This window comes from Streptococcus sanguinis SK1 = NCTC 7863, assembly GCF_000194945.1.
GTDB classification, from domain to species: Bacteria; Bacillota; Bacilli; order Lactobacillales; family Streptococcaceae; genus Streptococcus; species Streptococcus sanguinis.
Window position 1 is genome coordinate 283,837 of record NZ_GL878507.1, and the last position, 114,473, is coordinate 398,309.

The 114,473-nt window shown below is 43.3% G+C and carries 116 protein-coding genes, 4 pseudogenes, 1 riboswitch and 1 other annotated feature (2 of these 122 only partly in view); of the genes and pseudogenes, 100 read left to right on the top strand and 20 right to left on the bottom strand.

Features of this window, described 5'->3' with window-relative positions:
• A protein-coding gene (locus HMPREF9378_RS09425) for an LTA synthase family protein (RefSeq protein ID WP_002900005.1) crosses the window boundary here: on the top strand, positions 1-1,346 show its 3' portion. The gene continues 1,123 nt to the left of window position 1, outside the view; the window shows 1,346 of its 2,469 coding nt (coding positions 1,124-2,469); its start codon lies beyond the left edge, outside the window; its stop codon occupies positions 1,344-1,346.
• Positions 1,347-1,425: 79 nt separating this feature from the next.
• Entirely contained in the window at positions 1,426-1,914 is a 489-nt protein-coding gene (locus HMPREF9378_RS09420) for an EbsA family protein (RefSeq protein WP_002900006.1), read from the top strand.
• Here HMPREF9378_RS09420 and HMPREF9378_RS09415 read toward each other — a convergent pair.
• The gene (locus HMPREF9378_RS09415) at positions 1,911-2,108 is read right to left on the bottom strand and encodes a ferredoxin (RefSeq protein ID WP_279347088.1); all 198 of its coding nucleotides are present in this window, start codon (positions 2,106-2,108) and stop codon (positions 1,911-1,913) included. The genes HMPREF9378_RS09420 and HMPREF9378_RS09415 overlap by 4 nt on opposite strands.
• A gap of 45 nt (positions 2,109-2,153) precedes the next feature.
• Between HMPREF9378_RS09415 and HMPREF9378_RS09410 the strand changes: the two genes are divergently transcribed.
• From HMPREF9378_RS09410 to HMPREF9378_RS09340, 15 genes are all read left to right on the top strand, one after another.
• Entirely contained in the window at positions 2,154-2,591 is a 438-nt protein-coding gene (locus tag HMPREF9378_RS09410) for an SAG1386/EF1546 family surface-associated protein (RefSeq protein WP_002900008.1), read from the top strand.
• A gap of 9 nt (positions 2,592-2,600) precedes the next feature.
• The gene (gene cmk / locus HMPREF9378_RS09405) at positions 2,601-3,278 is read left to right on the top strand and encodes a (d)CMP kinase (protein WP_002900010.1); all 678 of its coding nucleotides are present in this window, start codon (positions 2,601-2,603) and stop codon (positions 3,276-3,278) included.
• A gap of 26 nt (positions 3,279-3,304) precedes the next feature.
• Positions 3,305-3,435 (top strand) — a sequence feature (ribosomal protein L20 leader region).
• 16 nt (positions 3,436-3,451) lie between these two features.
• Positions 3,452-3,982 carry a translation initiation factor IF-3 gene (infC, locus tag HMPREF9378_RS09400; protein ID WP_002895037.1) on the top strand — a complete coding sequence of 177 codons (531 nt, stop codon included), beginning with the start codon at positions 3,452-3,454 and terminating at the stop codon, positions 3,980-3,982.
• A 33-nt stretch (positions 3,983-4,015) separates the two neighbouring features.
• Positions 4,016-4,216 (top strand): 50S ribosomal protein L35, encoded by a 201-nt coding sequence (rpmI, locus tag HMPREF9378_RS09395; protein ID WP_002895038.1) that lies wholly within the window; start codon positions 4,016-4,018, stop codon positions 4,214-4,216.
• 44 nt (positions 4,217-4,260) lie between these two features.
• The gene (gene rplT, locus HMPREF9378_RS09390; protein WP_000124830.1) at positions 4,261-4,620 is read left to right on the top strand and encodes a 50S ribosomal protein L20; all 360 of its coding nucleotides are present in this window, start codon (positions 4,261-4,263) and stop codon (positions 4,618-4,620) included.
• 218 nt (positions 4,621-4,838) lie between these two features.
• Positions 4,839-5,306, top strand: coding sequence for a deoxycytidylate deaminase (locus tag HMPREF9378_RS09385; RefSeq protein ID WP_002895042.1), 468 nt, complete (start codon positions 4,839-4,841; stop codon positions 5,304-5,306).
• A 217-nt stretch (positions 5,307-5,523) separates the two neighbouring features.
• Positions 5,524-6,714 carry a methionine adenosyltransferase gene (gene metK, locus HMPREF9378_RS09380; protein ID WP_002913399.1) on the top strand — a complete coding sequence of 397 codons (1,191 nt, stop codon included), beginning with the start codon at positions 5,524-5,526 and terminating at the stop codon, positions 6,712-6,714.
• Positions 6,715-6,959: 245 nt separating this feature from the next.
• Entirely contained in the window at positions 6,960-8,219 is a 1,260-nt protein-coding gene (locus tag HMPREF9378_RS09375; RefSeq protein WP_002900014.1) for a UDP-N-acetylglucosamine 1-carboxyvinyltransferase, read from the top strand.
• 33 nt (positions 8,220-8,252) lie between these two features.
• Positions 8,253-8,804, top strand: coding sequence for a GNAT family N-acetyltransferase (locus HMPREF9378_RS09370; protein WP_002897261.1), 552 nt, complete (start codon positions 8,253-8,255; stop codon positions 8,802-8,804).
• Complete coding sequence (gene spxR, locus HMPREF9378_RS09365; protein ID WP_009659239.1) at positions 8,797-10,074, top strand: CBS-HotDog domain-containing transcription factor SpxR; 1,278 nt, start codon at positions 8,797-8,799, stop codon at positions 10,072-10,074. The genes HMPREF9378_RS09370 and spxR overlap by 8 nt, the downstream gene beginning before the upstream one ends.
• 21 nt (positions 10,075-10,095) lie before the next feature.
• Positions 10,096-10,953 (top strand): methionyl aminopeptidase, encoded by an 858-nt coding sequence (locus tag HMPREF9378_RS09360; protein ID WP_002900015.1) that lies wholly within the window; start codon positions 10,096-10,098, stop codon positions 10,951-10,953.
• Positions 10,954-10,985: 32 nt separating this feature from the next.
• Positions 10,986-11,912, top strand: a complete 927-nt coding sequence (locus HMPREF9378_RS09355) for a YihY/virulence factor BrkB family protein (protein ID WP_002900016.1) — start codon at positions 10,986-10,988, stop codon at positions 11,910-11,912.
• A gap of 32 nt (positions 11,913-11,944) precedes the next feature.
• Positions 11,945-12,964 carry a hypothetical protein gene (locus HMPREF9378_RS09350; protein WP_002913400.1) on the top strand — a complete coding sequence of 340 codons (1,020 nt, stop codon included), beginning with the start codon at positions 11,945-11,947 and terminating at the stop codon, positions 12,962-12,964.
• 119 nt (positions 12,965-13,083) lie between these two features.
• Positions 13,084-13,533 carry a MarR family winged helix-turn-helix transcriptional regulator gene (locus tag HMPREF9378_RS09345; protein WP_002900018.1) on the top strand — a complete coding sequence of 150 codons (450 nt, stop codon included), beginning with the start codon at positions 13,084-13,086 and terminating at the stop codon, positions 13,531-13,533.
• 17 nt (positions 13,534-13,550) lie between these two features.
• Entirely contained in the window at positions 13,551-14,258 is a 708-nt protein-coding gene (locus HMPREF9378_RS09340) for a B3/B4 domain-containing protein (RefSeq protein WP_002900019.1), read from the top strand.
• 72 nt (positions 14,259-14,330) lie between these two features.
• On the opposite strand, the gene HMPREF9378_RS09335 is transcribed toward HMPREF9378_RS09340, so the two are convergent.
• Positions 14,331-14,771 carry a GtrA family protein gene (locus tag HMPREF9378_RS09335; RefSeq protein ID WP_002900020.1) on the bottom strand — a complete coding sequence of 147 codons (441 nt, stop codon included), beginning with the start codon at positions 14,769-14,771 and terminating at the stop codon, positions 14,331-14,333.
• A gap of 28 nt (positions 14,772-14,799) precedes the next feature.
• A riboswitch (PreQ1 riboswitch) is annotated at positions 14,800-14,935 on the top strand.
• Between HMPREF9378_RS09335 and HMPREF9378_RS09330 the strand changes: the two genes are divergently transcribed.
• From HMPREF9378_RS09330 to pulA, 4 genes are all read left to right on the top strand, one after another.
• Positions 14,933-15,448, top strand: a complete 516-nt coding sequence (locus HMPREF9378_RS09330) for a QueT transporter family protein (protein WP_002900021.1) — start codon at positions 14,933-14,935, stop codon at positions 15,446-15,448. It overlaps the preceding riboswitch by 3 nt.
• A 105-nt stretch (positions 15,449-15,553) precedes the next feature.
• Positions 15,554-17,512, top strand: a complete 1,959-nt coding sequence (ligA, locus tag HMPREF9378_RS09325) for an NAD-dependent DNA ligase LigA (RefSeq protein WP_002900022.1) — start codon at positions 15,554-15,556, stop codon at positions 17,510-17,512.
• 9 nt (positions 17,513-17,521) lie between these two features.
• Positions 17,522-18,472 (top strand): diacylglycerol kinase family lipid kinase, encoded by a 951-nt coding sequence (locus HMPREF9378_RS09320; RefSeq protein ID WP_002895076.1) that lies wholly within the window; start codon positions 17,522-17,524, stop codon positions 18,470-18,472.
• A 23-nt stretch (positions 18,473-18,495) separates the two neighbouring features.
• Positions 18,496-20,793, top strand: a complete 2,298-nt coding sequence (pulA, locus tag HMPREF9378_RS09315; RefSeq protein WP_002900023.1) for a type I pullulanase — start codon at positions 18,496-18,498, stop codon at positions 20,791-20,793.
• Positions 20,794-20,847: 54 nt separating this feature from the next.
• On the opposite strand, the pseudogene HMPREF9378_RS11060 reads toward pulA, so the two are convergent.
• Positions 20,848-22,124 (bottom strand): annotated as a pseudogene (locus tag HMPREF9378_RS11060) (ISL3 family transposase).
• 162 nt (positions 22,125-22,286) lie between these two features.
• Positions 22,287-24,482, bottom strand: coding sequence for an LTA synthase family protein (locus tag HMPREF9378_RS09305; RefSeq protein WP_002897278.1), 2,196 nt, complete (start codon positions 24,480-24,482; stop codon positions 22,287-22,289).
• 250 nt (positions 24,483-24,732) lie between these two features.
• Here HMPREF9378_RS09305 and HMPREF9378_RS09300 point away from each other — a divergent pair, with 250 nt between their 5' ends.
• From HMPREF9378_RS09300 to HMPREF9378_RS09085, 45 genes are all read left to right on the top strand, one after another.
• Positions 24,733-25,896 (top strand): class I SAM-dependent rRNA methyltransferase, encoded by a 1,164-nt coding sequence (locus HMPREF9378_RS09300; protein ID WP_002900028.1) that lies wholly within the window; start codon positions 24,733-24,735, stop codon positions 25,894-25,896.
• Complete coding sequence (aroD, locus tag HMPREF9378_RS09295; protein ID WP_002900029.1) at positions 25,893-26,570, top strand: type I 3-dehydroquinate dehydratase; 678 nt, start codon at positions 25,893-25,895, stop codon at positions 26,568-26,570. The genes HMPREF9378_RS09300 and aroD overlap by 4 nt, the downstream gene beginning before the upstream one ends.
• Positions 26,560-27,417 (top strand): shikimate dehydrogenase, encoded by an 858-nt coding sequence (locus HMPREF9378_RS09290; RefSeq protein WP_002900031.1) that lies wholly within the window; start codon positions 26,560-26,562, stop codon positions 27,415-27,417. The genes aroD and HMPREF9378_RS09290 overlap by 11 nt, the downstream gene beginning before the upstream one ends.
• Positions 27,418-27,436: 19 nt before the next feature.
• Positions 27,437-28,045 (top strand): hypothetical protein, encoded by a 609-nt coding sequence (locus HMPREF9378_RS09285; RefSeq protein ID WP_002900034.1) that lies wholly within the window; start codon positions 27,437-27,439, stop codon positions 28,043-28,045.
• Positions 28,036-29,394 (top strand): hypothetical protein, encoded by a 1,359-nt coding sequence (locus tag HMPREF9378_RS09280; protein WP_002900035.1) that lies wholly within the window; start codon positions 28,036-28,038, stop codon positions 29,392-29,394. Before HMPREF9378_RS09285 ends, HMPREF9378_RS09280 begins: the two co-directional genes overlap by 10 nt.
• A 12-nt stretch (positions 29,395-29,406) precedes the next feature.
• A complete protein-coding gene (locus HMPREF9378_RS09275; protein WP_002900036.1) occupies positions 29,407-29,712 on the top strand; it encodes a hypothetical protein in 306 nt (101 codons plus the stop codon).
• 3 nt (positions 29,713-29,715) lie between these two features.
• Positions 29,716-30,048, top strand: a complete 333-nt coding sequence (locus HMPREF9378_RS09270; protein ID WP_002900038.1) for a hypothetical protein — start codon at positions 29,716-29,718, stop codon at positions 30,046-30,048.
• A 253-nt stretch (positions 30,049-30,301) separates the two neighbouring features.
• Positions 30,302-31,369 carry a 3-dehydroquinate synthase gene (gene aroB, locus HMPREF9378_RS09265; protein WP_032909563.1) on the top strand — a complete coding sequence of 356 codons (1,068 nt, stop codon included), beginning with the start codon at positions 30,302-30,304 and terminating at the stop codon, positions 31,367-31,369.
• A 90-nt stretch (positions 31,370-31,459) separates the two neighbouring features.
• Positions 31,460-32,626 carry a chorismate synthase gene (gene aroC / locus HMPREF9378_RS09260; RefSeq protein WP_002900041.1) on the top strand — a complete coding sequence of 389 codons (1,167 nt, stop codon included), beginning with the start codon at positions 31,460-31,462 and terminating at the stop codon, positions 32,624-32,626.
• Positions 32,627-32,641: 15 nt separating this feature from the next.
• Positions 32,642-33,748 (top strand): prephenate dehydrogenase, encoded by a 1,107-nt coding sequence (locus HMPREF9378_RS09255; RefSeq protein ID WP_002913402.1) that lies wholly within the window; start codon positions 32,642-32,644, stop codon positions 33,746-33,748.
• 18 nt (positions 33,749-33,766) lie between these two features.
• On the top strand, positions 33,767-34,105 hold the full coding sequence (locus tag HMPREF9378_RS09250; RefSeq protein WP_002900045.1) for a YlbF/YmcA family competence regulator: 339 nt from the start codon (positions 33,767-33,769) through the stop codon (positions 34,103-34,105).
• Positions 34,106-34,237: 132 nt separating this feature from the next.
• Positions 34,238-35,521 (top strand): 3-phosphoshikimate 1-carboxyvinyltransferase, encoded by a 1,284-nt coding sequence (aroA, locus tag HMPREF9378_RS09245; RefSeq protein ID WP_002913403.1) that lies wholly within the window; start codon positions 34,238-34,240, stop codon positions 35,519-35,521.
• The gene (locus HMPREF9378_RS09240) at positions 35,514-35,990 is read left to right on the top strand and encodes a shikimate kinase (RefSeq protein WP_002900048.1); all 477 of its coding nucleotides are present in this window, start codon (positions 35,514-35,516) and stop codon (positions 35,988-35,990) included. Before aroA ends, HMPREF9378_RS09240 begins: the two co-directional genes overlap by 8 nt.
• Positions 35,987-36,820, top strand: coding sequence for a prephenate dehydratase (pheA, locus tag HMPREF9378_RS09235; protein WP_002900049.1), 834 nt, complete (start codon positions 35,987-35,989; stop codon positions 36,818-36,820). Before HMPREF9378_RS09240 ends, pheA begins: the two co-directional genes overlap by 4 nt.
• An 18-nt stretch (positions 36,821-36,838) precedes the next feature.
• Positions 36,839-38,188, top strand: a complete 1,350-nt coding sequence (locus HMPREF9378_RS09230) for an LCP family protein (RefSeq protein ID WP_002900050.1) — start codon at positions 36,839-36,841, stop codon at positions 38,186-38,188.
• Positions 38,189-38,272: 84 nt separating this feature from the next.
• Positions 38,273-39,631 (top strand): 23S rRNA (uracil(1939)-C(5))-methyltransferase RlmD, encoded by a 1,359-nt coding sequence (gene rlmD / locus HMPREF9378_RS09225; protein WP_080555384.1) that lies wholly within the window; start codon positions 38,273-38,275, stop codon positions 39,629-39,631.
• A 293-nt stretch (positions 39,632-39,924) separates the two neighbouring features.
• Entirely contained in the window at positions 39,925-40,824 is a 900-nt protein-coding gene (locus HMPREF9378_RS09220) for an ABC transporter ATP-binding protein (RefSeq protein WP_002900052.1), read from the top strand.
• Positions 40,814-41,554 (top strand): ABC transporter permease, encoded by a 741-nt coding sequence (locus tag HMPREF9378_RS09215; RefSeq protein ID WP_002900053.1) that lies wholly within the window; start codon positions 40,814-40,816, stop codon positions 41,552-41,554. The genes HMPREF9378_RS09220 and HMPREF9378_RS09215 overlap by 11 nt, the downstream gene beginning before the upstream one ends.
• On the top strand, positions 41,547-42,128 hold the full coding sequence (locus tag HMPREF9378_RS09210; protein WP_002900054.1) for a hypothetical protein: 582 nt from the start codon (positions 41,547-41,549) through the stop codon (positions 42,126-42,128). The genes HMPREF9378_RS09215 and HMPREF9378_RS09210 overlap by 8 nt, the downstream gene beginning before the upstream one ends.
• 171 nt (positions 42,129-42,299) lie before the next feature.
• Positions 42,300-43,886 carry a streptosactin export ABC transporter GggC gene (gggC, locus tag HMPREF9378_RS09205; protein ID WP_002913404.1) on the top strand — a complete coding sequence of 529 codons (1,587 nt, stop codon included), beginning with the start codon at positions 42,300-42,302 and terminating at the stop codon, positions 43,884-43,886.
• 85 nt (positions 43,887-43,971) lie between these two features.
• The gene (locus HMPREF9378_RS09200; RefSeq protein WP_002913405.1) at positions 43,972-44,850 is read left to right on the top strand and encodes an aminoglycoside phosphotransferase family protein; all 879 of its coding nucleotides are present in this window, start codon (positions 43,972-43,974) and stop codon (positions 44,848-44,850) included.
• Between the two features lie 233 nt (positions 44,851-45,083).
• Entirely contained in the window at positions 45,084-46,841 is a 1,758-nt protein-coding gene (locus tag HMPREF9378_RS09195) for a glycoside hydrolase family 13 protein (protein WP_032911129.1), read from the top strand.
• 123 nt (positions 46,842-46,964) lie between these two features.
• Positions 46,965-47,201 carry an AbrB/MazE/SpoVT family DNA-binding domain-containing protein gene (locus tag HMPREF9378_RS09190; protein ID WP_002897305.1) on the top strand — a complete coding sequence of 79 codons (237 nt, stop codon included), beginning with the start codon at positions 46,965-46,967 and terminating at the stop codon, positions 47,199-47,201.
• A complete protein-coding gene (locus HMPREF9378_RS09185; RefSeq protein WP_002913407.1) occupies positions 47,198-47,608 on the top strand; it encodes a type II toxin-antitoxin system death-on-curing family toxin in 411 nt (136 codons plus the stop codon). Before HMPREF9378_RS09190 ends, HMPREF9378_RS09185 begins: the two co-directional genes overlap by 4 nt.
• A gap of 29 nt (positions 47,609-47,637) precedes the next feature.
• A complete protein-coding gene (locus HMPREF9378_RS09180; RefSeq protein ID WP_002913408.1) occupies positions 47,638-48,180 on the top strand; it encodes a ClbS/DfsB family four-helix bundle protein in 543 nt (180 codons plus the stop codon).
• 33 nt (positions 48,181-48,213) lie between these two features.
• A complete protein-coding gene (locus HMPREF9378_RS09175; protein ID WP_002913409.1) occupies positions 48,214-49,059 on the top strand; it encodes a DUF4300 family protein in 846 nt (281 codons plus the stop codon).
• 46 nt (positions 49,060-49,105) lie between these two features.
• The gene (locus HMPREF9378_RS09170) at positions 49,106-49,417 is read left to right on the top strand and encodes a hypothetical protein (RefSeq protein WP_002900070.1); all 312 of its coding nucleotides are present in this window, start codon (positions 49,106-49,108) and stop codon (positions 49,415-49,417) included.
• Positions 49,418-49,617: 200 nt separating this feature from the next.
• Positions 49,618-52,899, top strand: coding sequence for an ATP-dependent nuclease subunit B (gene rexB, locus HMPREF9378_RS09165; protein ID WP_002900072.1), 3,282 nt, complete (start codon positions 49,618-49,620; stop codon positions 52,897-52,899).
• The gene (gene addA, locus HMPREF9378_RS09160) at positions 52,896-56,570 is read left to right on the top strand and encodes a helicase-exonuclease AddAB subunit AddA (protein ID WP_002913410.1); all 3,675 of its coding nucleotides are present in this window, start codon (positions 52,896-52,898) and stop codon (positions 56,568-56,570) included. The genes rexB and addA overlap by 4 nt, the downstream gene beginning before the upstream one ends.
• Before the next feature lie 33 nt (positions 56,571-56,603).
• The gene (locus tag HMPREF9378_RS09155; RefSeq protein ID WP_002903096.1) at positions 56,604-56,909 is read left to right on the top strand and encodes a DUF4298 domain-containing protein; all 306 of its coding nucleotides are present in this window, start codon (positions 56,604-56,606) and stop codon (positions 56,907-56,909) included.
• A 473-nt stretch (positions 56,910-57,382) separates the two neighbouring features.
• A complete protein-coding gene (gene hisC, locus HMPREF9378_RS09150; RefSeq protein ID WP_002903095.1) occupies positions 57,383-58,441 on the top strand; it encodes a histidinol-phosphate transaminase in 1,059 nt (352 codons plus the stop codon).
• Between the two features lie 55 nt (positions 58,442-58,496).
• Positions 58,497-59,486 (top strand): ATP phosphoribosyltransferase regulatory subunit, encoded by a 990-nt coding sequence (locus HMPREF9378_RS09145; protein ID WP_002903094.1) that lies wholly within the window; start codon positions 58,497-58,499, stop codon positions 59,484-59,486.
• Positions 59,483-60,127, top strand: a complete 645-nt coding sequence (gene hisG / locus HMPREF9378_RS09140; protein WP_002903093.1) for an ATP phosphoribosyltransferase — start codon at positions 59,483-59,485, stop codon at positions 60,125-60,127. Before HMPREF9378_RS09145 ends, hisG begins: the two co-directional genes overlap by 4 nt.
• Positions 60,124-61,416, top strand: a complete 1,293-nt coding sequence (gene hisD / locus HMPREF9378_RS09135; RefSeq protein ID WP_002913411.1) for a histidinol dehydrogenase — start codon at positions 60,124-60,126, stop codon at positions 61,414-61,416. Before hisG ends, hisD begins: the two co-directional genes overlap by 4 nt.
• Positions 61,417-61,427: 11 nt before the next feature.
• Complete coding sequence (gene hisB, locus HMPREF9378_RS09130; RefSeq protein ID WP_002900081.1) at positions 61,428-62,012, top strand: imidazoleglycerol-phosphate dehydratase HisB; 585 nt, start codon at positions 61,428-61,430, stop codon at positions 62,010-62,012.
• Positions 62,013-62,046: 34 nt separating this feature from the next.
• A complete protein-coding gene (hisH, locus tag HMPREF9378_RS09125; RefSeq protein ID WP_032908768.1) occupies positions 62,047-62,670 on the top strand; it encodes an imidazole glycerol phosphate synthase subunit HisH in 624 nt (207 codons plus the stop codon).
• On the top strand, positions 62,648-63,370 hold the full coding sequence (gene hisA, locus HMPREF9378_RS09120) for a 1-(5-phosphoribosyl)-5-[(5-phosphoribosylamino)methylideneamino]imidazole-4-carboxamide isomerase (protein WP_002900083.1): 723 nt from the start codon (positions 62,648-62,650) through the stop codon (positions 63,368-63,370). Before hisH ends, hisA begins: the two co-directional genes overlap by 23 nt.
• Before the next feature lie 2 nt (positions 63,371-63,372).
• Positions 63,373-64,131, top strand: a complete 759-nt coding sequence (hisF, locus tag HMPREF9378_RS09115; RefSeq protein ID WP_002900084.1) for an imidazole glycerol phosphate synthase subunit HisF — start codon at positions 63,373-63,375, stop codon at positions 64,129-64,131.
• The gene (gene hisI / locus HMPREF9378_RS09110; protein ID WP_002900085.1) at positions 64,131-64,475 is read left to right on the top strand and encodes a phosphoribosyl-AMP cyclohydrolase; all 345 of its coding nucleotides are present in this window, start codon (positions 64,131-64,133) and stop codon (positions 64,473-64,475) included. Before hisF ends, hisI begins: the two co-directional genes overlap by 1 nt.
• A gap of 126 nt (positions 64,476-64,601) precedes the next feature.
• Positions 64,602-64,916: a phosphoribosyl-ATP diphosphatase gene (gene hisE / locus HMPREF9378_RS09105; RefSeq protein WP_002900086.1), complete on the top strand. Its 315-nt coding sequence runs from the start codon at positions 64,602-64,604 to the stop codon at positions 64,914-64,916.
• Between the two features lie 33 nt (positions 64,917-64,949).
• The gene (locus HMPREF9378_RS09100) at positions 64,950-65,699 is read left to right on the top strand and encodes a PHP domain-containing protein (RefSeq protein ID WP_002903090.1); all 750 of its coding nucleotides are present in this window, start codon (positions 64,950-64,952) and stop codon (positions 65,697-65,699) included.
• Between the two features lie 11 nt (positions 65,700-65,710).
• Positions 65,711-66,181: a GNAT family N-acetyltransferase gene (locus HMPREF9378_RS09095; RefSeq protein ID WP_002900088.1), complete on the top strand. Its 471-nt coding sequence runs from the start codon at positions 65,711-65,713 to the stop codon at positions 66,179-66,181.
• A gap of 16 nt (positions 66,182-66,197) precedes the next feature.
• Positions 66,198-67,124: a helix-turn-helix transcriptional regulator gene (locus HMPREF9378_RS09090; RefSeq protein ID WP_002900089.1), complete on the top strand. Its 927-nt coding sequence runs from the start codon at positions 66,198-66,200 to the stop codon at positions 67,122-67,124.
• Entirely contained in the window at positions 67,111-67,575 is a 465-nt protein-coding gene (locus HMPREF9378_RS0110840) for a hypothetical protein (RefSeq protein WP_002900090.1), read from the top strand. The genes HMPREF9378_RS09090 and HMPREF9378_RS0110840 overlap by 14 nt, the downstream gene beginning before the upstream one ends.
• Before the next feature lie 197 nt (positions 67,576-67,772).
• Entirely contained in the window at positions 67,773-68,171 is a 399-nt protein-coding gene (locus HMPREF9378_RS09085; RefSeq protein ID WP_002913415.1) for a hypothetical protein, read from the top strand.
• Between the two features lie 91 nt (positions 68,172-68,262).
• On the opposite strand, the gene HMPREF9378_RS11075 is transcribed toward HMPREF9378_RS09085, so the two are convergent.
• Positions 68,263-68,433 (bottom strand): DUF3042 family protein, encoded by a 171-nt coding sequence (locus HMPREF9378_RS11075; protein ID WP_002895160.1) that lies wholly within the window; start codon positions 68,431-68,433, stop codon positions 68,263-68,265.
• Between the two features lie 82 nt (positions 68,434-68,515).
• Between HMPREF9378_RS11075 and miaA the strand changes: the two genes are divergently transcribed.
• The 9 genes from miaA (at position 68,516) to HMPREF9378_RS11645 (ending at position 74,781) form a co-directional block, all read left to right on the top strand.
• On the top strand, positions 68,516-69,400 hold the full coding sequence (miaA, locus tag HMPREF9378_RS09080; protein WP_002913416.1) for a tRNA (adenosine(37)-N6)-dimethylallyltransferase MiaA: 885 nt from the start codon (positions 68,516-68,518) through the stop codon (positions 69,398-69,400).
• A 31-nt stretch (positions 69,401-69,431) separates the two neighbouring features.
• Entirely contained in the window at positions 69,432-70,670 is a 1,239-nt protein-coding gene (hflX, locus tag HMPREF9378_RS09075) for a GTPase HflX (protein ID WP_002913418.1), read from the top strand.
• Positions 70,663-71,286 carry a hypothetical protein gene (locus HMPREF9378_RS09070; RefSeq protein WP_002913420.1) on the top strand — a complete coding sequence of 208 codons (624 nt, stop codon included), beginning with the start codon at positions 70,663-70,665 and terminating at the stop codon, positions 71,284-71,286. The genes hflX and HMPREF9378_RS09070 overlap by 8 nt, the downstream gene beginning before the upstream one ends.
• A 10-nt stretch (positions 71,287-71,296) precedes the next feature.
• On the top strand, positions 71,297-72,226 hold the full coding sequence (rnz, locus tag HMPREF9378_RS09065) for a ribonuclease Z (RefSeq protein WP_002913422.1): 930 nt from the start codon (positions 71,297-71,299) through the stop codon (positions 72,224-72,226).
• Complete coding sequence (locus HMPREF9378_RS09060; protein WP_002913425.1) at positions 72,223-72,978, top strand: SDR family NAD(P)-dependent oxidoreductase; 756 nt, start codon at positions 72,223-72,225, stop codon at positions 72,976-72,978. The genes rnz and HMPREF9378_RS09060 overlap by 4 nt, the downstream gene beginning before the upstream one ends.
• A gap of 6 nt (positions 72,979-72,984) precedes the next feature.
• Positions 72,985-73,695 carry a class I SAM-dependent methyltransferase gene (locus HMPREF9378_RS09055; protein ID WP_002913426.1) on the top strand — a complete coding sequence of 237 codons (711 nt, stop codon included), beginning with the start codon at positions 72,985-72,987 and terminating at the stop codon, positions 73,693-73,695.
• A gap of 204 nt (positions 73,696-73,899) precedes the next feature.
• A complete protein-coding gene (locus HMPREF9378_RS11735) occupies positions 73,900-74,205 on the top strand; it encodes a hypothetical protein (RefSeq protein ID WP_002913428.1) in 306 nt (101 codons plus the stop codon).
• A 4-nt stretch (positions 74,206-74,209) separates the two neighbouring features.
• Positions 74,210-74,605, top strand: coding sequence for a hypothetical protein (locus tag HMPREF9378_RS11740; protein WP_032908773.1), 396 nt, complete (start codon positions 74,210-74,212; stop codon positions 74,603-74,605).
• Complete coding sequence (locus tag HMPREF9378_RS11645) at positions 74,575-74,781, top strand: hypothetical protein (RefSeq protein WP_167395901.1); 207 nt, start codon at positions 74,575-74,577, stop codon at positions 74,779-74,781. The genes HMPREF9378_RS11740 and HMPREF9378_RS11645 overlap by 31 nt, the downstream gene beginning before the upstream one ends.
• A 144-nt stretch (positions 74,782-74,925) precedes the next feature.
• Here the strand turns inward: HMPREF9378_RS11645 and HMPREF9378_RS09040 are convergent, their stop codons facing one another.
• From HMPREF9378_RS09040 to HMPREF9378_RS08995, 10 genes are all read right to left on the bottom strand, one after another.
• Positions 74,926-76,002 carry an HpcH/HpaI aldolase/citrate lyase family protein gene (locus tag HMPREF9378_RS09040; protein WP_002900101.1) on the bottom strand — a complete coding sequence of 359 codons (1,077 nt, stop codon included), beginning with the start codon at positions 76,000-76,002 and terminating at the stop codon, positions 74,926-74,928.
• Between the two features lie 22 nt (positions 76,003-76,024).
• Positions 76,025-76,807, bottom strand: a complete 783-nt coding sequence (locus HMPREF9378_RS09035; protein WP_002900102.1) for an HAD family hydrolase — start codon at positions 76,805-76,807, stop codon at positions 76,025-76,027.
• Positions 76,808-77,174: 367 nt separating this feature from the next.
• Complete coding sequence (locus HMPREF9378_RS09030) at positions 77,175-79,805, bottom strand: calcium-translocating P-type ATPase, PMCA-type (protein WP_002913432.1); 2,631 nt, start codon at positions 79,803-79,805, stop codon at positions 77,175-77,177.
• 99 nt (positions 79,806-79,904) lie between these two features.
• Positions 79,905-80,543 carry a TerD family protein gene (locus tag HMPREF9378_RS09025; protein ID WP_002913433.1) on the bottom strand — a complete coding sequence of 213 codons (639 nt, stop codon included), beginning with the start codon at positions 80,541-80,543 and terminating at the stop codon, positions 79,905-79,907.
• Positions 80,544-80,560: 17 nt separating this feature from the next.
• A complete protein-coding gene (locus HMPREF9378_RS09020) occupies positions 80,561-81,256 on the bottom strand; it encodes a TerD family protein (RefSeq protein ID WP_002900105.1) in 696 nt (231 codons plus the stop codon).
• Positions 81,257-81,281: 25 nt separating this feature from the next.
• Complete coding sequence (locus HMPREF9378_RS09015) at positions 81,282-81,881, bottom strand: TerD family protein (protein WP_002900106.1); 600 nt, start codon at positions 81,879-81,881, stop codon at positions 81,282-81,284.
• A 92-nt stretch (positions 81,882-81,973) separates the two neighbouring features.
• Positions 81,974-83,104, bottom strand: a complete 1,131-nt coding sequence (locus tag HMPREF9378_RS09010) for a toxic anion resistance protein (protein ID WP_002900107.1) — start codon at positions 83,102-83,104, stop codon at positions 81,974-81,976.
• Positions 83,105-83,119: 15 nt separating this feature from the next.
• Positions 83,120-84,688, bottom strand: a complete 1,569-nt coding sequence (locus tag HMPREF9378_RS09005) for a YceG family protein (RefSeq protein WP_002900108.1) — start codon at positions 84,686-84,688, stop codon at positions 83,120-83,122.
• A gap of 189 nt (positions 84,689-84,877) precedes the next feature.
• Entirely contained in the window at positions 84,878-85,969 is a 1,092-nt protein-coding gene (locus HMPREF9378_RS09000; RefSeq protein ID WP_002900109.1) for a cysteine protease StiP family protein, read from the bottom strand.
• Between the two features lie 11 nt (positions 85,970-85,980).
• Positions 85,981-87,117, bottom strand: a complete 1,137-nt coding sequence (locus HMPREF9378_RS08995; protein WP_002900110.1) for a phosphoribosyltransferase domain-containing protein — start codon at positions 87,115-87,117, stop codon at positions 85,981-85,983.
• A gap of 154 nt (positions 87,118-87,271) precedes the next feature.
• Between HMPREF9378_RS08995 and HMPREF9378_RS08990 the strand changes: the two genes are divergently transcribed.
• From HMPREF9378_RS08990 to HMPREF9378_RS08905, 20 genes and pseudogenes are all read left to right on the top strand, one after another.
• On the top strand, positions 87,272-87,862 hold the full coding sequence (locus HMPREF9378_RS08990; protein WP_002903081.1) for an HD domain-containing protein: 591 nt from the start codon (positions 87,272-87,274) through the stop codon (positions 87,860-87,862).
• Between the two features lie 105 nt (positions 87,863-87,967).
• The gene (recJ, locus tag HMPREF9378_RS08985; protein ID WP_002900112.1) at positions 87,968-90,190 is read left to right on the top strand and encodes a single-stranded-DNA-specific exonuclease RecJ; all 2,223 of its coding nucleotides are present in this window, start codon (positions 87,968-87,970) and stop codon (positions 90,188-90,190) included.
• Between the two features lie 274 nt (positions 90,191-90,464).
• Positions 90,465-90,977 carry an adenine phosphoribosyltransferase gene (locus tag HMPREF9378_RS08980; protein WP_002897341.1) on the top strand — a complete coding sequence of 171 codons (513 nt, stop codon included), beginning with the start codon at positions 90,465-90,467 and terminating at the stop codon, positions 90,975-90,977.
• Between the two features lie 147 nt (positions 90,978-91,124).
• On the top strand, positions 91,125-92,066 hold the full coding sequence (gene metA, locus HMPREF9378_RS08975; protein WP_002900113.1) for a homoserine O-acetyltransferase MetA: 942 nt from the start codon (positions 91,125-91,127) through the stop codon (positions 92,064-92,066).
• An 8-nt stretch (positions 92,067-92,074) separates the two neighbouring features.
• Positions 92,075-92,755, top strand: coding sequence for a DnaD domain-containing protein (locus HMPREF9378_RS08970; RefSeq protein WP_002900114.1), 681 nt, complete (start codon positions 92,075-92,077; stop codon positions 92,753-92,755).
• Positions 92,756-92,822: 67 nt separating this feature from the next.
• Positions 92,823-93,611: a glutathione-dependent disulfide-bond oxidoreductase gene (yghU, locus tag HMPREF9378_RS08965; protein ID WP_002900115.1), complete on the top strand. Its 789-nt coding sequence runs from the start codon at positions 92,823-92,825 to the stop codon at positions 93,609-93,611.
• 141 nt (positions 93,612-93,752) lie between these two features.
• Complete coding sequence (locus HMPREF9378_RS08960; RefSeq protein WP_002900116.1) at positions 93,753-94,442, top strand: tRNA (adenine(22)-N(1))-methyltransferase; 690 nt, start codon at positions 93,753-93,755, stop codon at positions 94,440-94,442.
• Positions 94,429-95,226, top strand: a complete 798-nt coding sequence (locus tag HMPREF9378_RS08955) for a Nif3-like dinuclear metal center hexameric protein (protein WP_002900117.1) — start codon at positions 94,429-94,431, stop codon at positions 95,224-95,226. The genes HMPREF9378_RS08960 and HMPREF9378_RS08955 overlap by 14 nt, the downstream gene beginning before the upstream one ends.
• An 11-nt stretch (positions 95,227-95,237) precedes the next feature.
• Positions 95,238-96,332 (top strand): NAD(P)/FAD-dependent oxidoreductase, encoded by a 1,095-nt coding sequence (locus HMPREF9378_RS08950; RefSeq protein ID WP_002903079.1) that lies wholly within the window; start codon positions 95,238-95,240, stop codon positions 96,330-96,332.
• Between the two features lies 1 nt (position 96,333).
• Entirely contained in the window at positions 96,334-96,804 is a 471-nt protein-coding gene (locus HMPREF9378_RS08945; RefSeq protein WP_002913441.1) for an 8-oxo-dGTP diphosphatase, read from the top strand.
• Between the two features lie 22 nt (positions 96,805-96,826).
• Positions 96,827-97,651 (top strand): annotated as a pseudogene (gene tmpA / locus HMPREF9378_RS0110845) (ZIP family manganese transporter TmpA).
• Positions 97,652-97,785: 134 nt separating this feature from the next.
• Positions 97,786-98,655 carry a glucose-1-phosphate thymidylyltransferase RfbA gene (gene rfbA, locus HMPREF9378_RS08940; protein WP_002913447.1) on the top strand — a complete coding sequence of 290 codons (870 nt, stop codon included), beginning with the start codon at positions 97,786-97,788 and terminating at the stop codon, positions 98,653-98,655.
• Positions 98,656-98,659: 4 nt separating this feature from the next.
• Complete coding sequence (locus HMPREF9378_RS08935) at positions 98,660-99,253, top strand: dTDP-4-dehydrorhamnose 3,5-epimerase family protein (protein WP_032911132.1); 594 nt, start codon at positions 98,660-98,662, stop codon at positions 99,251-99,253.
• A 241-nt stretch (positions 99,254-99,494) separates the two neighbouring features.
• A complete protein-coding gene (gene rfbB, locus HMPREF9378_RS08930; protein ID WP_002913449.1) occupies positions 99,495-100,541 on the top strand; it encodes a dTDP-glucose 4,6-dehydratase in 1,047 nt (348 codons plus the stop codon).
• A 203-nt stretch (positions 100,542-100,744) separates the two neighbouring features.
• The gene (locus HMPREF9378_RS08925) at positions 100,745-101,344 is read left to right on the top strand and encodes a hypothetical protein (protein ID WP_002903074.1); all 600 of its coding nucleotides are present in this window, start codon (positions 100,745-100,747) and stop codon (positions 101,342-101,344) included.
• Between the two features lie 90 nt (positions 101,345-101,434).
• Positions 101,435-102,295 (top strand): annotated as a pseudogene (locus tag HMPREF9378_RS0110850) (GNAT family N-acetyltransferase).
• Between the two features lie 64 nt (positions 102,296-102,359).
• Positions 102,360-102,992: a copper homeostasis protein CutC gene (locus HMPREF9378_RS08920; RefSeq protein WP_032909634.1), complete on the top strand. Its 633-nt coding sequence runs from the start codon at positions 102,360-102,362 to the stop codon at positions 102,990-102,992.
• Between the two features lie 34 nt (positions 102,993-103,026).
• Complete coding sequence (locus HMPREF9378_RS08915) at positions 103,027-103,698, top strand: MmcQ/YjbR family DNA-binding protein (RefSeq protein ID WP_002903069.1); 672 nt, start codon at positions 103,027-103,029, stop codon at positions 103,696-103,698.
• A gap of 87 nt (positions 103,699-103,785) precedes the next feature.
• Positions 103,786-105,528 carry an ABC transporter ATP-binding protein gene (locus HMPREF9378_RS08910; RefSeq protein ID WP_002913450.1) on the top strand — a complete coding sequence of 581 codons (1,743 nt, stop codon included), beginning with the start codon at positions 103,786-103,788 and terminating at the stop codon, positions 105,526-105,528.
• A 1-nt stretch (position 105,529) separates the two neighbouring features.
• Positions 105,530-107,269 carry an ABC transporter ATP-binding protein gene (locus HMPREF9378_RS08905; RefSeq protein ID WP_002913451.1) on the top strand — a complete coding sequence of 580 codons (1,740 nt, stop codon included), beginning with the start codon at positions 105,530-105,532 and terminating at the stop codon, positions 107,267-107,269.
• Between the two features lie 49 nt (positions 107,270-107,318).
• Here HMPREF9378_RS08905 and HMPREF9378_RS08900 read toward each other — a convergent pair whose 3' ends face one another.
• Positions 107,319-108,638, bottom strand: a complete 1,320-nt coding sequence (locus HMPREF9378_RS08900) for an aminotransferase-like domain-containing protein (protein WP_002913452.1) — start codon at positions 108,636-108,638, stop codon at positions 107,319-107,321.
• A 39-nt stretch (positions 108,639-108,677) separates the two neighbouring features.
• Between HMPREF9378_RS08900 and HMPREF9378_RS08895 the strand changes: the two genes are divergently transcribed.
• Both HMPREF9378_RS08895 and HMPREF9378_RS08890 read left to right on the top strand, forming a co-directional pair.
• The gene (locus HMPREF9378_RS08895) at positions 108,678-109,544 is read left to right on the top strand and encodes a pyridoxamine kinase (RefSeq protein ID WP_002913454.1); all 867 of its coding nucleotides are present in this window, start codon (positions 108,678-108,680) and stop codon (positions 109,542-109,544) included.
• The gene (locus tag HMPREF9378_RS08890; RefSeq protein WP_002913456.1) at positions 109,525-110,124 is read left to right on the top strand and encodes an ECF transporter S component; all 600 of its coding nucleotides are present in this window, start codon (positions 109,525-109,527) and stop codon (positions 110,122-110,124) included. Before HMPREF9378_RS08895 ends, HMPREF9378_RS08890 begins: the two co-directional genes overlap by 20 nt.
• 30 nt (positions 110,125-110,154) lie before the next feature.
• Here the strand turns inward: HMPREF9378_RS08890 and trhA are convergent, their stop codons facing one another.
• Both trhA and HMPREF9378_RS08880 read right to left on the bottom strand, forming a co-directional pair.
• The gene (gene trhA, locus HMPREF9378_RS08885) at positions 110,155-110,802 is read right to left on the bottom strand and encodes a PAQR family membrane homeostasis protein TrhA (RefSeq protein WP_002913457.1); all 648 of its coding nucleotides are present in this window, start codon (positions 110,800-110,802) and stop codon (positions 110,155-110,157) included.
• The gene (locus HMPREF9378_RS08880) at positions 110,786-111,247 is read right to left on the bottom strand and encodes a DUF1836 domain-containing protein (RefSeq protein WP_002913458.1); all 462 of its coding nucleotides are present in this window, start codon (positions 111,245-111,247) and stop codon (positions 110,786-110,788) included. The genes trhA and HMPREF9378_RS08880 overlap by 17 nt, the downstream gene beginning before the upstream one ends.
• 129 nt (positions 111,248-111,376) lie before the next feature.
• Here HMPREF9378_RS08880 and HMPREF9378_RS08875 point away from each other — a divergent pair, with 129 nt between their 5' ends.
• Together HMPREF9378_RS08875 and yaaA are read left to right on the top strand one after the other, a co-directional pair.
• Entirely contained in the window at positions 111,377-111,961 is a 585-nt protein-coding gene (locus HMPREF9378_RS08875) for a VanZ family protein (protein ID WP_002913459.1), read from the top strand.
• Between the two features lie 16 nt (positions 111,962-111,977).
• A pseudogene (gene yaaA, locus HMPREF9378_RS08870) lies at positions 111,978-112,707 on the top strand (peroxide stress protein YaaA).
• A 202-nt stretch (positions 112,708-112,909) separates the two neighbouring features.
• On the opposite strand, the gene HMPREF9378_RS08865 reads toward yaaA, so the two are convergent.
• Both HMPREF9378_RS08865 and HMPREF9378_RS08860 read right to left on the bottom strand, forming a co-directional pair.
• Entirely contained in the window at positions 112,910-113,374 is a 465-nt protein-coding gene (locus tag HMPREF9378_RS08865) for an NADPH-dependent FMN reductase (RefSeq protein WP_002913462.1), read from the bottom strand.
• Between the two features lie 85 nt (positions 113,375-113,459).
• Positions 113,460-113,906 carry a MarR family winged helix-turn-helix transcriptional regulator gene (locus tag HMPREF9378_RS08860; protein ID WP_002913464.1) on the bottom strand — a complete coding sequence of 149 codons (447 nt, stop codon included), beginning with the start codon at positions 113,904-113,906 and terminating at the stop codon, positions 113,460-113,462.
• Between the two features lie 114 nt (positions 113,907-114,020).
• Here HMPREF9378_RS08860 and HMPREF9378_RS08855 point away from each other — a divergent pair, with 114 nt between their 5' ends.
• Positions 114,021-114,473 carry the 5' portion of a cell wall elongation regulator TseB-like domain-containing protein gene (locus HMPREF9378_RS08855; RefSeq protein ID WP_002913465.1) on the top strand. Its footprint extends 36 nt past the window's final position, so 453 of the gene's 489 nt are visible here — the first part of the coding sequence; the start codon lies at positions 114,021-114,023; its stop codon lies beyond the right edge, outside the window.

Below are 114,473 nucleotides of genomic sequence, written 5' to 3' on the forward strand. Positions count from 1 at the left end.
AATACCAACTTCTCTTGCTAGTCCTGCCACTGGTCTTTTTCTTGGGAGTCATGGATATATTTGCTACTAAAAAGAATGGCAAAATAGTAGAGAATATCCCAGTTATTTCGATCTTAAATAATTACCATGACCTGACTTGGATGGGAAATACTGTCAATTCACAGCTGCGCTCTCTTTCTTTTGTCTGGTTTTCACAGATGTCGGATACAACCATGACCGAGCCACGTGGCTATTCTAAGGAAAAGATTCAAGAGATAGAAAAAAAGTATAAGAATGTTGCGGAAGCTATTAACAAAGAACGCCAGAATAAAATCGAAGATCAAACGGTAATTTATCTTCTGAGTGAAAGTTTTTCTGACCCGGCTCGGGTTGACGGCGTTACTATGTCTGAGAATCCAATTCCTTATATTCAGGATGTTAAAACTCGCACCACCAGTGGACTTATGAAGTCAGACGGCTATGGTGGGGGAACCGCCAATATGGAATTTCAGACCCTGACTGGTTTGCCTTTTTATAATCTGTCTCCGTCTATTTCGGTTCTCTATACTGAAATTGTCCCGAGGATGAATAGATTTCCTTCCATTAGTGATGCTTATTCATCTAAGAATCGGACAGTAATCCATCTGGCCTCCCCTAGCAATTATGCCAGAAATGTCATTTACCAGGATTTGGGATTTGATACCTTTATTCACTATGGTACCAAAGGCCTGAAAGGTAATAATATTGGGGGAAATTACAGCGATCAAACGACTTATAATCAGGTCTTGGAGCATTTGAATGGCAAGCAGGGGCAATTTTTCTCTGTCATGACCATGCAGAATCACATGCCTTGGACTGAACCCAATCCGGTATATATATCTGCCAGCTATACTGACTTTAGCAAGGAAGGGAACGAATCTCTTTCTAGCTATGTCAGAATGCTTTACCATACAGATCAGGCCACCAAGGAGTTTTTGGAGAAGCTTTCAAAGGTAGATAAAAAGGTAACAGTCGTCTTTTATGGCGATCATCTGCCAGGTCTCTATCCTCAGTCAGCCTTTAAAGAAGATCCAGAAAGCCAATATCTGACAGATTATTTCGTTTGGAGCAATTATGAAACTCCTAAACTTGATTATCCAAGAGTCAATTCTAGTGATTTCTCCGCTCTCTTACTGGAGCAGACAAATTCCAAAGTATCACCTTACTATGCTTTATTAACAGAAGTATTGCATAAGGCTAGTGTAGATAAAAAGGAATTGGACGAAGAAGCTCAAGAAATAGCAGATGATTTGAAACTGATTGAGTATGATATGGTCAGAGGAAAGGGCTACTTGTCTGATAGCTTCTTTAAGACAGCAAAATCATAAATAAAAAAATAGAATAGGCAAGTCTACCTGTTCTATTTTTTCTTAATTTATGCTAAACTAGTAGTATGGGGGTGTGAGCATGATAAAGATTTTTGGTAAGGTTCGCTATCACTGGCAGCCAGATGTAGCTATCCTGATAATATATTGGTCTTTATCGGTCATTCCGATTTTTGTTGGCCTGGCTTTGATGTATGAAAGCTCACGAGTGCCGACTCTTGTTCTGTTTTCTTTCTTCTTGTTCATGGTTTTGCTGGGAATGGGAGTTCATCGTTATTTTACCATTTATGACGATGGAACCTTGCGAATTATCACAGCCAATCCCTTTACTCCGATAAAGGTCAAGATTTCAGATATTGAAAAAGTCGAAGTGACCAAGACGTCAATTACCTTATATTTTAAAGGGCAGAACCGCAGCCGGAGTTTTTGTATGCGCAAGTGGCCCAAGAAATATTTTGTCAATGCCCTGGCCCTTAATGAGCATTTTAAGGGTGAGGTAGAATTAGTAGATAATTTTACCCATATTGACTATTTTGAAGCTTACTATGGTAGTCAGTCCAAAAAATCCTAGTCTTTCAAAAGAGCTCGGGTTGGGCAGTTTTTGATGGCTTCCACGACATCGGGATCCTCAGTGATTTCCTTTTCTAGGAGCTGGTCGTCCTGGTAAAATTTGACGATGCCATTGTCATGATAGTCAAAAAGATCTGAGTAGGTTTGACAAAGCCCGCAGGCAATGCACCGTTCGGGAATGAGTGTTACTTTCATACCCATATTGTAATAAGATTTTAAGAAAAACTCAAGGAGGAAGTCATGGAAAAAGAACCATGGGAAGAAGATGTATACGATAACGGAGAAGATAAGTTGAAACGAACTAAGAAATTTAGCGCCTTGAATGCTGATCGTTTGTTGACCATATTAACCATTATTTTCTGTATTTTAGTGGTTGCGGTGGTGTGCTTCTTGACCTATCTGTCTACTGGGGGAAGTAATAGACAGACCCAAATGGAAGGTTTCTACGGCACTTCAGCAGCAAGTTCCAGCACTGAAGCGTCTTCTACAGCAGAGCAGCCAGCGGCAAATACCACAGAATCATCTGAAGGAACTCTGACGGTCCAGCCTGGTGAAGGTGAGGCAGCCATTGCAGCGCGTGCAGGTATTTCCATTGCCAAGCTTGAACAGCTTAACCCTTCTCATATGTCCACTGGTTCTTGGTATGCCAATCCAGGTGATGTTGTGAAGATTGAGTAGGAGCCAGCCATGAAACAGATTCAAATTGCAATTGATGGTCCAGCTTCCAGTGGAAAATCGACCGTTGCCAAGATTATTGCTAAGGATTTTGGCTATACTTATTTAGATACAGGAGCCATGTATCGGGCTGCAACCTATTTGGCTCTGCGGCATCATCTAACAGAAGCAGATGCCACTGAAATTGTAGACTTGCTCAATAATCATTCGGTCAGTTTTGGTCGAGCGGAAGATGGCGAGCAGTTGGTCTTTGTCGGAGATGTAGATGTGACTCACCCAATTCGAGAAAATGATGTTACCAATAACGTTTCGTGGGTATCTGCCATTCCTCAAGTCCGTGAGAAACTGGTGGCCTTGCAGCAGCAAATTGCAGCTCAGGGAGGGATTGTCATGGATGGCCGTGATATTGGAACGGTTGTCTTGCCTCAGGCTGAGCTCAAGATTTATTTGGTAGCTTCGGTTGATGAAAGAGCTGAGCGCCGTTATAAGGAAAATCTATCGAAAGGTATTCCTGCTGACTTGGAGAAACTGAAAGAAGAAATTGCAGAGCGGGATTATAAGGATAGTCACCGCGAGGTTTCGCCGTTGAAACCGGCAGACGATGCCATTCATTTTGATACCACGGGTGTTGGCATTTCTGAAGTTGTTGCATTTATCGAAGAAAAAGCGAAAAAAATCATTGACAAATAAAATGAAACTTGGTATGATAGTAGAGTTGAGAAAAGCAGAAGTGAGAGCTTCTCGCCTTGCGACTAACGTTGTCTGGCTCTACAGGATTCAGTTTCAGTAATGAAATACTATCATGTAGTGCGGGTTTGCGTTAGCAGGTCCGCACTTGTTTTTCTCTAAAAATAAAAAAAGAGGTGAAAACCATAGCAAAACAAGACTTATTCATCAATGATGAAATTCGTGTGCGTGAAGTTCGCTTGATCGGTCTTGACGGCGAACAATTAGGTATTAAACCGCTGAGCGAAGCGCAGTCTCTTGCGGATGAAGCAAATGTCGATTTGGTCCTGATTCAGCCACAAGCTAAACCACCTGTTGCAAAAATTATGGACTACGGTAAGTTCAAATTTGAGTACCAGAAAAAACAAAAAGAACAACGCAAGAAACAAAGTGTTGTTACTGTGAAAGAAGTCCGTCTCAGTCCAACCATTGATAAGGGAGACTTTGATACTAAACTTCGCAACGCACGCAAGTTCCTTGAAAAAGGAAATAAAATAAAGGTATCGATCCGCTTCAAAGGTCGGATGATTACCCACAAAGAAATCGGGGCTAAAGTTTTAGCAGATTTTGCTGAAGCGACTCAAGATGTTGCTATCATTGAGCAAAAGCCTAAGATGGATGGACGTCAGATGTTCATGCAGATGGCGCCAATTCCTGACAAAAAATAGATTGTCAGAAAGATAGAAAAAGGAGAAAACATTATGCCAAAACAAAAAACACACCGCGCATCAGCTAAACGTTTCAAACGTACAGGTTCTGGTGGCTTGAAACGTTTCCGTGCTTACACTTCTCACCGTTTCCACGGAAAGACTAAGAAACAACGCCGTCATCTTCGCAAAGCAGGAATGGTGCATGCAGGAGACTTCAAGCGTATCAAAGCAATGCTTACAGGTCTGAAATAAGAGCTACTGTAACAATTATCTAGGAAATATTGGAGGAAATATAAATGGCACGTGTTAAAGGTGGCGTTGTATCACGCAAACGCCGTAAACGTATTTTAAAATTAGCTAAAGGTTACTATGGAGCAAAACATATCTTGTTCCGTACTGCAAAAGAGCAAGTAATGAACTCTTACTACTATGCATACCGTGACCGCCGTCAGAAAAAACGTGATTTCCGCAAACTTTGGATCACTCGTATCAATGCAGCAGCTCGTTTGAACGGACTTTCATACTCACAATTGATGCATGGTTTGAAATTGGCTGAGATTGAAGTTAACCGTAAAATGTTGGCTGACTTGGCTGTTAACGATGCAGCAGCTTTCACAGCTCTTGCAGATGCAGCTAAAGCTAAGCTTGGTAAATAATTAAAATAAGAACTGAGGATTTCCTTGGTTCTTTTTCCATAACTCTTAATGAAAAGTTTGAAGAGAGAAATAGCCTGCCATGCCACTTATAGTATAGATAAAGGCTTGTTACTGATAAGACAGCTTTCATGGTAAAGCTAGTTAAAAATAGGAATTTGCGATATAATAGATAAAAACAGACATATATGTAAATAAAAAATTAGTAGAATGGAGAAATTATGTCAGAGAATCGTTTGGCTTGGGATCAGTATTTTGCGGCTCAGGCTCTCTTAATCGCTAATCGCTCAACCTGCAAGCGAGCCAAGGTTGGTGCTGTCTTGGTCAAGGATAATAAGGTTATTTCAACTGGTTACAATGGCTCTGTTTCGGGGACTGAGCACTGTATTGACCATGAGTGTTTGGTTATTGACGGCCACTGCGTACGGACCTTGCACGCTGAGGTCAATGCTATCTTGCAGGGAGCCGAGCGGGGAGTTCCTAAGGGATTTACGGCTTATGTGACCCATTTTCCCTGCCTCAACTGTACCAAGCAACTGCTTCAGGTCGGCTGCAAGCGGGTAGTCTACATCAACCAATATCGGATAGATGACTATGCTCAGTATCTATACAAGGAGAAAGAGGTGGAATTAGTTCATCTGCCGCTGGATGATGTCAAGAAGGCTATCGCTCAGACGGATTTGGTATAGTGTACTTTAATTTTTTAAGATTAGTAGTCTTCTTATTCGAAGTAAATCTAAATAATAAAGCTATAGTTTTCGTCTATAGCTTTTTCTATTAAAAAAATTCTGAATTTTTTAGCGAAAAGTGGTATAATGAAGAAGTTATATAGTCCCGATAAGGTGGTAGTTCTTTCTATCAGTACTTTGTAACTCTATAACAATTTATTTAAGGGGGGACATTTCTATGTCAGAACGTAAACTTTTCACGTCTGAGTCTGTATCGGAGGGGCATCCTGATAAGATTGCAGACCAAATTTCCGATGCTATTTTGGATGCTGTCTTGAGTCAGGATCCAGATGCCCATGTGGCTGCTGAAACAGCCGTTTATACGGGCTCGGTTCATGTTTTTGGTGAGATTTCGACCACAGCTTATGTAGATATTAACCGTGTGGTTCGTGATACCATTGCAGAGATTGGCTACACCAATACAGAGTATGGATTTTCAGCTGAGACAGTCGGTGTGCATCCGTCTTTGGTGGAGCAGTCACCAGATATCGCTCAAGGTGTCAATGAAGCCTTGGAGGTTCGTGGGAATACGGACCAAGATCCATTGGACTTGATTGGTGCTGGAGACCAGGGGCTTATGTTTGGCTTTGCAGTTGATGAAACGCCGGAGCTCATGCCGCTTCCTATCTCGCTCAGTCACAAGCTAGTCCGTCGATTGGCAGAGTTGCGCAAATCAGGAGAGATTGCCTATCTGCGTCCAGATGCTAAGTCTCAGGTGACTGTTGAGTATGATGAAAATGACCAGCCAGTGCGCGTGGATACGGTAGTTATTTCGATTCAGCATGATCCAGAAGTGACCAATGAAGAGATTCATCGTGATGTGATTGAAAAGGTAATTAAAGCAGTTATCCCAGCCCAATATTTGGATGATAAGACGAAATTCTTCATCAATCCAACCGGTCGCTTTGTAATTGGCGGTCCGCAAGGGGACTCTGGCTTGACAGGACGCAAGATTATTGTGGATACTTACGGCGGTTATGCTCGTCACGGTGGCGGTGCTTTCTCTGGTAAGGATGCAACCAAGGTCGACCGCTCAGCTTCATACGCAGCTCGCTACATCGCTAAAAACATCGTGGCGGCTGGACTGGCCAAGAAAGCAGAAGTACAGTTAGCCTATGCCATTGGTGTGGCTCAGCCGGTTTCTGTACGCATCGATACTTTTGGCACTGGTACTGTTCCAGAAAGCAAGTTGCAGGAAGCGGTTCGTAAGATTTTTGATTTGCGTCCGGCCGGTATCATTCAAATGCTGGATCTAAAACGACCAATCTACCGTCAGACAGCAGCTTATGGCCACATGGGTAGGACAGATATTGACCTGCCTTGGGAAAAGTTGGATAAGGTAGAGGCATTGAAAGCAGCAGTGCAGTAAGATGACAGTTCTCAATCGTAATGGTTGAGAACTTTTTTATATAGGTGGCTTTTACAAGGCAAGCAGTCTAGCCTTGCGCTTCTCTCAGTCTTGGTAATACTGTATTTTTCTGAAAGAACTGTTGAAAAAGCAATTTTCCCTGTTTCATTTTAATTTCAATTGTCTTATTTATCTAAAAGTATAGGAAATTTCCCGAATCTGTGGTATAATAAATGGCAATACCTTGAAAGAGCTTTAATTTAAACATGAAAAAAATTGTAATACATGGTGGTCGCCCCTTAAAAGGAGAGGTGACTATTAATGGTGCTAAAAACAGTGTCGTTGCCCTGATTCCGGCTGTGATTCTGGCGGATGATATTGTAACGTTGGATGGTGTTCCAGATATTTCGGACGTGGATAGCCTGATTGATATTATGATTGCCATGGGAGCTAGTGTTACTCGCTCTGAGGATAGTCTGACGATTGATCCGCGTGGTATCCAAAACGTCCCTATGCCTTATGGGAAAATCAACAGTCTAAGGGCTTCTTATTATTTCTATGGCAGCTTGCTTGGTCGCTATGGTGAAGCAACAGTAGGTCTGCCTGGTGGTTGTGACTTGGGGCCGCGTCCTATTGACTTGCACCTCAAGGCTTTTGAAGCCATGGGGGCTAAGATGACCATGGACGGCAACTACATGAACCTATCCACAGGAGGTCAGCAGCTGAAAGGTGCTAGCATTTATATGGATACGGTCAGCGTGGGTGCCACCATCAATACTATGTTGGCTGCTGTCAAGACAAAAGGTCGGACTATTATTGAAAATGCAGCGCGGGAGCCAGAAATCATCGACGTAGCAACTCTCTTGAACAATATGGGAGCGCACATCCGTGGAGCAGGTACTGATATTATCACGATTGAGGGGGTTCCACACCTCCATGGAACTCGTCATCAAGTAATTCCAGACCGTATCGAGGCAGGGACTTATATTGCCCTTGCTGCAGCTATTGGTCAGGGAATTCAGATTAATAATGTCCTTTATGAGCATTTAGAGAGTTTTATTGCCAAACTTGAGGAAATGGGTGTTCGGATGACGGTTTCTGAAGACAGCATTTTTGTCGAAGAGCAGCAAAACCTGCGAGCTATAAACATCAAGACTTCCCCTTATCCAGGCTTTGCAACTGACCTACAACAGCCGATTACTCCGCTCTTGCTGACGGCTAATGGCCATGGTAAGATTACGGACACCATCTATGAGAAGCGGGTTAACCATGTGGCGGAGCTGGCTAAGATGGCAGGTAAGATTTCGACCAGCAGCGACCAGATTGTCTATGAGGGGCCAAATCAACTGCAAGGAGCTCAGGTCAAGGCAACCGATTTACGAGCAGGAGCTGCTTTGGTTATTGCAGGTTTGATGGCTCAAGGAAAGACAGAGATTACTAATATCGAGTTTATCCTGCGTGGCTATTCTAATATTATTGAAAAATTAACAAGTCTGGGTGCAGATATCCAGTTGATAGAAGAATAAGCGTTTTTCGCTTATTTTTTGTAGAGGTAGCAGATGAATTTGTGGACACATTTAGCAGCTTGTTCATTTATTGAGACAGAGCATGCTTTTTTGCGCCCCATTGTCTTTGAAGATGCGGGGGCTCTATATAAAATTGCGTCCAATCCGGAAAATACTCAATTCATTTTTCCGACAGAAGCAAGCCTAGAGGAAAGTGAATACGTCATTGCCAATTTCTTTATGAAAAATCCTCTGGGGATTTGGGCTATTTGTCACAAGGAAACGCAGGAAATGATTGGCTCTGTCAAGTTTGAAAAGATGGACGAGATCAAGAAAGAGGCTGAGTTAGGTTATTTTCTGCGGCAAGACTACTGGGGCCAAGGACTAATGACAGAAATTGTCCGAGAGATTGCTTTTCTATCTTTTACCCGCTTTGACTTCAAGCGCCTCAGTATTATCACTCATGCAGAGAACCTAGCTAGTCAAAAGGTGGCTCAAAAATCTGGCTTCAGCCTCTACCGGCAGTTTAAAGGGAGCGATCGGTACACGAGGAAGATGAGAGATTATCTGGAGTACCGTTATGAGAGAGGAGATTTTAATGAGTAAGCATCAGGAAATTTTAACCTATCTTGAAAATCTTCCAATTGGCAAGAGGGTCAGTGTCCGCAGTATTTCAAACTATCTGGGAGTTAGTGATGGGACGGCCTATCGAGCGATCAAGGAAGCGGAGAACCGCGGTATTGTTGAGACCAGGCCTCGGAGTGGTACGGTTCGGGTCAAGTCCAAGAAAGTTGTCTTGGAGCATCTGACCTATAAGGAAATTGTTGATATTACTGGCTCAGAAGTATTGGCTGGAGAAGATGGTCTAGAAAAAGAATTCAATAAATTTTCCATCGGAGCCATGACGGAGCAGAATATCCTACGCTATCTGACAGAGGGCGGTCTCCTGATTGTTGGAGACCGGACGAAAATTCAGCTCTTGGCTCTGGAAAATGAGAATGCGGTGTTGGTTACTGGAGGTTTTGAAGTCAGCTCGGAAGTTCTAAAGATGGCTAATTTGCTTAATATACCGGTTCTCAGGACCAAGCACGATACCTACACCGTTGCAACCATGATTAATCGTGCCCTGTCTAATATGCAAATCAAGACCGATATTTTAACAGTGGAGCAGGTATATCGCTCTAGCCACGAGTACGGCTTCTTGCATGATACTGATACTGTTCGTGACTATCTAGACTTGGTTCGTCGCAATCGCGCCAGCCGGTTTCCGGTTATCAACCAGCAGCAGATGCTAGTGGGGGTAGTAACCATGCGGGATGCTGGGGATAAGTCTCCTCTGACAACCTTGGACAAGGTCATGACGAAAAACGTCTTTATGACAGGCTTATCGGCTAATATTGCCAATATCAGCCAGCGCATGATTGCAGAAGATTTCGAAATGATACCAGTAGTGCGCAGCAATCAGACCTTGCTGGGTGTGATTACGCGGCGGGACATTATGGAAAAAATGAGTCGTTCTCAGATTTCCAGCTTGCCGACTTTCAGTGAGCAGGTAGGACAGAAGATTAGCCGTCAGGATGATTTGTTTTCCTTTACTGTTGAGCCTTTTATGCTGGAGCAAAATGGTGTGCTGGCCAACGGTGTGCTGACAGAAATTTTGACTCGGATTACCCAGCAGCTCATGGTCAACAGCGGCCGCAGCCTGATAATCGACCAGCTGATGATTTATTTCTTTCAGGCGGTCCAGATTGATGACCTGCTGCATATCCAGCCGCGTATTATCCGTCAGACTAGGCGGACAGCCATTATTGACTTTGAGATGTATTTGGAAGCGATGCTGGTTGCCAAAGCCACGATTACAGTGAAAATTAATTAAGAAGAGGAATTTAGAGAAAGAATGATTACTTTAAAATCACAGCGTGAAATTGACTTGATGGACAAGAGTGGAGATTTTCTGGCTTCTGTCCATATTGGTTTGAGAGACTTGATTAAGCCAGGCATTGACATGTGGGACATCGAAGAGTATGTCCGCAAGCGTTGTAAAGAAGACAATGCGCTGCCCCTGCAGATTGGTGTTGAAGGGTCTGTCATGGACTATCCTTATGCGACTTGCTGCTCTCTTAATGACGAGGTAGCCCATGCCTTTCCCCGTCATCAGAAACTGGTAGAAGGCGATGTCATCAGCGTTGATATGGTTGTTGGCTTGGTCGATAAGGCAGAGCTGGATGTGTCCAAGCTAGACTTTGACAATGTAGCACAGATGAAGCAGCACACAGAGAGCTTCCGGGGCGGTGTGGCAGACTCTTGCTGGACCTATGCAGTAGGGAAGATTAGCCCAGAGGCTCAGCAGCTGATGGATGTGACTAAGGAATGTCTCTATCGTGGAATTGCGGCTGCTAAGGTTGGCAATCGTATTGGTGACATTGGCGCAGCTATTCAGGAATACGCTGAAAGTCATGGCTATGGCGTTGTGCGAGATTTGGTGGGGCATGGTGTTGGCCCAACCATGCATGAGGAGCCTATGGTGCCGCATTATGGTCGAGCAGGACGCGGCTTGCGCTTGCGTGAGGGAATGGTTCTGACTATCGAGCCCATGATCAATACAGGTACCTGGGAAATTGATACGGACTTTGAGACCGGCTGGGCACACAAAACACTGGATGGCGGCCTGTCCTGTCAGTATGAGCATCAGTTTGTCATTACAAAAGATGGCCCTGTCATTCTGACCAGCCAGGGAGAAGAAGGGACTTATTAGAAATCAAAGGCTGGGCATTGTCTCAGCTTTTTTTGAAGGAGAAGAGAGTGAAGAAATTATTTGGCAAGGTTCGTAACAATCAGTTTTTAAGAGCATTTTTCCGTTTTTATAAAGAGGCAGATAGCGAGCTGAGCAGCGTTGCAGTTGCTTATTATTGGCTGATTTCCGTTTTTCCCTTGCTCTTAATCGTGGTGAATATTTTGCCCTATTTTCACATTCCGGTGGCGGATTTTCTGACAGCCATCAAGGACATGCTACCTGAGACTTTATATGATGTTGTAGCAAAAGTCATGCGTGAAGTGCTAACCCAGCCCTCAACTGGCCTGTTGAGCTTCTCAGTCTTGTCGGCTCTTTGGACTTTTTCCAAATCCATGAATTTCTTACAGATTGCCTTTAACAAAGCCTATGGAGTAGCCAAGAGTCGGGGTCTGATTTCCCATCGCGTCATGAGTCTCTTTGTGAGTCTAGGTCTGCAGATTCTTTTTGCCTTGGCCCTCTTTCTGACCATGTTCGGTCATATGTCGCTGGATTTCCTCCGTACTTACTGGAAGCTAGATAGCCAGCTCTATCAGCACTTGCAGCATTTTACCGAGCCCCTGATTTACGCCTCACTCTTTGCGGTTTTGGTTATGCTCTATTATTTTCTTCCTAATGTGAAAATCAGCAAGAAACGCTATGTTCTGCCCGGAAGCGCCTTCGTGCTCTTAACTATTCTGGCTTTGCTGAATATCTTTTCTGTCTACATGGATAATTATTTAAATCACCTGGTTGATGTTCGCTTTTTCAGCTCTATCATTATGGTTGTGATGATGTTTTGGTTTATCATAATTGCTAAAATTTTGATTGTTGGCGCAGTGCTTAATGCCAGTATCCAGAGCTGCTGTGAGTCAGGGTTTCAAATTGAGAGCACTGGACGCTTTACTTTCAAGAAGAAAGAGCAGGATGAAGAAGAGGACTGATGTTGTTTTAGAGTGGAAAAGGATAAATAGGTATGAAAAGTAAAAAACTAACTAAATGGAAGAGTATTGTGGTTGCTCTAGTCTTGATTCTAGGATTTGTAGGCTATTATATCTGGGATAATTGTCAAAAGGCACAATTTCAAGAAAATTATGGTCAATATACCTACTATGTGCCTGAGTATAGACCGAATTATAAATTTTTTGAAGGAAAAAAAGCTTTGTTTTATAATTGGGAGCTCGTAGACTCGGAAGAAATGCAGAAAATGGCAACAGTTAAGTCAGAAACAAGTAAGTTTACTAGTTTAAGGGCATTTAATTATGGCTATTTTGTAAATAACTATATGAAGCTGAAGAACAATCCAGAGCAAGGCCTATATGATTTTAATCGGAATGTACCAGAAAAAGGAGAATATTGGAGGTTAGCTGTTTATAAACTAGTGGGAGAAAAACTAGAAAGAAAAGAATTTGATATTTTTAAGATGGTGCGTTCTTTTGATGATAATCTTGTTCCTTCTGAAATAGACTCAATAGGAATGGGGAGAGGTGCGACTAGTGAGAAGAAGTACGTTAGGATTATTCTTCATCCCAAACATTCTGAAAACGATGAGGATTATAAAGTTTACTTCATTGATTTGGATGAGGGAAAGATTCTTCCAGCTGATAAAGTGAAAACTGATAAGTTATCTACTAAAAATAATTTTGTTTCCAATACAAGCTTTTATGATAACCTCGCTAAGAAAGGAGTAAGCGTATCTATGACCAGTGTTGGTTTAAATGATACGTATCCTCGCAAAAATCTTAAAAAAACAGTCCTTGGTCAAGATTATCCCGAATTGCACAAGATTTTGCAAGGCTATGATTCTCGTGTAGCTTTCTTAAATGAAGAACCTGATATCAAGTTGGTTCAGAAGGTTGCTGAACTCTTCTTTCCGCCAGGAACGAATGTATTTGAGAATGTAACTATCCCAGCTGAATATTCAGTAGATGGGCAGGAACATGTCATTAATTCAGCGGAAGAATTACAAAAATACTATAAGGAAGATGAAAACTAGAAAAAGACATTTTTGCCAAATTTAAAGAGGATTTTCCTCTTTTTTCTTTTCAATTATTTTTATTGCATTTGCAATAAAATGTGTTATAATAGTTTCAAATAAAAATCAAAGGAGGGGAAATGTCAGTATTACGAGAGATTGGGATTATCGCCCGAGCTTTGGATTCCATTGCTAATATTGAGTTCCGTGACATAGAGCTAGCAAGAGGTCAATACCTTTATTTGGTGCGAATCGCGGAGAATCCAGGGATCATCCAAGAGGAGCTGTCGGAGCTTCTCAAGGTGGATCGCTCAACGATTGCCCGCTCTGTCAAGAAGCTAGAGGCCAAGGGCTTGGTCCAGCAGAAGGCAGCCAAGGGCAACAAGAAGAACAAGGAATGGTTTGTGACGGAAAAAGGAGAAAAACTTTATCCTTTGATCCTAGCTGAGAATGACTATTCTGAAGAGACTTCCCTGCAGGGCTTTTCTCAAGCGGAAGTTCAAGCCTTGGAGAAAATGCTGATCCGAGTGCGTGAAAACATCACAGGTGACTGGGAAGCCGTCAAAAAAGGACAAAAAAGAAACTATTAAGATTAAAGAGGTGCATCATGAAAGTTACAGTTGAACATGAATTTTGGCAAGTATTTCCGAAAGCTCAGATTAGTGTTTTAGTGGTCAAGAGGCTGGATAATAGTGTGGATGAAAGTAAGGATCCATATTTCAAATCCCTGCTGGATAAGGGAGCAAAACGAGCTGAGGACTTTATCCCAGACGAGAACTTCACTCAAAATGAAGTCATTCAGGAGTGGCGGCAGGCTTTCAGCCAATTCAAGACCAAGAAAGGAGCGCGTTCCTCTATCGAAGCTCTGCTCAAGCGGGTCAGTCAGGGACGGGAATTTCATCCAATCAATCCTTTGGTCGATATCTACAACAGTGTCTCGCTGTCTTATGCGGTTCCATGTGGCGGTGAGGATTTGGATAAGATTGTCGGAGGTCTTCATCTAGGAAAAGCCAAGGGTGGGGAATCCTTTTTCCCGCTGGGTGCTGAGAGTGACGCACCGGCACTTCCAGAAGAAATCATCTACTATGATGAAGAAGGGGCTGTCTGCCGTTGCCTTAACTGGCGAGAAGCCCAGCGAACTATGCTGACCGAGGAGACCAAGAATGCCATCTTGGTTATCGAGGCCATCAACGAAGAGCAGGCCGTGCGTGCTCAAGCAGCTATGATAGAGCTTCAGACTCTGATTGAGGACTATTCTGGTGTCAAAGGTGAAATCACCCATCTGACGCTTGATAATCCAAGCTTGGAAATTTAGGAATAAAAAAATCTGGATCAGAATTATCTGGTCCAGATTTGCTTTTATAGGGTGAAATAGACTGATTTGTTGTTATTTCTCCTTGTTTTTAAAGACAAAAATCTTACTAAAGACATAGTTGAGAACGATGATTAGTACTTGAGCAATGAAGGTTTCGATGGTATTGACCATTTTGATATTGTTATTGACAAACTGGCCTATGATCTGTGGGAAGCTAGTGACAAAAATAAAGGTTAGCAGTAAATTTAAGCCCATAGTAGCCAAACGTGCAGTGAAAAATTTGATAAGTCTAGAAGGCCAGCCACTCCTTGCTTGCTTGAAAACGATGGTATCGTTGGTTACAAAAGCAAAGAGAATGCCAAGAATATCACCAATTATCGTAGCCAGTAGTTCGTTTCCCGTCAATTCATAGCAGAGCATCCGACTGACAACGGATACGACAGTTGTTGCCACACCAAAGAAAAGATAGGCCAGAACCTCATTGTCAAAGAATTTTTTGATTAAAGTTTTCATAAAGATAGTCTATCATATTTCTAGGATTTATGCTATACTAGTTGGGTTGCCAAATCTGTGGGGAATCAACTAATGATGCTCCACTCATGTGACGCAACCCTTGGCGCTTAGCTTCTTTCGCCAAGCATATTACACGCGGTAAAGCCGCTAAAGGAGAAAATATGAAACAAGAAAAACTGAGAGTTCGTGATTTGGCTCAGATTGCCATTGTTGCTGCTATTTATGTAGCTCTTACGATTACGCCCCCTTTAAATGCGATTAGCTTTGGTGCTTACCAGTTCAGAATTTCTGAAATGATGAACTTTATGGCTTTTTATAATCGGAAATATATCATGGGAGTGACCATTGGCTGTATGATTGCCAATCTCTATAGTTTTGGAATCGTTGATGTCTTTGTTGGCGGTGGGTCCACTTTAGTCTTCCTGTCACTGGGTGTCTATTTTTTCAGTCGCTATAAGAATCAATATCTTATTAAAGGCTTGATTCGTTTGGATCATTTCTATTTTGCAGTTTTCTTTTCTATCTCAATGGTGACCATTGCTGCAGAATTACACTTCTTGCAAGGCTATCCATTCTTCCTGACTTGGTTTACAACGGCCATTGGAGAATTTGCTTCTTTGATTGCTGGAGCTATCATTATTAACCAGATTGCAAAAAGTATTGATTTGACAAAATAAAACAGCAGAGAGCGGAATTTCCGCTCTTTTTATGTACTTTTCTTTTTGAGGAAGAATTCGGAACAAATAGAGGAAGATTTTGTGTATTTGTGATAAAATAGAAGTATGAAAGAAAGAATGTCAGAATTAGTAGAATTGCTCAACCGATATGCTCATGAATATTATACGGCAGACAGGCCAAGTGTATCGGACAGCGAGTATGACAGACTCTATCGTGAGTTAGCGGAGTTAGAAGAAAAGTACCCAACCGATATCCTACCTGATAGCCCAACGCATCGGGTGGGTGGGAAGATTTTAGAAGGATTTGAAAAATATCCACACCAGTATCCTCTCTTTAGTTTGCAGGATGCTTTTTCACGTGAAGAATTAATAGCCTTTGACCAGAGGATTCGCAAGGAATTTCCTCAGGTCTCTTATCTTTGTGAGCTCAAGATTGATGGGCTCTCTATTTCCCTGACCTATGAAAAAGGAATCTTGGTAGCAGGGGCGACTCGGGGGGACGGCTCTGTTGGAGAAAACATCACTGAAAATCTCAAGCGGGTCAAGGATATTCTGCTGACATTGAAAGAACCGCTGGACATTACTGTTCGCGGAGAGTGCTACATGCCCAAGGCTTCCTTTGATGCGGTCAATCAGCTGCGGCAGGAGAATGGTGAGCCTGAGTTTGCCAATCCCCGAAATGCGGCAGCAGGAACCTTGCGGCAGTTGGATACAGCAGTTGTGGCCAAGCGTAATCTAGCAACCTTCCTCTACCAAGAAGCAAGTCCAACTCAGGTTGGCAGCCAAGAAGCCGTCTTAAACAAGCTGGCAGATTTAGGCTTTTCAGTCAATCCTACTCATATTCTGGCGGATTCTATCGAAGCAGTTTGGGAGTTTATTGAAAAGATTGCTCAGGAGCGAGACAGTCTGGCTTATGAGATTGACGGTATTGTCATCAAGGTTAATGACTTGGCGGTGCAAGAGGAGCTTGGCTTTACTGTCAAGGCACCCAAGTGGGCCATTGCCTATAAGTTTCCGGCTGAGGAAAAGGAAGCCCAGCTTCTGTCTGTTGACTGGACAGTCGGCCGGACAGGAGTTGTGACTCCAACAGCTAATCTGACGCCGGTTCAGCTAGCGGGAACGACTGTCAGCCGAGCAACCTTGCACAATGTGGACTATATTGCAGAGAAGGATATTCGTCAGAAAGACACAGTTATCGTCTATAAGGCGGGAGATATTATTCCTGCTGTCTTGCGAGTGGTGGACTCCAAGCGTGTCTCAGAGGAGCATCTGGAAATACCAAGTCACTGTCCGAGCTGTGAGAGTGAGCTGGTACACTTTGAAGATGAAGTCGCTCTGCGCTGCATCAATCCGCTCTGTCCAGCCCAGATTAAGGAGGGCTTGATTCACTTTGCCAGCCGAGATGCCATGAACATTACTGGTCTTGGTCCAGCAGTAGTAGAGAAGCTCTTTGCTCAAAATCTAGTCAAGGATGTGGCTGGAATCTATCGGCTGACGGTAGAAAATTTACTAGAACTAGAGAACTTTAAGGAAAAATCAGCAAATAAATTGTATATTGCTATTCAAGCTTCCAAGGAGAACTCGGCTGAACGTCTCTTGTTCGGCTTGGGAATTCGCCATGTGGGAAGCAAGGCCAGTCGGATTTTGCTGGAGAAATTCCATGATATTCCTAAGCTGTCTCAGGCCAGCCAAGAAGAAATTGCGGCTATTGACAGTATTGGAACTGTGATTGCCCAAAGCCTGCATACCTATTTTGAGCAGGAAGGATCTCAGATTCTTTTGGCGGAGCTGCAGGAAGCAGGTGTGAATCTGGACTATCTGGGGCAAAAGGCAGCGGCTGATGCAGCCCTATCTGGTATGACGGTTGTCCTGACTGGTAAATTACAAAAATTGACCCGCAATCAGGCTAAAGAAAAATTGCAGAGTCTGGGTGCTAATGTTTCCGGATCTGTTTCTAAAAAAACGGATCTGGTAGTGGCTGGCCAAGATGCCGGCAGTAAGCTGGCCAAGGCTCAGGAGTTGGGAATTGAAATTCGGGATGAAGACTGGCTTGATAGCTTATGAGGCTGAAGTATGAAGGATAAGATTAAACGAGCACGATTGATTTATAACCCGACTTCGGGACAGGAAATTATTAAGAAAAATATTGCGGAAGTTCTGGATGTTTTGGAGGATGTGGGCTATGAAACAAGCGCCTATCAAACCACTCCAGCGCCTCTTTCTGCTCAAAAAGAAGCTGAAAGAGCAGCAAAAGCAGGATTTGATTTGATTATTGCGGCAGGCGGCGACGGTACCATCAATGAGGTAGTTAATGGTGTGGCGAATCTGGATGAACGGCCTAAATTGGCCTTTATCCCAACTGGTACAACCAACGATTATGCGCGTGCTCTGAAGATTCCCATGGGAGACCCAGTAGCGGCGGCCCGCATTATTGAAAAGAACCAGACCATTAAAATGGATATTGGCCGGGCATATGGCAGCAAGTATTTTATCAATATTGCAGCAGCTGGAACCCTGACAGAGCTGACGTACAGCGTTCCTAGCGAGGTCAAATCCCGCCTAGGCTACTTTGCCTATGTTGCAGAAGGAGCAAAAAAGCTCCCTCGCTCTAAGTTCCGCAAGGTCCGTATCAAGCACGACCACGGTGTCTTTGAAGGGAAGATTTCGCTCATGTTTGCGGCCCTGACCAACTCCATTGGTGGTTTTGAAAAGCTAGCGCCAGATACTAAATTAGATGACGGGAATTTTACCTTGATTTTGGTCAAGACAGCCAATCTCTTTGACATGCTGAGTCTGATGATGCAGGCTATCAATGGCGGTCAGCACGTTGGCGATATCAATGTAGAATACCTCAAAACAAGCAAGCTGCAGCTGGAAGTTTTAGATAAAAAAGGTCCATTTATGCTGAATTTGGATGGAGAATACGGCGGTGATACGCCTGTTGAACTGGAAGTGCTGCACGGTCATTTGGAATTTTTTGCCAATATTGATGAAATCAGTCAGACAGCCCTTTCAATAGAATAATTTTAGATAAGAGATGAAAGAACATGCTAGACTATAAAGTCTTAGTCCATTATCACAATCCGACTGGAGATTATTTCTCCTATGATATGTGGCAGTGGCAAATAAACCATTGGGGAAAGGAAGCAGCCTTTTCCAAACTTGATTATTTTGGTATTCAGGGGGAATTATCATTTCAAACCTGGGAGCCCTTAGATCATGCTCATGTGATTATCAAACGTTCAGACTGGTCTAGCCAGTCCTGTGACTATCATATTGATTTGTTACCTCCTCATCTGGTGACGGAAATTTGGCTGATTGAGGGAGATATGCAGGTTTATTATTCTTTGCAGGCTGCAACGACGAGTCACCAGTATTCACGTCGGCGTCCGCATAACTTTGATATGGCCTTGAGAACAGACTACTTTGATGAATGCTGGGGCTATCAAGGCTGGTTGGGACACTGTCAGATGGACGGCGCACATATTTTCAAAGTTTGGGCACCGACAGCTAGGAAGGTAGAACTAGTAGTCTATGAATCAGCTTCCAATCAAGCTCCTGTTTATAAAATCTTCCCAATGCAAAAAGGAGATCGATATTCTCAAGACCATAAGGAAAATACCATTGGTGTTTGGTCAGCTGAAATAGCAGAAGACTTGACCGGTAAAACCTATCACTACCATGTTAGCTTTGAATACCGCAATTTTTATACTCGTGATCCCTATACTGTTGCGACCAGTCCAGATGGCAAGCGCTCAGCGATTCTTGGAGCAGATGAGACAGAAGTAGATGGTTTTCAGGTCCAGCAGGGCAAAAAAGCCGTCTGGCGTTTGGACAATCCAAATCAGGCAGTGATTTATGAGATGCACGTTCGTGATTTGACCAAGTCGGAGACTTCAGGCGTGGATAGTCAGCTGCGTGGGACCTTCTTAGGAGCCTGTCAAAAAGGCACTACCAATCATCTAGGGCAAAAGACTGGCTTTGACTATATCAGTGATTTAGGAGTTAATGTCGTCCAACTTCAGCCTGTCTCTGATCGTCACAAGGACTATGATGAAAATGGAGAGCTGATCTACAACTGGGGCTATGACCCGCAGAATTATCATGCTCCGGAGACCAGCTTTTCCAGCAATCCTGCTGATCCTGCGCAGGCTATTCGCGACTTGAAAACAATGATTCAGGCCTATCATGATGCGGGGATTTCTGTGACACTGGATGTTGTCTATAATCACATCTACTCGACCTATGATTCGGCTTTTCAGGCTACGGTACCGGATTATTACTATCGGATGAATCCTAACGGCTCTTTCCAAAATGGAACCGGAGTGGGGAGTGAGACGGCCAGCGAGCACGAGATGTTTCGCAAGTTTATGACTGACTCTCTGCTCTACTGGGTAGAGGAGTTCAATGTAGATGGCTTCCGCTTCGACCTGATGGGAATTCATGATGTAGAAACGATGAATGCCATCCGTCAAGCTATGGATGAGGTAGATCCGCGAATCCTGCTCTATGGAGAAGGCTGGGATATGGGAACGGGCCTGAGACCAGAAGACAAGGCCAAAAAGGACAATGCTTATCAGTTGCCGCGGATTGGATTTTTCAATGATACAGAGCGGGATGCGGTTAAGGGAGCAGAAGTTTACGGTGGCATCAAGGCTGGTTTTGTCAGTGGCCAGGCGACGGAGGATATCGTTGCTAAGTCTATCCTTGGCAGCAGTGAGCTAGGCAGCTATCTCAGTCCTGATCAAGTCCTTAACTACGTGGAGGCACACGATAATTTCAATCTGCATGATTTGCTTGCGGAGCTGCATCCTGATGATGATGTTCTGACTCGCACCAAGCGGATTGAGCTGGCAACTGCCATAAACCTGCTCATGCAGGGTATGGCTTTCATGGAGGTGGGACAGGAATTTTCCCGTACTAAGCTCGTAGCTACGGGGGAGGACGGCCAAGTCCTGCATAGCGATCGCGAAAGGGCTATGAACAGTTACAATGCACCAGATGCAGTCAATCAGGTGAATTGGGATATTTTGCAGGATCATCAAGAGAGTATTGATTTTATCAAGAACATCATTCGCCTCAAGACAAGCTGCAAAACCTTTTCTTATCAGACCTATGAAGATATTTATAAGCATGTCTTTGTCCAATCAGCCGAGCAGGGCAGTGGTTTGATTATCTTTGAGATTAAGGACGACAAGCATTATCAAGTCATATTTAATGCCAGCGGCCTGCCCTATTATCTGCCTAATGCAGATAAGCTGCGTCTCATAGTGGGCAATAGCCGTCATAAGAAGCCTTTCTATGTTGAAAATCTGACGGTTTCTGTTTTTGAAGTTATTCAATAAGTTATTAGCTACTGAAAAGCGGCTCTTTGTCAACTGTAGTGGGTTGCTAAAAAGTCATATCCTGGAGAGGACTAAATCAGTCCTCTCCTTTTTGATATTCAAAGCGATGAGGATTCTAGTTTTAAAATTGTCAAAGTTCCGAAATCCGAAAGCATTGCGCTTGATGACCTTGATGAGGTTGTTAGCAGCTTCTAGTTTTGCATTGAGTAGGGCAGTTCCAGCGCGTTCAAGATCTTGTCCTTATCTTTCAAAAAGGTCTTAAAAACAGTTTGAAAGATAGGATTTACACAAGAGAGGGTATCTTCAATGAGTCCAAAGAAATGCCCAGCCTGTTTCTCTTGAAAATGAAAAAGCAGGAGTTGGTAGAGTTTATAGTGTTCTTGGAGTTCTTGGGAGCAATAGAGAATCTTTTCAAGAATCTCTTTATTGGTTAAGTGCAACCGAAAAGTTGGATGATAAAAGCGTTTATGGCTTAGTTTTCGACTATCCTGTTGAATGAGTTTCCAGTAGCGTTTGAGTGCCTTATATTCGTGCGATTTTCGATCAAACTGATTCATGATTTGGATACGAAGGCAGTTCATAGCCCGGCTGAGATGTTGTACAATGTGAAAACGATCCAGAACGATTTTAGCGTTTGGGAATAGTTTTCTGGCAATATCGTAGTAGGGACTAAACATGTCCATGGTAATGATTTTCACGCTATTTCGGACCTGTCTGGAATAGCGCAGGAAGTGATTGCGAATCGTTGCTTGAGTCCGCCCATCTTAAGATAGCTATAATCTTTCTGGAATCGAAATCCTGTGCAATGAAGTTCATCTCTATCTGCCGATTGAAACAGTCACTTCCCTGACTGTTTCCACATCCCAGCTCATGTGTTCTGGAAGGTAGTTGAGGTTTGCCTTGAACTTGAATTCTTTCAATTTACGAATGACGGTGGAAGTAGAGACAGCTAAGCTTTCAGCGAAGGCTGTCATAGGGACTTTCTCGATTAGTTTTTGAGGGATTTTCTGCTTGACGATGGTTGCGATTTGGTGATTCTTCTTGACTAAGGAAGTCTCTGCGACAGCCATTTTCCCACAGACTTTACAGCGAAAACGTCGTTTCTTTAAGCGAATCAGCGTTTTGTATCCCGCACACTCTAGATAAGGGATTTTGGATTCTTTCTGGAAGTCATATTTAGCCATTTGTCCTTGACAGTGGGAGCATTTAGGAGCAGGATAATCTAGCTTAGCGATGATTTCTTTATGTGTAACAGCATCTAGAACATCCAAGATAGTGATGTTTTGGTCTTTTATTCCCAGTAAGTTTGTGATAAAATTGAACTGTTCCATAAGAGTCTTTCTAATGATAGTTTCATCGCTTTTCATTATAGGACTTATGGGACTTTTTTTCTACAACAAATAGGCTCCATCATTCCTACAGCGGTTTTACCCACTACAGAAATTATAGAGCCTGAAAAGCCTTAAGTCCAATGGACTTAAGGCTTTTGCTATCTATGGATTGGCTGTGGAGCTAGAGCTTGAAGAGCTCGAGTCTTCCTGACTGCTGTCTTCGTCGCTGCTGCTAGTTTGGAACTGCTCTGGATGCAGTGCACGATAGCTTGGCGAATTAAAGAGGTCCACAGTGGAGACATTGCCTCGCTTAGAGTAAAGACTGGTTGATTGGTCGCCTTTTTCCTTTTCAATAGCCAACAAGGCTTTCATTGAATTAAGATAAGAGTAATCTTTAGGGTTGACCTTGCCTAAGTCATTCCCCTTGTAGAAACGAATCAAGTCGCCGGTCTGAATAGCGTCACTCATCTTCAGCTGAGTATTGGCAGCATTGCGAATCTCATCCAGCTCCTTTTTGATGGTTTCGTCAGGATTGGTAATTTCTTCACCGGTCTGGGTGTAGTAGGTCCGTCCGTTGAAGCTAGTGTATTTTGGAGTGACAAAGTTATTGCTGGATCGGAAAGCTGTGATTTGCTGATGCTGAGATGACAGCAGGTCTTGTCCAACTTGAAGGTAGTTCTTAGAGTCAATGCCCAGCAAATGCTCCAATGTTGGCAGCATATCTACTTGACCACCGTATGTATCGATTATCTTTCCTTTGTCCATGCCAGGCACCACGACCATGTAAGGCACGCGCTGCATCATGGCATTGTCATAATTAGACCAAGTCTCAGAGGTCTTTCCTACAAGAGGGGCCAAGTTAGGATTACGGGTTTGGGAAATTCCAAAATGGTCTCCATAGAGAACGATAATAGAGTTGTCATAGAGGCCGGATTCTTTGAGATAGTCAAACAAGGCCTTGACAGAAGAATCTAGGTAGTTGGCAGTGGCAAAGTAGCCGTTGATGGTTTCATCCTTGGTCTTAGCCAGCGGGAAGCCAATTTCGTCACCAATCAAGCTAGTCGTGTAAGGATAGTGATTGGAAACCGTGATATATTTAGCATAGAAAGGCTGCTGCAGGTGTTCCAGGTATTTGATGGAATCTTTCAGCATAATCTTGTCGTTCAAGCCGTACTGGAAAGAGTTGGTGTCGTCCTGCTTGGTAAAGTAAGACGCATCGAAGAAATAGTTATAACCCCATTGCTTGTAAGCTGTATTGCGGTTCCAGAAGCTTCCAGTATTTCCATGGAAAACAGCAGAAGTGTAGCCGCCGTTTTTGGAAAGAATAAAAGGTGCAGCTTGCTGGGTATTGGTACCACCGTAGTTGACCATGAAGGATCCTTGATTGAGACCGAAGAGACCAGTTTCAATCATGGTTTCAGCATCAGAAGTCTTACCAGCCTTGACCTGGTTGAAGACATTAGAGAAAGCTAAAGTCGAGTTGGAGTGGTAGAGGGAATTGAGGAAAGGTGTCACCTCGTACTCTTTCCCATCTGCCTGCAGCTTATAGTCAATCAGGAACTGCTGGAAGCTTTCCAGATGGACATAGATAACATTGCGGCCTTTGGCAATCCCGTAATATTCTGGATTTGGTTCCGCATAGTGGGATTGGATATATTCTGTTACTGGTTCCAAGTCTTTTTCAGAAGCTTTGGAGCGCTCACGATTGGCGGTATATGTCTGGTTGGCACTGTAACCTAGAAAGGCTGGCAAGCCCAGAGCACGAACAACATAATAGTTGGAAAATCCACGTGACAAGAGCTCAGGCCGGTCAATTTCAGCCAAGAAAAGGTTGGCTGAGAAAAGCATGGCGGACAGGGAGGTCACAGCAAAGCTAGCGCGTTTATTGAAAGGGCGGTCATCCATTCGGATGTATTTCTTAAAAAATAAGAAGGCCAAAATTGGGAAATCAATCAGATAAAGAATATCCCAAGGGCGGAAGAGCTCAAGTGCTGCTTCCCCAAGTCCAGCTGAAACGCTGCTAGAAGCCAGCATAGTATTGACTGTGACAAAGTCACTGAACTCGCGGTAGTAAATGGAGTTAGATACCAGCCAAGCAAAGAGGAGCAGATAGATTCCGAAGGCTAGGCTGTAGAATAATTTGGTTCGTTTTACATAAAGTGCTAGTCCTAGCAGCAAAAGGCTGATAGGGAAAGGGTTGATAATAGCTAAAAATACTTGATAAGCACCTTGAATATCAAGGTTAAAATCAATCGTATAGGCCCACATGGTTTTTATCCAATAGAGGACCAGTAAAATCAAGACAAAACCTAGTCTCGTACTCATGAAATTGAGTAAATTCTTGGTTATTTTTTTCACAAAAAGTTACTTCCTTGTCTTATTTCCTAAAAATTTTCTTCTCTAAGTATAACATAATTTCTCCAGTTAAGGAAAATTTGAGCCGCATTTGAGATATTTTAAATCGGCGAAATTGTAATATTCCTATAAAAGCCTTATCCTCTCTATAGAGAGGTTTATAGTCGTTTTGCACTCGTTTGTGAAATCTTTTATTAACTCAAATGTAAAATATGTTTTGAGAATTTTCACAATCTTTGGTATAATATAATTTATGAATAAACTTACTGTTACTCAACAGGCAGAAGAAAAACTGAGAAAGGGCATTCTTTTATTAGATAAAAAGGATTTTGGTGCTCTTTCGCTTCAGAATCAATGCGTGGAGCTGCAAAACCGTCAGGGAAAGTTCTTAGGCACAGCCTATCTCTCTCCGCAGAATAAGGGAGTTGGCTGGCTGATTTCCCAGAAGAAGGTAGAGCTAAACTCGGATTTTTTTCAAGGTCTCTTTGAGCAGGCTAAGAGCAGACGTTCTGCTTATTTTCATTCGTCTGACACGACAGCCTTTCGACTCTTTAATCAAGAGGGGGATGGCTTCGGTGGCTTCACGGTGGATTTCTACAATGACTTTGCGCTTTTTTCTTGGTACAATGACTTTGTCGTTGCTATCAAGGAGCAGATTCTGACAGCCTTCGCTAAGGTTTTCCCAGAGATTCAGGGAGCTTATGAAAAGATTCGTTTCAAGGGTTTGAACTACGAATCCGCTCATCTCTACGGAGCAGAAGCTCCAGAAACCTTCACAGTCTTGGAGAACGGTGTTCGCTATCAGGTTTTTCTGAATGATGGTCTCATGACCGGTATCTTTCTGGATCAGCACGAGGTGCGTGCTAGTCTGGTAGATGGTCTGGCTGCTGGTAAAAGTTTACTCAATATGTTTTCCTATACAGCTGCTTTTTCAGTAGCAGCAGCCATGGGCGGTGCCAGTCAGACAGTATCAGTTGATTTGGCCAAGCGTAGCCGTGAGCTGTCAGAAGCTCATTTTCTGGCCAATGGTCTGACACTGGATCAGCATCGCTTTCAGGTGATGGATGTCTTTGATTATTTCAAGTACGCTAAGCGTCACGATCTAAGCTTTGATGTCATTGTGATAGATCCGCCTAGCTTTGCTAGAAATAAGAAGCGAACATTCTCAGTTGCTAAAGATTATCATCGTTTGGTTGCACAAGCTTTGGAAATCCTGAATCCTCAGGGAATCATGATTTTAAGCACCAATGCAGCCAATCTTTCCAAAAGTAAGTTTAAACAAGAAATTGAAAAAGGTCTTGCCGGCAGAAAGCACCGCTATCTTGCGGAGTATGGCCTGCCAGCAGACTTTGTCTATAATAAAAAAGACGGGAGCAGTAATTACCTCAAGGTATTTACAATAAAGGTGGACCAATGAAATTAGTCGTTTCTGTAATGCCCAAGAGTTTAGAAGAAGCTCAAGAAATTGATGTATCACGCTACGAAGAAGCGGATATTATTGAATGGCGGGCAGATTTTCTGGCCAAGGATGACATTTTAAATGTTGCGCCAGCTATTTTTGAAAAATTTGCCGGACGTGAGTTGATTTTCACGCTACGGACCCGTCAGGAAGGCGGAGAAATTGAACTGTCCGATGATGAATACGTAGCTCTTATCAAGGAAGTGGCCGGTTTTTACCAGCCGGATTATATCGACTTTGAATATTTCTCTCACAAGGGAAAATTTGAAGAAATGCTAGAGTTTCCTAATCTGGTGTTGAGCTACCACAACTTCGAGGAAACACCGGAAAATATGATGGAAATCCTGTCTGAGCTGACTTCTCTGACCCCTAAGGTGGTCAAGGTTTCTGTCATGGCTCACAATGAGCAGGATGTGCTGGACTTGATGAACTATACTCGCGGTTTTAAGACTTTAAACCCTGAGCAGGATTTTGTTACTATTTCCATGGGAAAAGTCGGCAAGATTTCTCGCATTGCGGCTGATTTGACAGGTTCCAGCTGGTCATTTGCCAGTCAGGATATGGCGTCAGCACCCGGTCAGATTTCTCTGAGCAATATGAAGAAAATTCAGGAGATTTTGAATGAGAATTAATGGCCACACCCGCATGGCTGCTGTGGTTGCCAAGCCAATTAAGCACAGTATTTCTCCTCTTATTCACAATATGGCTTTTGAAAAGACTGGTGTCAATGGTGTCTATCTAGCTTGGGAAGTAGAAGTGAAGGATCTGCAGGCCAGTATAGAAAATATCCGCAGATACGATATGTTTGGTGTCAATCTTTCCATGCCCTACAAGCAGGAAGTGATCCCTTATCTGGACGAGCTGGATGTCAGCGCTCGCCTTATCGGAGCAGTCAATACGGTTGTGAATAAAAATGGAATTTTAGTTGGTTATAATACAGATGGCAAGGGATTTTTTAAGAGCTTGCCTTCTTTTGCTATTCGGGGCAAAAAAATGACGATTTTGGGGGCAGGTGGAGCAGCGACAGCGATTATTGCCCAAGCAGCTTTGGACAATGCAGAGGAAATTTTTGTTTTCACTCGACAGTCTTCCTATGAGAAGACTGTCAGAAAGATGGCAGCTATCAGTCGCCAAACCAAGAGTTCTATCCAGGTACTAACCTTGGAAGATGCGGATAGTTTGCAGGATACAATCAATCAATCAGACCTTCTGGTCAATGGGACTAGTCTAGGTATGGATGGCATCAGCATGCCCCTACCTGAACAGCTTGAACTACCTGACCAGATTTTAGTTGCGGATGTTATCTACCAACCTTTTGAAACGCCCTTTCTCAAATGGGCCAGAAATCAAAATGTCACAGCGGTCAATGGACTTGGTATGCTGCTCTATCAGGGAGCAGAAGCCTTTGAGCTTTGGACCGGCAAGACCATGCCCAGTCAGGAAATTTGGCAGTGTTTAGAAGAATTGTACAACAATTGAATAAGAGGAGAGCAAGATATTGAAGAAAAAAATTATGGTATTAATTATTATTCTGTTTATTATTATCTTAGGAGGATTTATTTTTATGCAACAAATAGAACATTCAAAATTAGAATCTAGAAGAGACAAGCTGATTAAGCATGCTTTCTCTCTTTTTGAAGAACAAACAGCTCTTTATATTAAGGAAAACTATGCTGGTATTAATAAAATTGAATTTTCTCCTATCTTTTTTGAAGAAGGAGGACCTAATGATTACTTATCTATTCAAGTTGTGCCAGTCATTTATGATCAAGAAGGAAATAAGGCCTATTTGGGACGTAAAGTAGGAAAAACATCTTTCCTCAGTTATGGTTTGCATTTTGGTGTTGAATTTGATTTTGGGATTGATAATGAAGAAATTATTGTTTTAGAGAATTCGAAAGCTGGTGGAGATATTGATGTATCTGACGCTAAGACTCTCCCTGAGAATGCAAAAATGTCTAAAGGATATGGAATTGATGATAATATAAGTGCATTAGTAAAAGATGGTCAGTTGAAAAATGTCGAGAAAAAGGAGGGTGGTAGTCCTCAAGTCGAAATTGTTTATAACCTAGAAATTCAGAAAGGAAATTATCGGAAATGGCGTTGACAGATGAAGAAATTCAACAAGTTATGGCAAAACGAAAAGAAATAATTGAGCAAAATGAAGATACCGTGTTCTATATAGGTACTAATGAAAATAGAAAATATTATACTATTATAGAAATAAAAAACGAAACAACTCAAGGTATTGCTTTCGTGCCTTCGGATTCAGAGGGGAAAAATTTAGATTATACACAAACTAGTGTGGTTTATTTAGGAACTCAAGTTGGATTAGAGACGGTTTGGGTTACTCCGACGGATCCAATTCTTGTTCCAAACGAATCAACTAGAAATGCCATAAAAGCCCGTGAAGCTTTGTCTCCTCAGTATAATGATATGGAGTTGTTCTATAAAAATGCAGCAGAAGAGGTTGCTAAACATAATGGAACTATTACCAATCTCTCTGCTTATAGTCAGTCTGGTGTCCCTGGGGTAAAAATAGGGGCTAAATATAAGGTTCCCCAAATAACTACTTTTGTAGATTGGGGTGGCATAGGTGCTCTAAATAGTGGCGTATTTACAAAGAGTGAACTAGAGTATATTAATAGTCATACACACTCATATAGCGATTCTGGCAAAGATTTAACCTCCTTAGACGGTGGAGGGGGAAAAATTGTGTATGGAAAGGTTTTTACAGCAGAAGGTACTCATGGTATCAATTCTCCTTGGGGAGATCATGCTCCAGAGTTTTTCCATTTGAAGGGGAACCGTTTGGATATTGACTGGTATTATAAGAAAAATATGTTTGCTACTGGTATGAGCGAAGCGCAGGTAAGAAAGATTGCTAAGGTAAAGGCTCAAAAAGCGAAAGAAACTAATTTATTGGATTGGGGGACATGGTTTGACAGTACAGATCCAGAAGTCTATGTCAAAGAATATTTGGAGAAATATGGTCCTTTTGAACCTGAGCCAGTTGATAAAGTAAAATTGAATAACAAGACCATTATGGAACTGCACAAGAAAATGGGGAGTGTTTCAGGAAGTAAGCTCATCAGTCTGCGGGAAGAATTGGTAGCCACAGTAGCTGATAATGCTCGCTTGCAAGGCAGTCTGTATCAGTCAGAAGTTGATCAGAAATTGGCACAGGCTAAAGAAAGCGCGGAAAACCATATATCTGAGGTGCATGAGGCAGCATACCAAATGGCAAAGAGTTTATCAAGTTCGGAAGTGGAAACTTTGTTGAGCGAGTTTACCTTGGAGACTTGTTGGGATGCTGGTTTGGAAACTGGGACACTTGAGCAGTCGGCTAGCTATGCAAGAAAATTATCTGAGATTGCTGAGGTGTTGGAAGCTGCGTCTGGTAAAATAGTGGCTCTGGATAAGGAACAGGCTGCTTTGTTTGGTTTATCAAAATGATAGGAGGATGAAATGGTAGGAGGAGCTTTAGCTATTGATAAGCTGTCAGTTGAGAATGCTTTGAAGGAACTAAAGAAAGAGCAAGAAAGGACAGCTATTCGAGCGGTTATTGCGGCTAAGAAACTAGTCATTGCTCAGGAAGGGATTGAATTGCAGGATTGGTTTAATGGTCACGCTGAGAAGATGAAGTCTTTTGCGGCGACGGTCTTGGTAGCGGATTTGAAAGGTGGCTTTACTGGTAAGGCTGCCGAGGCAGCGGAGAGTGCTTTGCAGTCTGTACCCCAGCCGAACTTAACAAGTCCAATCATTGGAGGATAAACTGTGACTCTACGCCAAAAGAATATTGAAGAGTTAGAAAACGCATATATTAAAAAAACGAGGCAATTTAATGAGTTTGAATGGGACTGTGAGGATTTGCGAAAGGATGTGCAAAGGCATACAGAAGACTTGGCTGACTGGGTTTATTATTTCTATCGTCGGACATCAAGTAGACATTTTAATTCGATTTCTAATCAGCTGTTTTACCTACAAGAGGAGTTTGAAGTCAAACTGAAGCGCTTTGAAAGACGCTTGGAAGATGAGAGAGAAGTTGAAAGGAAGAAATTTCAACAGGAGCTGGATCGGTTGTGTCGCCAAGGATATGAGGAGGATTAGTTTTCTCTGATATACTAAACGAAAGTTTTCACCAAACTAAACAGAGTGAGTCTCTCAAAACAGTATTTTTGAGATTGTTGAACAGATTTATAAAGTTAATAAAAAGAATATAGATGTCTCATTTTACTAGACACACACAGGAGAGTATTAATAAGCAGACTAGAAATAGCTACTGATACTGAAATATTTGACGTAATTTGATATACTAGGAAGCAAGTATAATTTTTTTGATTGACTCGGAATGGAGGCGCTTATGAAACTGAATGTGAATCTCCCGCATCATCCCTATGATATTCTCATCGAAAAGGGGTCTTTATCTCAGGCTGGAAGTTGGCTGCGTCAGCTTTGGCAGCCTCAGAAGGTAGTCATCGTCACGGACAATCGAGTGGCTCGACTCTATGCGGAAAAGGTCAAGCTGAGCTTGGAAGCGGCTGGCTTTGAGACTTTTGTCTTTGACTTTTTGGAGGGTGAGGCCAGCAAGAACTTAAAGACGGTCAACAAAGTCTATGAGTTTTTGGTCAAGGTTGGTTTGACCCGCAGCGATGGTATCGTGGCCTTGGGTGGCGGAGTTGTCGGAGATTTGGCAGGCTTTGCTGCTTCGACCTATATGCGGGGCGTGCATTTCGTGCAGGTTCCGACTAGTCTGACTGCTCAAGTGGACTCCTCTATCGGTGGTAAGACAGGTGTCAATACGCCTTGGGCTAAGAATATGGTCGGCACTTTTACCCAGCCTGACGGAGTTCTGATTGACCCAGAAGTCTTGCATACTTTGGGTCAGCGGGAACTGATTGAAGGCATGGGCGAGGTGGTCAAGTACGGCTTGATTGAGGATAAGGAACTCTGGGAAGAGCTGTCAGAAATGGATGGCAGTCCAGAGTCTATTTTGGAGCATGCAGAGAGCATCATTTACCATTCCTGTGATGTCAAGCGTAAGATTGTGGTTGAGGACGAGCTGGATAATGGCGTCCGCCTCTATCTGAATTTCGGCCATACTATTGGGCACGCTATTGAAGCGACAGCAGGCTACGGAAAAGTCATGCACGGTGAAGCTGTGGCGATTGGCATGGCACAGGTTTCCCGCGTCGCTGAAAAGAAAGGCCTCATGCCAGCTGGGATTACAGAAGACATTATCCGCATGTGTCAGAAGATTGGCTTGCCGGTGGATTACCAGCCATGGAATGAGAATGCTCTCTATCAGGCACTGACCCATGATAAGAAGGCTAGAGGCAACTCTATCAAGCTAGTACTGGTGCCTGAGTTGGGTTCGGCTAGTATTCACCAGATTCCGCTGGAAGAGATGAAAGAATTTCTGAAGAAATGAGTGCCAGATGGAGTTTAAGACGATTGGACAGTTTGGATAAAAATAGACAGATTGTCCAGTTCTTTCCATCCCAGAAATAGGAGAAAATGTATGAGATACTTAACAGCAGGAGAATCCCACGGACCACGTCTGACAGCTATTATTGAGGGGGTGCCGGCTGGTCTTCCTCTGACCGCTGACTATATCAATGCTGAGCTCAAGCGTCGTCAGGGTGGGTACGGCCGTGGTGCCCGCATGAAGATTGAAAGCGATCAAGTCGAGATTACGTCTGGGGTTCGGCATGGCTTGACCATGGGCGGTCCGATTACCCTCAATGTCACAAATCTGGATCACCAGAAGTGGCTGGAGATTATGAGTGCGGCAGATGTGGATGAAAAGAAAAAAGGGCTGCGCAAGATTACCAAACCACGCCCTGGCCATGCGGACTTAGTCGGAGGTATGAAATACCGCTTTGATGATTTGCGAAATTCTCTGGAGCGTTCTTCTGCCCGCGAAACGACCATGCGTGTGGCAGTCGGAGCAGTAGCCAAGCGTTTGCTGGAAGAAATCGGTGTGGAGGTAGCCAGCCATATCGTAACCTTTGGCGGCATTGATATTGATGTGCCGGCCGATCTAACTGTAGCAGAAATCAAGGAAAGAGCTGCCCAGTCAGAGGTTTCCATTGTCAATCCTGAGCGCGAAGAAGAAATCAAGGCCTACATTGATCAAATTAAGAAAGACGGGGATACCATCGGTGGTGTCATTGAGACTGTCGTTGGTGGTGTGCCGGTCGGTCTGGGCTCCTATGTTCAATGGGACAAGAAGCTGGATGCCAAGATTGCTCAGGGAGTCGTGTCCATCAATGCTTTCAAGGGAGTCGAGTTTGGCGTGGGCTTTGAAGCCGGTCGTCTCAAGGGCAGTCAGGTAATGGATGAAATCCTCTGGTCTGAGGAAGATGGCTTCACTCGCAGGACCAATAATCTAGGCGGCTTTGAGGGCGGTATGACCAATGGTCAGCCAATTGTTGTACGCGGCGTTATGAAGCCCATTCCAACCCTTTATAAGCCACTGATGAGCGTAGATATCGAGACCCACGAGCCTTATAAGGCGACAGTAGAGCGGAGCGATCCTACAGCTCTGCCAGCGGCGGGTGTTGTCATGGAAAGCGTGGTGGCAACAGTTTTAGCCACCGAAGTTCTGGAGAAGTTCTCTTCGGACAATCTGGAAGAACTGAAGGATGCGGTAGCCCGCCATCGGGAATTTGTCAAGAACTTTTAGAAGAAAGGAGTGGGCATGGAGAGAAAAACAGTCTATATCGCAGGTCTGGGACTGATTGGAGCTTCTTTGGCTCTGGGCATCAGGCGAGCTCATCCTGAGATTGAAATTCTCGGCTATAACAGAAGTGAAGAATCAAGACAGGTTGCCCTGGAGCGAGGAATGGTAGACCGGGTAACGGATGATTTTGCCGCCTTTGCTCCATTGGCTGATGTGATTATTCTGGCTGTGCCCATCAAGCAGACCATAGCATTTATCAAGGATCTAGCGGAGCTGGACCTGAAGGAAAATGTTATCATCTCAGATGCTGGATCGACCAAGGCTGAGATTGTGGCAGCTGCAGAAAAGTATCTGCAGAATAAGCCCGTCCGCTTTGTCGGAGCTCACCCGATGGCCGGAAGTCACAAGACCGGAGCCAAGGCTGCCCATGTCACTCTCTTTGAAAATGCCTATTATATCTTTACGCCCTCTAGCCTGACCAAGTCTGGTACGCTTGAGGAAATGAAAGACTTGCTAAGTGGTCTTCATGCCCGCTTTATCCAGGTGGACGCAGCCGAGCACGACCGAGTGACCAGTCAAATCAGTCATTTTCCGCATATCCTAGCCTCCAGCCTTATGGAGCAAGCGGCAGCTTATAGCCAGGAGCATGAGCTGACCCAGTCTTTTGCGGCCGGTGGTTTTCGAGATATGACGCGGATTGCGGAGAGTGAGCCGGGTATGTGGACCTCTATTCTCTTGACTAATCCTGAAGCTATCTTGGAGCGGTTGGAAGATTTTAAAGATCAGTTAGACAAGGTGGCCGCAGTGATTGAGGCTAAGGACGAGACAGCTATCTGGGAATTTTTCGACCGAGGGCGACAAAGCCGCAAGCAGATGGAAATTCATAAGCGGGCCGGTGTAGATAGCTTTTACGACCTCTTTATTGAGGTGCCCGACGAAGAAGATGCGATTTTGGGTATTTTGGAGCTCCTGCGGGGAATTTCAGTCGTCAATATTCGTATCAACGAGGAAAACCGTGAAGATATCAACGGTATTCTGCAAATCACCTTTAAAAATCACCAAGATTTGGAAAAATCTGCTAAAATAGTAAGAGAAAATACGGATTACCTAGTGTCCGAAGACTAATATAGATTGGAGAACTCTATGTCAAATATTTATGATTTAGCCAATGAACTGAGCAGAAATCTGCGTGAGTTGCCTGAGTACAAGGCCGTCGCAGAAAGCAAGAAAGCAGTGGATGCTGATAGCGAAGCGAAGGCTATTTTTACAGATTATCTGGCTTTCCAGCAAGAACTGCAACAGCTGGCTCAGACTGGTCAGGTACCGACTCAGGAGGTGCAGGACAAGATGACTTCCTTTGGTGAGAAGATTCAGGGCAATGCTGTTCTTTCTGAATTCTTCAATAAGCAGCAGCAACTGTCCATCTATCTAGCGGACATTGAGCGTATCATCTTTGATCCGGTGCAGGATTTGCTTAAGTAAGTTAATAAAAAAGAAGAATCTGGGATGAATACCCGGATTCTTTTAGCTTTAGCTAGGATTCCAGAAATTTTAAGAATTTCTGGTCTTTTTATGATAAAATAAGAAGCAACAAAGGAAAGTACGAGGTCACCTATGAAATTATCAACCAATGTAAGAGGCCTGAAGGGCCGTATCCGCGTACCTGGAGATAAATCCATCAGCCACCGTTCCATTATTTTTGGAAGTTTGGCCAAGGGGGTCACTACTGTTCGTGACATTCTGCGAGGAGAAGATGTGCTGTCTACCATGCAGGTTTTTCGTGACTTAGGCGTGCAGATTGAGGACGATGGAAATCTAGTCAAGATACATGGCGTAGGATTTAAAGGTCTGCAAGCACCGAAAAATAAGCTGGATATGGGGAATTCTGGAACGTCTATCCGTTTGATTTCTGGTGTTTTGGCTGGCCAGGATTTCGAAGCAGAGATGTTTGGTGACGACAGTCTATCCAAGCGGCCTATGGATCGGGTGACCATTCCCCTTCGGCAGATGGGAGTCGAGATTGCTGGTCGGACTGAGCGTGATTTACCACCGCTCAAGATGAAGGGAAGCAGGGAACTGCAGCCTATTCATTATCAGCTGCCAGTGGCTTCTGCTCAGGTTAAGTCGGCCTTGATTTTTGCTGCCCTGCAGGCTCAGGGAGAGTCGATTATTATAGAAAAGGAAATCACCCGTAATCATACAGAAGATATGATTGCCCAGTTTTGCGGGCAAATTGAGGTCAAGGGCAAGGAAATTCGCATTCAGGGCGGTCAGGAATTCACTGCTCAGGAAGTGACGGTTCCAGGTGACATTTCCAGTGCGGCCTTCTGGCTGGTAGCTGGATTGATTGTGCCGGACTCTAAGATTATTTTAGAAAATGTCGGCATCAATGAAACTCGTACAGGTATTCTAGAAGTGATAGAGGCTATGGGAGGACGGATGACGCTGTCAGATGTCGATCCAGTAGCCAAGTCTGCAACCATCACCGTTGAGACTTCTGAGCTTAAGGGTACGGAGATTGGCGGTGAGATTATCCCACGCTTGATTGATGAGTTGCCGATTATTGCGCTTCTGGCGACTCAGGCTCAGGGACGGACTGTCATTCGTGATGCAGAGGAGCTCAAAGTTAAGGAAACTGACCGTATCCAGGTAGTAGCAGACGCTCTCAATAGCATGGGTGCAGCTATTACCCCGACGGAAGACGGCATGATTATCGAAGGGAAAACACCTCTTCACGGCGCCCAGGTCAATACCTTTGGCGACCATCGCATCGGGATGATGACGGCGATTGCTGCTTTGTTGGCTCAAAGCGGTCAGGTGGAACTTGAACGATCTGAAGCTATTAAGACTAGCTATCCAAGCTTCTTCAGAGACCTGGAGGGTTTGATGCATGGCTAAGATATTGCTGGGCTTTATGGGAGCTGGAAAATCCACAGTGGCTAGAGGCTTAGCCCAAGACTTTGTCGATATGGATGAACTGCTCTGCCAGCGGCTGGGCATGTCTATTAAGGACTACTTTGATCAGCAAGGTGAAGCGGCCTTTCGGTCTGCTGAAGCCCAGCTCTTGGCTGAGTTGATCGATACGAACTTGGTCGTCTCAACTGGCGGTGGTGTAGTCGTCAGCTCGGAAAACCGCAGATTACTTGCTCAGAACGCTGACAATATCTATCTGAAAGCAGATTTTGAAACGCTCTATCAGCGAATTCAGCAGGATGCTAAGCAGGAGCGACCTTTGTTCTTAAACCAGATCAAGTCAGACTTGCAGCAGATTTTTGAGCAGCGTCAGGCCTGGTATGAGGAAGTAGCGACCCAGATTGTCGATACGAGGCTCAAAAGCCCGCAGGAAATTATTGAGGAAATTCAATGAAAATAGCATTTTTAGGTCCCAGAGGCTCCTTTTCTCACCATGTAGCCCAAGCTGCCTTTCCCAGCCAGGACTTGGTGCCCTATCAGAATATCACCGATGTCATGAAGGCTTATGAGGCTAGGGAAGTGGATTACTCGGTCGTTCCGGTGGAAAATTCCATTGAGGGCAGTGTCCATGAGACGCTGGACTATCTCTTTCATCAAGCAGATATTCAGGCGGTGGCTGAGATAGTTCAGCCCATCAAGCAGCAGCTCTTGGTGACGGATTTGGAGAAGCCAATTGAGAGGATATTTTCTCATCCGCAGGCTATTGCTCAAGGAAAGAAATATATCCGCCAGCATTATCCGCAGGCTGCCATTGAGGTGACAGCTAGTACGGCCTATGCAGCTCGTTTTGTGGCGGAGCATCCTGAAAAGAATTTTGCGGCTATTGCCCCGCGGACGGCTGCAGCAGAATACGGGCTCAAAGTAGCGGCCAGCGATATTCAGGAAATGGAAGAAAATTATACCCGCTTCTGGATTTTGGGCCATGAGGTGCCTAAGCTTGAACTGGCTAAGACAGGAGACAAGCAGACACTGGCTTTGACCCTGCCGGACAATCTGCCAGGTGCCCTCTATAAGGCTTTGTCGACCTTCGCTTGGCGTGGGATTGACCTGACCAAGATTGAGAGCCGGCCTCTAAAAACGGCTTTGGGAGAGTATTTCTTCATTATTGACATTGACAACGAACAGAAAAAATTGGCGGATTTTGCCTATCAAGAGTTGACAAGTCTTGGAATTACTTATAAAATTTTTGGTAGCTACAGTGTGTTTCTGATTCAGGACAAGTAGCAATAGATTGGAGAAGAGATGAAGAAACCAGAAAATCTTAGCCATCATGAACAGCTCCGCTTAGATTATCTCTACAAAAATTATTATTATCTAAACGATAAAGAAAAGAAAGAATTTGACTATCTGCGTCAGAAGTCCAAGGGGATTGGCAATTCAGCCAGTGTGCCTGACCATGAAGAGCAGCCGCATACAGCTAGTGACGCCTATGAGCAAGAGCCAGTTGAAATGGATTCTTCTGGCCTCTTGCCCAAGTATCCTGAGCGTTCTTCTCGCAGCAGAAAGCAAAAGAAGGAGCCTGAAGCTCTGGCAGGAGCTGGTCTGGGACAAGACAAGCCCAAGAAGCCTCGCAAAAAAATCCGCTTGAAACGAATTCTGCTTTGGGTAGGGATTTTCCTGCTGATGGTCTTGGGCGGCATGATTTTCATGTTTGTCAAAGGCTTGACGACAGCTCACACTGGCAATTCTAAGCCAGCAGAAACAGAATTCTTTGACGGTAAGGATACTAAGGACGGAGTGAATATCCTCATTCTCGGAACAGATGGCCGGGTTGGTGACGACTCGACTGAGACGCGGACTGACTCTATTATGGTCTTGAATGTTGGTAATAAGGACCACAAGGTAAAATTGGTCAGCTTTATGCGTGATACTCTTATTCACATTGACGGCGTCAGCAATGAGTACACCGATCCGTCGCAGGCCGATTACTATGACCAAAAGCTCAATTCTGCCTATACGATTGGGGAGCAAAACCACAACCGCGGTGCAGACTATGTCCGCCAGATGCTCAAAGATAACTTCGATTTGGACATCAAATATTATGCACTGGTGGATTTCCAGACCTTTGCGACAGCTATTGACACCCTTTTCCCAAATGGCGTCAGCATGAATGCCCAGTTCTCAACGATCGATGGGGAGAAAGTGACAGAGGTCGAAGTGCCAGATGACCTGAACATGAAAGACGGTGTGGTGCCTAATCAAACAATCAAGGTCGGTCAGCAGCAGATGGACGGTCGGACCTTGCTCAACTACGCTCGCTTCCGTAAGGATGATGAGGGCGACTTTGGCCGGACCCGCCGCCAGCAGGAAGTCTTGACAGCTGTTTTCCAGCAAGTCAAAGATCCGACCAAGCTCTTTACTGGGTCAGAGGCCCTTGGTAAGGTCTTTGCCTTGACTTCGACCAATGTGCCTTACAGCTTCCTTTTGACCAATGGTCTCTCTATGGCTGGAGATTCCCGCAATGGAGTTGAGCGCCTGACGATTCCAGAAAATGGCGACTGGGTGGACACCTATGACATGTACGGTGGCCAAGGGCTCTTGATTGACTTTGAAGCCTATAAAGAAAGACTGCAGCAAATGGGTCTCAGATAAGATATATGATATAATGAAAGGTAGGACGATGTCCTGCCTTTTCTTTTGGGAAATGGCAGAGCGATAAAGCAGAAAGAGAAAAATATGTTAAAAAAGAATGATGTGATTGAAGTTGAAATCGTGGATCTGAGCCACGAGGGAGCTGGAGTTGCCAAGGCAGAAGGTCTGGTTTTCTTTGTGGAAAATGCCCTGCCGGGTGAACTCATCCGCATGCGTGTGCTCAAGGTCAACAAAAAAATCGGCTTTGGCAAGGTGGAGGAATTTCTCCGTACCTCAGACCAGCGCAATGAAAATCTTGATATGGCTTATCTGCGTACAGGGATTGCTGACTTGGGGCATCTGAACTATTCAGCCCAGCTGGACTTCAAACGCAAGCAGGTCAAGGACAGTCTCTATAAGATTGCTGGTTTGTCCGATGTTGAAGTGCTGCCGACACTTGGTATGGAGCAGCCGCTGGGCTACCGTAATAAGGCTCAAGTGCCTGTCCGCCGTGTCAATGGCCAGCTGGAAACAGGATTTTTCCGGAAAAATTCCCATGACCTCCTGCCGATTGAAGATTTCTATATTCAGGACCCAGTCATTGACCAAGTTATTCTTTTTACACGTGATTTGCTGCGGCGTTTTGACCTCAAACCTTACGATGAGCAGGAAAAGACAGGACTCATTCGCAATCTAGTTGTTCGCCGTGGCCATTATTCAGGGGAAATCATGGTAATTCTGGTCACAACCCGACCTAAAATTTTCCGAGTAGAGCAACTGATGGAGTGCTTGACAGAGGCTTTCCCAGCTATCAAGTCCATCATGCAGAATATCAACGACCAGCCCGGCAATGCGATTTTTGGAAAAGACTGGCGAACACTTTATGGCCAAAACTACATCACCGACCAGATGCTGGGAAATGACTTCCAGATTGCTGCGCCCGCCTTTTACCAAGTCAATACCGAGATGGCAGAAAAGCTCTATCAGACAGCTATTGACTTTTCTGAACTAACCGCTGATGATGTGGTGCTTGATGCCTACTCTGGTATCGGAACGATTGGGCTCTCTGTTGCTAAACACGTCAAGCAGGTCTATGGTGTCGAAGTGATTCCAGAAGCTGTCGAAAATAGCCGAAAGAATGCAGCAATCAACGGCATTACCAACGCCAGCTATGTCTGCGCCTCTGCTGAAGAAGCCATCCAAAACTGGCTTAAAGAGGGTATTCAAGCGGATGTCATCCTAGTCGATCCACCACGAAAAGGCCTGACCGAGAGCTTTATCAAAGCCAGCGTCAGTATGGAGCCCAAGAAAATCACTTATATCTCTTGCAATGTCGCCACTATGGCGCGTGATATCAAACTCTATCAAGAATTAGGATATGAGTTGAAGAAAGTCCAGCCGGTGGATTTATTTCCGCAGACGCATCATGTTGAGTGTGTAAGCTTGTTAGTGAAACGAAGCTAATCCTCAAAAGGTTCCCCAAACCTTTTGAGTCCCGCAAACGCATCATGTCGAGGCGGTATCACTGCTTGTACGAGCAGAGGTATCAGCGAAGTAGAAGTAGATGCTCCGCCCATGGGATAGGACTCGTAGAATGAGGAGGGAAACCGACGAAATGATACGGAAAGTCTGAACCGCTGAGTGTGTAGCTTTGCTGGTGAAAACGTAGGAACGTTTTAGTGAAAGTAATTTAAAAATCCTTGTTTTTAAATTTTTGGCAGTGTAAGTATTAGTAATCGAAATAGGTTAATGCGAGTATGAATGAAATTATTGTACGCAATCTAAAGAAAAATTTTCGTGGTAAAGTTGTATTGGACATTCCTAGCTTTGAATCGCATTCAGGAGAGATTGTTTCTATAGTGGGCACCAATGGTGCAGGTAAATCAACTTTCATAAAAATTATCTCTGGCTTAATGTTACAGGACGCAGGTGATGTATTTGTTTTTGGTAGTAAGAATACTTCGAAAGATATTCATAACAATGTCAAGCTTGTACTAGAAAGCGGTAGAGGCTACTATGAATATCTGACGGCAAATCAAAATATTGATTACTTTTTACATTTGAATAAAAGTTCGCGTAGTCAGGTTAAGGATGAATTGGAGGATTTATTTAATAAACTAGCTTTCCATCCCTATGTTGATGTATTGGTGTCCGAATTGTCACAAGGAACGAGACAAAAATTATCTTTGATTATTGCGTTACTTTGTAAGCCAAAAGTATTGTGTTTAGATGAACCAACCAATGGTCTGGATGTCATTGCCAAAAAGCAGTTTGCGAAATTGTTACTAACTCTCAGCCAAGAAAAAGGAACTATTGTTCTCATGACGACTCATGATATCTATTTTGCAAAAGAAATATCAACAAGAATTTGTATTATGAGTAGAGGGAAAATAATCCAGCAAGGTAGTTTCTCAGAAATCTTTGGGAAAAATACTAGGTGGATTAAATATAGAATTGGTATTTCAGACTCTGATAAAGATGCTTTTGAGAGACTGTTTCCTGATTTATCTTACCAAATAGAAAACGAAAGATTGATTGTTGAAGTAAAAGATAGTCAGGTGAAAAATAATATCTTTAATAATTTTGAGATAATATTTTTTGAAGAAGTTGAGGAAAGTATCGAAGAAATATTGTATGAGGTTATCAATGATGATTAAAGAAATAAGAAGGGAGTTAAAGAGACAGCTGCAAGAGATGATGCATTTTAAATTCAATTTATTTTTTTCAAATTTTGGAATTTTGATAATGGTTTCAGCTTATCTTCAATACTTTAAAGATACGCAAAGTAAATTTTTATTGTTATGTTTATTATTTACTTGGTATTTTACGAGTCATAGTATTACGCACCCAACTTTTTTTATTGAGGATGACCTTTATGATAGAACTTTGATAAGTGTAATCCAGAGCAGTAAGAGTGTTTTTCATGTCTTAATGTTTAAAATTATTGTTCAGATATTGGTGGATCTAGTTAAAGCCATACCTATATTTATCGTTTTATCCACGCTTAATGATGTTGATTTTCCGGATAGTATTTTAAAGTTAGTTGGAAACCTGGCTGCATGTATGCTAACTGTTATTAGCATATATGGTTTGGGTTTTTTCCTATCAAGTCTCTGCTTCATTTTTAATCGTACTTCTAGCATTACATCGTTAATTTCTTATTTCATGCTGTATTTTACTGGCATACTAACACCGCTAGGTGGTTTATTTGGCTTTATAGGAAAGCTTTTCCCTTACTATGCCTTGAGAAATTTTATTATTTCTCCGTCCTACCAGAGTATCTTTTTTATTATAGTCTATTGTGCAGTATATTGGTCAGCTGGAACTTTCCTATTTTTCACTTTATTGAACATTGCTAAAAAAAGAGGGAGCCTTTTCCATGTTTAGTGAATTAAGAAGATATTTCAATTATAGAGTTCGATACACGTTTGATAGTATTTGCGAAGTGATTTATTCCATGATTTTTATTACAGGAATCATTATTATTTTCAATAGTGATAAACCGATAAATCTACTCTATTTTTTTATTTATTATTCTATAACTAATGTGATATTGCTTGCTAATGAGGAGTTGGAATTTGAAATTCGCACTAATCAATATACAAATATCAAAACAACTAGACGGACAACAATGATGATTTATATTGCTAGATCAACAACTTATTTTATTTGGTCAACACCCATTTTTTTGATTTCAATCATTCTATCGCATATGTTTTTTAATGGAAAATTTTTTATGCCTTCATTCCATTTAGTGGATTTGATTTTGATGTCAATACTTAATTATGCTGTATTTTTTGTCTTATATACCATGGCAATTAAGTTAACAGAACGCTTTAAACGAGTATCCGTCCTATTGAATTTATTTAATACTATAATGTTATTTTATTCTGGACTAGTATTTCCTGCTCCCTTTGTTAGCTATGCAGATGTGTTGGATATATTTTTGAATAAAAAATAAAAGTAAATTGATATGTTTAGAACTAGTTATTTAAGTCTTTTTCGAAAGATTATAAAGTAGCAGCCCTACGTTTAATGCTTTCATTCAAATATTCAGGCTCCTATTTTATCCCCGTCTAGAGAAAAACACGACCATCTAAGTTGGTAAATAACTTCAGGAGGTTTATAGGCTATGCTTAGATCTTATGTAACTAAAAAGTATTTATTCTTCTATTTTGTGGCGATTATGATTACTTGGCTGGAGGCTGTCATTACACCGGCTTTGATTCAGTATATTGTCTCTAGTTTTACCAATCACCAGTTGCATTTGCTGTGGCAGGTCTTGATTTGGGGGATTGTGGGGAATTTGATTCTCTTGCTGGGTTTGGCAGGGAAACGCTATTACTATGCACGAGTGCTGACGGACTTCAAGTCGGGCATTAAGCAGGCCATCTTTCAGACTTTCTTATATAGCCGTCGGATAGCGGATGAAGAGGTTTTGTCCGACCTGGAAAATGATGTGAAACAGCTAGAAGATAACTATATTGAGCCGACTGTTATTATCATTTCTTCTTTGGGATTTACAACTGTCTCTATCTGTTATGCTCTCTGGACTAATTTTTATCTGGGTTTGCTCTTTATCATTTTTTATTCGATACCTGTCCTTTGTAGTAGCATAGGTTCCAAACGCTTGGATGCGATTTCTGAGCAGAAGTCCATGGCTAACCAAAGCTATGTTTCTCAAGTGACTAATATGATTGCGGGTGCTCGTTCCATACGGCATTATCGGGGACAAAGCTTGTTTTACAAACTGTTTTCCAAAGATTTACACAAGGCTTTAGAGCAAGAAGTCGCCTATGAAAAGCAACGGACTTTAAACAGTCTATTTATCAATGGGATTGATGCCTTTTGCTCGGTCGCGCCTATTGTCATTGGTGGTTTCATGACCTATTATAATTACCTATCTGCAGCCAGCTTTGTTGGGATTTACCTAGTATCGCACAATATCGGCTACCAATTTCAGGAGTTATCTTACTTTATCAATACTAGAAAATCAGCCAAGTTTCTCTGTGATAAATATCAAAAACTGCTGGGAGAGGAGTTGACAATGCCTTCAGTTTTTGAAGGTCCCGTCTTTCCTATCCAGCTAGAGCAAGTCAGCGTAGAGCGTGATGGTCAAGAAATCCTAGCCCCTTGCGATCTTACCATTGAGGAAGGGGAAAAGATCGCCATTATCGGAGAAAGCGGGTCTGGGAAAACAACCTTACTGAACCTCATCTATGGAGAAATCAAGCCGAGTCAAGGTCGGATTCGCTACCATGGACAAGAGCTAAGCTCGGATCAACTCTATCAGGCAGGAGCCTACATTCTCCAGTCCAGTCATATCTTTGATGGATTGACACTAGAGGAAAATATCGCTCTGGGGCAAGAACTGGATTCCAGAATGATGGAAGAGATTCTGCAGCAAACCGGTTTGAAAGCTATTGAAGGCAAAACACCCAGCAACCAAACCCTGTCAGGCGGTGAGAAGCAGCGGCTAGAAATTGCTCGCGCGCTCTATCACAATCGTCAATTTATCCTGGCTGACGAGGTCAAAGCCAATCTGGACATTAAAAACCAAGAGAAAATTAGTCAGCTTCTATTCTCTCTCCCACAAGCACTCGTAGAAGTGATTCATCACTACAGCGAAGAGGACTTGAAGCACTATGATAAGGTGATAGAATTGGAGAGATCTGAAAATATCGGTACAAAAATGTCAAACGAAGATTATACTGAATAATTTAAAAAGCTTAAAAATAAAGCAATTTTCTTGAATTAGAGTTTGACTACATAATAGTGTTGTAAAGTTAATCGAGGAGTTATTGATGGATTTTATTAGTAAGATAGCCATAAATAAAGGATGGTCAGATGATAAAAAATATTGTGTTACAGACCAGAACAATCAAAAATATTTATTGCGTGTTTCTGATAAAGAGAAGTTTGATTCTAAGAAAATTGAATTTGATATAATGGAGAAAATTGCTTCTCTTGAAATTCGTATGTGTAAACCGATTAAATTTGAACTCTGCGGTGACGAAGTGCATTCTATACACGAGTGGATAGACGGAAAAGATGCAATAGATACCATTTTAACTTATTCAGAAAAACAACAATACATTTACGGGATAGAAGCAGGAAGAATGCTTAGAAAGATTCATACAATTCCTGCTACAGAAGTTTGTGAAGACTGGGAAATCTTTTTTAATCGAAAAATTGATGATAAAATCTCCAAATACAAAGAATGTCCCGTGCAATATGAAAGTGGTCAACTCTTTATTGATTTTTTGGATAAAAACCGTGAACTGCTAAAGAACAGACCCCAAGTTTTCCAACATGGAGATTATCATATTGGGAATTTCATGATTGGAGAAGATCGAGAGATTTATGTGATTGACTTTGATCGTTTTGATGTTGGAGATCCTTGGGAGGAGTTCAATCGTATTGTGTGGTCAGCTCAAGTATCTCCCGCTTTCGCATCTGGTATGATAGATGGATATTTTGATGAAAAAGTTCCAAATTTATTTTGGAAACTTCTTGCCGTTTACATTCTAAGTAATCTAGTTGGTGCTCTTCCATGGGCTGTTCCTTATGGAGAAGAGGAAATATCAGTAATGCAAAATCAAGCTAAGGAAATTTTAGAATGGTATGATGATATGAACCGATTAGTCCCAAGTTGGTATATGAACAAGAATAATACTGAATAAGCGTTGGAATATCAATTTGGAAAAAGAATAGAATTAAATGAAATCTCAAGATAGAAACTAATATTAAGCCTTGTCCTCAAGGCTTTTTAATATTCTCTGCTATCCCTTTTATTCCCAAACTTGAACAATAGCTTGCAATCATTTTTTTAAAATAGTATACTAGGGCTAAGCTATGGAATCGTTTGCATAGAATTACGATGAGTTTAAAAAGTGAAATCTAGGAGATGAAAAGTATGGAATTAACAGCCATTTATCATAGACCGGAGTCGGAGTATGCCTATCTTTATAAAGAAGGTCAAGTTCATATCAGAATAAGGACTAAGAAAGAGGATATAGAGAAAATCGTTTTGCATTATGGGGATCCCTTTATTTTTCTTGAGGATTCTTATGAAGATGTGAAAGAGATGGTCAAAGTGACCTCTGATGCCTTATTTGATTATTGGCAAGTAGCTGTTTCTGTGCGCTTTGCTAGGCTCCAATATCTGTTTGAGCTTGAGGATAAAAAAGGTCAAAGCATCTTATATGGAGATAAAGGCTTCGCTGACAATAGTCCAGAGAATCTTGCTTTAGAGGGCAATGGTTTTAAACTCCCCTATATTCACGAAATTGATGGTTGCCAGGTTCCTGACTGGGTTTCAAAAACGATCTGGTATCAGATTTTTCCAGAACGATTTGCAAATGGAAATGCTGAACTTTCACCAGAAGGAGCTCTAGATTGGGATTCGTCTATCAGACCTAAAAGCAGTGATTTCTTTGGAGGGGATTTACAGGGGATTATTGACCATCTGGATTATTTGCAAGACTTAGGGATTACAGGGCTTTATCTCTGTCCTATCTTTGAATCCCCAAGTAATCACAAGTACAATACGACGGACTACTTTGAAATTGATCGACACTTTGGGGACAAGGAGACTTTCCGTAAACTGGTGGAGCAAGCTCATCTTCGTGGCATGAAGGTTATGCTGGATGCGGTTTTCAATCATATGGGCGATCAATCTGCTCAATGGCAGGATGTTCTCAAGCATGGTGAAAAGTCAGAATATAAAGACTGGTTCCACATTCAAGAGTTCCCAGTGACGAATGACAAGCTTATGAATCCAAAAGAACTGCCTTATCATACCTTTGCCTTTGCCAGCTATATGCCTAAGTTAAACACGGCTAACCCTGAGGTGAAAGACTATCTCTTAAGCGTTGCGACCTATTGGATTGAACATTTTGATATTGATGCTTGGAGATTGGACGTGGCCAATGAGGTTGATCATCAATTTTGGCGAGATTTCCGCAAGGCCGTTTTATCTAAAAAGCCTGACCTTTATATTCTTGGAGAAGTTTGGCATACCTCTCAGCCTTGGTTAAATGGAGATGAGTTTCACGCTGTCATGAACTATCCTCTATCCGATAGTATCAAGAACTACTTTTTGAGCAGGAGTAAGAAGACCAATCAATTTATAGCTGAGATTAACTGCCAGTCCATGTACTACAAGCAGCAGATTTCTGAGGTCATGTTTAATCTCTTGGATTCGCATGATACAGAGCGCATCTTGACGACAGCTCAAGGAGATATCCAGCTTGTCAAATCCGCACTCGCCTTTCTCTTTTTACAAAGAGGGACGCCTTGTATCTATTATGGGACTGAGCTAGAATTGGGCGGAGGTATGGACCCAGATTGTAGAAGGGTTATGCCTTGGGACCGGGTTTCAAGTAGCAATGACATGCTCAATTTTATGAAGAACTTGATTCAGCTTCGCAAGGATGTTGCGGGCATTATTCAGTATGGGAAATTTACCCTAGAAGAAATCGAGCCTAATGTGCTGGTTTTAGAGTGGGAACATGATCATCAAGTAATCCGAGCTCTTTTTAATCAGTCGAATGAGAATTATCTTTTAGACAGAGATTCAGCTGATTTGGTGAGTCATTGCCAAACTGATGACCAGCAAGTTCTCATCTTACCAAAGGGATTTGTAGTTTATTGTGATGAGTCTTGCTTTTGAGATGTGTTTAGCTAATATCTTAATCCCATGATGTATTCTAAATAAGATAAGAGAAGCTGAAAGATTATTCTATTTTGTAATTACTGTAATTATCTGTTATAATATCCCTAAGGAGGAAGCAAGATGGCAGTAAAAACTAGAAAACAAGGGAATTCTATAACAATAACGATTCCAAGTGAATTTAATATTCCGAGTGGCGTGCATTACGATGCTAAATTGTTACCGAGTGGCGAAATTGTCTTTACTCCTGAAAAGACTGAAAATCAGGTTACTTATATTTCTGACGAATCTTTTGAATTGGATTTAGATAATATTTTTGATGAATACGATGATATTTTTAAAGCTTTGGTGGAAAAATGACAGTCTATTTAACAGAAAAGCAAATTGCAAAGATTAATACTTTAGTTATTCAGCGCTATTCTCCGAAAGAACAAATCAAGACGATTAGTCCATCAGCACTAAATATGATTGTGAACTTACCTGAACAATTTGTTTTTGGGAAACCTCTTTATCCGTCAATCTTTGATAAGGCAACAATTTTATTTGTTCAATTTATAAAAAAACTTGTTTTTGCTAGTGCTAATAAACGAACGGCTTTTTATGTTTTAGTAAAATTTTTACGATTAAACGGTTATCATTTTTCTGTTGAACTTGACAAAGCAGTTGAAATGTGTGTAAGAATAGCGGTTGAATCCCTGTCGGAGCAAAATTTAAAAAATTACTCAAAATGGGTTTCTGAACATTCGTTTCGTAATGATAACGATTAAGCTTTAATTATGCAAAGGAGTGCAATCTTATGCCTAGACCGAAAACCAAAGAAGACTTGCTGTTAGCTGCTAAGGAAAACTTTGAGAAGTTACAAACTCTCATTTCTAAGATGTCTGATGAAGAGTTACACACGCCTTTTGATTTTTTTCGGGATGAAAAGAAGAAAGAGGCCCATTGGAGACGAGATAAAAATGTAAGAGATGTTTTGATTCACCTCTATGAATGGCATCAGCTCTTGTTGAATTGGGTGCATTCCAATCAAAAGGGTCAAGAGCAGACTTTTCTTCCTGCGCCCTATAACTGGAAGACTTATGGAGAGTTGAATCTGGAATTTTGGAAGAAGCATCAAAAGACTTCTCTAAAAGAGGCAACTGAGCTCTTTCATCAGTCACATCAAGATGTTTTGGACTTAGCCGACACATTTACAAATGAAGAATTATTTTCAAAAAATGTCTATAAATGGGTCGGAGGGACTGTACTAGGTTCCTATTTTGTAAGTGCTACTTCCAGCCATTATGACTGGGCCATGAAAAAGTTGAAGGCTCATCAGAAAAATTGTAAAGCAAAATAGTCTGTAGAAGACAAGAATTAGAGAGAAATAAGAATGAAGAAATACAGCAAAATAATCATGTCCTGCGCCTGCCTGTCTTTGGCTTTTGGGCTAGCGGCATGTGCTAGTTCGCAGAAAAATAAAGAAACAAGTCAAACTACATCGACTTATTCAAATCTAAACAGTAAAAAGAGTGTCGAAGAAGTCAAGAGTTTGTTGGCAGCCGACTTGGATAAAGACAGTGTCAATAACTTTGTCAATCTAGTCAATGACTACAATGGACTTGTTGGCTCTACTGGATTAAAAGGCGATTTCACTAAGTTTACCAAAACCGAGTATGATGTAGAAAAAATCAATCCTCTGTGGCAGGCAAAGAAGGGCGATTTTATCGGGACAAATTGTCGGATTAATACCTATACTTTGCTGAAAAATAGCATCGATATCCCTCAAATTGAAAAAGATGACGAACTTTTGTTTATCGATAATGACGCGATTGACAAGGGCAAGCTCTTTGATGCCAAGGATAAGGAAGAATTTAATATCCTGTTTTCAAGAGTCAAGACTGAAGCGACTCAAGATGTAAAAGTCCATGCTAAGAAGATGGAGGAATACTTCAAACAGTTCAAGTTTAGCGAAAAAGCACGGATGCTTTCAGTCATTGTCCACGACAATCTTGACGGCGACTCTCTCTTTGTAGGGCATGTCGGCGTCTTGGTTCCAGATAAAGACGGATATTTATTTATCGAAAAGCTGACCTTTGAAGAGCCTTACCAGGCTATCAAGTTTGCGACCAAGGAAGATGTCTACAAATACTTGCAGACCAAATATAAAGACTACACAGGAGAAGGACTGGCCAAACCTTTTATCATGGACAACGATAAGTGGGTAGAGGGTAAGTAGTCTGATTCAGTTAGCATTAAGAAAATAGAACTGGGAGATTTAACGTATGGAATTAAAAGATTTTACAGAAAAGGAACAGGAGCAGATTAATCAAGGGCTCAGCACTGCAGAAATTTCCGATAAGGAAGCAGCCAAAAAGATTCTTGCACTCGTACCCAAGGAATGGATTAAAAGAATTCCTTTCTTCGTGAGAGGGCATGCGACGACCAAGACGGTTGAGCGAGTTGCTAAGCAATATCCTGAACTATTCGCTGTTGCTAAGCAGCAAGGCGAACTTCCTGACAAGGAAAGAGAGGAATTGCGCGTGATTATGACAAGCATTTTTGAAGAAAAGATGAATAAGCATAAGATTAAATGAGCACTTACTTTGAAAGAAGTGAGAGCCTTAGGAAGTCACTGAAAGCAGTGGCTTTTTCGTTTGTTTTTGGTATGACGAGGCTGGTTACTAATGCTATCTTTGGATGCTGAATTGTAATTGGGTTTTGGGACTATTCTCCATGAGAATTATTGGCAAAAATGGTATAATGTTCCTATATTTTCTAGAGGAAAAGGCAGGCTATGAAATTACTTTATACAGATATTCGCCATCCTTTGACCAAGGTTTTGGTGACTGAGGCTGAGAGTTTGGTGGCGGCTGGTAAGCGAGTCTTTTATATTGCGCCTAATTCGCTATCTTTTGAGAAGGAGCGGGCGGTTTTGGAGTGCCTGAAGAACAAGGCTTCCTTTGCCATTACGGTGACGCGCTTTGCCCAGATGGCTCGATATTTTGTCCTCAATGATGTTCGGCAAGGGCAGAGTTTGGACGATATTGGTCTGGGAATGCTGATTTATCGAACCTTGACAGAGCTGGATGATGGAGAGCTTAAGGTCTATGGCCGGATTAAGAAGGATGCCCAGTTTATCCAGCAACTGATGGATCTTTATCATGAACTGCAGACTGCCCAGATGTCCTTTGCGGATCTGGAATTTCTCGAGGAGCCTGAGAAGCGGGAGGATCTGGTCAAGATTTTTACGGCGGTGACTGCTGCTCTGAATAAGGGCGATTTTGATTCGTCTTCTCAGATTGCTGCTTTTGCCCATCATATTCTGTCTGGTGATACGGATGAGGAGTTGAAGAATTTAGCCCTGGTCATTGATGGCTTTACTCGTTTTTCTGCCGAAGAGGAATACTTAGTCGGTCTTCTGCATCGGAAAGGTGTGGAGATTGTCATTGGGACCTATGCCAGCCAAAAAGCCTATCGAGCAGCCTTTCGTGAGGGCAATCTCTATCAGGCCAGCGTGGATTTTTTGAGAAAGCTAGCCGAGGACTATCAAGTCAAGCCTGACTATATCTCTCATGCAGAAGCAGAAGATGCCTTTGGACGGATTTCTAAGATCTTAGAGAGTCGTTATGACTTTTCAGAATCAACGGTTAGTCTTAGTGAGACAGACCGCTCGCAGCTCCAAATTTGGGCTACTATGAACCAGAAAGAAGAGCTGGAGTATGTGGCTAAGTCCATCCGACAGCGGGTTCATGATGGGGCGCGTTATAAGGATATTCGCCTGCTTTTGGGAGATGTGGAAGCCTACCAGCTTCAGCTCAAGACCATTTTTGACCAATATCAGATTCCCTACTATCTGGGGCGGAGTGAGTCGATGGCCCAGCATCCGCTGGTCCAGTTTGTCGAGTCCTTGGAGCGGCTCAAGCGCTATAACTTCCAACTGGAAGACCTGCTCAATCTCTTAAAGACGGGGCTCTACGGAGGTTTGACTCAGGAGGAGCTGGATCATTTTGAGCAATATCTGCGCTTTGCGGACATTAAGGGATCAGCCAAGCTAGCCAAAGATTTCACGGCCAATAGCCAAGGGAAATTTGACCTAGATCGTCTCAATCATATTCGTCGTCGGGTCATGACTCCGCTGCAAGACTTCTTCAAATCCCGCAGCCAGACGGCGTCTGGTCTCCTAGCTAAGTTTACGGAGTTCTTCCAAGCAGCCCGTTTGTCGGATAATTTGACGGCTCTGCTGCAGGGAGAAAGTCAGCAGGAGCAGGAACGTCATGAGGAAGTCTGGAAGGCTTTCAGCCATGTCTTAGAGCAGTTTGCTCAGGTTTTTGCAGATAGCAAGGTCAAACTAGACGATTTTCTAGCCTTGGTCTTGTCAGGTATGCTTTTGTCCAACTATCGGACAGTGCCAGCGACAGTAGATGTGGTCAAGGTCCAGTCTTATGACCTGATAGAGCCTTTAGCAGCTCCTTACGTCTATGCAATCGGACTGACTCAAGAGCGTTTCCCGAAAATCGCGCAAAACAAGAGTTTGCTCAGTGATGAAGATCGCGCTCGGCTCAATGACGCAACGGATTCTCAGGCGGAACTCCAGATTGCCAGCTCAGAAAATCTCAAGAAGAATCGCTATACGGCTCTGTCGTTGATGAATTCTGCTACCAAAGAGCTGGTCTTGTCTGCGCCAGCCTTGGTCAATGAAGTAGAGGACAGCATGTCGACCTATCTACTGGAATTGACTGCAGCTCCACTTTCCTTGCCCATCATTGTCAAAAAGCCTCAGGCTTCTAGTGACGATATTGGCAGCTACCGAGCTCTGCTTTCTCAAATCATCGAGCTCCACCAAGAGGAGATTGACCGAGAGTGGACAGCAGAGGAGCAGACTTTTTGGGCGGTGGCTGTGCGGGTTCTTCGCAAGAAATTGGCAGCAGAAGGCATCAGTATTCCGCAAATCAGCAAGGAACTGAAAACGGAGTCTCTGCAACCGGAAACTTTGCAAGCCCTCTACCCTCAGGAGCAGCCCCTCCGACTTTCAGCCTCTGCTTTAAACGAATATTTCCGGCATCAGTATGCTTATTTTCTCAAGTATGTTCTGCGCCTGCAGGAAGAGTGGACCATTCATCCAGATGCTCGCAGTCATGGGATTTTCCTCCATCGGATCTTTGAAAAGGTCTTACAGGATGATTCGTCTGCTGATTTTGACCGGCGTTTAGCGCGGGCTATGGAAGAGACCAGTCGAGAGGCCGAGTTTGAGAGCATCTACAGCGAGTCAGGTCAGACCCGTTTTGCGCGCCAGCTCTTGCTAGATACGGCGAGGGCGACCGGCCGGGTGCTGGCTCATCCAACTGGGATTGAGACCATTGGTGAGGAGACTGGCTTTGGCTCAGCTTCTAAGCCTTTCCTGACCTTGGAAAATGGCAGAGCAGTGACCGTGAGCGGTAAGGTGGACCGGATTGACCGTCTGACTAAGACAGAGAGTCTGGGAGTGGTGGACTATAAGTCTGGCGATATTAAGTTCAGCTTTGAAAAGTTCTTTAATGGACTGAATTCTCAGCTGCCGACCTATCTGGCAGCGATTGAGGAGTTAGCAGACTATCAAGAGGATAAGGGAACTTTTGGCGCCATGTATTTGCAGATGACCGATCCGATTGTGGCGCTTAAAGATACCAAGACCTTGGCGGATGCAGTCAATCAGTCTATGAAACCACTCCAGTACAAGGGACTTTTTGTGGCTGATGCTGTCAAGGAGCTTGGTCCGCTCTATGAAAAAAATAAGACCAACTTGCTGAGCCAGGAAGACTTGGACTTGCTGCTGGCCTATAATGCTTATCTCTACAAAAAAGCTGCAGAAGGCATTCTATCAGGCCACTTTGCAGTCAATCCTTATACAGAGAATGGGCGAAGCATTGCTCCTTATGTGGAGCAGTTCAAGGCCATCACTGGCTTTGAAGCCAATCTCCATTTGGGACAGGCACGCCAGCTAGAAAAACTAGATGCAAGCAAATTTGATAGGCGGCCAACTGGTGAGAAGTTGCGCCAGGCCTGGCTAGAAAAGATGAGGGAGGAGATGGAAAAATGAAGAGAATTCCTTTTTTAACTGCAGAAGAAATTGCTCTTAAGCAAGCCCAAGAAGCTGCTTCGGACAAGCCACAGAAAAAGACGGCAGAGCAGATTGAGGCCATCTACTCCTCTGGCCAAAATATTCTGGTCTCCGCTTCGGCCGGCTCGGGTAAGACTTTTGTCATGGTTCAGCGAATCATAGACCAGATTCTTAGAGGTGTTGCTGTCAGCCAGCTCTTTATCTCAACCTTTACCGTCAAGGCGGCAGGCGAGCTAAAAGAGAGGCTGGAGAAGGAACTGGGGCAGGCCTTGAAGGAGGCCGATAGTCCTGAATTCAAGCAACACCTAGCCCAGCAATTAGCTGACTTGCCAAATGCCGATATTGGTACTATGGACGCCTTTACCCAGAAAGTGCTTAGTCGCTATGGTTACCTGCTTGGTTTGGCACCGAATTTTCGGATTCTCCAGTCTGCCAGTGAGCAGCTGATTCTGCAAAATGAAGTCTTTAGCCAAGTGTTTGACCGTTACTATGACAGCGAGCGTCAGGCTTTGTTTAGCAGTTTGGTAAAGAACTTTACTGGTAAGCGGAAGGATTTATCAGGCTTCAGAGAGCAAGTTTATCGGATTTACAGTTTTCTGCAGTCAACCAGCAGTCCTCAGCGCTGGCTGGAAGAAACCTTCCTCTATGGCTATGAGCACAGTGATTTTGCGGCAGAGAGAGAGAGGATATTTGGTCAAATCAAATCAGCCCTTTGGGAGCTGGGAGCTTTCTTTTCTGCCCATCTGGAGCATGAAGGAAGAGAGTTTGCGGGCGCCAAGTATCAGGAGAATGTCCAAGACGCTCTGACCGCCTTAGCAGGGCTGAATGAATTGTCACCGATAGAAGAAACAGCTCAGGTTCTCAAACAGATTGTGGCACTTTCCCAACTTTCCAATGGTCAGGCCTTTACAGCTCGGGTTGGCAAGAATGCAGACGAGCTCAAAAAAGAAATGGCTAAGGATTACAATGAAACCAGGAAGCCTATGATTGAGCGGCTGCGAAGCTTTGACCAGCAGCTTTATCAGATGGACTTTATCGAGCAGCACCAGGATGAATGCCTGCCTCTGGTTGAGCTTCTGCGGGATTTTGTGGCGGACTTTGCACAGGCTTACTTGGAGCGAAAGAAAGTAGAAAATGCCTTTGAATTTGGTGACATCAGCCATTTTGCTATTGAGATTTTAGAGACATTCCCAGAGGTGCGTCACTTTTATCAGGAACGCTACCACGAGGTCATGGTGGATGAGTATCAGGATACCAACCACACGCAGGAGCGCATGCTGGACTTGCTTTCTAGGGGCCAAAATCGCTTTATGGTGGGCGATATCAAGCAGTCTATCTACCGTTTCCGTCAAGCGGATCCGCAGATTTTCAGTGATAAGTTTAAGGCTTATCAAGAGGATAGCAGTCAGGGCAAGCTAATCGTCCTCAAGGAAAATTTCCGTAGTCATCTTGAGGTGCTGGAAGCAACCAACGATGTTTTCAAACGCCTGATGGATGAAGAAGTCGGGGAAATTGACTACAATGAAACCCACTATCTGGTGGCTGGCAATCCATCCAAACGCGAGCCTAATCCAGCTAACCGCGCTTCCTTCTTAATCTATGAAGGCTCCAAGGAGAGTCCGGAAGAGGAGGCTGATGAAGGCTTGCCACAGGCAGTATCAGCTGGGGAAGTGGACCTAGTCATCAAGGAAATCATCCGCCTGCACAATGAGGAAGGAGTGGCTTTTAAAGATATTACGCTGCTGACGGCATCCAGAACCCGCAATGATTTGATTTTAGCTGCCTTTGAGCAGTACCAGATTCCGTTGGTACCAGATGATGGCGCAGCAAACTATCTGCAGTCAGTAGAGGTCTTAGTCATGCTGGATACCCTGCGGACCATCAATAATCCGCTGAATGACTATGCCCTGACCGCCCTTCTCAAGTCTCCTATGTTTGACTTTGGTGAGGACGAGCTGGCTCGGCTGTCCCTGCAGGCCAGTCAAGAACGTTCTCAGGAAAATCTCTATGAAAAATTGCTCAATGCCCTCCAAGGAAGAGGTTTGCACCCTGCTTTAATCACCCAGGAACTGCAGAAAAAATTGCAGCACTTCCATGAGACCCTGCAAGGCTGGCGGACCTATTCCAAGACGCACTCCCTGTATGATTTGATTTGGAAGATTTACCAGGATCGTTTCTACTATGACATGGTGGGGACTCTAGTCAATGGTGCCCAGAGACAGGCTAATCTCTATGCCCTCTCTTTGCGGGCCAATGAGTATGAAAAGTCTAGCTTTAAAGGCCTGTCTCGCTTTATCAGGATGATAGACCGTATCTTGGAAAATCAGCACGATCTAGCTAGTGTGCCAGTGGCGGCACCTAAGGACGCCGTTCGTCTCATGACCATTCATAAGAGTAAGGGGCTAGAGTTCAAGTATGTTTTTCTGCTCAATATGGACAAGGCCTTCAACCGTCAGGATAGCAGCTCTGCTATTATCCTTAGCCGGACCAAGGGAGTCGGCATCAAGTATGTAGCGGATGTATCGGTGTCTGTGGAAGAGTCTTATGCGCCGAATCAGCTGCGCATTTCCATGGATACGCTGCCTTATCAGCAGAATCTAGTGGAGCTGCAGTTGGCTAGTCTGTCTGAGCAGATGCGTTTGCTTTATGTGGCCATGACGCGGGCTGAAACCAAGCTCTATCTTATCGGAAAGGGCAGTCAAGAGGTTTTGGATAAGCGTCAGTGGGGCAAGAGCCAACAAGGGCGTTTGTCTGCCAGTCTGCGCAGCCAGCTCAGTAATTTCCAAGACTGGCTCTATGCCATTCAGGCCGTTTTTTCCGATGAGAATCTCGCCTACGAGACCCGTTTTGTCACTGATGAGGAGCTAACTGCTGAAGAGATAGGGCGAATTAATGAGCCTGTGCTCTTTCCAGCGGATGATTTGGCAGATAATCGTCAGTCTGACGACATCCTTCGAGCTCTGGATATTTTAGAAAGCGTGGACCGACTGAATAGCCAGTACCGCTCTGCCATTGAGCTGCCTAGTGTGCGAACTCCAAGCCAGATTAAGAAATTCTATGAGCCAATCATGGATACGGATGGTCTGGACATCATGGATGAGCGAGCAGCTTTTCGGCCTCAGCCTAGCTTTGAGTTGCCTGATTTTGGCAAGAAAGCCAAAGTGACTGGAGCGCAAGTCGGCAGTGCCGTTCATGAGCTTATGCAGCGGATTCCTTTGGATAGCAGTCCCAGCATGGCTGTACTTCGGTCTGCCTTGGCTCAGGTTCAGGCCGATGAAGCGGTCAAAAAGCAGATTCAGCTGCCTAAGATTGCATCTTTCTTCGAGACAGATTTGGGACGTCTCTTGATTGAGAACAGTGACAGAGTTCGTCGAGAAGCACCATTTGCCATGCTCAAGAGGGATGACTCTAGCGGTCAGAACTTTGTTTTGCGGGGGATTTTGGATGGTTACCTGCTCTTTGAGGATCGGATTATCCTCTTTGATTACAAGACGGATAAATATAAGGATTCATCTGAGCTGCTTGCTCGCTACCATGGCCAGCTAGACTTATATGCTCAAGCTCTCAGCCGCTCTTATGGCATTTCTCAAATTGAAAAATATTTGATTTTGCTAGGCGGTGAGCAGTTGCAGGTGGTTAAGGTGGACTGATTAGCTTGTCGTGTTTGGAAAGGAAGGAAGCCTGTGGAACAGTTAGAACGCATTCAAAAAATGGAAAAGCACCTGAATAAATATTCTCAGGTATTGACAAGAGCCCAGGAAGCTTTAGCTGAGTTGGAGCGTTGCCAGTCAGATTATATCCAGTTGAGAGACTACTATACTGGTCAGGAATTTTTTGATGATTTAGAGTTCTCGAATGGACCGGATTTCCCTGAAAATATAGCTTGCGGCGTCTTAAGCGAAGATGCTGTCTATGACCTGATGGGGGAGCATTTTGAAACAGCGATTAATTTGTTGGATTTGTCCAGTGCTATGCTGAAAGAACGTTAATACATTTAGAAAGAAAAAAATATTTAATTTTTTTCAATTTTCCTCTTGCTTTTTAATAAAAATTCATGTAGAATATTCAACAATAAATTGAAAGCGATGAGAGAAAAAGTCTAAGACAAGAAACAGAGAGTGCCTAATGGTGAGACGGTGCGCAATCCTTAGACGACACATTCTTGAGTGCGGATGCGAAATCAGTCAGCAGTCTGAGACTAGTGTCCGACGGCTGATTGCCGTTATCAATCTGGAGTCTCGTACTCCCAGAGGGTCCTCAGGCGACTGGGGTCCGAATAAAGGTGGAACCGCGTGTCAACGTCCTTGCAAAGTTTTTTTGCGAGGGCTTTTTATTATATTTAAACTAGAAGATTCCCCCATTTTCTTTTACCAAAGCGGTAAATTCCGTCTTTCATTTATTAGAAGTTCTAAAAGATAATCAGAGTCAGATAATGGCTAGTGTGTGAAAGAGAGGTGGCAAGATGGTTAAGCTAAAAGGTCTCAGGCAAATCAATCCCTATGTAGCGGGGCAGCAGCCCAATGAGCCAGACATGATTAAGCTCAATACCAATGAAAATGCTTATGGGCCGAGTCCTAAGGTGGCAGAGGCCCTGCAGAACTTTGATACCCAGGAGTTGCGCAAGTATTCCAGTTTGGATCAGGCAGAGCTCTGTCAGGCTTTGGCGACAAACTTGGGTGTATCGCCCGACCAGCTCATTATTGGTAACGGCAGTGACGACATCTTGTCCATGGCTTTCCTGGCCTTCTTTAACAGAGGCGAGTCGGTCTTGTTTCCGGATTTGACCTATGGTTTTTACAAGGTCTGGGCGGACCTCTACTACGTGCCTTTTCGAGAAATCCCACTGACAGCTGATTTTGAGGTCCATCCTTCCGATTATTTTGGAGATAATGGCGGCATTATCCTAGCCAATCCCAATGCCCCGACGGGGATCTATCTGACGCTGGATCAGTTGGAAGAAATTCTAGCGTCCAATCAAGATGTGGTCGTGGTGGTGGATGAGGCTTATATTCACTTTGGCGGTCAATCTGCCCTGCCTCTTCTAGAAACCTATCCCAACCTCTTTATCACACGGACCTTTTCCAAGGATGCGGCCTTGGCTGGTCTGCGGGTGGGCTACGGCATCGGCCATCCAGACTTAATAGCTGTCATGAAAGCTGTCAAGGACTCCATCAATCCTTACTCAGTGGATATGTTAGCAGAGCGCTTGGCTCTTGCAGCGGTGAAAGATTGGGATTATTATTTGGAGACCGGCAGAGCCATTCGAGAGACCCGAGATTGGTTTGCTGGAGAATTGGCTGCGCTGGATTTCCAAGTCCTGCCTAGTCAGACCAACTTTGTCCTAGCTCAGCCAACTAGAATCTCTGCAGCAGAGCTTTTCCAGCAGCTAGAGGAGCGTCGGATTTATGTGCGGTATTTTCCAAAAGCAGAGCGAATCAAAGACTTTCTGCGCATTTCCATCGGACGGCGAGAGGAGATGGAAACTGTCCTAGAAGCTATCAAGGAAATTTGCAGCAGCTGAGAGTTTGACTCAAAGCCAGCTAGTGTAAGAATAGAGCAAGAAAGGAAAGCAGCCTATGAATAAAATCACCCTTCCAATTGGCATGCATGACAAGCTTTTCAAGAGGGCACGTGTGACCTACGAGATTGAGCGGGACATCAGCGATTTTCTGATGGCTCAGGGCTTCAATCGGATTGACACGCCGACTTTGGAGCACTTCGAGGTCTTCAGTGACCATGTGGAGCCCCATCATTATCATCTTTTCGATAAAAAAGGCGAGCTATTGGTGCTACGGCCAGATGTGACCAGCCAGATTGGTCGGGTTATTGCATCGACCAGGGTTCATACGCCAACCAAGTTTTCTTATTCAGGCAAGGTCTTTCACTATCAAGAAGAGCTGCGTGGTCTTGCCAACGAGCTCAGCCAAGCTGGTATTGAGATTATTGGCTATCCAGCTCGCGAAGCGGTGCTTGAGGCTATCAAGACAGCCAAGCAGTCGCTGGATTTAGCGCAGGTTAAGTCTTATCAGTTCGAGTTTTCCCATGCGGCGATCCTGCAGACCATCCTAGAGAGTCTGGCCTTGGATTCGCAGGAGGAGGCCCAGCTGCTTGATTATATTCGCAAGAAAAATCGGACAGGACTCTTTGAATTCACCCAGACCAGACCTAGTGAATTTGATGATTTTTTGCAGGAGCTGCCCTATTTGTTTGGTCCTAGCCAACAGGTTTTAGCTAGGACTAGAGAGATAGTTGACAACGAGCGGATATTGACGGCTCTAGATGATATAGAGCAGGTTCTGCAGAGCCTATCAGGCTTGCTGGAACAGACAACTATGGACTTGGGGCAGGTAGCGGCCATGCCTTACTATACTGGATTGACTTTCAAGGTCTTTGGCGACCGAGTGCCAGATGCCTTTCTATCAGGTGGTCGCTATGACCAGCTTTTCAAGCGCTTCGGGGCAGCAGAGCTGACAGCTATCGGCTGGTCCCTAGACATTGACAGTGTCTATCAGGCCATTCATGATGACCTGCCTGACGAGGGCGGAAAGGAAGGTGATGGCAGATGAGTCAGATTACCATTGCCCTGACCAAGGGGCGGATTGAGGAAGATACGGTCAAGCTCTTGACCCAGGCTGGCTTTGATATGTCCTTCATGGCAGACAAGGGGCGCAGCTTGATTTTTGAAAGTCCAGACAGTCGCTTTCGCTTTCTCTTGGTCAAAGGGCCTGACGTGACGACCTATGTGCGCCACGGAGTTGCTGATCTAGGCATTGTCGGCAAGGATATTCTCTTTGAGCATCCGACTGGCTATTTGGAGCTGCTGGATCTGAACTTTGGCCTTTGTAAATTTTCACTAGCCTCAGTGCCCAGCTATGATCCTCATGATCACAAGCGCAAGCGAATTGCGACCAAGTACCCAACAGTAGCGACTGATTATTTTAATCAAAAGGGGGAAGATGTGGAAATCATCTCTATCCAGGGAAGTGTGGAGATTTCACCGGTGCTGGGTCTGGCGGATGCCATTGTTGATATTGTGGAGACGGGGCATACCCTATCAGCTAACGGCCTGCGGGTTTTTGAAGACATTTGCCGGGTATCAGCTCGACTCATTGCCAATCAGGCTTCCCTGAAGAATAATCCGGATATCATGCCTTTTGTGGCAAAGATTGAATCCCTAGTAGGAAGAAGAGAGGTGGCTTTTAAATGACAATTATCAAGCGTTTAAGTGGAAGTAACGAAGAAATTTCACAGATTTTATACGAAGAGCAGCTGCAGCTCAGCCAGCAAAACTTAGATGTGGAAGAAGCGGTGGCTGAGATTATAGAAACGGTCAAACAAGATGGTGACCAAGCTTTAAGAGACTATACCATGCTTTTTGACAAGGTTGAGGTGACAGATTTTGAGATTGGGCAGGAGCTAATCGACCAGGCCTTTGAGGAGATTGATCCAGAGGTCTTGGCTGCCCTGAAAAATGCCCAAGCCAATATCGAATCCTACCACCGCCAGCAGTTGGAGACTGGTTTTGAGGACAGTCCCAGTGAGGGCGTTGTCCGTGGTCAGTTGATTAGGCCGATTGAGCGGGTCGGCACCTATGTACCTGGCGGCACCGCAGCCTATCCGTCCTCCGTCCTCATGAATGTTATCCCAGCTAAGATTGCCGGTGTCAAAGAAATCATCATGATTACACCGCCCCAGGAGCACTTTACCCCAGCGATTTTGGTCGCAGCCAAGCTGGCTGGTGTGGATCGGATTTTCCAAATTGGTGGAGCCCAAGGTGTAGCAGCCCTGGCTTATGGAACTGAGACCATTCCCAAGGTAGATAAGATAACGGGACCGGGAAATATCTTTGTGGCTACGGCCAAAAAGATGGTCTATGGCATCGTGGGGATTGACATGATTGCTGGGCCTTCGGAGATTGGGGTCATTGCGGATCGTTCAGCCAGTCCCGTCTATGTGGCAGCTGACCTCCTGTCGCAAGCCGAGCACGACAAGCTGGCTCGGGCTATTCTGGTGACCGACTCGGAGGAGCTGGCAGACCAAGTCGAAGCAGAGCTGGACAGACAGCTGAAAGAGCTGCCGCGGGAGGAAATCGCGCGTGCTTCGATTGAGAATAATGGCCGCATTATCCTTGCCCCTTCTAAGGAAGCCATGTTTGAGCTCATGAATCAGGTGGCACCGGAGCATTTGGAAATTGCCATGGACGATGCCTACAGCTATCTAGATCAGGTTGAAAATGCTGGCTCTGTCTTTCTGGAGCATTATACCAGTGAGCCGATTGGTGACTACTATGCGGGAGCCAACCACGTTTTACCGACAACCAGCACCAGCCGTTTTTCATCAGCTCTGGGAGTCTATGACTTCATCAAGCGCATCCAGTACACCCAGTACAGCCGCGCTGCTGTAGGGGCGGCTGACAAGGATATTACCAGTCTGGCCTATGCAGAAGGCCTGCAGGGACATGCCAAGGCCATCGAAGCCCGCAGACAGGAAAAATAAAAGGAGTTGCCATGAGACAAGCTGAAATCAAGCGAAAAACACAGGAGACTGATATTGAGCTGGCTGTGAATCTGGACCAACAGGAGCCGGTAGCTATCGAGACCGGTGTCGGATTCTTTGACCATATGCTGACCCTTTTTGCCCGCCACAGTCGGATTTCTCTGACGGTCAAGGCTGAAGGCGACCTTTGGGTGGACAGCCACCATACGGTTGAGGATGTGGGTATCGTGCTGGGGCAGGCTCTGTGTCAGACCTTGGGAGACAAGACCGGCATCAACCGCTACGGCACTAGCTTTGTGCCTATGGACGAAACGCTGGGTATGGCCAGTCTGGACCTATCCGGCCGCTCCTATCTGGTCTTTGAGGCGGATTTTGATAATCCCAAACTTGGGAATTTTGACACCGAGCTGGTAGAGGAATTTTTCCAAGCCCTAGCCTTTAATTTGCAGATGAATCTGCACCTGAAAATCCTTCATGGCAAGAACAGTCACCATAAGGCGGAAAGCCTCTTTAAAGCGACTGGCCGAGCTCTACGGGAGGCTATTACGATAAATCCAGAGATTCATGGAGTTAACTCCACCAAGGGCTTGCTCTAGCTTGCCCTTCTGAGTGAAAGGAGTTGATGTAGAGATGATGATTGTTATTGATTATGACGCGGGAAATACTGCCAATGTTCTCCGTGCTCTAGCTCATGTCGGAGTAGAAGCGCGCCTGTCAGCTGATCCGCAGGAAATTTTGGACGCAGATGGTTTGATTTTACCAGGAGTCGGTGCTTTTCCTACTGCCATGCAGGAGTTGGAAAAGCGAGGGTTGGTTTCCGTTATTCAACAGGCTGTGGCCGATGGCAAGCCTCTCTTGGGCATTTGCTTAGGCATGCAGCTCCTGCTGGAGTATGGATTGGAGAATGGTCAAAGCTCTGGACTGGGTTTGATTCCTGGTGTTTGCCGTCGGATTCCGGACCAGGCTGGTCTGCCTGTGCCTCACATGGGCTGGAATGACTTACAAATCCGTCAGTCGTCTGCTTTGACAGCTGGTCTTGAGGGCCAGTCAGTCTATTTCGTCCATAGCTACTACACAGATGTTTCGGAGGAGTACTTGGATGTGACGGCTGATTATGGGAGACCTATCCCAGCAATGATTCACCGAGGATCGGTCTTTGGCTGCCAGTTTCACCCAGAAAAGTCTGGTGCTGTTGGCCTTGGTATCCTAGAGAAGTTTAAGGAGTATGTCTATGAAAATACTGCCCGCTATTGATATCAAAGACGGCCAGGCCGTCCGCCTTTTTAAAGGGGATTTTAGCCAGAAGACGGTAGTCAATCCCGATGTTTTGGAGCAAGCTAAAGTTTTCAAAGAAGCCGGCGTTACCATGATTCATGTGGTTGACTTGGACGGAGCCTTAGAAGGTCGGGCGGCCAATCGAGATTTGATTGCTCGGATTAAAGCGGAGACTGGCCTAGCCATCCAAGTCGGGGGCGGCATCCGCAGTTTGGAGCAGATTGAAGATTACCTGGCAGTTGGCATTGACCGTGTCATTATTGGCTCTATGGCTGTTAAGAATCCTGAATTTGTTGAGGCCGCGCTAGAGCGCTTTGGAAGCAGAAAAATCGTAATTGGCATTGATGCGAAAGCAGAGCTGGTTGCAACTGAGGGTTGGTTGGAAACCAGCAATCAGGACTATATCAGTCTGGCATTGGCCATGGAAAAAATCGGCGTCCGCCTCTTCGTCTATACGGATGTGAACCGAGACGGGACTCTGACTGGCCCCAATATCCAGCATTATCAAAAATTGCTAGCAGCTCTCAAGCATGCTCAAGTCATTGCCTCTGGTGGCATCCAGTCAGCGGACGATTTAGAAGAGCTGAAAAAACTGGGTTTGGCTGGAGCCATTGTGGGCAAGGCCTATTACAGTGGACGAATTAGCCTAGATCAGATCAAGAAAGCAGAAAGGGGATAGACATGCTGAAAAAACGAATCATTCCCTGTCTGGATGTCAAGGACGGTCGGGTGGTCAAGGGCATCAACTTTGTCAATCTGACTGATGTGGGCGATCCAGTCGATGCGGCCAAGGCTTACTATGAAGCTGGCTGCGATGAGTTGATCTTTCTGGACATCACCGCCACCCATGAGGAGCGGGACACGACGGTCGAGATGGTCCGGCGCGTGGCGGAGCAGGTTTTCATTCCCTTTACCGTCGGGGGCGGCATTCGCACGGTTGAGGACATGAAGCGGATGCTGCAGGCTGGTGCGGATAAGGTTGCAGTTAATTCCTCAGCACTGGCAAATCCTCAGCTTTTGGCTGACTGCGCTGAGAAATTCGGCAGCCAATGCGTGGTACTGGCTGTGGATGCTAAGAAAGAAGCGGATGGCAGCTGGCATGTCTATCTAGCTGGTGGCCGCAAGGACAGCGGTCGCAATCTATTAGACTGGGTCCAAGAAGCTGTCGGTCTTGGAGCGGGGGAAATTCTTTTGACCAGTATGGACAAGGATGGGACCAAGTCTGGTTTTGACTTGCCAATGCTGGAATCTGTCTCCCAAGTGGTTTCCGTTCCTATCATCGCCTCTGGTGGTGCTGGCAGTAGCCAGCATATCCTAGAAGTTTTTGAAAAGACTGCAGCGACAGGTGCCTTGGCCGCTTCGATTTTCCATTATGGTCAGGTCTCCATCGCAGAGACCAAAAAAGCCATGCTGGAAGCTGGATTGGAGGTGCGCATCTGATGACAGAAGTAAAGTTAGATTTTCAAAAGCAAGGCGGTCTCATACCTGCCATTATCCTAGACCACACCAGCAAAGAAGTCCTTATGCTGGCCTATCTCAATGAAGAAGCCTACCATCTGACCCGCACCAGCGGTCAGATGTGGTACTGGAGCCGGTCACGTCAGGAGCTTTGGCATAAGGGAGCCACCAGCGGCCACTACCAGCCCGTCAAAAAAATCACAGCTGACTGCGACCTAGATACCCTGCTGATCGAGGTAGATCAGCTGGGAGCAGCCTGCCACACCGGTGCTAAATCCTGCTTTTTCCATACAATCTGGGATGAAGAAGACGGCAAAACTGACTAAAAGCTCCCTTACTTTAGTACTTGGTTAATGCAAGAATAAAACTAAGAGGTCAGTATCGAGCCTCCGGCCCGCCATTGGAAAGAATTGCTTTTTATAGTAAAATAAGGACAGTAACAAGGAGATACTATGCTAGAAACCCTCTATCAAGAATCCCTCAAACGCAAAAAAGAGCCCAAGGAAGGCTCCTATACCAGCTATCTCTATGACAAGGGGCTGGACAAGATTCTAAAAAAAGTCGGTGAAGAAGCGACAGAAGTGGTCATTGCGGCCAAAAACGCTGATAAGAACGAGATGGCCAATGAGACAGCTGATCTGCTCTACCATCTAGCGGTCGCTCTCGTCGAGACTGGCGTCAGTCTGGAAGAGGTAGAGGCCGTCCTCCAGGCCCGACAGGGCAAGCAGAGCCGGATTCACGACCGACCTGAAATTGACCAATACTAAACGGATATAAGATTTGCAGAAAGGCGGTCCAGCATGCGCGACAACCATCTTCATACCTATTTTTCCTATGATTCTGAGGCAGATTTCTGTGACTATCTGGACCATTATGAGGGCGAGATTGTCACCACTGAGCACTATGATTTGTCCAATCCCTACCCTTATGAAGCGGCCTCACCCCATGATGATGTACCTGACTATGCGGCCTATTCAGCAAAAATAGCTGAGCTGAACCAGCAATATGGCAACCGCATCAAAAAGGGCATTGAAATTGGCTATTACGCTCCGCGTAAGGATGATATTCTAGCTTTCCTAGCGGACAAGGAATACGACTTGAAACTCCTATCTGTCCACCACAATGGCAGTTTTGACTATCTGGAAGAGCCAGTCCTGCAGCTGGATAAGATGGAGCTGATTCCCCGATACCTGAGAGAGTTAGAAGAGGCTATTGAGGCTGTGCCAGCAGATGTACTAGCTCACTTTGACTATGGTTTCCGAAAATTTGCGCTTACCGTAGAGGACTTAAAAACTTTTGAACCAGAGCTGCGACAGCTTTTTCAGAAGATGATTGACCATGGTCTGGCCTTTGAGCTCAACTGCAAGTCCATGTATCTATATGGTCACGAGGAACTCTATATCTACGCTCTTTCGCTAGTCAAGGAGCTGGGCGGTCAGCGCTTTTCAGTGGGATCAGATGGCCACAAGCTGGAGCATTTCCGCTTGCAGTTTGACCGAGTTGCCAAAATCTTAGCGGAGGCAGGCATAGGTGAAGAGCAGTTGATCTAGAAGGAGAAATCATGGCCGAGATTAGGCCCTTAAAATCAGAGGAAATCCCGCTCTTAGAGGAATTTCTTTACCAAGCTATTTTTATTCCCCAAGGTCTAGCGCCGCTTTCTAGAAGCATCCTGAAAGAGCCAGATTTAGAGATGTATATCAAGGACTTTGGTCAGCAGCCAGATGATTGGGCTTTAGCAGCAGAAGTGGACGGTCAGCTGGTCGGAGCAGTCTGGGTTCGCATCATGAAAGATTACGGCTATTATGACGACCAGACTCCCTCTCTATCCATTTCATTCCTGCCTGAGTTCAGAAGCCAAGGTCTAGGTCAGCAGTTGATGACAGCCATGCTGGACCTGCTCAAGGCCAAAGGCTACCCAAGTGTCTCCCTTTCCGTTTCCAAAGACAATCCTGCCGTTCGCTTTTATCAAAGACTGGGCTTTGTCACGGTTGAAGAGAGGGAAGATAACTATTTGATGCTGTGCCGATTGTAATAAGAAAAGAAAACTCATGAAACTAGAACGATTAATTTATATTCTACTAGCCCTTTTGAATAAGAGGCAGATAACAGCTAAAGAAATTGCTGAACGTTTTGAAATATCTACTCGTACCGTATATCGAGATATGGATACACTCAGCTTAGCTGGAATTCCTATCTACTCAGAACGCGGAGATAAGGGTGGCTTTTATATACCGGATGACTACAAGATGGACAGTAGCTTTTTCACAGAAGAAGAAAAGCAGTTTATCATCAATATGAGTCAAAATGTCGGCAAAATCGTTGGTCGTCCAAGTTTTGGCAGCCTTGAGCATAAGTTTGCTTCTCAAGAGGCGACCGATAAGGTAAATCCATTTTACTTTGATCTCAGTTCCTGGTCTCTCAATACAAATTATTTACTTGAAATTGAGCAGGCTATACAAACAGGGAAGAAAATTTCCTTTTCTTACTTTTCTAAAAAACAAGAACTAAGCCAGCGAACGATTCTTCCTTATCGTCTGATTTTTAAACTGAATGCCTGGTATGTTATCGGCTACTGTTTGGAAAAGTTAGATTTTCGTTTTTTCAAACTCAGCAGGATTCGTGATTTGCAGCAAGTAGAAGAGGGTATCGAAGCTGGAGATTACCCGCTTTTATCTCAAGAAAAGCTAGATCTTTTTCTAAATCCATCCAAAGATAAAGTTGAGGGCAATAAAGAAGAAGTAGAGCTGATTTTCACAGAATCTGCGCTTCCAAAAATTTATGACCACTTCACAGAAGAAGAAATCACTGTTGAGCAAACAAGGATAAAGGTACATGCTTTCAGAGCATTGACACCGACCTTTTTCGAATTGATTTTAAGTTTTGCTCATCAAGTAAAGGTCATATCGCCAAAAGAACTGCAGGATAAATTAATTCATACTCTTCAAAAAAATCTTCAGCAATATGACAGACTGTAGTCATATTGCTTTTTGTATAATTTTAAATGGCTTGAAAATCTCATTGTTTGAGTGCTTGCCTATATTATTTTTGGAGGTTCAACATATGGATACAAAAACATTAGCAGAAAGCTATTTTACCGCAGTCAATAAAGGAGGATGGGAAGATTTCGTGGCTGAACATTTTGATTATGGGATGTGTGATAGTCAGAAGATCAGGCAAGGTCGTGATGTTTATCTGCAAGGTGCAGGTCAATTCTATGCTTTAAGTCAGCATCTTGAAGTGAAGAAGTTATTGGTAGAGGGACGAGAAGCAGCAGCTTTAAATCGCTATCGCTTGCAGTCGCCACACGGAAAAGAACTAGAATTGGATGTCGCAGAATTTTTAAAATTTGACGAATCAGACAAATTAATTGCATCCACCATTTATTTTGATACTCATCGTTTCCAAGAGTTTATGCAAGGGAGATAAGCGTGTAGAAAAGTCACCGAATGGTGGCTTTTTTCAGTAACCAATGACTTCTACAAATGCTTTATCGTATTATTTGTAAGTTTTCTTGCCAAGTGGTAAAATAAAGCCGAAATAAAATATGTTCTCCTAGAGCAATCTAATCGATTAGGAACAATTAATTTGACTGTTCTTCGTAGTCATATAAAGGAGTTGATTTTATGACTAATACTAGACGAGCAGTGGTAGCGCTGAGCTTGGGTGTTTTGTTATTACTTGCAGCGGGAATTCTACTGCAGGTTCATTTTTGGAGAATGATCATTTTGCTAGGTCTATTCTTTTTTGCGGAAGTATTTATCATCTGGTACTCGGAAAGCAAGTCTAAGTCGCAGATCAATGGCAGGCAAAGCCTTGACCTCTTCTGGCTCTATATCAAACGCTTGAAAATCTTTTATGTCACAATTGTGTGTCTTGCGATTTCTTTCATTTCTCTGTCGTCCAATCCTGCTTTTGATTTATTTTTTGTGCTTGAGTTGTTAGTATTCTTGCTCTTAAGCAATTATATCTTTAGCTCTCATGGCATTCAACCGCCCAAGAAAGAGAGAGCTTTTAAAGTCTAATAGATTTGTTTGCAGCAGTCGATTTGATTGTTTTCTTTTAAAAAAGAAAAAAGCCTGGATTTTTCCAGGCTTTTTAGTGAAATGTGCAGGCTTAGTGTGCTACACGTTTGCGAGCTGCTTTTTTACGGTTTTCTTCGATGAAAGCCGCTTTTTGTTCTTCAGGTTCGATGACTTTTTTCTTGACTGCATATACTGCGCCTGCCACAGCAGCAACAGTAGCTGCAACTCCTGTAAGAACGCCTTTTCCAAATCCTTTAGCCATGTGATTTCTCCTTTTCTGAACTTTTATTATTTATGTTATAATTAATAGTAACGAAAAATCAAAATTTTTTCAAGGAAAAAAGATGAAAACCAAGATAATTGTGATAGTGGGGCCTACGGCGGTCGGAAAAACGGCTCTGAGTATCGAGGTAGCCAAGCGCTTCAATGGCCAAATCATCAGCGGTGACAGCCAGCAGGTCTATCGTGGCTTGGATATTGGTACGGCCAAGATTCGTCCTGAAGAGCAGGAGGGCATTCCCCATCATCTGCTGGATGTGCGGGAGGTTGGCGAGAGCTACTCGGCCTATGATTTTGTGACTGAGGCGGCTCAGGCTATTCGTGAGATTGCGGCTCAAGATCAGCTTCCCATCATTTGCGGTGGCACAGGGCTCTATATCCAGAGCTTGCTCGAGGGCTATCATCTGGGCGGCTCCGTTCCTCACGAGGAGATTCTGGCCTATCGGGCGCAGCTGGATAGTTGGTCGGATGAGGATTTGTTTAGGAAAATAGCAGAGCTGGGTATCGAGATTCCCCAGCTGAATCGACGCAGGGCTATGAGGGCGCTGGAGATTGCCCATCTGGGTGGTCAACTAGAAAACAATCAACCTGATTATGAAGCCCTGCTGATTTGCCTCGATGATGAGCGAGAGCGACTTTATGAGCGAATCAATAAGCGAGTTGATCTGATGCTAGAAGCCGGACTTTTAGAAGAAGCTCGTTGGCTGTTTGAGAATGCTCCGACAAGTCAAGCCAGTAAGGGTATCGGCTACAAGGAACTTTTCCCCTACTTTGAAGGTCAGATGAGCCTAGAAGAGGCAGTGGACAAGCTCAAGCAGAATACCCGACGTTTCGCCAAGCGCCAGCTGACTTGGTTTCGCAATCGGATGTCCGTGACCTTCTATCAGGTGGGAAATCCAGACTATAAAAATCAGGTCATGGAAGACATCAGAAAGTTTCTGGACAAGTAGCTGGCTGACCAAGTCTTAGTAAGGATATGAGATGATAGAAACAGAGAAAAAAACAGAGCGTGTCTTTCTGGTCGGTGTGGAACTAGCAGATACGGAGAATTTTGACCTATCCATGGAGGAGCTGCAAAGCCTAGCTAAGACTGCAGGGGCTGAGGTAGTCGGCTCCTATAGCCAGAAACGGGAAAAGTATGACAGCAAGACCTTTGTCGGATCTGGCAAGTTAGAAGAAATCCGGCAGATGGTTGATGCCGAAGAGATTTCGACCGTCATTGTCAATAATCGCTTGACACCTCGCCAAAATGTCAATCTGGAGGAAAGCTTGGGGGTCAAGGTCATTGACCGTATGCAGCTGATTTTGGATATTTTTGCCATGAGGGCTAGGAGTCATGAGGGCAAGCTGCAGGTGCATCTGGCCCAGCTCAAGTACCTGCTGCCTCGCTTGGTTGGGCAGGGTATTATGCTCAGCCGTCAAGCTGGTGGAATCGGCTCCCGCGGTCCTGGTGAAAGCCAGCTGGAGCTCAATCGACGCAGTGTCCGCAATCAGATTCATGATATTGAGCGCCAGCTCAAGGTAGTGGAGAAAAATCGGGCGACCGTTCGTGAAAAACGGCTGGAATCCAGCATTTTCAAAATCGGACTCATCGGCTACACTAATGCGGGCAAGTCCACTATCATGAACTGCTTGACCAGCAAGAGCCAGTATGAGGCGGACGAACTCTTTGCGACGCTAGACGCTACAACCAAGAACATCAACCTCAGTGGCCAGCTCAACGTCACGCTGACGGACACAGTTGGCTTCATTCAGGATTTGCCGACAGAGCTAGTATCCAGCTTTAAATCCACACTGGAAGAGAGTAAAAATGTCGATTTGCTGGTCCATGTTATTGACGCCAGCGACCCTCATCATGAGGAGCACGAAAAGACTGTCCTCGACATCATGAAAGAGCTGGACATGCTGGATATTCCTCGTCTGACTCTCTATAACAAAGCGGACAAGGCGGAGGATTTCACTCCGACCCTGACTCCTTATTCTTTGATTTCAGCTAAGGCTGATAATAGCAGAGCTGTTTTACAGCAAGTCCTGCTGGAGCGGATGAAAGAGCTCTTTTTGCCTTTTACCATCAAGGTAGCGCCGGCTAAAGCTTACAAGATTCATGATTTAGAGAAAGTAGCGATTATGGGGAAGCGAGAATACATAGACGATGTCGAAACCATTTCAGGTTGGATTGCCGAGAAAAACAAATGGAAGCTGGAAGAATTTTATGATTGATTATATTGACTTGGCCCTCAAATACGGCGGCTTTACTAGTCTAGACAGGGTCTACTTAGAGCAAGTATTGGCTGGCCTGACAGAAGAGCAGAAGCGTAGCTTCATCACACTGCCGCCCAGCGTTATCAATGCTTACTTTGCTGAGCTTTATCAAAAGAAAAGTCCGGAAGCCGCGACAGCCTATTTTTTAGAGATTAGCCAGGCGCTGGACTTGTGGAATGCGGAGCCTAGCTTTGTAGAAAATAAACCTTTTGTACGGCTTAATCTTTCTGGCAAGTCCTATGGATTTTGCTATGAGAGCGAGGAAGTCGGCTTGGTCTTTCCTGAAAAGCCAGAGCCAGTAACAGCCGATTTACTCTTTGAAATTGCCCAAGTCTTTCCACAGTACTTGGTCTACGAAGAAGCTGGGAGAATAAAAATGGTGCCTCTCAAAGCTGAGTCTCAAGTCGTGGAATGTAAGCAACTGACTGCCTTGACCGATTGGCAGCAGCTTGCGGATGGCAGCCAAAGAGTTCTTGGCTATAATCAAGATGAAGTCAGTCAGCTGGCTCAGTCCTATGCTGGCAGAAAATACTATCACTCGCAGAATCGTTCTGCCATGATTTATATCATTTAGAAAGAAAAATATGCAATTACAATTTTTAGGAACCGGAGCCGGTCAGCCCTCCAAGGCTCGCAATGTGTCCAGCCTTGTCCTCAAGCTTTTGGAGGAAATCAATGAAGTCTGGATGTTTGACTGCGGTGAGGGGACCCAGCACCAGATCTTGGAGACGACGATTAAACCGCGCAAAATCAGCAAGATTTTTATTACTCACTTGCATGGCGACCATATTTTTGGACTGCCCGGCTTTCTGTCCAGTCGTTCTTTTCAGGCTAATGAAGAGCAGACGGACCTAGAGATTTTTGGTCCCAAAGGTATTAAGAATTTTGTCCTCTCTAGCCTGCGCGTGTCTGGTTCTCGCCTGCCTTATCGGATTGATTTTCATGAGTTTGATGAAAACAGTCTTGGCAAGATTCTTGAAACGGACAAGTTCACAGTTTATGCGGATAAGCTGGATCACACGATTTTCTGTGTGGGCTATCGGGTGATGCAGAAAGATTTGGAAGGAACGCTGGATGCAGATAAGCTACGAGCAGCGGGTGTTCCCTTTGGCCCCCTCTTTGGCAAGGTCAAGAATGGTCAGGATATCGTCCTAGAAGATGGGACTAAAATCATCGCAGCCGATTATATATCAGCCCCTCGTCCGGGCAAAACCATTGCTATTTTGGGTGATACTCGGAAGACATCTGTCAGCGTCCGCTTGGCTGTGGCAGCAGATGTACTGGTCCATGAAGCGACCTATGGCAAGGGAGACGAAAAATTGGCCCGTAATCACGGTCACTCTACTAATATGCAAGCAGCAGAAGTAGCCAAGGAAGCTGGTGCCAAGTGCCTCCTGCTCAATCATATCAGTGCTCGCTTTTTAGCCAAGGACATCAGCCAAATGCGCCGCGATGCCAGTACTGTCTTTGACAACGTCCATGTGGTTAAGGACTTGGAAGAGGTGGAGATATGAGAACCATCATCATCACAGGGGCTAGCGGTGGGCTGGCTCAGGAAATGGTTAAGCTCTTGCCCCATGACCGACTGATTTTGGTCGGACGGAGCAAGGCTAAGCTGGAAAAACTATATGGAGAAAGGGAAAATCTTGACTTAGTGGAGCTGGATATCACAGATAGCTCAGCTTTGGAAAGATTTGCTGAGCGGATTGACAGTCAGTACGGCCACGTCGATGTACTAGTCAATAACGCTGGCTATGGGATTTTTGAAGAATTTGACAAAATCAGCTCAAATGATATCGAGGCCATGTTTGATGTCAACACCTTTGCCCTGATGAACCTGTCCCGGATCTTTGGAGCTCGCATGAAGCAGGCAGGTCAAGGACATATCGTCAATATCGTTAGTATGGCCGGCCTCATTGCCAGTAGCAAGTCTAGTCTTTATTCGGCGACTAAGTTTGCGGCTATTGGTTTTTCCAACACCCTGCGTTTGGAACTCCTGCCTTTTGGGGTCTATGTCACGACGGTGAACCCAGGTCCTATCAAAACTTCCTTTTTCGATCAAGCAGATCCTGACGGTTCCTATGTAAAAGCAGTCGACAAGTATATCCTTGAGCCTGACTTTGTAGCGAGCAAAATTGTCAGTTCCTTTGGCAAAAAGAAGCGGGAAATTAATCTACCTGGGATTCTCAATCTAGCTCACAAGCTTTATACCCTTTTTCCAAGAATTGCCGACAAGATGGCAGCCAATATGTTTAACTATAAGTGAGGTTTTATGACAGCTAATCTACAAGCTTACAAAGCTCATCTGCAGGCGCCTTGGGGCAAGCTTCAGTATGATATTGTTTTTGCCTTTCTAGAGTCACTGAAGGACAAGAAAATCCTGGATTTCGGCAGTGGTTTTGGAATTGTGGCTGATTTTCTAGCGAAAAACAACCAAGTGACCGCCATCGAGCTGAGCCCAGAAATGATTGCTGAGCGCAAGCAGAACTTTTATTATGAGCAATTGCAAGGCAGCTTGGACCTTCTGCAACAATTGCCAGATCAGTCTTTTGATGTCATCATCTGTCATAATGTCTTAGAGTATGTATCAGACCCTGCTCTTTATTTAGCAGAATTTTCCCGCCTCTTAAAAAAGGACGGCAAAATTTCTCTGGTCAAGCATCACGAAGTTGGGCGGATTATGCATACAGTGGTTTTTGAAAATGATCCAGAGAAGGCCCAGCAGCTTTTGGCGGGTCAGGAATATCAAACCCACAGCATGGGAGCTGCAAAGGTCTATCAGATTAAAGAAATGATTTCAGGTCTCCCATTAGAAGTTGAAGATTATCAAGGACTACGAATTTTTTACGGGCTGCAATCCAATGACTACAAAACTGTCCCTGACTGGGCTGAAAAGATGCTTAAGATGGAGCTGGTTGTCTGCAACCAATCTCCTTATCGGGACATCGCTGCCTTTCAGCATGTTTGGCTAGTTAAGTCCTAAATCGAATGAAAAAGTGTTCTTTTACATCTTAAACAAACCCCGTAAGGAGAAAGCTTTCTGCAAAGGAGAGAAGTCATAGAGCCAGAGCAACCAGTCAATTATGCCCTGCTCAGCCTTTTTCAATATATTGCTTCCATTTTGGTAATTCTGGTTCACTGTCAGAGGCTTTTTGAACATGAAGCCCTGCATTTTGTTCAAAAGAGTATGTTTGGTCGCATGGCGGTTCCTTTCTTTTTAATTTCTTCAGCCTATTTTTTCCGAGTACGCTGGAAGCAAGAGCCTCAAGACGTGAAACTGACTCTGTATATCAAAGGTATTTTAAAGGCCTATGGCTTTTGGAGTTTGGTCTATCTTCCCTATGCTTTGACTTACTTCCAATCTCTGCACTGGCCTCTCTACCTAGCTCCGCTGGCTATTCTAGCAGCGCTCTTCTACATCGGAATGAGTTACCAGCTCTTGGTATATCCCCGCCTTTCTCTTAGGCTTGCTGCTGGTCCATTTTTTGTATAGGAAGTTGGGTCCCAAGAAAACATTTGCCCTTTTGTTAATTCTCTACACCTTAGGTGCTATTGAGACATATCACGCCTATCTGGCGCCTAGTCTGCTGACGGACTGGTATGATGCTTATGCCAAGCTCTTTTTCACTAGCAGGAATGGCCTCTTCTATACGCCTATTTTTATCTATTTAGGCTACTTTCTAGCTGATTACGGGCAGATAGCCTTATTTCAGAAGAAACGCTGGCTGTTTCTTCTGTTGGCAAGTCTTTTCCTAGTAGGTGAAGGAGTTCTGGTTTACATGAGGCAGGGACTGGATAAAAATTTTTTCTTTGCTCTCATTCCCTTTACGCTTTTCTTATTCAATTGGCTGTTAAAAACACGGTGGAAGCGCGAAAAAACTGGCGACATTTAAAAGATCTAAGTATCCTTTATTTCTTCCTCCATCCTATCTTTATTGAGTTGTCTTTCTTTCTGCTCAAATCCCAGCAGCTGACCAAGTGGGAAAATGGCCGTTGCGCCTTCCTTCTGACGATTATCCTGCCCCACCTGACGTCAGAGTTGGTGATTCGATGGCGGGAGAAAGGTTAAATTTATCGCTAAAAAATTTGGCATGTTTAAGATGAATAGTTGCTATTTCTTTATCTAAAATAAAACACACGCATTAAGTTCAGTTTTAATGCGTGTGTTTTTAGTCAAGGAAAAAGTTAGGCAGAACACCCTTTATATGTCGTTCTACGATTTCAGTGAATTATCTTTTGTATTATCTCCTTCAGCTACGCCATAGACTGTTGCTAACTGAATAATTTTCTTTGCCCATTTGCTATGCGGCTTCATTTCATTCATCCGGTTTTCTTTATATCCTTTTATTACACCAATTTGCTGCTGATTTGTATTAAGAATTGTCAGAGCATCCTGGTAGTCCTCTAAACTAACAATGTTATTCTCAGCAATAAGACTTAGCTGAGAGGGATGGATGCAAGTTTTTCCAATGAATCCATTAAGTCTGTCTAACTCTAGCTCTTTTTTCAATCCATGAGCCCAATTACCGTCTTGAAAACGGCTATTAAAGTATTCCCATACTGGTCCTGAACAGATATAATCTGCGGAAAAAATATTTAAGATATCTGTTAGACAGTCAGCAATAAGTTTAACATCGTAGATAGTCTGGTGGACATTACGACGAATACCGAAAATATTACTAAAATCAGTTGCTCCCACACGGATATTTAAAGCTTTCTCTTTATAGGGTTTTAATAACTCTGATATAAAAAGAAGTTCTTCCATTCTGGTATTCTTTTTCATGATGCTCTCGCTTTCAAGAATTGGCATTATGTAAAATGTTTGATTTGTTCTTTTGTTAAAATTGTCGAAAACTTGAAGGTAGGCAGGAGCAGTAGTAGAATCAAATTTAGGAAAATTAAATCCAGAAACTAGTTTAAAGATATCAGGAGAAGAATGCTCGAGCATTTGATTAAATTGTTGGGAAGAACGGACTCGGATAAAAATTAAAGGGAGAGAATCAAAATCTAGCTGGCCAGTTTCCAAGGCTTGATTCAGTTTGTCTAAAGTCTCAAAGAGTTGTAATTCAGCTTGATGAACAGTTCCATCTCCAATAGAATCTTCTAGATCTAGACAGATTGAGCTACAACAAGGATGGAGGCCAGCAATAATTTCATCAACTATCTGAGTTCGATGAGCGGGCATATAAAGAAGTCCAGCTATTGCATATTGCAATAAATCTTTTGGGGAATTTTGATTAAATTGGCATCCTTCTTTAAATAGGGGTATAGAATCATAAGTAAATTTCATTCAAATCTTCCATTCAACACTTTTAAGTTTTTTGTTCGAGGACTACTGAAAGAATATCCTCAGCGCCTTCTATTCCTTGATTAACAATCGTATAGCTATCTTTATTATCGATAAGCTGGTAAACTTCACTGTTCTTTGGTATCATTTTTATATCGCCTAAAGATAAGAAGCCAGCATCTAATTTTCCGTCACCCGAAGTAATTAGAAATTCTTCTTTGAGATAGTCTTTTAAAAAAGAAAGAGCGTTTTCTTTAGAAATTTCTTTAGGGATGATGTAAAGTTTAAGCCCCTGAAGAGTGAAAGTCCATTCTAAATTTTTTAAATCTTTTTCAAGATTTGGCAAGATAAACTCTTGAACGATATCCTGATCTTCGGTAACTTTAGTAAAAAAGAATAAATTGTCAACCAAAGATGGAGTTCTAGTTAAGTATTTTTGATATTTAGTTAAAATATCTAAGATTTTAGGATAATCCAATGCTTGTATTTGTCGAGTTCTTTCGATGTGTTCCTGCCAGACTTTTAAAGGTTGACCTTTATGCAGAATGATTCCGCCATTAGCAACAACAGCATAAGGGCAGTCTTGTAGGGGGATAATGCGTGAGAACTGCGCTAGCGAGCGAGTTGTAATTGGAACCAAATGGATATCGCAGCGAGTTTTGACTTGAGCCAGTAATTCCAATGCTCTATGGCTCATATAGGAGATTTCACGTCCGTCTAGATGTTCTACACAAGAAACAGTCTGATAATTTTCAACAAATTTATTAGAATAAATGATGGTTCGATCTAAATCAGTAGCAAAAAGCATAATATTCCTCTCTTTTTTGGGACTGATAGTTGTAAAATTTTAATAGAAAATAAAAATTTCTTTTTTAATTTCAAGCAGTTATATTTAAAGCTTATTAAAGTTAGATTGATTATCTTAAATTTTTGGTCAAACTTAAATGACTTAAGAGAATAAATTTTAGTTATCAAAGTGTGTAATTCATCAAACTATACCAATCTTACTATAAAAGAGCCGATAAGTCTAGTCTTGGAAGCATTTATAAAGAATCAAGTAGATTATTGTCATGTATAAATTTTCCCTGTTCATGAAGTATTCATAGTCACTTCACTAAAAGAGTTGATAAGTAAAGGCTGAAACACTAGTGTTTCAGCCTTTCTATAACTAACATTTATTTTGTAAGAGCTTTTCGGATGAAGTCTATAGGGATAATCAGAACAGCAATAGCAAGTGCTACAATATAGTGTTCAATATCCATAGGAACAGTATTGAAGACCTGTCCACCAAACTGAATGATTAAAGATTGAACGATAGCAATGGAAATCATAACAATTGAGAATTTTTTGTTTTCTGAGATATGCTCAAAAACATTAAGACCAGTACTGCGAGTATTGAGGGAATTGAAGATAATCGCATAGATAAACACAGTAAAGGTGAAGGTAGTTACCATTTCAAAGTTTCCAGTTCCATTAGTGATGAAATCTTGAATGCCAGCTACATTTTTAAGAATAGCTAGACAGACAAGAGTAATGAAAATACTAGCAACTCCAATAGCAGACTTCATATATTTTGTCAGGATATTAGCTTTTTTAGCTACTGGCTTTTCATTCATATACCGTTCTAAGGTAGGTTCTTCACCAAATGCTAGAGCAGCTAGAGTATCCATGATGAGGTTAATCCAAAGGATTTGAATAATTGTAAATGGCTCTTTCAGACCAAAAAGAGGAGAGAGAAGAGACATAGCAATGGTAGTTACATTAACTGTCAGCTGGAAAATAATGAATTTGCCAACTGATTTGCTCATTGTCCGACCGTAAAGTACTGCTTTTTCTATAGACGTCAAACTATTGTTTAAAATAACTATATCAGAAGCTTCACGGGCAACCTCAGTTCCATCCCCCATAGAGAAACCAACATCAGCAGCTTTAAGAGCAGGAGAGTCATTGACACCGTCACCGGTCATACCACAAACCATATCAAGATCTTGAGCTGCTTCAATTAAGCGCTTCTTATCCATTGGTAAGGCACGACTTACAACTTTCATATTAGGGAGTTGCGCTTTTAATTCTTCGTCAGAGAGGTTCTCTAGCTCATCATGGGTTAGGACTAAGTCCGTATCACTGGTAACAATTCCGGCTTCTTTAGCAATAGCGACAGCTGTTTCTTTACGGTCCCCTGTAACCATAACTACTTGAACTCCAGCCTTGTTCATTGTTTCAACAGTCTGTTTAATGGAATCCCGTACATTGTCTCGAATACATACAACAGCAATCAAGATTTTGTCTGCTCCCTCTTTCTTAAGAATAGCGAGAAGGCGCATAGAACGATTAGCCTGTTCTAAAGAGATAGCAGAGAATTTATCTTTATCAGCTGCAGTAAAAGCAGTCTTATTTCCGTCTTTATCAAGATAGAAATGACAATCGTCTAAAATAAATTCTGGTGCTCCTTTGATGTAAATTTCGCCTGACTTAGTCGTAACACTAGCATATTTTTTAGCAGAGTTAAACTGTTCTTTTTCAGCAATAGTGTTTGTATCAAAATCTAAGAGATTGCGGTTGATTAGAAAATCTAAAAGAGCACGGTCAGTTGCGTTACTTCCGACAGCTATACCATCTGCTATATTAGCGTCATTATTTAAACCAATGCCATGAATAACTTGCTTGAGTAACTTTTCAGACATACTCGAGAAATCAGCAGCAGAACTCTCATCAGTTGTCTCATAAAGAGTTCCATTGCCAAGGAAGAAATCAACAACAGATAGTTTCCCTTCTGTAATTGTTCCAGTTTTATCGCTGAAAAGGATATTCATATAACCAGCTGTTTCAATAGTATCAGGATGACGAACTAGAATATTCTGAGCTAGCAAGCGGCCTGAGTTCATTGAAGATACAAGAGCCAGCATCATAGGCAATCCTTCTGGAACTGCCATGATAATGATAGTCACTGCAAAGAGAATTGTTTCAATGACTAATAAGAAAATAGATGAAAGATTCAAATTGTTTGCAGTATTTAAAGCAAGAAAACCAAGAACAAGGTTGATGACAGAGTAAGCCGCACCAGCACTGTATCCAAGAACGCCAATATTTTCTGCCAGTTTGTTCAATTTCTCTTTTGATGGAGAATCTTTCCCATCCTCTTGGAGAGAGGTATTGATGCTTCCAAGAACAGTATGGTCACCAATATCAGTTGCTTCCATAACAGCTTCACCAGATGTTACCACAGTCCCACGGAAGATTTTTAATTCTGTAAAGAGGTCCTGACTATCTGGTTCTGCATTATCACCTAAAGCGATTTTTGTAGCATCTTCACTTTCCCCATTCAAGATAGCTTGATTTACCTTTAATTCTCCAGCAAGAATAATCCCGTCAACTGGGATTTTATCACCAGTTTGAAGAAGAATTTGGTCTCCTTTGACAATATCATCTACTAAAATCTCTTTAAGTTTACCGTCACGATAGACTTTAGCATTAGTTTTGCTAGCTTCTTCTTGTAATGTATTAAACTTTTGCTCATTTTGATATTGTGAGATAGCAGAAAATCCTGTTGACAGGAGAATGGCAAAAATCAAGGAGATTGCTTCGTACCAATTTGCCTCACCAATACCTGGGAAAATCATGCCGATAAAGTTGAAAATAATTTTGAGACCTAAGGCCGCCAGCAGAATCAAAATCCACTGATCCTTGAAAGCCTCAATAAATATTGAAAGAAGTGAGTTGGCTTCTTTACTGGAAAGTTTATTATCTCCATGGGCTGATTTGCTTGCTGCAACCTCAGCTGAGCTTAGCCCTTTAAAGTTATTCATTTGGTTTATTTGTCCTTTCTAAAAATAAAGAGGCTGAGACAATAGTGTTCAGTCTCTTTTTTGTATGTCAATAAAACTTGATATGGCAACTGTTTGTCTTTAGCTAAAGAGTGCAGCTATACCATTTAAATCAGCCTGCTTACCTTCACCAATGGTGTGGAAGGCCCAAGTTGAACCATCTTTTACAAGTTCTGCAAAAACAACAGCTGTATCGGTAGAATAATCATCTTTAAGCTGGAATTTGCAAAGTTCAGAATTGTTCTCTGCATTAACTAAGCGAACATAGGAATTATTAACCATGCCAAATGTTTGACGACGAGCGATAGCCTGATCGATGGTAACAGCGCAAATGACCTTATGGGTACTTGGTGAGAGAGCAGCTAAATCCAAATTGATAACTTCATCATCACCATCACCTGCACCAGTACGGTTATCACCATTTAAGTGAATACCAGGAGCAGTTTTGTTATTATAAAAAATAACATCATTAGCAGAAGTAATTTTACCTGCCTCATTCAATAGGAAAGCAGAAATATCAAGGTCAAAATCTGCACCACCGGCAGAGATATCCCAACCAGCGCATAAGTCAACTTTTGTAAGTCCTGGAGCAGCTTTAGCTAAGTCCAGGATAGTATTTTTTTCTAAATCAAGAGATACACCTCCTGTTGCAGGAGCAACTTCAGTGGGTGTTGGAGTAGGATTGGCAGGTCCGCCAAGTGAGGTGAAATTAATAGCCATGAGAGATTCCTTTCTGATTAACGGTAAGATTTTTCAATGTCTTGGATTGAAGCGTTTAGGTATTCTCCAACTGCTTTGAAAGTCCAACCATTGACAGTACGTGTAAGTTCAGCAAATTTAACGGCCGTCGCTTTGCCGCCATCTTCTGATAGATTGAAGCGAGCGATTTCTTTTTCAGGACGTTGTGCCTGATCAACTAAACGAACGTAGGCATTCTTTACTTGGCCAAAATATTGTTTGCGATTTTGACCAGAATAGATAACAACTGCTACAACGATTTGAGCCACGTCTGGATGAATATTATTGAAATTCACAAACATGTTTTCATCATCACCGTCACCAGCACCGGTAAGGTTATCATGATCTAATTGAATACCCTGAGATTTCTTTTTACTGAAATAGACCAGATTATTAACTGAACGAGTCAGATGGCCAGAAGAATCAAGAAGGAAGGCACAAAGATCAAGGTCAAAGTCAGAGCCAAAGAGACTTGTCTTAACATCCCATCCTGCTGATACGCGAATATTTTCTAAAGAGAAATCTGTTTTAGAAAGATTAAGGAAGTCATTTTTTGCAAGGTTGAGCATGCCTCCTTTATTTAAATCGAGTGTAACTTCGCGCCCTTCCGTACTAGCAGTTTGAATAGGTGTGTTAGCAGCAGGAGCTTGAGTTTGTTGCTCATCTCCACCAAATAATTTACCAAAAAGTCCCATAATATTTTCCTTTCTATTTTCTTAATTACATATAGCGAGACAAGAGTTGGTTGAGGTCAGCGATAGCTCCCTCACCGATTGCTTCAAAAGCCCAGCCATTAGCCGTCCGACTAAGGGAACAAGCTGTTACAGAAGTATCAGCAGAATAACTGTCACTCAATTCATAGCGGCAGATTTCCTGTTCGTTATTATCGGCATCTAGAAGGCGGACAAAAGCATTTTTTATCATGCCAAAAGTCTGACGTTTAGTGACTGCATCAAAAATAGTAATGAAGAAGACAATTTTCTTAATTCGAGGCTCAATTGCATCAAGATTAATTTGGATTCGTTCATCGTCGCCCTCGCCTTCGCCAGTACGATTATCACCTTCAAGTCGAATTCCAGCTGCAGACATATTATTGAAGAAAATAACATCATTCGGTACTTGTGCAACACGACCGCTTTCTTCAACTAGGAAGGCTGCTAAGTCTAGGTCAGCAGTTGGTCCTGCAACAGCCATATCCCAGCCGCCACCTAGAATACAATTTTTTAATGCAGGAGCCTGCTTTGTTAAATCTAAAACGCTCCCTTTAGAGAGGTTAAGAGGAGCAGCAGAGCTGCCAGAGTTTAAATTAGTGAAATCCATATAGATATTCCTTTCTGAATCATAATATTTTTAAAACTTTTTAGCTTAAGGAAGGCTAAGTAAGAGTTATCGGTACCTTATTTTAAGTGATATCAATGACCGCTTATAAAACCTTTTTCAGCCATGTCAGATTTCATATGTTCTAACTCAATAGAATCACTTTTTCGTTTTTCAGCAATTTGATTATTGATTTGCTTGGTTTCTTCAATTCCTTTTTTGATTGTCTCATAAGTTGTACGAAGAGTCTCCATTTGAATAGAGCTTCCACCAGCCATACGAGCAATATTAACAGATTGATTAGCAGTGTTTTGTGCATTACGAATTAGAAGTTCATTTGTTTTTTCATCCAATTGTTTGATTGACTTAGCTTGAATTTCCTGTCTTTTTAATTGAATAGCTTGAACCAAACATTGCTTGAAGATTGGCAATGTGATAATAAAGGAAGAATTGATTTTCCGCATCAGATTAAAGTTAGACATTTGCATGGTCTGAATCATAGGACAGGTTTGCATGGCCACGTTTTCAGCAATCTGCAAGTCATATGTTCGCTGTGCGAGCATATCTTTAATCATGCTTAGCTTTTGCTGTTGAGTTTGTTTTTCTTGCTCTGTTATATCTGTACGAGCCGCAATTTGATTGCTGTATTCTTCGATTTCTTCTTGAGCAATCTCACCAGCAACAATATATTTTTCTAATTCTTCATAGTAAGCTACATTAGTTTTATATTGTTTTTCCAAATTTTCTTGAGTTTGGTGAATCTGAACTTCATATTGCTTCAATATGGTATAAATCTGATCAACCTCTTTACCCATATCTTCATATTTAGCAAAAAGTTTATCAATACTATTCTTTATTTTGCCAAATAATTTTTGCAGAGCAGATGCTTTTTCTGGATTTTCAATTTCTTTAATATCGAATTTATCCATGATTTTAGTAAGTTGAACGAGCATTCGAGAAGCTTCCTCTGCATCTACCCTTCGCATGGAAGATAATAGAGCATCAGACATTTGAGAAATCCCTTCACTCGGTTTTTGACCGAAAGCCATAATTGAGTTGACATTAGTAATATCAATCTCATTGGTGAGGTTCTGAACCTCAGGCAGTGATCTTAGCTTCTGCTTATAGGCTAAGTTGTCAGCTAGGACTTCTGGTTTAGCAAGTTCAAGTTCAGTTGATTCAATCTCTTGTGGAGTCGAATCAAAACTTCCTGTGTTGATAGGCATATTGTTTTCCTTTCTTTAATTAAAAAGTTTACTGAAGAAATTTTGTTTTTTCAGCTTTCGTTGAATAGCTTGAAAACTTTGCTCATAGTTTATAACATCTAACCTGACAGTGTTAAAGTACTCTGCATTAATGTAAGAGTTCAGGTCAGATAAGCCGGCAGGTGAAAAAATGATGATATCAAAACCAATTTTTCCAAGATAGGCAAGGACATAGCACGTATTTTTTGATAACTGAGTTTCGCCTTCCAAGAAAAAGACAATCTTGGGTATAAAGCCGGTAAAATCAAAGCTATCTATGAGTCGTATTACTCTTTTATCCAACTGTAGAATCAACAGTGCAAAGTTTAATATTTCTTCTTTGGATATTGTCAATGGTTGTTTGAACAGTCGAGTATCAGCAATAGTTTCGTTAATCTTATTGAGAAGGAATTTTTCTGTTTCATCGTTATAAGGAGCATAGCGATAGAATGGGAGCTTCATAATCTCCTCAATATCAAAACTTCCATTACTGAGTTGACAAAACATAAGCTGATACTTATCGGAATCATTTATTTCATGAGTAATCAGTTCATCACCATTGGATGTTAAAACGAGCGTATTGTCAGACGAAGAACAGATATTGACCAAGTGGGCGTACTTGTCAATTGGATTATATTCTCCCTCTATTTCAAAAAAGAAATGTGGGACGTAGACTGTTTTCTCAACGGTCTTAAATCCGTTCCGAACTTTTGCGGGTGCGTTCCAATTTTGTTCTACATCTATTAAAGTTGAATTGAAAAAAATGGGGCTTGTCGTTCCATTTCGGAACTGCCAAGGCCTATAAATGCCAGAATTTGTAAATAACTGTTCTTCAATTTGTGTTTCTATATCCAGTGTAATTGAACGATTTTCCTCTATAATTTGTCCATTTTTAGCTCTTTCTGCCCAACTTTGGATAGGCAGGATTTGAGTGTTTTTATGGACAGTACTGATTTGATCAGAGTCAACTAGAGCAAAATTTTCATCATCTTTTAGTGGATTGATATAAATGACATCAAATCCGAAGCGATTAAGTAACAGCAAGAAATATATATCGTGTTTGGAAATACTACCATAGTAGATGCACTTGTTTGTAAGGTAATCTCTATCTTGATAGGATAAGCTGAAAATATGTAAGTATGCATAGAGTAGCATTTTGCATATAAAATTATTTCTCACGCTGTTATTCAGGAAATTTTCCTGACGGATAGCAAGGTTTGTTATATATTCAAGAGCAATCAGAAATTGATGATTGAGCTCTGCATCTTCAAAGAGTGTAATATCCTGACTGGCTATTTGACTAACTTCCATTGAAGCAAGCTCGTTTTTTATGCTGTTAATGAAATCAAAATCTGCATCCATTGGGATTTGGCCGTCAAAGTAAATAGTGTGAGTTGAATCCTCTTGAGCTTTTACCAAAATAGTTTTTAATACACTATCATATTTACTTTGATTTTCAACCCCGATATATCGTGTAAAAACAGGAGCGAAAGTGGCTTGTATTCCTTTTCGTTCTGTGATTGAACGCCAAAGTTCAAAGGGCAAATTTTGCAGACTGGTCGACATGAAATATACCTGCTTTCTACGATTATAATGTCACATCTTTTGTCTTCTTTGTATAAAAGTTAAATGAAGAGTGCAGATGGTTTGTTTTGTACCTCCTAAATCACTGGAGATAGCTTATTAAAGTCTGCTCTCCCCCTGCTTTATAGATACCATTGTATATTTATAAAATGGTCTTTGTCAAGAGATAAACTATAAATCTGCGACTTCCTTTATAATGCCACAAACATTATATTTCTGTAGGTTGACATATTCGATTGGGATTTGTTTTTCTTCACATAATTGAAGGATATGTTTAAGGTATTTTTGATTAGCCTTTTCTCTAATTAATACCCTATCTGGAAGGCGCCTAAGCAGAACTCTAGTTGTCTCACCAACTCCTGGTTTTATTTTATTGATATCACTAATGTTGTAGGATTGGGCGATTTTCTTAACTTCGTCCAATCCTTTGAAATCCTCATTGAGTTCTTCTTGTGAAGGATTAAAATAATCTAATTGAACTTGGTCAAAATAGGATTGCACTTTATCTAAGAATTCCAATGAATGGTCGTAAGCTTCGTTTTCTGCATAATAAACAGCTCCGTGAAGCTCGTCATCGCTCATTTCTTTTAATTTGACCGTCCTGCTGACGAGGCCGCTGACAGTAGCATTTAAGCAAGCGCTAGGGATTAAAAAGTCCTGACGTGTACCATAAAGCGGTGTTACTGAAGCTGGATCACTGAGTACAGCTAGAGTAGGATCTAGTTCGGAAAAGAATTTGTTTTCCTCTGCTAACCTCTGGCAGGCTTCTTCCAGGACGGTATTTATTGCTCCTTTTCCAACCCAACCATCCACAAATTGAATATCTTTAGGATGGTGCTTGTTGGCTATAATATTCATGGCGGCTATGTCAATCCCTTTACCTCGAATGATAGAAATACTATAATGTGGCACATCAAGCTGATATTTATAGTGAAGGTACCTTTTTATTAGAATACCTATAGGAGTCCCTGCCCTTGCTAAGGAAACTAAAACAAGATTTTCTCCTTTTTTCTTAAAAATTTTTTCAGAAAGACTTGCTATAGCGTTAGCAGTCTCAAAAGAAAGAGTTGCGAGGCTTTCTTGATAGATTTTCATATAGCGCTCTGTTGGGGCATATTCTAGAGGTAGCATTTCGGAATAATGAACGCCCTGTTGATTTAACTTTTCTCTTTCGGCAGTTTCTAATACAGGAACCTTTCCACGCACATCTTGTAAGAGGATGGTTACATCGGATTCAGGGTAACTAGTTTTTACTAAATTCATAAAAGCCTTTCTTATTGTTTAACAAAAATTAGTGTTTGCTTACTAAAGGGCTGCAGTTTATTTTGAAGAGTTGCTCGAAATGCATCAGTCATAACCTCATAGACGATGATAATTTGGTCATAATGACGTTCAATATCGTAAAGGAAAGTCACTCTATTCGTTTCGTAAGCACTGGCCAAAGCTAAGCCGTTATGGAAAAGATAGTTGTCTTCACTGGAGAGGGAAATGGGACTTCTTGTGGTGGAGCGAACCTCTGCATCAAGTTCTTGGGCTAGTCTAATTGGTAACCACATGTTTTCCTCAGTTCCAATGACAGCTATTGTTTCTTTTTTAGATTTCCGAGAGACTTGCGAAGTCAATCGATTTAGAGCAGTTTCTTGGAAGACTAAAAACTCTTCTTTAGTGAGACCTGTTCGAGGATTGAGGTTGTCAGATAAATGATAGTGAACGTCTGAAGTTAGTCTTGGTTTTTCCAGTGTTGTTTCTTTCAGCTCTATGAGAGGAGTATTATCTCTCATTTGACCACTGACTAGGTATATTCTTTTGATTCCTTTTTCTTGAAAAATCTTACGATTCTTTGTATTTTGCCAGTTTAATATAGAAGCGGCTGCAAAAGAAATACTGTCTTTAATTTTTTGAAATTTTTCAATAAAGTTAACAATTGTATTTCCTGTTGTTATTTCATCTTCAATAAACAAAACAGTATCGTAGTCAGGAATATCTGAGCGGTAATATAATTTTTGTTTGCTTGCATGTGAATGCTCTTCTTCGAAAGAGATATTTTGGATATCCGTATTAATGCTTTCTCGAGTAGTCTGTAAATAAAAGACAGTATTCAAATCTTTGTTTTCCAAGGCCATATGCATGATTGCCTGGGCGATTCCAGTAGCCGTCTCAGAAAAACCAACAACTAAAATACGCTTGTCAGAAGGAATTTGCCTTTTTATTTCTTGATAGAGTTCGGAAAATAGCCGCAGCGTGTTATGGGCTTTAACAGGATAATGTTTAGCTTGATATTTATTAACAAATAAATAGTCTCGATTGGGATTATTACTTCGCTTGCAAATAGCAACCATATCATTGATAACGAAGGAACTCTTATTTTCTTCTATATTAACAAAATCTTCTACTTTTAAAAGATAGGTCATTATTATTCCTTTCAAAGTTTGCAATTAATTAACCTTTATTGTCTTAGTATATCACTAATTAGCTCAACTGTCACTTTAATACTTCAAACAAATCTGGACAATCTTATTAGTGCTATTGTGGTATAATAATAAAAACATTTCAAAGGAGTTCCACATGCTTAAACGTCTACAACAGCAGCTGGCTTTTACCAATGAGCTGGAAAAACTGAAAGCCACTCATCGCAACAATCGGACCTTGGACGCTTATCGTTTTGAGAATTCTGCTGAGCATAGTTGGCAGGGTGCGCTCATGGCGCTAGTCTTTCAAGAATATATTCCCGAAGAAGTTAATCTGGAAAAGGTCATGTCTATGTTACTGATTCATGATTTGGGCGAAATATATGCTGGTGATACCTTTATCTTTGACGACGTGGGCAAGAGCGATTCTTACGATAGAGAGCTTGAGTCCTTGAAAATCAGTTTGGATAAGCTGCCGTCAGATCAGCAGGATACCTTTTTAAAGCTCTGGCAGGAATTTGAGACCGGCATTAGCATAGAGGCTAAATATGCCCGAGTGCTGGATGCTCTGGTTCCCCTGCTCAATCACTTGGAAGTCGCTCAGCCCCATGACAATCCTCATAGCCTGACCAAGTCGCAGGTCATCGCTAAGAAATCCTTTATCCAAGAAACCTCTTTAGCTCTTTGGGAATTAGCTCAGGAAGTTATTGATAGAAGTGTTGCTAAGGGACTTTACCTGGATGAATGAGGCTTAGGAACTTGCTCGCAGATAGAAAGTTTGAGACTGGTTGAACCAGTCTTTTCATGTTATAATATTCAGACAAGATTGAACGGAGAAAGTGTTTCACTTATCATGATTAGCTCAAAATACGACTGGCAGTTTGCCACAAATTTTACAGACGAAAAATTTTTAAAAAAGGCCAAGAAAGCCAGATTGGAACCTGCCGCTGCCAGTCTTCTTTACCAAAGAGGTGTGCAGACTGAAGAGGCTTTACAGGAATTTTTGGAGCCTAGTTTAGACCAGCTTCATGACCCTTATGACCTGCATGATATGGAGCGGGCAGTGGAGCGCATTCGTGCAGCGATTGAGAATTACGAGCAGATTTTGATCTATGGCGATTATGATGCTGATGGGATGACCTCGGCATCGATTGTCAAGGAAGCCTTGGAGCAGCTGGGGGCTGAGTGTCAGGTCTATCTGCCCAATCGCTTTACGGATGGCTATGGTCCTAATAGCAGTGTTTATAAGTATTTTATTGAAAATCAAGGCATCTCGCTCATTATTACAGTGGATAATGGCGTGGCGGGCCTTGAAGCTATCGAACTGGCCAAGTCTCTGGGCGTAGATGTCATCGTGACGGATCACCACTCCATGCCTGAGGAGTTGCCAAATGCTTATGCGATCGTCCATCCGGAACATAGCGGTGCGGATTATCCTTTCAAGCATTTGGCTGGCTGTGGGGTGGCTTTTAAGCTTGCAACAGCCTTGTTGGAAGAAGTACAAGTCGAACTTTTGGACTTAGTTGCCATTGGTACCATTGCTGATATGGTCAGTCTGACGGGGGAAAATCGGATTTTGGTTAAATATGGCCTTTCCGTCCTCAAAAATACCCAGCGGGTGGGTCTTCAGGAACTCTTCAAAATTGCAGGTATTCAGCCAGACGAACTGGATGAAGAAACGGTTGGCTTCCAGCTTGCTCCCCGACTCAACGCCTTGGGACGGCTGGATGATCCAAATCCAGCGGTTGAGCTTTTAACAGGCTTTGACGACGAAAAAGCTCGTGACATTGCACTTATGATCAATCAGAAAAATGACGAGCGTAAGGAAATCGTCCAGCAGATTTATGAAGAAGCACAAACCATGCTGGATCCTAAGAGACCAGTGCAGGTGTTGGCTAAGGAAGGCTGGAATCCTGGTGTGCTAGGGATTGTCGCTGGGCGCTTGTTGGAAGAGCTGCACCAGCCAGTCATAGTGCTTAATATTGAGGATGGCATCGCTAAGGGCAGCGCCCGCAGTATTGAAGCGGTCAATATTTTTGAAGCCTTGGACAGTCATCGTGATCTCTTTGTAGCTTTTGGTGGCCATGCTGGAGCGGCTGGAATGACTCTTGAAGCAGACAAACTAGCAGAGCTATCTGATATCCTGACAGCCTACATCTTAGACAATGATTTAGATTTGACTGGTAAAACAGCCCTGTACTTGGATGAGGAGTTGTACTTGCCAGAACTGACCCTTGACACACTCAAAAGTTTTGAAAGACTGGCTCCTTTTGGTATGGATAATAAGAAGCCGCTTTTTTACCTCAAGGACTTTAAAGTGGACAATGCTCGGACTATGGGGGCTGGCAATAGCCATCTCAAGCTAAAAATTTCTCAACAAGATTCTACTTTTGAAGTAGTAGCTTTTGGGCAAGGAAGCCTGGCGACAGAGTTTGCCCAAACCAAGAATCTGGAGCTGGCTGTCAGCCTCTCTGTCAATAAATGGAATGGACAGACCAGTCTCCAGCTCATGCTGGTAGATGCTCGTGTGGACGGCGTTCAGCTTTTCAATATCCGCAGCAAAAATGCGACGCTGCCTGACAAGGTTCCAGTCTTGCGTTTCACAGAGGAGTTGCCAGATTTGACAAATAGCAGAGCGGTTGTGGTTTATGACCTGCCTGATGATTTGAAGGTCTTGAAGAAGATTCTTCAATCACAGGATTTTGAAGCGATTTACTTTAAGAATGAGATTGCCAAGCCTTACTATCTGACTGGTTATGGCAACCGTGAGCAATTTGCCAAACTCTACAAGACTATCTATCAGTTTCCCGAGTTTGATGTACGCTATAAGCTTAAGGATCTAGCAGCTTATCTGAAAATTGACCCAATTCTCTTGGTCAAAATGATTCAAATTTTTGAAGAGCTGGGCTTTGTCAGCATCAAAGAAGGCGTCATGACGGTCAATAAGGAAGCTGAAAAGAAAGAAATTGACAGTAGTCACATTTACCAAGACCTCAAGCGCCTAGTCAAAGAACAAGAACTCATGGCACTGGGAACTGTGCAGGAGATTTATAATTATTTGATGGAAGCAGACTGAAAATTGTTCAGCTAATCTCGTTAAAAAGTGAGTGTCTTGGACCTATGGCTCAGCATGTTAGGGAAAAGGAAGTTTCGCTCTTGGAACTAGTAGAAAAACGATTATAAAGAATAACCAACTCAATCCCAGCCTCAATGTGATGGTCTATGAATGGCTCAGACATGATTTTTCAGATTAAATAATAGATACCAATAAAAAGTAAGTTTTCTGTTACCATTTGGATGAAAAAGTGATATAATAGAGAGTAAAAAATTTTTTTGAAAGAAAGTATATCATGAATTTAAAAGACTACATTGCAACAATCGAAAATTATCCAAAGGAAGGCGTGACATTCCGTGATATCAGCCCATTGATGGCAGATGGAAATGCTTACAGTTACGCTGTTCGTGAGATTGTTCAATATGCGACAGACAAGAAGATTGACATGATTGTTGGACCGGAAGCTCGTGGCTTTATCGTGGGCTGTCCAGTTGCCTTTGAATTAGGAATCGGCTTTGCTCCAGTCCGCAAGCCTGGTAAGCTTCCTCGTGAGGTTATCTCAGCTGACTATGAAAAAGAGTATGGTGTTGATACCCTGACCATGCATGCGGATGCTATCAAGCCAGGTCAGCGCGTTCTAATCGTAGATGACCTTCTTGCGACTGGTGGAACAGTGAAAGCAACGATTGAGATGATTGAGCGTCTTGGCGGTGTAGTGGCTGGCTGCGCCTTCCTCATTGAGCTGGATGAGCTCAAGGGTCGCGAAGTTATCGGCGATTACGACTACAAGGTTCTGATGCACTATTAATACATAGTTTCTAGCTATATCTAGTTAGAGAAAAAGTATAATTGAAAACTATATCTCCTTTCAGTATAATGAAAGTACATTGGATAAACAAAGAATAGGCTGGAAAAGTATTTCCAAGCCTTTCTAACGATTGAAGGAGATATTTTCATGCCAATTAAGATTGATAAGAAACTGCCAGCTGTTGACATTTTAAGTTCTGAGAATATCTTTGTCATGGATGATGATAGGGCGGACCATCAGGATATCCGCCCTCTGAATATTCTGGTACTCAATCTCATGCCCCAGAAAATGGTGACGGAGACTCAGATACTGCGCCATTTGGCTAATACCCCGCTGCAGTTGACTATTGACTTCCTCTACATGAGCTCTCATCAGTCTAAAACGACACGTGCAGAGCATATGGAGACTTTCTATAAGACTTTTGATGAGGTTAAAAATCGCTATTTTGATGGCTTGATTATCACTGGTGCGCCAGTAGAACATCTGCCATTTGAATCAGTGGACTACTGGGAAGAGTTCCAGCAGGTGATTGAATGGTCCAAGACCCATGTCTTTTCGACTCTGCATATTTGCTGGGGAGCTCAGGCTGGACTTTACGCTCGCTACGGCGTGGACAAGCACCAGATGACGCGCAAATTATCGGGTGTCTATAGCCAGTCATCTGATAGCAGCAATCTGCTTTTTCGTGGTTTTGACGATGAGTTTTATGCACCGCATTCCCGTCATACTGAAGTTCTGAAGGAAGATATTGTCAATCTGACCAATCTGGAAATTCTCTCATATGGTGAAGATACGGGTCTCTCTGTATTGGCTAGCCGGGACTTGCGAGAGGTGTATAGTTTCGGTCATATGGAATACGACCGCGATACTCTATCCAAGGAGTATTTCCGCGATTTGAAGGCAGGGAAGAATCCACATATTCCAGAGAATTATTTCAAAAACGATGATGTCCATACGACACCGGCCTTGTGCTGGAGTTCGGCCGCGGCACTCTTTTTCAGCAATTGGGTCAATTATGCTGTCTATCAGGAGACACCTTTCGACTGGGAGAGCCCTGAAAATGATGTATCGTTTTTTGCTTATCTATAAGAGGTGACATGACTTATTTATCAGCTTTTAAATCGGGCAATCTTGTAATCCCGAGTGCCCTTCTTTTGCATTTTAAGGACATCTTTGATTCCAGCGATGATTTTTTGGTCTGGCAGTTTTTCTATCTGCAAAATACGACTTCTCTAGAAGAGCTGGCGCCTAGTCAGATTGCTGAGCATGTTGGTAAGACTCTGTCAGAAGTCAATCGCTCTATGTCTCATCTGACTGAGAAAGGTCTCTTGCAGTATAAGACCATTGAGCTGAATGGAGAGACAGAGGTTATCTTTGATGCTTCACCGGCTTTAGAAAAGCTGGATGAACTGCTGGCAGCTAAAAGCGGTCATCAGACTGTGGCAAAGGCACCTCAGAATGTCTTGAAAGATTTGGTTGAGACCTTTCAGCAGGAGTTGGGCCGTCTCCTGACACCCTTTGAAATTGAGGACTTGACCAAGACTGTTCAAGACGACAAAACCAATCCTGACTTGGTCAAGGCTGCCCTTCGTGAGGCTGTGTTTAATGGCAAGGCCAACTGGAAGTATATTCAGGCTATCTTGCGTAATTGGCGCAAGGAAGGCATCACTACGCTTGCTCAGGTTGAAGCCAAACGGGAAGAACGTGAAGCAGCTAACCCTCAAAATGTGACAGTTTCAGATGATTTCCTCAATGCCATGAATTTGTGGAAGGACTGACTTTATTAGATTTATAGTGGCCTGTTAGATATGACAGGCCCTTGGTTTTATAAAAAAGGAGAAAAGTATGACCTATCAATTGCCAAAAGTTTGGTCTGCTGCGGACAGCGACCAAGGAAAATTTTCAGGTATCAATCAGCCTACTGCTGGCGCGCGCTTTGAGCAGAAGCTTCCTGTCGGTAAAGAGCCTTTTCAGCTATATTCACTTGGAACTCCAAATGGGGTCAAGGTGACGATTATGCTAGAGGAACTACTGGCAGCAGGGGTGACAGAGGCAGCCTATGACGTCTATAAGATCAGCATCATGGACGGCGACCAGTTTGGCTCAGATTTTGTGAAACTTAATCCCAACTCTAAGATTCCGGCCTTGTTGGATCAGTCAGGTCATAAGCCGATTCCTGTCTTCGAGTCAGCCAATATCCTACTCTATCTAGCAGAGAAGTTTGGAAAGTTGATTCCGTCAGATTTGGCTGGTCGGACTGAGGTGCTCAACTGGCTCTTCTGGCAGACTGGCGCGGCGCCCTTCTTGGGTGGCGGATTTGGTCATTTCTTTAACTATGCTCCAGAAAAGCTAGAATATCCTATCAATCGTTTTACCATGGAAGCCAAGCGACAGCTGGATTTATTGGACAAAGAATTAGCAAAGAAAGCTTATATCGCTGGAGATGACTACAGTATTGCTGATATTGCTATCTGGTCTTGGTATGGGCAGTTGGTGCAGGATAAGCTCTATCCAGGCGCAGCTGAGTTCTTGGATGCCACCTACTACAAACACCTATCTGCTTGGGCGGAGAAGATTGCAGCTCGTTCGGCAGTCCAGCGCGGTTTAGCTGCCGAGTATCAGGAAATTAAATAAATAAGTGTCGGGTGGGAACATCCCATCACCAAGTGGCGAGACAAAATCGGCTTATTAACAGGCTGATTTTTTCTCCGCTGCTTTTTTTATACCCTTAAAAATGATATACTGAATAGAAGAATGTTTAGAAAAGAGTAAGCAATGCAAAAAAAGACTATTTCCCAGCGCTTGGAGCGAGTGGCTGCTTTTGTGCCGGATGGGGCAAAGTTGCTGGATGTTGGGAGCGATCACGCCTATCTGCCTATTTACCTGATTCAGGAAGGACGGATTGAGAAGGCTCTGGCTGGAGAAGTGGTAGAGGGGCCTTTTCAGTCTGCCCAGAAAAATGTGGCAGAGCATGGGCTGACGGAGCAGATTGAGGTTCGTCTTGCCAATGGTCTGGCGGCTTTTGAAGCGGAAGATCAGATTGACACCATCGTTATAGCTGGCATGGGTGGTCGCTTGATTTCAGAGATTTTGGAAAATGGCAGAGCTAAGCTTGGAGCTATTTCCCGCTTGATTTTGCAGCCTAATAACCGAGAGGATGAGCTTCGCAGCTGGCTGGTATCTAGCGGCTTTCGCTTGCTGGCTGAGGATATCTTAGAAGAGGCTGGTAAGTTTTACGAAATCCTAGTGGCAGAAGCCGGCCAGCAAACTTTGACAGAGCAAGAAAAACGCTTCGGGCCTTTCCTGCTAAAAAAGCAATCGTCTGTTTTTCAGTTAAGATGGCAGAAAGAACTGAAGAAACTTGAAGGAGCTCTAGCCCATATCCCAGAAAAGAATCAGCTGGAACGCTCTGCTATGTCCCAAAAAATCGAAAATATCAAGGAGGTGCTCCATGTTAGCAAGTGAAATCATCACCCGATATGAAGCCTATTGCCCGCAAGAACTGTCCATGGAGGGCGACTTTTCAGGTCTGCAAATCGGAACTTTGGACAAAGAAGTTGACAAGGTTCTAGTGGCTCTGGATATTCGCGAGCAGACGGTGGCGGAGGCTATTGAGGCAGGTGCTGGACTGATTATCGTTAAGCATGCGCCTATCTTTCGCCCGCTCAAGGACCTAGTGGCAGATAAGGCTCAAAATCAGATGATTTTAGACCTTATCAAGCATGATATTGCTGTCTATGTCAGCCATACGAATATCGATGTCGTGGAGGACGGGCTTAATGATTGGTTCTGCCAGCTTTTAGAGATTGAGGAGACAAGTTATCTTAGTCAGACGGGGCCAGATTACGGTATTGGCCGCGTGGGGAAGATTGCTCCTCAGACTTTTGGGGATTTTGCGGCTAAGGTCAAGGAAACTTTTGGACTAGATAGTTTGCGTCTGATTACTTATGATGAAACAGATCTCGAACGCATGATTGAGCATGTGGCTATTTGTGGTGGCAGCGGTCAGTCCTTTTATCCGGAAGCTATTGCCAAGGGAGCGCAGGTCTACATTACAGGTGATATTTACTATCATACAGCTCAGGAAATGCTGACAGAGGGGCTTTTGGCGCTGGATCCTGGACACCATATCGAGGTTCTTTTTACGGAAAAATTGAAAGAAAAATTTGAACTTTGGAAGACAGAAGAGGGATGGGAGATTGAGATTCTGGCTAGTCAGGCTTGGACCAATCCTTTCCGGCATATTTGAGAGGGAGCGACATGAAAAAAGTAGCAGTGATTGGAGCTGGGATTGTTGGCTCAACAGCCGCTTACTATCTATCCAAATCCCCAGATGTGGAAGTGACTGTCTTTGATGATGGCAAGGGGCAGGCAACCAAGGCAGCCGCAGGCATTATCAGTCCTTGGTTTTCCAAGCGTCGCAACAAAGCTTGGTACAGGATGGCGCGTCTGGGCGCTGATTTTTATCAGGATTTAATTGCGGATTTGAAAGCTGCTGGTATCCAGACAGACTTTTACCAACAGACAGGAGTTTATCTGCTGAAAAAAGACGAGAGCAAGCTACAGGAACTTTATGATTTGGCTGCTAATCGTCGTGAAGAGTCGCCCTTAATAGGGGACTTGAGTCTTCTCAGCCGTCAGGAAGCTCAGGAGAAATTTCCAGACTTGCAAGGCTTTGAGCGACTTCTCTATGCTTCCGGCGGTGCCCATGTGGAGGGAGCACTCTTGACGGAGACGCTTCTGAAAGCTAGCAAGGCAGAGTTGGTTGAGAAAAAGGCAAGCTTGACAGTAGATGGAGAGCAACTTCTTGTGGACGGACACGACTTTGACTGTGTCATCTTAGCTGTGGGTGCTTGGATAGGAGAAATCTTGCAGCCACTGGGCTATAAGACAGATGTTCGGCCGCAAAAGGGACAGCTACGTGATTTTAAACTGGCTGAGCAGACGGATGGCTACCCAGTTGTTATGCCTGAGGGCGAGCTGGATATCATTCCCTTTCTGGCAGGCAAGGTCAGTGTTGGTGCCAGTCATGAAAATGATCAGGGCTTTGATTTGACAGTTGATAAGACGGTATTGAATCAGTTGCAGCAAGAAGCGGAAACTTATTTGCCGAGGCTGTCTAAAGCAGAGATTCTAGGCGAACGCGTGGGAACACGGGCTTATACCAGCGACTTTGCTCCATTCTTTGGAGCTGTTCCAAACTTGTCGAATGTTTACGCTGCCAGCGGATTAGGCTCTTCTGGTCTGACAACTGGCCCGCTTATCGGACGCCAATTGGCCCAGATGGCTTTAGGAGAAGCAGGGCTGCTGAATCCAGCTGACTATCCAATTGAACGGTATGTGAAGAAGGTTTGATATGACAGAAACTATTTTGAATTGGGTCAATATTTGTGTGAAAAAAGATGAAGAAATCCTACTGCTTAATCGCCAGCATGATAACTTTAAAGGCTGGATACAACCAGGTGGGAAGGTAGAGTTTCCAGAATCTTTTTTCGAAGCTGCAAGGCGCGAATTAAAAGAAGAAACGGGGCTGACTGCTCTAAACTTGGAATTGAAGGGGATTTCAGGCTTCACTAATCCAAGTAAAGAAGAACGGTATGTATATTACGATTTTCTTTGTACTGCATTTGAAGGACAGATCAGGGGAAACGATCATGAAGGGGAGCCCAAATGGTGGAAGATTTCGGAACTTGGCCAAATAGATATGCAGGATGACATACGTGAACGTTTGCATCTCTACTGTCGGAAAGGCTCTTTCGAGCGGATTCATTACTGGAATGAGGAAAAACACTGTATAGGGGAAACCAAGACGATTTTGTATGATTGATTTTAGAGAACAAGGAGAAATTATGGATTGGTTACAATCGCAGCCTGTGGTTATGCAGGCATTCTTGGCTGGGCTTTTTACATGGGGATGTACCATTGTAGGCTCGGCTGTTGTATTTTTCTTTAAACAGGTTAGTCGCAAGCTGCTGGATATTATGATGGGCTTTGCGGCAGGCGTCATGATTGCGGCTTCCTTTTAGTCGCTTTTGGCACCATCGATTGAGTATGCGGAAGTTTCTTATGGCAAGCTATCCTGGTTGCCTGCAGCGATTGGTTTTTTAGTGGGAGGTTTTTTCCTGCGGCTGATTGATGCTGTGGTGCTTCACTTGCACTTGAGCAAGGATATTTCGGAGGCAGAGAGTGTTCCTGAGCATAGCCGCAAGAAGCTGTCCAAGACAGCTCTGCTTTTCTTAGCCATTACCATTCACAATTTTCCAGAAGGTTTGGCAGTCGGAGTAGCCTTTGGTGCTTTGGCTGCCAATCCTAGTCCGGAAGCCTTTGTCGGCGCGATTGGCCTAGCTTTGAGAATTGGTCTGCAAAACGTCCCGGAGGGGGCTGCTCTGTCCATTCCGATTCGGACGGACGGCAAGTCTCGGCTTAAAGCCTTTTACTGGGGCTCCATGTCTGTGATTGTGGAGCCAATTGGGGCTGTTCTAGGTGCAGTTGCTGTTATGGCTATGACGGCTATTCTGCCCTATGCCCTCTCCTTTGCAGCAGGCGCTATGATTTTCGTGGTGGTAGAGGAGTTGATACCGGATTCGCAGACTAATGGCAATACTGATGTGGCGACTTTAGGTCTCATGGTGGGCTTTGTTCTCATGATGGTCTTGGATGTGGCTTTGGGGTGATGCCAACTTGGAATCAAAGAGCGGAAGAAAGCGGAATTTCCGCTCTTTTTCTTTTATTTAAGGCTAGTGAAAAGGATGACATCCGCTTTCAAAAATGGTAGAATAAGGAGAATACATTAAGAGAGGAAATTCATATGAAAGGTATTATTCTTGCAGGTGGTTCTGGTACACGTCTCTATCCTTTGACCCGCGCTGCATCAAAACAGCTCATGCCGGTTTATGACAAACCCATGATTTATTATCCACTGTCAACTCTTATGCTGGCTGGTATCAAGGACATTTTGATTATCTCCACTCCGACGGATCTGCCTCGTTTTGAGGATCTGCTGGGTGATGGCTCTGAGTTTGGTATCAAGCTCTCTTATGCAGAGCAGCCAAGTCCAGACGGGCTGGCACAAGCCTTTATCATTGGTGCTGATTTCATTGGAGATGACCGCGTGGCGCTGATTCTTGGGGATAATATCTACCATGGACCAGGTCTGAGTAAAATGCTCCAAAATGCTGCTGCTAAGGAAAAAGGAGCAACTGTTTTTGGCTACCATGTCAAGGACCCAGAACGTTTTGGTGTTGTAGAATTTGATGAAAATATGAATGCTATCTCCATCGAAGAAAAACCGGAACAGCCGCGCTCTAACTATGCAGTGACAGGACTGTATTTCTATGATAACGATGTTGTAGAAATTGCCAAGAACATCAAACCAAGCCCTCGCGGAGAACTGGAAATCACTGATGTCAACAAGGCTTACTTGGAACGTGGCGATTTGTCTGTTGAGCTTATGGGACGTGGTTTTGCTTGGTTGGATACAGGAACTCATGAAAGTCTCTTAGAGGCAGCTCAATATATCGAAACAGTTCAGCGTATGCAGAATGTTCAGGTGGCAAATCTGGAAGAAATTGCCTATCGTATGGGCTATATCACTAAAGAGCAAGTGCATGAATTGGCGCAGCCATTGAAAAAGAATGAATATGGTCACTATCTCTTGCGCTTGATTGGAGAAGAATAAGAAGATGACGGAACAATTTTTTGATAAGGAATTAGCAGCGCGTGAGGTTTCTGGAATCCCTGGAATGCTTGAGTTTGATATCCCTGTACGCGGGGACAACCGAGGCTGGTTTAAGGAGAATTTCCAAAAGGAAAAAATGCTGCCGCTAGGCTTCCCTGAAAGTTTCTTTGCAGAAGGGAAATTGCAAAATAATGTCAGCTTTTCTCGTAAAAACGTATTGCGTGGTCTTCATGCTGAACCATGGGACAAGTACATCTCTGTTGCAGATGACGGCAAGGTTTTGGGAACTTGGGTAGACCTACGTGAAGGTGAGACCTTTGGTAATACCTACCAGACAGTAATTGATGCCAGCAAGGGTATTTTTGTGCCACGTGGCGTAGCAAATGGCTTCCAAGTCCTTTCTGACAACGTTTCTTATAGCTATCTGGTCAATGACTATTGGGCTTTGGAACTCAAACCCAAGTATGCCTTTGTCAATTATGCAGACCCAGCTTTAGGCATCCAGTGGGAAAACCTAGAAGCAGCAGAAGTCTCAGAAGCAGACAAGAACCATCCACTACTTAAGGATGTCAAACCTCTAAGAAAAGAAGATTTGTAAAAAAGAATTCTTTTCTGATTTATTAATTGATACTGAAATATATGATTTAGCTCAGCTCCTATCCGAGCTCAGCGAGTGGAAGAAATGATTGCCGCTGTGGTGTAAGTCATGTAACAAATTATGTAGTTTGTTACATGACAGGGGATTTTTGAGACATGAGGCTCAAAAATAAGCAATGAAACCGAAGGTTTGCTTGCGTCCCCACCACTTAAGGCAATTATAAAAAAGTTAAGGAATAAAAATGACTGAATACAAAAAAATTATCGTGACAGGTGGAGCTGGTTTTATCGGTTCTAACTTTGTCCACTATGTTTACAACAACTTTCCAGATGTTCATGTGACAGTGCTGGACAAGCTGACTTACGCGGGTAATCGTGCCAATATTGAAGAAATTTTAGGCGACCGCGTTGAGTTGGTTGTTGGAGATATTGCTGATGCAGCCTTGGTAGATAAGCTGGCAGCTGAAGCTGACGCTATCGTTCACTATGCGGCAGAAAGCCACAATGATAACTCGCTCAATGATCCGAGTCCATTTATCCACACCAACTTCATCGGAACTTACACACTTTTGGAAGCAGCTCGTAAATACGACATTCGTTTCCACCATGTATCGACTGACGAAGTCTATGGTGACCTGCCTCTGCGTGAAGATTTGCCAGGTCATGGAGAAGGACCAGGTGAGAAATTTACGGCTGAAACCAAGTACAATCCAAGCTCGCCTTACTCATCAACCAAGGCAGCTTCAGACTTGATTGTTAAAGCTTGGGTGCGCTCATTTGGTGTCAAAGCGACTATTTCTAACTGTTCAAACAACTATGGTCCTTACCAGCACATTGAGAAGTTCATTCCGCGCCAAATCACCAATATCTTGAGCGGTATCAAGCCAAAACTCTATGGCGAAGGTAAAAACGTCCGTGACTGGATTCATACTAATGACCATTCATCAGGCGTTTGGACGATTTTGACCAAGGGTCAAATCGGCGAAACTTACTTGATTGGTGCTGATGGCGAGAAGAATAATAAGGAAGTGCTGGAGCTGATTCTCAAGGAAATGGGACAGCCAGCAGATGCTTATGACCATGTGACAGATCGTGCCGGCCACGACCTCCGCTATGCCATTGATGCCAGCAAGCTCCGCGATGAGCTAGGATGGAAGCCAGAGTTCACCAACTTTGAAGCAGGTCTCAAAGAGACAATCAAGTGGTACACGGACAACCAAGAATGGTGGAAATCTGAAAAAGAAGCAGTCGAAGCCAACTATGCTAAGACTCAGGAAGTAATTAAGTAAGAATAGGCTATCTATGATGAGCCTTGTAAAAATAACGTTATGTGATTAAAAGACTGGGATTATCTGTCCCAGCCTTTTCTCACAGGATTGTTAGTTTTTTAATATGTTTGTTACAGAAAATTATGCAAAAATAGTGTAAAATAAGATAAATCCTTTCTGTGTTTTTATCTAAAGGGATTTTCTCAAATTAAAGGAATACAAACATGAAAATGGTAAAAAGAGTAGTGGGAATTGCTTTGGTGCTGTTGCTTGCAGCGGTGCTGTTTCTGGTTCCTGCATCTGTTAATCAAAGTCAACAATTAAAGAATGTTCAAGGCAGTGCTTCCTGGATGAGTATTATTGAGCCAGCTTTGAGCAACGCCAATGTGACGGCTCAGGGAGTTAGCACGGAAGTTTCTCTCAATAGCGTCCAGCTTAATCAGGTGCTCAAGTCTTCTCTGACTGACTCTGAGAATCAGGAGCTGCTGAACAGTGTTTACAGTATTGAAGGCAATAAGCTGCGCATCCAGTATCCAGTCAAACTGCTCTTCATTGGCAGTAAGCTGGACCTAGAGGTGGATGTGACGGTGAGGGATAATGTCTTGCACATCACAATTGATAGTGCCAAGCTAGGCTCTCTTCCTATCCCTAAATCTTGGGTGACAGGCATGCTGAAGCAACAAATGCAGGCCTCTAATTCATCTATCACAACGGAGGGTGATAGTTTCCTTCTAGCTCTGCCGCAGAGTCAATTCAGCATTAACAAAATCAGCTTCCAGAACGGAGCTGCTAAAATCCAGTTCAGCATGGGTTATGGAATCTAAAAAAGAAAACTTCATTTGAGGAAGAAGTCTTCCGAATCAAATGGAGTTTTTATACTATTATTTGAGAAATAGCATTGTGAGGGAGAAAAGATGCCTATTCCTAATATCCAGCAAGAGGAGCTGATTATTATTGATGACAATCTGCGTTTGCGGGCCTATGATGGTCAGTTTGAACTAGCCTTGGACTGGTACCAAGATCCAGATATGATTTATATGATTGATGGCAGAAGAGAGCCCTATTCGCCGGAGCGAGTTCAAAGGATGTATGAATATCTTGCTAGGCAAGGTGAAGTGTATTTTATTGAAGTATTGGAGCAGGAGTGCTGGCTGGCCATTGGGGATGTGACCTTTTGGCAAGATGATTTGCCTATTATCATTGGAAATGCGGACTACCGTAGGAAAGGAGTTGGCAAGAAAGTTCTTTCTGCTTTGATACAGCGCGCACGCAATCTAGACTATCAAAAACTAGCAGTTCAAGAAATTTACGATTTCAATCAGCCCTCTCGCAGTTTGTTTGAGTCGCTTGGTTTCTATCCAACCCTTGCTACAGAGAAAGGCAGATCCTATACACTTGATTTGACCTTGTCCATAGCGCAGATCCAGCCCAGTCAGTTCTACCTTTCACGGGAAAAGCTGGACAGGATTTGTATTGATTTTGACTAACAAGAACTTGAAGCTTTACCTGTCAAGCGTATGGATGGAAAAGTTTTCTTTACTGATGGACATAGCAGAGCCTTTAAGGCTTATCAGGCTGGCCTCTCTCATATTCCCATCTATTATGATAGGGACGAGCTTAACTGGGTCTTTTATCGATACTGTGTCCAGGCTTGTCAAGAAAGAGGCATCTTCTCGATAGCTGATTTACAGAACCGCATCTTGTCCAAGGAAGACTATCAGACTAATTGGCTTGATTGGTGTAAGAGAGAAGCTAGAAAATTTGATAAGAGCTGATATCGCGAAGCTCTTGTGTTATAATAGATAAAGGAAATCAATATATTAAATCAGAGGTGAGATGATGCTTTATGAATTTTGTGCGGAAAATGTAACCTTGTTAGAAAAGGCTATGAAGGCGGGGGCCCAACGGATTGAACTCTGTGATAATCTGGCTGTCGGTGGTACGACGCCCAGCTATGGCGTAATTCGAGCAGCAGTTGACTTAGCCAAGCCTTACGGTGCGACAGTGATGACCATGATTCGGCCTCGGGGCGGTGATTTTGTTTACACTGACCTTGAAATTGGGATTATGTTGGCTGATATCCAAAAAGCCAAGGAAGCCGGCAGTCAGGGAGTGGTCTTTGGTGTCTTGACGGAGAAGAACGAAATAGATGTTTCGAAGATGCAGCGCCTGCTGGAGGCATGCAAGGGACTGGAAGTAGTCTTCCACATGGCTTTTGATGCGATACCGGCTGAATACCAGTTTGGCGAAATGGACTGGCTGATTGAGAACGGTGTCCAGCGAATTTTGACCCACGGAGGACCTGACAGTGAGCCAATTGAGGAGCATTTTGCTTGGCTGGACGAATTAATCGAGCATGCTGCTGATCGGATTGATATTATGCCGGGCGGTGGCATTCATCTAGGCAATCGTCAGCAAATTATAGACAGTCTGGCAGTTGACCAGCTGCATGGAACTAAAATTGTATTTTAAGGAGGGTTAAGCTGCGCTGGCAGCAGATAAGTAGATGTTGGAACTATTTGAAAAATACAAGGCTAATCCAGACAAGCTTCAGACCTACGGTTTTAAGGAGTCTGATGGAGCTTACCATTTTTCGCAGGAGATTATGAAGGGTGACTTTCGCTTGGAAGTAACTATCAGAGATGGGAAGCCAGATTATCAGGTCTTTGACTGTGATACTGATGACGCCTATCTGCAGGTCAAGATGGAGCAGGTGACGGGTGAGTTTGTTGGGCAGGTTCGTGAAGCTTGTCAGGCAGAACTGCTGGCTATCCGTCAGCACTGTTTTGACGAGGTTGGCTTTCTCTATGAGCAGAGTAAGCGACTGCGGGATCATGCGGCTGAGGTTTATCAGGGGCAAATAGAGTACCTCTGGGAGAAGTCTTCCAGAAAGAGCTCGACCAAGGCTGGAGTTTTCCGTCACCAGGATAGTAAAAAATGGTACGGAGCTTTTTTGAACACAGACTGGTCTAAGTTTGAAGCAGAGCGAAGCGGCGCTATTGAGGTGCTAAATGTTAAGAATGATCATGTGGCGGAGCTGATTCAGAAAAAGGGGATTTACCCGGCCTTTCACATGAATAAGAAATATTGGCTCAGTCTGCCCTTGGATGATACCCTGAGTGATCAAGAAATCTTTGATTTACTGGCTGTTAGTTACCAGCTGACCAGTAAAAAATAGAATCGAAGCACAGCGCTCCAATCCGCTGTGTTTCATTTTTCCTCAAAAAACAGTATAATAAAAAGACTAGTAAGAATAGGAGAAATTATGAACCTCATTAGAAAATTAGCCTGGTTTTTTAAGTTGGAAAAGCGGCGCTATATCATCGGTATCTTGGCCTTGTCCTTGGTCAGTGTCTTCAATCTGATACCGCCCAGAGTCATCGGTCAGGTTATTGACCGAATTGCTAGCAAACATCTGACTTCTCAAGAGCTGCTCCTTAATTTGCTGTTGCTAATTGCTTCAGCTTTTATCATGTACGGCCTGCGCTATGTCTGGCGCCTTTATATCTTAGGGACGTCCAATAATCTGGGACGGATTCTGCGCTCTCGATTGTTCGAGCACTTTACTTACATGTCTCCCTCTTTTTATCAGAAATACCGTACAGGGGACTTGATGGCTCATGCAACAAACGATATCAATGCAGTTGTCAGTCTGGCTGGTGGTGGAGTCATGTCAGCTGTGGATGCTTCTATTACAGCCCTGGTGACACTGCTAACTATGTTTTTCGTTTTGGACTGGCGGCTGACTTTGATTGCCATTGTGCCCATGCCCTTCTTGTCATGGGGCACAGGCTTGATTGGTCGAAAAAATCATGAAAGTTTTAAGGCTGCTCAAGAGGCTTTTTCAGATTTGAACAATAAGGTTCAGGAGAGCGTTTCAGGGATTCGAGTGACCAAGTCCTTTGGCTATCAGGAGGCGGAGACTCAGTCTTTTGCCAAGACCAATCAGGAGGTCTACGAAAAAAACGTTTTGGCTGCCAAGTACGATTCTCTTTTTGACCCCTTGGTTTTGCTTTTTATCGGTCTTTCTTATGTTTTGACCTTGATTTTCGGTGGAATTTTTATCTCCCAAGGGCAATTCACCATAGGAGAGTTGGTTACTTTTATCACTTATCTGGATATGTTGGTTTGGCCGCTGCAGGCTACTGGCTATCTTTTTAACATCGGCCAGCGAGGTGCTGTTTCTTATGAGCGGATTGAGAAGTTGCTGGCTCAGGAGTCAGATGTCAAGGAAGCTGAACAACCCCTTTCTCATGCGGAAAATGGTCGATTGGATTATGACATTCAGAAGTTTTCTTATGTCGAGGAGACTAGTTTATCGGATATTCATTTTTCCATTGAGCAAGGACAGACATTGGGAATTGTCGGTCAGACGGGCTCAGGGAAGACCACTCTTCTGCGCTTGCTGCTGCGGGAGCAGGATATCCAGGAGGGGGCTATCTATCTGAATGGCCATGATATCCGAGAGTACCGCCTCAAAGACTTGCGCCGTCTCATCGGCTACGTACCACAAGAACAGATGCTCTTTGCTCTGTCCATTCGGGACAATATCCGCTTTACTAATCCCCAGCTGACAGATAGTCAAGTTTTAGCTGCCGCTCAACTCTGTGGTGTATATGAGGATATTCAGGCTATGCCAGAGGGGCTGGATACGGTTGTCGGTGAGCGGGGCTTGTCCTTATCTGGCGGTCAGAAGCAGCGCTTGGCGATGAGTCGGGCTATTATTACCAATCCTGAAATTCTGATTTTAGATGATTCCCTGTCGGCTGTTGATGCCAAGACGGAGAATCTGATTCTAGAAAATCTAAAGTCAGAGCGTGCTGGCAAGACTACCATCATCACAGCTCATCGGCTGTCAGCCTTGGTGCATGCAGACCTGATTTTAGTTATGGAAGAGGGGCGGATCAAGGAGCGGGGCACTCACCAAGAGCTATTGGAGCAAGAGGGCTGGTATGCCCAGACTTATCACAATCAGCAGCTGGCAGAAAGCTTGAAGGAGGAAGATTAATATGAAAAAGAAAGCAACTTTTCATCGCCTCCTAGGCTATATGTGGCGCTACAGGATAGTGAGCAGCATGGCCTTGGCCTTCATCCTGCTGACGACTATGGTCACAACGGCATTGCCACTCTTGGCCCGCTATTTTATTGATCAGTTTATCGGCCGCAATCAAGCCTGGGCTGGCCTGCCTTTGATGGCTCTTTACTATGGCCTTTTCCTCTTGCGTGTACTTTTTACCTTCTTGGGAAAGTATTTCTTTGCGCGTGTGGCTCAAAGTGTGGTTCGGGACTTGCGACAGGAAAGCTTTGCCAATATCCAGCGTCTGCAAATGGCTTATTTTGATAGGACGCCAGCTGGTGCTATCGTTTCCCGCCTGACTAATGATACTCAGGCAGTCGCAGATATGTTCAGTGAGATTTTTTCTAATTTTTTGAGCTCCTTGCTGATTTTAGTTGTTACTTTGAGCGCCATGTTTGCCCTCAACTGGCAATTGACCCTGATGATTGCTCTCTTTTTACCTCTGATGGCAGCTTCTATCTTGCTTTATCAGCATCTATCCAATCGTCAGCTGAAGCAGGTCCGGGATAAGCTCAGCGATTTGAATGTCAAGCTATCTGAAAGTATTGAAGGAATGCGGATTATTCAGGCTTTTGGGCAAGAGAAGCGCTTGCTGCGGGAATTTGAAGAAATCAACGGTCAGCATTTAGGCTTTACCAATCGCTATCTCAATATCAACAGTCTCTTTCTGAGACCGGCCATGTCTCTGCTGAAAATCTTGGCTTATGGAGTGATTCTGACTTACTTTGGCTTGACTTGGCAAGTGGTGGGAATTACGGCAGGTATTATGTATGCCTTTATCCAGTATGTTAATCAGCTTTTTAATCCTTTGATTGACGTTATGCAGAATTACTCTGTTTTACAGACATCTATGGTTGCTGCGGAGCGGGTTTTTGAAATTATAGACCGCACTGACTACGAGCCTGAGCAGGCTAACCAAGACTTGCAAATCCAAGATGGCAGCATCGCATTCAAGCACGTTTCCTTTTCTTATGATGGAAAGCGTGATGTTTTGCGGGATATCTCCTTTTCTGTCAAAAAAGGCCAGACGATTGCCTTTGTGGGTTCGACTGGCTCTGGCAAGTCCTCTATTATCAATCTTTTCCTGCGTTTTTATGAGTTTGAGCGGGGGCAGATTTTGATTGATGGCCGTGACATTAAAGACTTTAGTCAGGAGGAGCTGCGGCGAAAGATTGGTCTTGTTTTACAGGATCCCTTCCTTTATCACGGTACCGTTGCTTCCAATATTCAGCTTTACCAAGAGCAGCTGACACGAGAAGAAATTATAGAAGCGGCTAAGTTTGTAGATGCTCATGGCTTTATCAGTCAGCTCCCTCAAGGCTATGATGCCCCTGTGACTGAGCGGGGAGCGACTTTTTCCAGCGGTCAACGGCAGCTTTTAGCCTTTGCCAGAACCATCGCTACTAAGCCTAAAATCTTGATTTTGGATGAGGCGACAGCCAATATTGATTCGGAGACAGAGGAGTTGATTCAAGCCTCACTGAGAAAAATGCGGCGGGGGCGGACAACCATTGCCATTGCCCACCGTCTGTCTACCATTCAGGATGCTGACTGCATCTATGTCTTAGACAAGGGCCGCATTATCGAATCTGGCAGCCACGAAGAATTGTTAGCACAGGATGGAACCTATAAGAAAATGTACCAACTGCAGGCTGGGATGATGGAGTCTTGAAAAGCCTGATTATAAGTGAAAGGTGTAGAATTCATTTGGAATTCTACACCTATTTTAAATAGTCTTTTAGTTTCTCTACATTTTCTTCTAAGTTATCATAAGGCAGCTTAGCATACTGGTAAGGACAGCTAGCAAGGTAACTCTGTTCAAAGAAGTCAAGCGGCAGGCTACTGTGTTTGAGAGCACTGACGGAAGAAAGTGACCTCAAGTCTAACAGAATGCCATCCTTGGTCAGATAGCTGGATAGTGGAAGCTGAGCTTGTTCTAGCAGTGTCTGCGCCTTTCTTGCTTCCTCTTCTTGAAGCTGCAGCAGCGCCAGCCTATTTTTTTCAAACATTAGACTGTCGATATAGAGCGATAGAGCCTTCTGCATGATGAGGTTGCTGTCATAGTCCACGGCGCTTTTGTAAGCGATAAAGGTCTTTTGAATCTGGGGCGGAAGGAGCAGGGCAGTAATCCTCAGGGCAGGGAAAAGGCTGGTAGAAAAGGACTTGATGTAGATGACCCGCTGGCTATTGTCTAGATAATGAAAGGTTAGCTCCCGCCGGCTATCAAAGTCTGATAGGTAGTCATCTTCTACGATATAGACATCATAGAGCTGTGCCAGTCGAAGAATCTCTTCCTTGTCCTGCCGACTGTAGGAGTGGCCCAAGGGATAGTGAAAACGCGGAATGGTGTAGAAGAACTTGATCTTTCCGCTTTGAAAAATCCTCTCAAGTTCTTGCAGATTAATACCTTGTGGAGTTCTTTCAATGGTTTCATAAGGAAGTTTTTGCGCTAGCAGAAGATCATTAATCCGATGGTAGGTCGGCTGCTCCACCAGAATATGCTCTTTTTGATTTGGGAAGTCAATCTGTGAAAGGATATAGAGGGCCTGCTGGGTGCCGGAAGTCAGTACCAGCTGATCTCTAGAAGCATAGACAGCAGAGTCCAGCATCAGTTTTTGCACAGAGCGACGCAGATCCTCCAGCCCTTCCTGCTGAGGGTAGTAGTTGAAGAGATAATTTTCCCGGCCGATCAGAGTTTCATTTACACAGAGGCGGAAATCCTCGTAGGCTTGGTGGCGGTCATCCCTCACAGGCAGCTCCAAATCCTGCTTTTCTTCCTGAGCATTCTCCAGCACATAGTAGCCACTTTTGGGAACGGCATAGATGTACTTCTGATACTTGAGCTCAATCAGAGCCTTCTGCGCAGTATCCTTGCTGCAGTAATAACGCTCTGCAAGCTTGCGGACAGAAGGGATTTTCTGACCAGTTGCCAGTTTTCCCTCTTTAATATCCTTAGTAATCTTATCAACGATGCGTTGGTATTTTGCTTTAACCATAAAACTGTCCCCATACAGATTTGATTTTTTCATATTGTAACTCATTTTTAGATATTTTACAATAGAGAGCAAGTAGGAGGAGTCATGAAAACAAAAACAGTTATTCTAGCCACAGATATTTCTGGCTTAGGTAAGGTTGCTGCAACAGCTGCCCTGCCGCTCTTTGCAATTTGCCAGCTAGAGGTTGCCCTCTTGCCAACCATGATTTTATCGTCCCATACAGGCGGTTTTTCCGACATCTATATAGATGATTACACGCATGGGATGCTTGCTATTTTGAAACAATGGCAGAGCCTGGAGTTCGACTTTTCAGCTCTGGTAACAGGATATTTGAAGTCTGACATACAGGTGGAAAATTTGCTGCGCTTTAAAGAAGAAAAAAGCTTGCCCCTTATCGTGGATCCTATCATGGGAGACAAGGGGACTTTTTATCAGGGATTTTCAGATGCCCATCTAGACCATATGCGTCGCCTCTGCCAACATGCCGATTTGGTTCTGCCCAATTTGACGGAAACCTGTTTGTTGTTGGAGGAATCCTACGAAGATAGCTTATCAGAAGATAGATGGGAGGACTTTAGCAAGCGTTTGGCTGAGTTAGGACCGAGCAAGGTCTTGTTGACTGGCTTGCCCATGAAAGAGAATCAGATTGGTGTGGCCTATTTTGATGTAGTAACAGAAGAGTTTAACCTCTTTTCTAGTCCAGCTCTGCCCCAGCAATTTTTTGGAACGGGTGATATATTGACGACACTTGTAGTTGCGGCTTTTGTTCAGGGGATTGACATCAAACAAGCCCTGCCGGTGATTTTGAAATTTATTGAAAAGAGCTTGGCCTTTAGCTTTAAAGAGCAAATAGATCCAAAGAAGGGCGTTGTTTACCAGCCCTATCTAGGAGAGCTTTTCGCTGATTTTCAAGCCTTAATGGAGGAAAAATATGAAGAAACAAACACTTGATTTGCAAACCTTAACCATGATTAGTTTATTTGCTGCTTTGATTTTTTTGAGCATTCAGTTTTTTAAAATTCCTGTGGGAGCTCAGTTTATTCACTTTGGAAATGCACTGGTGGTAGTGGGTTGTCTGATTTTTGGCAGTAAACTCGGTTTTTTAGCGGCTGCCATTGGACTGGGAATATTTGACTTGTTAAATGGTTATGCAGCGGAAATCCCAGTCATCTTGTTAGAAGCACTTGCGGTGGCCGTGGTGATTCATTTTCTGTATGAAGGACTCTTTCAGAGAAAGGATCGACTAAGAAATATTCTTGTGACAGCAGTAGTAGCTGCTTTGGTGAAGATTGTGCTTAATATCCTCAAGTACACTCTGACAGGAACACTGTTTGGCGGGAGTAGTTTACCAGCAGCCTTTTTGCTGGCAGTAGCTGAGATTACTGGTACATTTGGCTCCAGTCTAGCCACAGTCATCGCTGTCCCAATCTTATATCCAATCTTTAAGCAAGTCAGAAAAGCTCACAAGCACAGAAGGCCACTGAAAAGTAAGGATGAATCAATAATCAGCATAAACAAAGAAACCGTCTGAGAATTCTCAGACGGTTTTTGTGTTTCTCTCTTACATAAAGTAAACGATAGCAAGGTATTGAAGGGCAGAGGCCGCTAGGATGAAAAGGTGCCAAATCATATGGAAGTAGGGCTTCTTTTGAGCATAGAAGCCAGCTCCTACAGTATAGCAGAGGCCACCAGCCAGCATGAGTCCCCAGAAGACAGGTCCGGTTTGACCGATAATCTGCGGAATGATAAAGACTACCAGCCAGCCCATAATCAAATAGAGAGCTAAACTGAATTTTTCATTGACCTTCTTGGCGAAAATCTTGTAGAGGATACCAAAGATGGTCGTGCCCCACTGGATAGCAATGATGAGATAGCCAAACCAGTTATTCATCAGCGACAGCACGACTGGCGTGTAGCTGCCAGCGATGGCGATGTAAATCATAGAGTGGTCAATAATGCGCAAGATATATTTGTGGGTCGAGCCATAGGACATAGAATGGTAGACAGTTGAAGAGAGAAACATGAGAAAGAGGCTGATAACAAAGATAGAAGTTCCGATAGCAGCAACCAACCCGTGCCCTTCATAGCTATAAATGGCTGAGATAGGCAGCAGAATCAGCATCAGGACGGCCCCTACCGCATGGGTAACAGCATTGGCGATTTCCTCTCCGAAGGATAGTTTTTTACTGAGTTTAAGCGCGTAGTTCAAGATTTTCTTCCTCCTCACTTGGTACTTGGATTAGGGATAAGGTCTTTTGATAGAGTTTGACCGTCTGGCAGGCTGTGGAAATGATGGGTGCCACCTCCAGCTTGCTACCGTTCATATAGTCAACGAAGTTATCATAAAGTTCTCGCGAATCTGCTGATTTATGCAGCATATTTAAAGTAGCTGAAATTTCCTGGATAGAAAAGACCGTTTTTAAGGTTGTAATGGCAATCAAGCGAGCTACTTGGCGGCGTTGATATTTTTTCTTGACCGGCTTGGCAATATAGCCATGCTTGACGTAGTTGTTAATCATAGAAGCGGTCAGTCCCTTGTCAGCAGCTGAAATAGAAGAGCCACAGACATTGTTTACATAGAGCAGGACTTGGTCCAAATATAGGTCCAGTTCTGGTAATTCGTCCCACTTGGGAAAAACTTGTTGAGCGTTCAAATCTTTATCACTTTCTTATCTAGTCTTTATAACTAGATGATAACATCTCTGTAAATCAAAGTCAAGCAAAAAATAGAATGTCCCATTGAAATTTGATATAATTTTAAAAAGAAGAAAGGGAGGTTTCAGATGAAAAAACAAACAATCTTTGATATGGCAGCCTTCCTAGGCAGTCTAATTTTTTGGTCTTGGCTCTATATGCGCTTTTTTTATGCCTATGTAGCCGTCGTCTTTTACAAGAATCAGCCAGAGTGGAACCTGCTGATACCAGCTTCTATCATCCTAACATTGACAGCCATTAGCTCGCTTTTTATACGCGGCCTCTACAGTCGCCACATTCCTCGTTGGCTGGTGCTAGCCAGTTACACCCTCTATTTTCTCATTCTATTCTATGCCCTCTTTTTGAAAAATATCGGTAGGCAGGGCTTCAGTCTGGACCTTCAGTCTTTTGCCTATAATTGGATTTATGGAGATAAGCTAGTACCCACCATGAATATCATTATGTTCATTCCGCTGGGCTTTCTCTGCAAGCTGTCATGGAAACATGTGGCTTATTTTACCTTGGCTATCAGTCTGGTTGAGGGGAGCCAGTATCTCTTTCACCTTGGCATTTTTGACTTGGGTGATATCTTGACCAATCTGCTAGGCTTCATCATTGGTAGCTATCTACTAGAGACAGCCTTGGGTAAATGGGTTGTCCGCTATATTCACTAAATGAAAGAAGGAAACTATGAAAATTCTTATCCCAACTGCTAAAGAGTTGAATTTAACTGCGCCATCCGCAATCCCGAATCCACTTTCAGCACAAACTCAGGCTGTGTTGGATGAGTTAGCAACCATGTCAGTAGCTGACTTGGCATCATTTTATAAAATCTCCCCAGAAAGAGCAGAGGTAGAGTGGCAAGCCATTCAGGCTTTGCGAGAAGGAACTGCGCAGCATGCTCCAGCACTTTATCTTTTTGATGGCCTCATGTACCGCCATATCAAGAGGCAGGACTATACTAAGGAAGAAAGTCAGTATATCGAGAAGCATCTTGCCATCACATCAGTACTTTACGGTGTCATCCCAGTCCTGGAGCCCATAGCGCCCCATCGCTTGGACTTTATGATGCCACTCAAGCTAGATGGGAAGAGTCTCAAGGCATTTTGGAAAGAAGCTTATAACCAAGCTCTGGCAGAAGAGGAGGTGATTTTCTCCCTCCTGTCCAGCGAGTTTGAAACAGTCTTTTCCAAGGAAATTCGCCAGCGCATGATAGGCTTTAAGTTTCTGGAAGACCGAGGCGGCAAGCTAAAAGTCCATTCGACCATTTCTAAAAAAAGCGCGTGGTGAGTTTTTAACAACTCTAATAACTAACCAAGTAACAGAAGTCGAACAGATGAAAAAATTAAGCTTTGCAGGCTTTACTTACCGACCTGACCTGTCTAGTGAACAAGAGTTGGTTTATGTCAAGGAAGTGTAGAAGAGATATTTATATAAGAAAAAAGCATTCTTTTTATATGTAAAATGAAACAAAAAACTTTAAAAGTCTTAAATTTTATTTGTCTCTTTAAAAGTACTAAAATGGCGACTGTTTTGATGAATCTCATACTAAAACCCCTCGCAATTATTTGCGAGGAGTTAGTGTCTTATAAGTTTTCTTTTCTTTTTATAATCTTCTCTTTTTAGTTAAGGGCTGCTAAAAGAGCATCAGCCTGTGCTGAGAGTTCAGCAAGTTTGTCTTCTGCGACAGTCAGTTGTCCAGTTCCCCATGCTTCTGGGTTGATACCAACTCCTGTGAATGGTTCTACCACGTTCATACGGATGAAAGGCAGCAGGCTGCGGTAGTGTTTGAATACTTCATCTGGTGATGTGCCGTTAGCTACAGATGAAACAGTAACAACCTTAGCATTCAGAGCAGATGGGCCAGTTGGGTCTGACAGATCCAGAGCGCGTGAAGTCCAGTCCAAGAGGTTTTTCACTACTCCTGGAATAGCCCAGTTGTAGACAGGTGAGAAAATCCAGATGGCATCAGCGGCCAAAATTTCTTCACGAACCTTACCAGCCAAAGCTTTTTCAGCTTGCTCAGCCAATTGGTGATTGAAAGAACCTTGACGAAGCGAGCCGACGATGAATAATACTTTAGACATTGCATTGTCTCCTTTTTTATAAAATAAAGAGATATTTCTCTTGTTACAATATATGTTACAACATTAATTACTAGTTAGCAATTATTTAGCTCAATTTTTTGAAATTTTTTAAAATACGAATCAAATTTTGCTTATCGTCTTCTTCGAGAATGGACAGAGCTTGCTGGATATTTTTGATATGATCAGGCAGGGCGGCTTCAATTTTAGCTTTACCTTGTTTCGTCAGACCAATCAAAAAAGCTCGGCGGTCATTTGGGTCGCAGGTGCGGACAATCCAGCCGTCGCGTTCCATATTTTTGATGACGACAGTCATGTTGCCAGAAGTAGCCAGTATACGGTCAATCAGGTCCTGAATACGCAGCTCTCCTTTGCTGTATAGGGTTTCTAAGACGGAAAACTGAGTAGGAGTCAAATCATGCTTTTTAAAAATTTGGGCTTCAATGGCACGGATAGTTCTTTCTGCCTTATGAAAGACAATCATGGTTTTCAAATCAAGCAGAGTTTCTTTGCTTAAATCGTCTGTAATCTTCATAACAATATTTTACCAATAAATAGTATCATATGCAAGGATATTGCTTTAGAATTTTGAGAATATTCTCATCAAAAAAAGATAGAAAAATAGGAGTATTTGTAGTATAATGACGGAGTGAAATATAAAAATAGAAATAAAGCCAGTTTTCCAATTTGGCAGTACCTTATCGGTATTTTTATCGTTCTCAGTGTTCTTGTCTTTTCATTTTTTTCAGTTTTGCAAGTGTCCATGCAGCCGAGGCAGTCAGCTAAGGAAGCAAGCAGTCGCTTGGCCAAGGAATATGCAGATCTTGAAAAAGTGGATTCTTTTGCCATCTACAATGGGCAGGAATCTTACTACAGTCTGCTTGGCAAGACAAGTAAAGGTGTCGAAAAAGCTGTTTTGATTGCTAAAGATTCCAATGAGATTCGGGTCTATCGACTGGACCAAGGTGTCAGTCAGTCTAAAGCAGAGAGCATTGCCAAGGAAAATGGAGCAGGAACTATTGATAAGGTGACCATGGGCTATTTTAAAGAACAACCCATTTGGGAAGTCAAGTCGGGAGGCACCTACTACCTGATTGGTTTT

Bases quoted from the DNA above. Each gene is read 5' to 3' on its own strand.
- HMPREF9378_RS09215 (WP_002900053.1), top strand. From the start codon at position 40,814: ATGATGATTAAAGAAATAAGAAGGGAGTTAAAGAGACAGCTGCAAGAG.
- HMPREF9378_RS09145 (WP_002903094.1), top strand. From the start codon at position 58,497: ATGAATAAAATCACCCTTCCAATTGGCATGCATGACAAGCTTTTCAAG.
- HMPREF9378_RS09320 (WP_002895076.1), top strand. From the start codon at position 17,522: ATGAAGGATAAGATTAAACGAGCACGATTGATTTATAACCCGACTTCG.
- HMPREF9378_RS09335 (WP_002900020.1), bottom strand. From the start codon at position 14,771: ATGAAAACTTTAATCAAAAAATTCTTTGACAATGAGGTTCTGGCCTAT.
- hisC (WP_002903095.1), top strand. From the start codon at position 57,383: ATGGTTAAGCTAAAAGGTCTCAGGCAAATCAATCCCTATGTAGCGGGG.
- pheA (WP_002900049.1), top strand. From the start codon at position 35,987: ATGAAAATAGCATTTTTAGGTCCCAGAGGCTCCTTTTCTCACCATGTA.
- hflX (WP_002913418.1), top strand. From the start codon at position 69,432: ATGATAGAAACAGAGAAAAAAACAGAGCGTGTCTTTCTGGTCGGTGTG.
- metA (WP_002900113.1), top strand. From the start codon at position 91,125: ATGCCAATTAAGATTGATAAGAAACTGCCAGCTGTTGACATTTTAAGT.
- HMPREF9378_RS08995 (WP_002900110.1), bottom strand. From the start codon at position 87,117: ATGACCTATCTTTTAAAAGTAGAAGATTTTGTTAATATAGAAGAAAAT.
- HMPREF9378_RS09370 (WP_002897261.1), top strand. From the start codon at position 8,253: ATGAATTTGTGGACACATTTAGCAGCTTGTTCATTTATTGAGACAGAG.
- HMPREF9378_RS08905 (WP_002913451.1), top strand. From the start codon at position 105,530: ATGAAAAAGAAAGCAACTTTTCATCGCCTCCTAGGCTATATGTGGCGC.
- rfbA (WP_002913447.1), top strand. From the start codon at position 97,786: ATGAAAGGTATTATTCTTGCAGGTGGTTCTGGTACACGTCTCTATCCT.
- HMPREF9378_RS08895 (WP_002913454.1), top strand. From the start codon at position 108,678: ATGAAAACAAAAACAGTTATTCTAGCCACAGATATTTCTGGCTTAGGT.
- HMPREF9378_RS09010 (WP_002900107.1), bottom strand. From the start codon at position 83,104: ATGCCTATCAACACAGGAAGTTTTGATTCGACTCCACAAGAGATTGAA.
- HMPREF9378_RS09240 (WP_002900048.1), top strand. From the start codon at position 35,514: ATGGCTAAGATATTGCTGGGCTTTATGGGAGCTGGAAAATCCACAGTG.
- HMPREF9378_RS09375 (WP_002900014.1), top strand. From the start codon at position 6,960: ATGAAAAAAATTGTAATACATGGTGGTCGCCCCTTAAAAGGAGAGGTG.
- metK (WP_002913399.1), top strand. From the start codon at position 5,524: ATGTCAGAACGTAAACTTTTCACGTCTGAGTCTGTATCGGAGGGGCAT.
- HMPREF9378_RS08900 (WP_002913452.1), bottom strand. From the start codon at position 108,638: ATGAGTTACAATATGAAAAAATCAAATCTGTATGGGGACAGTTTTATG.
- HMPREF9378_RS09030 (WP_002913432.1), bottom strand. From the start codon at position 79,805: ATGAATAACTTTAAAGGGCTAAGCTCAGCTGAGGTTGCAGCAAGCAAA.
- HMPREF9378_RS09015 (WP_002900106.1), bottom strand. From the start codon at position 81,881: ATGGATTTCACTAATTTAAACTCTGGCAGCTCTGCTGCTCCTCTTAAC.
- HMPREF9378_RS08945 (WP_002913441.1), top strand. From the start codon at position 96,334: ATGACAGAAACTATTTTGAATTGGGTCAATATTTGTGTGAAAAAAGAT.
- rexB (WP_002900072.1), top strand. From the start codon at position 49,618: ATGAAATTACTTTATACAGATATTCGCCATCCTTTGACCAAGGTTTTG.
- HMPREF9378_RS09095 (WP_002900088.1), top strand. From the start codon at position 65,711: ATGGCCGAGATTAGGCCCTTAAAATCAGAGGAAATCCCGCTCTTAGAG.
- HMPREF9378_RS08915 (WP_002903069.1), top strand. From the start codon at position 103,027: ATGTTGGAACTATTTGAAAAATACAAGGCTAATCCAGACAAGCTTCAG.
- HMPREF9378_RS09300 (WP_002900028.1), top strand. From the start codon at position 24,733: ATGAATAAACTTACTGTTACTCAACAGGCAGAAGAAAAACTGAGAAAG.
- rlmD (WP_080555384.1), top strand. From the start codon at position 38,273: ATGTTAAAAAAGAATGATGTGATTGAAGTTGAAATCGTGGATCTGAGC.
- aroB (WP_032909563.1), top strand. From the start codon at position 30,302: ATGAAACTGAATGTGAATCTCCCGCATCATCCCTATGATATTCTCATC.
- HMPREF9378_RS08925 (WP_002903074.1), top strand. From the start codon at position 100,745: ATGAAAATGGTAAAAAGAGTAGTGGGAATTGCTTTGGTGCTGTTGCTT.
- HMPREF9378_RS09175 (WP_002913409.1), top strand. From the start codon at position 48,214: ATGAAGAAATACAGCAAAATAATCATGTCCTGCGCCTGCCTGTCTTTG.
- HMPREF9378_RS08960 (WP_002900116.1), top strand. From the start codon at position 93,753: ATGCAAAAAAAGACTATTTCCCAGCGCTTGGAGCGAGTGGCTGCTTTT.
- hisA (WP_002900083.1), top strand. From the start codon at position 62,648: ATGAAAATACTGCCCGCTATTGATATCAAAGACGGCCAGGCCGTCCGC.
- rplT (WP_000124830.1), top strand. From the start codon at position 4,261: ATGGCACGTGTTAAAGGTGGCGTTGTATCACGCAAACGCCGTAAACGT.
- HMPREF9378_RS08910 (WP_002913450.1), top strand. From the start codon at position 103,786: ATGAACCTCATTAGAAAATTAGCCTGGTTTTTTAAGTTGGAAAAGCGG.
- HMPREF9378_RS08970 (WP_002900114.1), top strand. From the start codon at position 92,075: ATGACTTATTTATCAGCTTTTAAATCGGGCAATCTTGTAATCCCGAGT.
- HMPREF9378_RS09290 (WP_002900031.1), top strand. From the start codon at position 26,560: ATGAGAATTAATGGCCACACCCGCATGGCTGCTGTGGTTGCCAAGCCA.
- HMPREF9378_RS08950 (WP_002903079.1), top strand. From the start codon at position 95,238: ATGAAAAAAGTAGCAGTGATTGGAGCTGGGATTGTTGGCTCAACAGCC.
- HMPREF9378_RS09060 (WP_002913425.1), top strand. From the start codon at position 72,223: ATGAGAACCATCATCATCACAGGGGCTAGCGGTGGGCTGGCTCAGGAA.
- pulA (WP_002900023.1), top strand. From the start codon at position 18,496: ATGCTAGACTATAAAGTCTTAGTCCATTATCACAATCCGACTGGAGAT.
- HMPREF9378_RS09220 (WP_002900052.1), top strand. From the start codon at position 39,925: ATGAATGAAATTATTGTACGCAATCTAAAGAAAAATTTTCGTGGTAAA.
- HMPREF9378_RS09085 (WP_002913415.1), top strand. From the start codon at position 67,773: ATGACTAATACTAGACGAGCAGTGGTAGCGCTGAGCTTGGGTGTTTTG.
- recJ (WP_002900112.1), top strand. From the start codon at position 87,968: ATGATTAGCTCAAAATACGACTGGCAGTTTGCCACAAATTTTACAGAC.
- HMPREF9378_RS09230 (WP_002900050.1), top strand. From the start codon at position 36,839: ATGAAGAAACCAGAAAATCTTAGCCATCATGAACAGCTCCGCTTAGAT.
- HMPREF9378_RS08860 (WP_002913464.1), bottom strand. From the start codon at position 113,906: ATGAAGATTACAGACGATTTAAGCAAAGAAACTCTGCTTGATTTGAAA.
- HMPREF9378_RS09345 (WP_002900018.1), top strand. From the start codon at position 13,084: ATGTCAGTATTACGAGAGATTGGGATTATCGCCCGAGCTTTGGATTCC.
- aroD (WP_002900029.1), top strand. From the start codon at position 25,893: ATGAAATTAGTCGTTTCTGTAATGCCCAAGAGTTTAGAAGAAGCTCAA.
- HMPREF9378_RS09100 (WP_002903090.1), top strand. From the start codon at position 64,950: ATGCGCGACAACCATCTTCATACCTATTTTTCCTATGATTCTGAGGCA.
- HMPREF9378_RS09200 (WP_002913405.1), top strand. From the start codon at position 43,972: ATGGATTTTATTAGTAAGATAGCCATAAATAAAGGATGGTCAGATGAT.
- HMPREF9378_RS09000 (WP_002900109.1), bottom strand. From the start codon at position 85,969: ATGAATTTAGTAAAAACTAGTTACCCTGAATCCGATGTAACCATCCTC.
- HMPREF9378_RS09360 (WP_002900015.1), top strand. From the start codon at position 10,096: ATGATTACTTTAAAATCACAGCGTGAAATTGACTTGATGGACAAGAGT.
- HMPREF9378_RS09180 (WP_002913408.1), top strand. From the start codon at position 47,638: ATGCCTAGACCGAAAACCAAAGAAGACTTGCTGTTAGCTGCTAAGGAA.
- rpmI (WP_002895038.1), top strand. From the start codon at position 4,016: ATGCCAAAACAAAAAACACACCGCGCATCAGCTAAACGTTTCAAACGT.
- HMPREF9378_RS08990 (WP_002903081.1), top strand. From the start codon at position 87,272: ATGCTTAAACGTCTACAACAGCAGCTGGCTTTTACCAATGAGCTGGAA.
- ligA (WP_002900022.1), top strand. From the start codon at position 15,554: ATGAAAGAAAGAATGTCAGAATTAGTAGAATTGCTCAACCGATATGCT.
- HMPREF9378_RS11735 (WP_002913428.1), top strand. From the start codon at position 73,900: ATGTTTGGTCGCATGGCGGTTCCTTTCTTTTTAATTTCTTCAGCCTAT.
- HMPREF9378_RS09025 (WP_002913433.1), bottom strand. From the start codon at position 80,543: ATGGCTATTAATTTCACCTCACTTGGCGGACCTGCCAATCCTACTCCA.
- rnz (WP_002913422.1), top strand. From the start codon at position 71,297: ATGCAATTACAATTTTTAGGAACCGGAGCCGGTCAGCCCTCCAAGGCT.
- HMPREF9378_RS09350 (WP_002913400.1), top strand. From the start codon at position 11,945: ATGAAAAGTAAAAAACTAACTAAATGGAAGAGTATTGTGGTTGCTCTA.
- HMPREF9378_RS09005 (WP_002900108.1), bottom strand. From the start codon at position 84,688: ATGTCGACCAGTCTGCAAAATTTGCCCTTTGAACTTTGGCGTTCAATC.
- HMPREF9378_RS09040 (WP_002900101.1), bottom strand. From the start codon at position 76,002: ATGAAATTTACTTATGATTCTATACCCCTATTTAAAGAAGGATGCCAA.
- HMPREF9378_RS11075 (WP_002895160.1), bottom strand. From the start codon at position 68,433: ATGGCTAAAGGATTTGGAAAAGGCGTTCTTACAGGAGTTGCAGCTACT.
- HMPREF9378_RS09170 (WP_002900070.1), top strand. From the start codon at position 49,106: ATGGAATTAAAAGATTTTACAGAAAAGGAACAGGAGCAGATTAATCAA.
- HMPREF9378_RS0110840 (WP_002900090.1), top strand. From the start codon at position 67,111: ATGACAGACTGTAGTCATATTGCTTTTTGTATAATTTTAAATGGCTTG.
- HMPREF9378_RS08865 (WP_002913462.1), bottom strand. From the start codon at position 113,374: ATGTCTAAAGTATTATTCATCGTCGGCTCGCTTCGTCAAGGTTCTTTC.
- rfbB (WP_002913449.1), top strand. From the start codon at position 99,495: ATGACTGAATACAAAAAAATTATCGTGACAGGTGGAGCTGGTTTTATC.
- HMPREF9378_RS09410 (WP_002900008.1), top strand. From the start codon at position 2,154: ATGGAAAAAGAACCATGGGAAGAAGATGTATACGATAACGGAGAAGAT.
- aroA (WP_002913403.1), top strand. From the start codon at position 34,238: ATGAAATTATCAACCAATGTAAGAGGCCTGAAGGGCCGTATCCGCGTA.
- hisD (WP_002913411.1), top strand. From the start codon at position 60,124: ATGACAATTATCAAGCGTTTAAGTGGAAGTAACGAAGAAATTTCACAG.
- HMPREF9378_RS09090 (WP_002900089.1), top strand. From the start codon at position 66,198: ATGAAACTAGAACGATTAATTTATATTCTACTAGCCCTTTTGAATAAG.
- HMPREF9378_RS09195 (WP_032911129.1), top strand. From the start codon at position 45,084: ATGGAATTAACAGCCATTTATCATAGACCGGAGTCGGAGTATGCCTAT.
- hisE (WP_002900086.1), top strand. From the start codon at position 64,602: ATGCTAGAAACCCTCTATCAAGAATCCCTCAAACGCAAAAAAGAGCCC.
- HMPREF9378_RS09185 (WP_002913407.1), top strand. From the start codon at position 47,198: ATGACAGTCTATTTAACAGAAAAGCAAATTGCAAAGATTAATACTTTA.
- yghU (WP_002900115.1), top strand. From the start codon at position 92,823: ATGACCTATCAATTGCCAAAAGTTTGGTCTGCTGCGGACAGCGACCAA.
- spxR (WP_009659239.1), top strand. From the start codon at position 8,797: ATGAGTAAGCATCAGGAAATTTTAACCTATCTTGAAAATCTTCCAATT.
- HMPREF9378_RS09070 (WP_002913420.1), top strand. From the start codon at position 70,663: ATGATTGATTATATTGACTTGGCCCTCAAATACGGCGGCTTTACTAGT.
- hisI (WP_002900085.1), top strand. From the start codon at position 64,131: ATGACAGAAGTAAAGTTAGATTTTCAAAAGCAAGGCGGTCTCATACCT.
- hisB (WP_002900081.1), top strand. From the start codon at position 61,428: ATGAGACAAGCTGAAATCAAGCGAAAAACACAGGAGACTGATATTGAG.
- HMPREF9378_RS09275 (WP_002900036.1), top strand. From the start codon at position 29,407: ATGGTAGGAGGAGCTTTAGCTATTGATAAGCTGTCAGTTGAGAATGCT.
- HMPREF9378_RS09055 (WP_002913426.1), top strand. From the start codon at position 72,985: ATGACAGCTAATCTACAAGCTTACAAAGCTCATCTGCAGGCGCCTTGG.
- hisG (WP_002903093.1), top strand. From the start codon at position 59,483: ATGAGTCAGATTACCATTGCCCTGACCAAGGGGCGGATTGAGGAAGAT.
- hisH (WP_032908768.1), top strand. From the start codon at position 62,047: ATGATGATTGTTATTGATTATGACGCGGGAAATACTGCCAATGTTCTC.
- HMPREF9378_RS08955 (WP_002900117.1), top strand. From the start codon at position 94,429: ATGTTAGCAAGTGAAATCATCACCCGATATGAAGCCTATTGCCCGCAA.
- HMPREF9378_RS09330 (WP_002900021.1), top strand. From the start codon at position 14,933: ATGAAACAAGAAAAACTGAGAGTTCGTGATTTGGCTCAGATTGCCATT.
- HMPREF9378_RS09210 (WP_002900054.1), top strand. From the start codon at position 41,547: ATGTTTAGTGAATTAAGAAGATATTTCAATTATAGAGTTCGATACACG.
- HMPREF9378_RS09340 (WP_002900019.1), top strand. From the start codon at position 13,551: ATGAAAGTTACAGTTGAACATGAATTTTGGCAAGTATTTCCGAAAGCT.
- HMPREF9378_RS08920 (WP_032909634.1), top strand. From the start codon at position 102,360: ATGCTTTATGAATTTTGTGCGGAAAATGTAACCTTGTTAGAAAAGGCT.
- HMPREF9378_RS09190 (WP_002897305.1), top strand. From the start codon at position 46,965: ATGGCAGTAAAAACTAGAAAACAAGGGAATTCTATAACAATAACGATT.
- cmk (WP_002900010.1), top strand. From the start codon at position 2,601: ATGAAACAGATTCAAATTGCAATTGATGGTCCAGCTTCCAGTGGAAAA.
- gggC (WP_002913404.1), top strand. From the start codon at position 42,300: ATGCTTAGATCTTATGTAACTAAAAAGTATTTATTCTTCTATTTTGTG.
- aroC (WP_002900041.1), top strand. From the start codon at position 31,460: ATGAGATACTTAACAGCAGGAGAATCCCACGGACCACGTCTGACAGCT.
- HMPREF9378_RS09020 (WP_002900105.1), bottom strand. From the start codon at position 81,256: ATGGGACTTTTTGGTAAATTATTTGGTGGAGATGAGCAACAAACTCAA.
- HMPREF9378_RS09255 (WP_002913402.1), top strand. From the start codon at position 32,642: ATGGAGAGAAAAACAGTCTATATCGCAGGTCTGGGACTGATTGGAGCT.
- HMPREF9378_RS08875 (WP_002913459.1), top strand. From the start codon at position 111,377: ATGAAAAAACAAACAATCTTTGATATGGCAGCCTTCCTAGGCAGTCTA.
- HMPREF9378_RS09420 (WP_002900006.1), top strand. From the start codon at position 1,426: ATGATAAAGATTTTTGGTAAGGTTCGCTATCACTGGCAGCCAGATGTA.
- HMPREF9378_RS09250 (WP_002900045.1), top strand. From the start codon at position 33,767: ATGTCAAATATTTATGATTTAGCCAATGAACTGAGCAGAAATCTGCGT.
- addA (WP_002913410.1), top strand. From the start codon at position 52,896: ATGAAGAGAATTCCTTTTTTAACTGCAGAAGAAATTGCTCTTAAGCAA.
- HMPREF9378_RS08980 (WP_002897341.1), top strand. From the start codon at position 90,465: ATGAATTTAAAAGACTACATTGCAACAATCGAAAATTATCCAAAGGAA.
- HMPREF9378_RS09035 (WP_002900102.1), bottom strand. From the start codon at position 76,807: ATGCTTTTTGCTACTGATTTAGATCGAACCATCATTTATTCTAATAAA.
- HMPREF9378_RS08935 (WP_032911132.1), top strand. From the start codon at position 98,660: ATGACGGAACAATTTTTTGATAAGGAATTAGCAGCGCGTGAGGTTTCT.
- hisF (WP_002900084.1), top strand. From the start codon at position 63,373: ATGCTGAAAAAACGAATCATTCCCTGTCTGGATGTCAAGGACGGTCGG.
- miaA (WP_002913416.1), top strand. From the start codon at position 68,516: ATGAAAACCAAGATAATTGTGATAGTGGGGCCTACGGCGGTCGGAAAA.
- HMPREF9378_RS09415 (WP_279347088.1), bottom strand. From the start codon at position 2,108: ATGAAAGTAACACTCATTCCCGAACGGTGCATTGCCTGCGGGCTTTGT.
- HMPREF9378_RS09280 (WP_002900035.1), top strand. From the start codon at position 28,036: ATGGCGTTGACAGATGAAGAAATTCAACAAGTTATGGCAAAACGAAAA.
- HMPREF9378_RS08890 (WP_002913456.1), top strand. From the start codon at position 109,525: ATGAAGAAACAAACACTTGATTTGCAAACCTTAACCATGATTAGTTTA.
- HMPREF9378_RS09385 (WP_002895042.1), top strand. From the start codon at position 4,839: ATGTCAGAGAATCGTTTGGCTTGGGATCAGTATTTTGCGGCTCAGGCT.